The organism is Labrys sp. F242 (genome assembly GCF_057813875.1).
Genome location: NZ_JBVASG010000004.1, coordinates 57,672 through 173,014, shown reverse-complemented (window position 1 = coordinate 173,014; position 115,343 = coordinate 57,672). Strand labels below are relative to the sequence as shown.

General features: G+C 61.9%; 99 protein-coding genes (2 of these 99 cut by a window edge). 64 read left to right on the top strand and 35 right to left on the bottom strand.

All coding sequences use genetic code 11. The annotated features are described in order from the left end of the window. Together ACZYTC_RS24245 and ACZYTC_RS24240 are read right to left on the bottom strand one after the other, a co-directional pair. Positions 1-593: the start of a sugar transferase gene (locus tag ACZYTC_RS24245; protein WP_434961035.1), read on the bottom strand. 847 nt of this gene lie to the left of the window's left edge; 593 of the gene's 1,440 nt are visible here — the first part of the coding sequence; the start codon lies at positions 591-593; its stop codon lies beyond the left edge, outside the window. A gap of 246 nt (positions 594-839) precedes the next feature. Beyond that, positions 840-1,586 carry a metallophosphoesterase family protein gene (locus ACZYTC_RS24240; protein ID WP_434961036.1) on the bottom strand — a complete coding sequence of 249 codons (747 nt, stop codon included), beginning with the start codon at positions 1,584-1,586 and terminating at the stop codon, positions 840-842. A 102-nt stretch (positions 1,587-1,688) separates the two neighbouring features. Between ACZYTC_RS24240 and ACZYTC_RS24235 the strand changes: the two genes are divergently transcribed. From ACZYTC_RS24235 to ACZYTC_RS24105, 27 genes are all read left to right on the top strand, one after another. After that, on the top strand, positions 1,689-2,387 hold the full coding sequence (locus ACZYTC_RS24235; RefSeq protein WP_441773618.1) for a polysaccharide biosynthesis/export family protein: 699 nt from the start codon (positions 1,689-1,691) through the stop codon (positions 2,385-2,387). A 33-nt stretch (positions 2,388-2,420) separates the two neighbouring features. Beyond that, positions 2,421-3,779: an outer membrane beta-barrel protein gene (locus tag ACZYTC_RS24230; protein ID WP_488990746.1), complete on the top strand. Its 1,359-nt coding sequence runs from the start codon at positions 2,421-2,423 to the stop codon at positions 3,777-3,779. A 29-nt stretch (positions 3,780-3,808) separates the two neighbouring features. After that, a complete protein-coding gene (locus tag ACZYTC_RS24225; protein ID WP_488990745.1) occupies positions 3,809-4,570 on the top strand; it encodes a hypothetical protein in 762 nt (253 codons plus the stop codon). A gap of 127 nt (positions 4,571-4,697) precedes the next feature. Next, entirely contained in the window at positions 4,698-5,234 is a 537-nt protein-coding gene (nusG, locus tag ACZYTC_RS24220; RefSeq protein ID WP_434961040.1) for a transcription termination/antitermination protein NusG, read from the top strand. Positions 5,235-5,470: 236 nt separating this feature from the next. Continuing rightward, complete coding sequence (locus tag ACZYTC_RS24215) at positions 5,471-6,913, top strand: O-antigen ligase family protein (protein WP_488990744.1); 1,443 nt, start codon at positions 5,471-5,473, stop codon at positions 6,911-6,913. Positions 6,914-6,986: 73 nt separating this feature from the next. After that, positions 6,987-9,197: a GumC family protein gene (locus tag ACZYTC_RS24210; RefSeq protein WP_488990743.1), complete on the top strand. Its 2,211-nt coding sequence runs from the start codon at positions 6,987-6,989 to the stop codon at positions 9,195-9,197. After that, positions 9,194-9,847: a hypothetical protein gene (locus ACZYTC_RS24205; RefSeq protein WP_488990742.1), complete on the top strand. Its 654-nt coding sequence runs from the start codon at positions 9,194-9,196 to the stop codon at positions 9,845-9,847. The genes ACZYTC_RS24210 and ACZYTC_RS24205 overlap by 4 nt, the downstream gene beginning before the upstream one ends. Before the next feature lie 25 nt (positions 9,848-9,872). Then, the gene (gene asnB, locus ACZYTC_RS24200; protein WP_488990741.1) at positions 9,873-11,702 is read left to right on the top strand and encodes an asparagine synthase (glutamine-hydrolyzing); all 1,830 of its coding nucleotides are present in this window, start codon (positions 9,873-9,875) and stop codon (positions 11,700-11,702) included. Beyond that, a complete protein-coding gene (locus tag ACZYTC_RS24195) occupies positions 11,680-12,786 on the top strand; it encodes a glycosyltransferase family 4 protein (RefSeq protein ID WP_434961045.1) in 1,107 nt (368 codons plus the stop codon). The genes asnB and ACZYTC_RS24195 overlap by 23 nt, the downstream gene beginning before the upstream one ends. A 4-nt stretch (positions 12,787-12,790) precedes the next feature. Next, on the top strand, positions 12,791-13,639 hold the full coding sequence (locus ACZYTC_RS24190) for an ABC transporter permease (RefSeq protein ID WP_434961046.1): 849 nt from the start codon (positions 12,791-12,793) through the stop codon (positions 13,637-13,639). A gap of 25 nt (positions 13,640-13,664) precedes the next feature. Continuing rightward, a complete protein-coding gene (locus ACZYTC_RS24185) occupies positions 13,665-14,897 on the top strand; it encodes an ABC transporter ATP-binding protein (protein WP_488990740.1) in 1,233 nt (410 codons plus the stop codon). A gap of 62 nt (positions 14,898-14,959) precedes the next feature. Beyond that, the gene (locus tag ACZYTC_RS24180) at positions 14,960-15,739 is read left to right on the top strand and encodes an FkbM family methyltransferase (protein ID WP_488990739.1); all 780 of its coding nucleotides are present in this window, start codon (positions 14,960-14,962) and stop codon (positions 15,737-15,739) included. Next, positions 15,736-16,617 (top strand): glycosyltransferase family 2 protein, encoded by an 882-nt coding sequence (locus ACZYTC_RS24175; RefSeq protein WP_488990738.1) that lies wholly within the window; start codon positions 15,736-15,738, stop codon positions 16,615-16,617. Before ACZYTC_RS24180 ends, ACZYTC_RS24175 begins: the two co-directional genes overlap by 4 nt. A 1-nt stretch (position 16,618) precedes the next feature. Continuing rightward, positions 16,619-17,542, top strand: a complete 924-nt coding sequence (locus ACZYTC_RS24170) for a glycosyltransferase family 2 protein (RefSeq protein ID WP_488990737.1) — start codon at positions 16,619-16,621, stop codon at positions 17,540-17,542. Beyond that, complete coding sequence (locus ACZYTC_RS24165) at positions 17,539-18,915, top strand: glycosyltransferase (protein ID WP_488990736.1); 1,377 nt, start codon at positions 17,539-17,541, stop codon at positions 18,913-18,915. Before ACZYTC_RS24170 ends, ACZYTC_RS24165 begins: the two co-directional genes overlap by 4 nt. Further along, the gene (locus tag ACZYTC_RS24160) at positions 18,912-19,952 is read left to right on the top strand and encodes a glycosyltransferase family 4 protein (RefSeq protein WP_488990735.1); all 1,041 of its coding nucleotides are present in this window, start codon (positions 18,912-18,914) and stop codon (positions 19,950-19,952) included. Before ACZYTC_RS24165 ends, ACZYTC_RS24160 begins: the two co-directional genes overlap by 4 nt. After that, positions 19,949-21,238, top strand: coding sequence for a glycosyltransferase family 4 protein (locus ACZYTC_RS24155; protein WP_488990734.1), 1,290 nt, complete (start codon positions 19,949-19,951; stop codon positions 21,236-21,238). The genes ACZYTC_RS24160 and ACZYTC_RS24155 overlap by 4 nt, the downstream gene beginning before the upstream one ends. Further along, positions 21,235-22,497 (top strand): glycosyltransferase, encoded by a 1,263-nt coding sequence (locus ACZYTC_RS24150; RefSeq protein ID WP_488990733.1) that lies wholly within the window; start codon positions 21,235-21,237, stop codon positions 22,495-22,497. Before ACZYTC_RS24155 ends, ACZYTC_RS24150 begins: the two co-directional genes overlap by 4 nt. Continuing rightward, entirely contained in the window at positions 22,494-23,777 is a 1,284-nt protein-coding gene (locus ACZYTC_RS24145) for a glycosyltransferase (protein WP_488990732.1), read from the top strand. Before ACZYTC_RS24150 ends, ACZYTC_RS24145 begins: the two co-directional genes overlap by 4 nt. 2 nt (positions 23,778-23,779) lie before the next feature. Beyond that, complete coding sequence (locus tag ACZYTC_RS24140; RefSeq protein ID WP_488990731.1) at positions 23,780-24,970, top strand: glycosyltransferase family 4 protein; 1,191 nt, start codon at positions 23,780-23,782, stop codon at positions 24,968-24,970. Beyond that, a complete protein-coding gene (locus ACZYTC_RS24135) occupies positions 24,970-26,406 on the top strand; it encodes a hypothetical protein (RefSeq protein ID WP_488990730.1) in 1,437 nt (478 codons plus the stop codon). The genes ACZYTC_RS24140 and ACZYTC_RS24135 overlap by 1 nt, the downstream gene beginning before the upstream one ends. Before the next feature lie 13 nt (positions 26,407-26,419). Then, positions 26,420-27,370 (top strand): exostosin domain-containing protein, encoded by a 951-nt coding sequence (locus ACZYTC_RS24130; protein WP_488990729.1) that lies wholly within the window; start codon positions 26,420-26,422, stop codon positions 27,368-27,370. Then, entirely contained in the window at positions 27,367-28,557 is a 1,191-nt protein-coding gene (locus ACZYTC_RS24125) for a glycosyltransferase (RefSeq protein ID WP_488990728.1), read from the top strand. The genes ACZYTC_RS24130 and ACZYTC_RS24125 overlap by 4 nt, the downstream gene beginning before the upstream one ends. After that, positions 28,550-29,323: a glycosyltransferase family 2 protein gene (locus ACZYTC_RS24120; RefSeq protein WP_488990727.1), complete on the top strand. Its 774-nt coding sequence runs from the start codon at positions 28,550-28,552 to the stop codon at positions 29,321-29,323. Before ACZYTC_RS24125 ends, ACZYTC_RS24120 begins: the two co-directional genes overlap by 8 nt. A gap of 16 nt (positions 29,324-29,339) precedes the next feature. Next, positions 29,340-31,148: a carbamoyltransferase family protein gene (locus ACZYTC_RS24115; RefSeq protein ID WP_488990726.1), complete on the top strand. Its 1,809-nt coding sequence runs from the start codon at positions 29,340-29,342 to the stop codon at positions 31,146-31,148. After that, positions 31,132-31,980 (top strand): hypothetical protein, encoded by an 849-nt coding sequence (locus ACZYTC_RS24110; RefSeq protein ID WP_488990725.1) that lies wholly within the window; start codon positions 31,132-31,134, stop codon positions 31,978-31,980. The genes ACZYTC_RS24115 and ACZYTC_RS24110 overlap by 17 nt, the downstream gene beginning before the upstream one ends. After that, positions 31,977-32,462 (top strand): hypothetical protein, encoded by a 486-nt coding sequence (locus ACZYTC_RS24105; RefSeq protein WP_488990724.1) that lies wholly within the window; start codon positions 31,977-31,979, stop codon positions 32,460-32,462. The genes ACZYTC_RS24110 and ACZYTC_RS24105 overlap by 4 nt, the downstream gene beginning before the upstream one ends. Positions 32,463-32,502: 40 nt before the next feature. Here ACZYTC_RS24105 and ACZYTC_RS24100 read toward each other — a convergent pair whose 3' ends face one another. The 3 genes from ACZYTC_RS24100 to ACZYTC_RS24090 form a co-directional block, all read right to left on the bottom strand. Next, positions 32,503-33,348, bottom strand: a complete 846-nt coding sequence (locus tag ACZYTC_RS24100) for a hypothetical protein (protein WP_454818357.1) — start codon at positions 33,346-33,348, stop codon at positions 32,503-32,505. A 173-nt stretch (positions 33,349-33,521) separates the two neighbouring features. Then, positions 33,522-34,172: a carbohydrate binding domain-containing protein gene (locus ACZYTC_RS24095; RefSeq protein ID WP_488990723.1), complete on the bottom strand. Its 651-nt coding sequence runs from the start codon at positions 34,170-34,172 to the stop codon at positions 33,522-33,524. Between the two features lie 114 nt (positions 34,173-34,286). Further along, complete coding sequence (locus ACZYTC_RS24090; RefSeq protein ID WP_488990722.1) at positions 34,287-35,249, bottom strand: UDP-glucuronic acid decarboxylase family protein; 963 nt, start codon at positions 35,247-35,249, stop codon at positions 34,287-34,289. Between the two features lie 109 nt (positions 35,250-35,358). Between ACZYTC_RS24090 and ACZYTC_RS24085 the strand changes: the two genes are divergently transcribed. Further along, positions 35,359-36,291 carry an FkbM family methyltransferase gene (locus ACZYTC_RS24085; protein ID WP_488990721.1) on the top strand — a complete coding sequence of 311 codons (933 nt, stop codon included), beginning with the start codon at positions 35,359-35,361 and terminating at the stop codon, positions 36,289-36,291. A 258-nt stretch (positions 36,292-36,549) separates the two neighbouring features. Then, positions 36,550-38,937, top strand: a complete 2,388-nt coding sequence (locus ACZYTC_RS24080) for a glucose/quinate/shikimate family membrane-bound PQQ-dependent dehydrogenase (protein ID WP_488990720.1) — start codon at positions 36,550-36,552, stop codon at positions 38,935-38,937. A 54-nt stretch (positions 38,938-38,991) separates the two neighbouring features. Here the strand turns inward: ACZYTC_RS24080 and ACZYTC_RS24075 are convergent, their stop codons facing one another. From ACZYTC_RS24075 to ACZYTC_RS24065, 3 genes are all read right to left on the bottom strand, one after another. Beyond that, a complete protein-coding gene (locus tag ACZYTC_RS24075) occupies positions 38,992-40,548 on the bottom strand; it encodes an FGGY-family carbohydrate kinase (protein ID WP_488990719.1) in 1,557 nt (518 codons plus the stop codon). A gap of 90 nt (positions 40,549-40,638) precedes the next feature. After that, positions 40,639-42,315, bottom strand: a complete 1,677-nt coding sequence (locus ACZYTC_RS24070) for an alcohol dehydrogenase catalytic domain-containing protein (RefSeq protein ID WP_488990718.1) — start codon at positions 42,313-42,315, stop codon at positions 40,639-40,641. Between the two features lie 11 nt (positions 42,316-42,326). Continuing rightward, positions 42,327-43,220: a MurR/RpiR family transcriptional regulator gene (locus tag ACZYTC_RS24065; RefSeq protein WP_454818371.1), complete on the bottom strand. Its 894-nt coding sequence runs from the start codon at positions 43,218-43,220 to the stop codon at positions 42,327-42,329. Positions 43,221-43,417: 197 nt separating this feature from the next. Between ACZYTC_RS24065 and ACZYTC_RS24060 the strand changes: the two genes are divergently transcribed. From ACZYTC_RS24060 to ACZYTC_RS24045, 4 genes are all read left to right on the top strand, one after another. Continuing rightward, positions 43,418-44,422: a substrate-binding domain-containing protein gene (locus ACZYTC_RS24060; protein WP_488990717.1), complete on the top strand. Its 1,005-nt coding sequence runs from the start codon at positions 43,418-43,420 to the stop codon at positions 44,420-44,422. Positions 44,423-44,550: 128 nt separating this feature from the next. Next, complete coding sequence (locus tag ACZYTC_RS24055; RefSeq protein ID WP_488990716.1) at positions 44,551-46,047, top strand: sugar ABC transporter ATP-binding protein; 1,497 nt, start codon at positions 44,551-44,553, stop codon at positions 46,045-46,047. Positions 46,048-46,055: 8 nt separating this feature from the next. Continuing rightward, the gene (locus ACZYTC_RS24050) at positions 46,056-47,042 is read left to right on the top strand and encodes an ABC transporter permease (RefSeq protein ID WP_454818377.1); all 987 of its coding nucleotides are present in this window, start codon (positions 46,056-46,058) and stop codon (positions 47,040-47,042) included. Positions 47,043-47,053: 11 nt separating this feature from the next. Then, a complete protein-coding gene (locus ACZYTC_RS24045) occupies positions 47,054-48,088 on the top strand; it encodes an ABC transporter permease (protein WP_434961075.1) in 1,035 nt (344 codons plus the stop codon). Positions 48,089-48,226: 138 nt separating this feature from the next. Here ACZYTC_RS24045 and ACZYTC_RS24040 read toward each other — a convergent pair whose 3' ends face one another. After that, positions 48,227-48,388, bottom strand: coding sequence for a DUF1328 family protein (locus ACZYTC_RS24040; protein WP_149250000.1), 162 nt, complete (start codon positions 48,386-48,388; stop codon positions 48,227-48,229). Between the two features lie 269 nt (positions 48,389-48,657). Between ACZYTC_RS24040 and ACZYTC_RS24035 the strand changes: the two genes are divergently transcribed. Continuing rightward, on the top strand, positions 48,658-48,960 hold the full coding sequence (locus tag ACZYTC_RS24035; protein WP_434961076.1) for a YMGG-like glycine zipper-containing protein: 303 nt from the start codon (positions 48,658-48,660) through the stop codon (positions 48,958-48,960). A gap of 144 nt (positions 48,961-49,104) precedes the next feature. Further along, positions 49,105-50,232, top strand: coding sequence for an ABC transporter transmembrane domain-containing protein (locus ACZYTC_RS24030; protein WP_488990715.1), 1,128 nt, complete (start codon positions 49,105-49,107; stop codon positions 50,230-50,232). 74 nt (positions 50,233-50,306) lie between these two features. On the opposite strand, the gene ACZYTC_RS24025 is transcribed toward ACZYTC_RS24030, so the two are convergent. Beyond that, positions 50,307-50,537 carry a DUF4167 domain-containing protein gene (locus tag ACZYTC_RS24025; RefSeq protein ID WP_434961078.1) on the bottom strand — a complete coding sequence of 77 codons (231 nt, stop codon included), beginning with the start codon at positions 50,535-50,537 and terminating at the stop codon, positions 50,307-50,309. A 53-nt stretch (positions 50,538-50,590) separates the two neighbouring features. Further along, positions 50,591-50,755, bottom strand: coding sequence for a hypothetical protein (locus ACZYTC_RS24020; RefSeq protein WP_488990714.1), 165 nt, complete (start codon positions 50,753-50,755; stop codon positions 50,591-50,593). 572 nt (positions 50,756-51,327) lie between these two features. On the opposite strand from ACZYTC_RS24020, the gene ACZYTC_RS24015 reads away from it, so the two are divergent. From ACZYTC_RS24015 to ACZYTC_RS23990, 6 genes are all read left to right on the top strand, one after another. Further along, positions 51,328-51,555, top strand: coding sequence for a DUF982 domain-containing protein (locus ACZYTC_RS24015; protein WP_434961081.1), 228 nt, complete (start codon positions 51,328-51,330; stop codon positions 51,553-51,555). A gap of 60 nt (positions 51,556-51,615) precedes the next feature. Then, positions 51,616-51,861: a DUF982 domain-containing protein gene (locus ACZYTC_RS24010; RefSeq protein WP_434961082.1), complete on the top strand. Its 246-nt coding sequence runs from the start codon at positions 51,616-51,618 to the stop codon at positions 51,859-51,861. Between the two features lie 75 nt (positions 51,862-51,936). Next, on the top strand, positions 51,937-52,182 hold the full coding sequence (locus ACZYTC_RS24005) for a DUF982 domain-containing protein (RefSeq protein ID WP_434961083.1): 246 nt from the start codon (positions 51,937-51,939) through the stop codon (positions 52,180-52,182). Between the two features lie 275 nt (positions 52,183-52,457). Next, entirely contained in the window at positions 52,458-52,646 is a 189-nt protein-coding gene (locus tag ACZYTC_RS24000; protein WP_434961084.1) for a hypothetical protein, read from the top strand. 60 nt (positions 52,647-52,706) lie between these two features. Continuing rightward, the gene (locus tag ACZYTC_RS23995) at positions 52,707-52,952 is read left to right on the top strand and encodes a DUF982 domain-containing protein (protein WP_434961085.1); all 246 of its coding nucleotides are present in this window, start codon (positions 52,707-52,709) and stop codon (positions 52,950-52,952) included. Between the two features lie 216 nt (positions 52,953-53,168). Next, positions 53,169-53,318: a hypothetical protein gene (locus ACZYTC_RS23990; protein ID WP_481271143.1), complete on the top strand. Its 150-nt coding sequence runs from the start codon at positions 53,169-53,171 to the stop codon at positions 53,316-53,318. A gap of 501 nt (positions 53,319-53,819) precedes the next feature. On the opposite strand, the gene ACZYTC_RS23985 is transcribed toward ACZYTC_RS23990, so the two are convergent. Further along, positions 53,820-54,107, bottom strand: coding sequence for a hypothetical protein (locus ACZYTC_RS23985; RefSeq protein ID WP_434961087.1), 288 nt, complete (start codon positions 54,105-54,107; stop codon positions 53,820-53,822). 76 nt (positions 54,108-54,183) lie between these two features. Continuing rightward, positions 54,184-54,405: a hypothetical protein gene (locus tag ACZYTC_RS23980; protein ID WP_434961088.1), complete on the bottom strand. Its 222-nt coding sequence runs from the start codon at positions 54,403-54,405 to the stop codon at positions 54,184-54,186. A gap of 219 nt (positions 54,406-54,624) precedes the next feature. Here ACZYTC_RS23980 and treY point away from each other — a divergent pair, with 219 nt between their 5' ends. Beyond that, positions 54,625-57,336, top strand: a complete 2,712-nt coding sequence (gene treY / locus ACZYTC_RS23975; protein WP_488990713.1) for a malto-oligosyltrehalose synthase — start codon at positions 54,625-54,627, stop codon at positions 57,334-57,336. Continuing rightward, complete coding sequence (treZ, locus tag ACZYTC_RS23970; RefSeq protein WP_488990712.1) at positions 57,333-59,138, top strand: malto-oligosyltrehalose trehalohydrolase; 1,806 nt, start codon at positions 57,333-57,335, stop codon at positions 59,136-59,138. The genes treY and treZ overlap by 4 nt, the downstream gene beginning before the upstream one ends. A 147-nt stretch (positions 59,139-59,285) precedes the next feature. On the opposite strand, the gene ACZYTC_RS23965 is transcribed toward treZ, so the two are convergent. Then, positions 59,286-62,267 (bottom strand): NAD(P)-dependent oxidoreductase, encoded by a 2,982-nt coding sequence (locus ACZYTC_RS23965; protein ID WP_488990711.1) that lies wholly within the window; start codon positions 62,265-62,267, stop codon positions 59,286-59,288. A gap of 328 nt (positions 62,268-62,595) precedes the next feature. After that, positions 62,596-63,603: a GlxA family transcriptional regulator gene (locus ACZYTC_RS23960; protein ID WP_488990710.1), complete on the bottom strand. Its 1,008-nt coding sequence runs from the start codon at positions 63,601-63,603 to the stop codon at positions 62,596-62,598. 140 nt (positions 63,604-63,743) lie between these two features. On the opposite strand from ACZYTC_RS23960, the gene ACZYTC_RS23955 reads away from it, so the two are divergent. From ACZYTC_RS23955 to ACZYTC_RS23920, 8 genes are all read left to right on the top strand, one after another. Continuing rightward, positions 63,744-64,367, top strand: coding sequence for a LysE family translocator (locus tag ACZYTC_RS23955; protein WP_434961093.1), 624 nt, complete (start codon positions 63,744-63,746; stop codon positions 64,365-64,367). Positions 64,368-64,407: 40 nt separating this feature from the next. Further along, positions 64,408-64,761, top strand: coding sequence for a cupin domain-containing protein (locus ACZYTC_RS23950; protein WP_441774061.1), 354 nt, complete (start codon positions 64,408-64,410; stop codon positions 64,759-64,761). A gap of 4 nt (positions 64,762-64,765) precedes the next feature. Beyond that, positions 64,766-66,409 carry a class I tRNA ligase family protein gene (locus ACZYTC_RS23945; RefSeq protein WP_488990709.1) on the top strand — a complete coding sequence of 548 codons (1,644 nt, stop codon included), beginning with the start codon at positions 64,766-64,768 and terminating at the stop codon, positions 66,407-66,409. After that, entirely contained in the window at positions 66,406-67,728 is a 1,323-nt protein-coding gene (locus ACZYTC_RS23940; RefSeq protein ID WP_488990708.1) for a SidA/IucD/PvdA family monooxygenase, read from the top strand. The genes ACZYTC_RS23945 and ACZYTC_RS23940 overlap by 4 nt, the downstream gene beginning before the upstream one ends. Before the next feature lie 204 nt (positions 67,729-67,932). Continuing rightward, positions 67,933-69,303: a SidA/IucD/PvdA family monooxygenase gene (locus ACZYTC_RS23935; RefSeq protein ID WP_488990707.1), complete on the top strand. Its 1,371-nt coding sequence runs from the start codon at positions 67,933-67,935 to the stop codon at positions 69,301-69,303. Positions 69,304-69,458: 155 nt separating this feature from the next. Then, positions 69,459-70,739, top strand: a complete 1,281-nt coding sequence (gene ectB, locus ACZYTC_RS23930) for a diaminobutyrate--2-oxoglutarate transaminase (RefSeq protein WP_488990706.1) — start codon at positions 69,459-69,461, stop codon at positions 70,737-70,739. 98 nt (positions 70,740-70,837) lie between these two features. Further along, complete coding sequence (locus ACZYTC_RS23925; RefSeq protein WP_488990705.1) at positions 70,838-71,803, top strand: ABC transporter substrate-binding protein; 966 nt, start codon at positions 70,838-70,840, stop codon at positions 71,801-71,803. A 662-nt stretch (positions 71,804-72,465) separates the two neighbouring features. Beyond that, positions 72,466-72,906, top strand: a complete 441-nt coding sequence (locus ACZYTC_RS23920) for a hypothetical protein (RefSeq protein WP_488990704.1) — start codon at positions 72,466-72,468, stop codon at positions 72,904-72,906. A 179-nt stretch (positions 72,907-73,085) separates the two neighbouring features. On the opposite strand, the gene ACZYTC_RS23915 is transcribed toward ACZYTC_RS23920, so the two are convergent. From ACZYTC_RS23915 to ACZYTC_RS23900, 4 genes are all read right to left on the bottom strand, one after another. Next, a complete protein-coding gene (locus ACZYTC_RS23915) occupies positions 73,086-74,528 on the bottom strand; it encodes an ATP-binding protein (protein WP_488990703.1) in 1,443 nt (480 codons plus the stop codon). Continuing rightward, positions 74,525-75,244, bottom strand: coding sequence for a response regulator (locus tag ACZYTC_RS23910; protein ID WP_434961102.1), 720 nt, complete (start codon positions 75,242-75,244; stop codon positions 74,525-74,527). Before ACZYTC_RS23910 ends, ACZYTC_RS23915 begins: the two co-directional genes overlap by 4 nt. Before the next feature lie 285 nt (positions 75,245-75,529). After that, positions 75,530-78,700 carry an efflux RND transporter permease subunit gene (locus ACZYTC_RS23905; RefSeq protein WP_488990702.1) on the bottom strand — a complete coding sequence of 1,057 codons (3,171 nt, stop codon included), beginning with the start codon at positions 78,698-78,700 and terminating at the stop codon, positions 75,530-75,532. A 4-nt stretch (positions 78,701-78,704) separates the two neighbouring features. After that, positions 78,705-79,886, bottom strand: a complete 1,182-nt coding sequence (locus tag ACZYTC_RS23900) for an efflux RND transporter periplasmic adaptor subunit (RefSeq protein WP_488990701.1) — start codon at positions 79,884-79,886, stop codon at positions 78,705-78,707. 864 nt (positions 79,887-80,750) lie between these two features. Here ACZYTC_RS23900 and ACZYTC_RS23895 point away from each other — a divergent pair. The 5 genes from ACZYTC_RS23895 to ACZYTC_RS23875 all read left to right on the top strand — a co-directional run bounded on the left by ACZYTC_RS23895 (position 80,751) and on the right by ACZYTC_RS23875 (position 85,473). Further along, a complete protein-coding gene (locus ACZYTC_RS23895; protein WP_488990700.1) occupies positions 80,751-81,614 on the top strand; it encodes a substrate-binding periplasmic protein in 864 nt (287 codons plus the stop codon). 4 nt (positions 81,615-81,618) lie between these two features. Beyond that, on the top strand, positions 81,619-82,995 hold the full coding sequence (locus tag ACZYTC_RS23890; protein WP_488990699.1) for a dicarboxylate/amino acid:cation symporter: 1,377 nt from the start codon (positions 81,619-81,621) through the stop codon (positions 82,993-82,995). After that, positions 82,992-83,726 carry a cysteate racemase gene (cuyB, locus tag ACZYTC_RS23885; RefSeq protein ID WP_434961107.1) on the top strand — a complete coding sequence of 245 codons (735 nt, stop codon included), beginning with the start codon at positions 82,992-82,994 and terminating at the stop codon, positions 83,724-83,726. The genes ACZYTC_RS23890 and cuyB overlap by 4 nt, the downstream gene beginning before the upstream one ends. Positions 83,727-83,957: 231 nt before the next feature. Then, a complete protein-coding gene (locus tag ACZYTC_RS23880; protein WP_434961108.1) occupies positions 83,958-84,464 on the top strand; it encodes a DUF2165 family protein in 507 nt (168 codons plus the stop codon). 211 nt (positions 84,465-84,675) lie between these two features. After that, on the top strand, positions 84,676-85,473 hold the full coding sequence (locus tag ACZYTC_RS23875) for a phosphodiesterase (RefSeq protein WP_488990698.1): 798 nt from the start codon (positions 84,676-84,678) through the stop codon (positions 85,471-85,473). 143 nt (positions 85,474-85,616) lie between these two features. Here ACZYTC_RS23875 and ACZYTC_RS23870 read toward each other — a convergent pair whose 3' ends face one another. Beyond that, entirely contained in the window at positions 85,617-87,695 is a 2,079-nt protein-coding gene (locus ACZYTC_RS23870) for a caspase family protein (protein ID WP_488990697.1), read from the bottom strand. Positions 87,696-88,208: 513 nt separating this feature from the next. Beyond that, positions 88,209-88,685: an Lrp/AsnC ligand binding domain-containing protein gene (locus tag ACZYTC_RS23865; protein WP_434961112.1), complete on the bottom strand. Its 477-nt coding sequence runs from the start codon at positions 88,683-88,685 to the stop codon at positions 88,209-88,211. Positions 88,686-88,823: 138 nt separating this feature from the next. Between ACZYTC_RS23865 and ACZYTC_RS23860 the strand changes: the two genes are divergently transcribed. Further along, a complete protein-coding gene (locus tag ACZYTC_RS23860; protein WP_488990696.1) occupies positions 88,824-89,843 on the top strand; it encodes a 1-aminocyclopropane-1-carboxylate deaminase in 1,020 nt (339 codons plus the stop codon). A 213-nt stretch (positions 89,844-90,056) separates the two neighbouring features. Here the strand turns inward: ACZYTC_RS23860 and ACZYTC_RS23855 are convergent, their stop codons facing one another. After that, positions 90,057-90,971: a haloalkane dehalogenase gene (locus ACZYTC_RS23855; RefSeq protein WP_488990695.1), complete on the bottom strand. Its 915-nt coding sequence runs from the start codon at positions 90,969-90,971 to the stop codon at positions 90,057-90,059. Positions 90,972-91,047: 76 nt separating this feature from the next. On the opposite strand from ACZYTC_RS23855, the gene ACZYTC_RS23850 reads away from it, so the two are divergent. Next, a complete protein-coding gene (locus ACZYTC_RS23850) occupies positions 91,048-91,638 on the top strand; it encodes a TetR/AcrR family transcriptional regulator (protein ID WP_434961115.1) in 591 nt (196 codons plus the stop codon). Positions 91,639-91,885: 247 nt separating this feature from the next. Here the strand turns inward: ACZYTC_RS23850 and ACZYTC_RS23845 are convergent, their stop codons facing one another. Then, complete coding sequence (locus tag ACZYTC_RS23845; protein WP_434961116.1) at positions 91,886-92,389, bottom strand: hypothetical protein; 504 nt, start codon at positions 92,387-92,389, stop codon at positions 91,886-91,888. Between the two features lie 524 nt (positions 92,390-92,913). On the opposite strand from ACZYTC_RS23845, the gene wrbA reads away from it, so the two are divergent. Beyond that, positions 92,914-93,513 (top strand): NAD(P)H:quinone oxidoreductase, encoded by a 600-nt coding sequence (gene wrbA, locus ACZYTC_RS23840; RefSeq protein ID WP_441774080.1) that lies wholly within the window; start codon positions 92,914-92,916, stop codon positions 93,511-93,513. 517 nt (positions 93,514-94,030) lie between these two features. On the opposite strand, the gene ACZYTC_RS23835 is transcribed toward wrbA, so the two are convergent. The 7 genes from ACZYTC_RS23835 to ACZYTC_RS23805 form a co-directional block, all read right to left on the bottom strand. Next, positions 94,031-94,888, bottom strand: coding sequence for an alpha/beta hydrolase (locus ACZYTC_RS23835; RefSeq protein ID WP_488990694.1), 858 nt, complete (start codon positions 94,886-94,888; stop codon positions 94,031-94,033). Next, positions 94,885-96,831: a Fe(3+)-hydroxamate ABC transporter permease FhuB gene (gene fhuB, locus ACZYTC_RS23830; protein WP_488990693.1), complete on the bottom strand. Its 1,947-nt coding sequence runs from the start codon at positions 96,829-96,831 to the stop codon at positions 94,885-94,887. Before fhuB ends, ACZYTC_RS23835 begins: the two co-directional genes overlap by 4 nt. 34 nt (positions 96,832-96,865) lie before the next feature. Further along, the gene (locus tag ACZYTC_RS23825; protein WP_441774083.1) at positions 96,866-97,684 is read right to left on the bottom strand and encodes an ABC transporter substrate-binding protein; all 819 of its coding nucleotides are present in this window, start codon (positions 97,682-97,684) and stop codon (positions 96,866-96,868) included. A gap of 121 nt (positions 97,685-97,805) precedes the next feature. Further along, complete coding sequence (locus ACZYTC_RS23820) at positions 97,806-100,208, bottom strand: TonB-dependent siderophore receptor (RefSeq protein WP_488990692.1); 2,403 nt, start codon at positions 100,206-100,208, stop codon at positions 97,806-97,808. A gap of 117 nt (positions 100,209-100,325) precedes the next feature. After that, positions 100,326-101,288 carry a FecR family protein gene (locus ACZYTC_RS23815; RefSeq protein ID WP_488990691.1) on the bottom strand — a complete coding sequence of 321 codons (963 nt, stop codon included), beginning with the start codon at positions 101,286-101,288 and terminating at the stop codon, positions 100,326-100,328. Positions 101,289-101,527: 239 nt separating this feature from the next. After that, a complete protein-coding gene (locus ACZYTC_RS23810; protein ID WP_488990690.1) occupies positions 101,528-102,034 on the bottom strand; it encodes an RNA polymerase sigma factor in 507 nt (168 codons plus the stop codon). Positions 102,035-102,555: 521 nt separating this feature from the next. After that, on the bottom strand, positions 102,556-103,524 hold the full coding sequence (locus ACZYTC_RS23805; protein ID WP_441774087.1) for a GlxA family transcriptional regulator: 969 nt from the start codon (positions 103,522-103,524) through the stop codon (positions 102,556-102,558). Positions 103,525-103,641: 117 nt separating this feature from the next. On the opposite strand from ACZYTC_RS23805, the gene ACZYTC_RS23800 reads away from it, so the two are divergent. After that, positions 103,642-104,283, top strand: a complete 642-nt coding sequence (locus ACZYTC_RS23800) for an HD domain-containing protein (protein ID WP_488990689.1) — start codon at positions 103,642-103,644, stop codon at positions 104,281-104,283. Between the two features lie 358 nt (positions 104,284-104,641). On the opposite strand, the gene ACZYTC_RS23795 is transcribed toward ACZYTC_RS23800, so the two are convergent. The 4 genes from ACZYTC_RS23795 to ACZYTC_RS23780 all read right to left on the bottom strand — a co-directional run bounded on the left by ACZYTC_RS23795 (position 104,642) and on the right by ACZYTC_RS23780 (position 111,306). Then, on the bottom strand, positions 104,642-106,621 hold the full coding sequence (locus ACZYTC_RS23795) for a copper amine oxidase (protein ID WP_488990688.1): 1,980 nt from the start codon (positions 106,619-106,621) through the stop codon (positions 104,642-104,644). Positions 106,622-106,652: 31 nt separating this feature from the next. Then, positions 106,653-108,059 (bottom strand): aldehyde dehydrogenase family protein, encoded by a 1,407-nt coding sequence (locus ACZYTC_RS23790; protein WP_488990687.1) that lies wholly within the window; start codon positions 108,057-108,059, stop codon positions 106,653-106,655. Between the two features lie 110 nt (positions 108,060-108,169). Continuing rightward, on the bottom strand, positions 108,170-109,093 hold the full coding sequence (locus ACZYTC_RS23785; RefSeq protein ID WP_441774091.1) for a helix-turn-helix domain-containing protein: 924 nt from the start codon (positions 109,091-109,093) through the stop codon (positions 108,170-108,172). Between the two features lie 143 nt (positions 109,094-109,236). Beyond that, entirely contained in the window at positions 109,237-111,306 is a 2,070-nt protein-coding gene (locus tag ACZYTC_RS23780; protein WP_441774092.1) for a 3-hydroxyacyl-CoA dehydrogenase NAD-binding domain-containing protein, read from the bottom strand. A 381-nt stretch (positions 111,307-111,687) separates the two neighbouring features. On the opposite strand from ACZYTC_RS23780, the gene paaG reads away from it, so the two are divergent. The 4 genes from paaG (at position 111,688) to ACZYTC_RS23760 (ending at position 115,053) form a co-directional block, all read left to right on the top strand. Then, positions 111,688-112,482 (top strand): 2-(1,2-epoxy-1,2-dihydrophenyl)acetyl-CoA isomerase PaaG, encoded by a 795-nt coding sequence (paaG, locus tag ACZYTC_RS23775; RefSeq protein ID WP_488990686.1) that lies wholly within the window; start codon positions 111,688-111,690, stop codon positions 112,480-112,482. Continuing rightward, complete coding sequence (paaI, locus tag ACZYTC_RS23770) at positions 112,479-112,928, top strand: hydroxyphenylacetyl-CoA thioesterase PaaI (protein WP_454818463.1); 450 nt, start codon at positions 112,479-112,481, stop codon at positions 112,926-112,928. Before paaG ends, paaI begins: the two co-directional genes overlap by 4 nt. Before the next feature lie 33 nt (positions 112,929-112,961). Then, positions 112,962-114,272: a phenylacetate--CoA ligase PaaK gene (gene paaK, locus ACZYTC_RS23765; RefSeq protein WP_488990685.1), complete on the top strand. Its 1,311-nt coding sequence runs from the start codon at positions 112,962-112,964 to the stop codon at positions 114,270-114,272. A 181-nt stretch (positions 114,273-114,453) separates the two neighbouring features. Beyond that, the gene (locus tag ACZYTC_RS23760; RefSeq protein WP_434961134.1) at positions 114,454-115,053 is read left to right on the top strand and encodes a TetR/AcrR family transcriptional regulator; all 600 of its coding nucleotides are present in this window, start codon (positions 114,454-114,456) and stop codon (positions 115,051-115,053) included. Positions 115,054-115,131: 78 nt separating this feature from the next. Here the strand turns inward: ACZYTC_RS23760 and paaZ are convergent, their stop codons facing one another. After that, positions 115,132-115,343: the 3' end of a phenylacetic acid degradation bifunctional protein PaaZ gene (gene paaZ, locus ACZYTC_RS23755; RefSeq protein WP_488990684.1), read on the bottom strand. 1,843 nt of this gene lie beyond the right edge of the window; 212 of the gene's 2,055 nt are visible here — the last part of the coding sequence; its start codon lies off the right edge, out of view; it ends in the stop codon at positions 115,132-115,134.

Sequence of the window (115,343 nt, the reverse complement as noted above, 5' to 3'; positions counted from 1 at the left end):
ACGGCCTCGATGGTCACGCCATGCAGCGCATATTCGTCGACGATCCGCCCGAGATCACCGACCCGCCCGGCCACGTGCACGCCATTGAGCGACCTTCCCGTCGCCGACGGCCCCTCGTCGAGAACCGACATGATTTGCGTGGTGACAGGCGATTGGCTCTCGATGAGCTTGATCACGAGCCACGCGAACTGGTCCGTGCCGACAAGGATGACCTTGCGAAGATCGGTGATATTGCGCTTGGCGCTGACCCTGGCCCGCTCATGAGAGACAAGCCTCGAGAAGGCCCGCCCCCCTGCCAGGCCTGCGCCGAGAACGAGCGAGTAGATGATAGGGGTCGACCGTGGTATGCCATCGAGCCGCGTGAGCATGAAAAGAAGCAAGGCACTGGCGCTGATCGTCAACGCGATCACCGCGCAGATCGCATAGAGATCGGGGACCGAAAAGGTATTCTGGATTGCATCCCCGGCGCGAAAGATGAGCAGGGCCGGGATTGCGAATGCGATCGTAACGAAAACGAAAAGATAGGGCCCCGGTAGGTCGAACGGCATATTCGGCCAGGCGAGAAGGTCGACATCTCGCAATGCCAGAGTCAATAACGGCGCTGCAATCACCCACAATACGTCGAAAAGCGATAGACGTATTTTACGCGGACTATATGACGTCGGGATTCGGGACCGCATTCAACGCTCCTTACAGGTCCAGAATAGATATGGCCACAACAACGTCAAGCGGCCAACCCAGAAACACAGCCGACAGTTGCGGGGTGATCGCGAAGAAACGTCGCGGTTCCCAAGCTACGGTCCTGAGCCATGATCCTGGACAATCGGCTCCGCTGCTCCTCATGGCGTGGCACTCAGGAAGCGTCGCCCGGCTTCTTCCAACACGACTGCGGTGAGGCGGGAAGTAGCAAAGGCGCCGGTATCGACATTGATCCGATTGGCGTGCGTTTCCGGCTGGGAGACGGGTGAATGGCCGTGCACCACGATCTTGCCGAAGCTGCCCTCGAACTTCAAAAACTCGTCCCGGATCCATAGGAGGTCTCCGCCTGCCTGGCGATCAAGGGCAACATGTGGCTTCACGCCGGCATGGCAGAAGAAATAATCCCCGCATGCATGGCTTAGAACGGTGTCTTGCAGGAATCGCCGATGGGCGGGGGGCAGTTTTCGTTCAAATTGTTCGCGTGCCTGGCGGTAGCCGCGTCCGCGCAAGGCCTCACTGACGTCGACCCCATAGGAGTGCAGCGTTTCCAAGCCACCGAGGCCACGCCAGCTATCGAGAACCGAGGGATCATCGAGAAAGGACAACAGCAAATCCTCGTGATTGCCACGCAAGGCCTTGATGGGGACGCCGAACCGGCACGAGGACAAGTGCTCGATCACACCGGCAGATTCAGGGCCTCTGTCGACATAATCTCCCAGAAAAATCACGAGAGGTTCGGTGATACCGCCCTCGAGGTCAGCCAAAATCCGTTGGTCCATCCGCAACAGCAGATCCCGGCGGCCGTGAATGTCGCCAACGGCGTAAATTCTCGTTCCAGGCGGGATAGTCGACACACCTTCCCCCTCTGGCAACGCCATCATCAACATTACGAGTTATAACCAAACAGCGTTAAGATTACCCTTGATGCTTGAGCTATCAACACCCTTCTTCATCAGCCAGATGAATTTGTTCATTAACGAAACGAAATAATGCACGAGGAAAACCGGAGAAATTATTGGACAAAAAAACACACTTACGCCTATCGTTACGGCGTCTACGTATCCGATCTCAGGCGCGAGGGGTTGTGGGTGTCGCGTATGGGTATTCAATCGAGGCAGTGTTCGGCGCTCGTCCTGGTTTTCTGCCTACTGCTTGCATCATGCGCGAACGACACCGTTGGCGTCGCTTCGAAAGCCGACCAGGAAGCCCTTATCCAGAAAACGGCGGTCGCAGCTCCGAATATCCAGGCCGGCGACAAGATCAGGGTCACTGTCTTCGGCGAGGACCGTCTTACGGGGGAATACCAGGTCGATCCAGCTGGCTTCGTGTCCCTGCCACTCGCCGGTACCGTGAAGGCAGCGGGCCTGAGCAAGCAGCAGATGGAAAAGACGCTCGCCACCAAATTCAGCGGCGAGTATCTGCGCGACCCGAAGGTCACCGTGGACCTGGCCAGCTTCAGGCCCTTTTACATTCTGGGGGAAGTCAACAAACCCGGGGAGTACGATTACAAGAGCGGCCTGAATATCATGAGCGCCCTGGCTGTAGCCGGCGGAACCACCTACAGGGCAAGTACGTCCACCATCGACATTCAGCATGTGGGTGAAAGCGGATTCAAGAAATACCCGATTTCGTCGAACATTCCCGTTCTGCCGGGCGATCTCATCCGCGTTCCCATGCGCTACTTCTAGAGTAAAACGCTTTAGTAACAGCCAGGAGTACCCATGCTGCGTAAAACGTCACTGGTTTTCCTGGCATCGGTGACGACGCTCATTCCGGGCTTCGGCCTGCGACCTGCATTGGCGCTCGACGCCACGCCCAGCCAGACCACGATCGAGACACTGGGTATCACCGCCAGCCCCAGCTTTGTCGAGGGACTGCCCTTTGGCGGCTGGCTGGTTTATCCATCCCTGTTCCTCGGCACGGTATACAACGACAATATCGACGGTCAGGCACGGCACCGCCAGTCATCCCTGGGGTTGCAGATCCAGCCACGCCTGGACGCGGCCTGGGAAGACGGAATTCATCGCCTCGCCGTCTATGCCAATGGTGATTTCCAGCTCTACCCGTCGCATCAGGATAGCAGTCGCATCACTGCCAAGGTCGGAGGGGCGTGGACCTATTCGCCCTTGCCGGATCTGACCATCCGGCTGCACGGCGATTTCACCCGCGCCAACGGCATGTTCGTCCCAGGTTTCTGGTCATCGCCCTATCAGACCTGGCAACGGCCGGGCGCCGTGCTCACCGATTCCTCGATTTTCACCAACACCTATGAGGCCGGCGCCTCGATCGAAAAGAAGGTGACCGATCAGACCTCCTTGCGCCTGTCCGGCGGCGTCATCTACGCCAGCTTCGATCGCCCCGATGACAGGGTCGAGGCAAAGAGCGGATTCCCCAAGCCGTTCAATGGAACGGACTATTATGTGGCGCTTCGCGCCACCACCATGCTGACCCCGCAGATCTATGCCTTCATCGAAGGTGGCGCCGATTTCCATCGATATGACAAGAACGTCAAGGGCGACTCCGTCTACCACGTGACCACAGGCCTCGGCTCGGAGCTGATCCGGCTCGTGCGCGGCGAAGTCTATGTCGGTTATCAGACCCGCAGCGGATCGCGCCGCATCTCAGGCTCGTCGAACCAGCCTGCATTCGGCGGAAGGATCACATATTACCCCACGCAATACATCACTATTGCCGCCTCTGCCGATCAGTCGCTCTCCTTTTCGCAAACCCCCGTTCTGCTTCCCTCAGGCAATGGCAGCGTCTCTCAGGCCATGCAATCGGCGTCAGGCCGGACATTCCAGTCTCGCATTCAGGCCGACTACGCGCTGTCACAACTGTGGTCGGCCTATGTCCAGGCCGGCTATGGCCAAACACGATACAATGCAATATCCAATCTCACTCAAACTCAGGTCTGGTCGGCTGGCGCAGGATTTCGTTACGACCTATGGCGCAATATGGCCCTTACGCTCGAATACCAGTTCAATCATTCCAATTCGAAATACAGGCAAGCGGCCCTTTTCAATTCCACCAGCTCGTTCAACCAGAATGTCGTCTCGGTCGGATTGACGTACCATTACTAGAGATCAGCGCGTTCAAATGGGAACGCGCTATGCTGCAGCTCTTTGTTTGGACGCATCCTTGCGATTCTTGCCAATGCCGGCAGATCGCAAAACGCCTTAGGGAGCCATCAACCATGCTGGCGAGGCTCACGCTGCCAATTCTTGCCTGCTTGTGGCACGTCGCTGCTGCACAGGCCCAGGCCACCAATGCTCCGACCTGCGTCTCGGAAGCGGATCCACTCGGTTGCGAGCAGGCGCGGGAAGACCTTTCGCCGGAGATGCTCAGGCTGCTTTCGGTCCATCCCCATGGTGGGCAGGCCCTGGAAGAAACGTCCTACCGAATGGCCGTTGCACAGCCTGAGCAGGCCTTCGCACTAGTCACTCTGGCTAATCGCTCCAATCCCGAGCAAATGAATGCGATCGCTCGCGGCCTGCTGCGCGCCTTCGACGAACTGGCCGAATCCAGTCCGCAGTGCCGGACAGGATGTATGGACAGGCTCCAAAAGATCATGATGCTGCGTGGCCTCGATCCCAGGTCGCCAATTGCCGCGGTGCGGCGGGACTGCGTTCGGGAAAAGACCGGCATCAAACCCTATTCGCTGACCTGCGGCACGCCCATCAGGGCCGCAATGCAATGCGCCGACCGGACTCTCACCTCCCTGCTGACGGCGCTGGCGCGCCAGCGATTCGCGACACTCGCCACGGCCTCGGGCAGCCCGAGGGGCTGCTTTGCGCCTGTCTATCAAAGCCCCCACAACGCCGCTGGCTGGACCTCGTCGGTTCCCCCCAACCTGCCGATAAGTCGAAATTGATGGTTGCCAGCCCCGTTCTTTTCCGCGAGCCTGAGGCCATGTTGTTCAGCAACGACGCGTTTGCCAATCCTGGAGCCGGCATCGAAGGGGCGCAGGCCCCGAACGCTCTCTCGTGCCGAACGCAATCATGAGCGGGCCCCTATCCGGCCTGCTCCGGGCCAATGCAGGCGGGCAGCGCTGGTATGTCGCACAGACACGCGTCCGCTCGGAGGAAACCGCGCGCTTCAATCTGGAAGCGCAGGGCTTCGAGGTTTTCCTGCCGCGCACGCAGCGCACCGTCATGCATGCACGCAAGCGCCGGACCGTCCTCCACGCTCTCTTTCCCGGCTATCTGTTCGTACGCCTCGATCTGGAGCGCGAACGCTGGCGCTCGATCAACGGCACCATCGGGGTGGTGCAGGTGGTGATGGGTTCCAGCCTGCCGCTCGCCGTGCCCGATGGCGTGGTCGAAACGATCCTGACCTATGTCGATGCCGACGGCATCGCGCGGCTCGATCGTGATCTTTCGCAGGGGCAAACGGTTCGCGTGAAGCTGGGTCCCTTTACCGAAAGCATCGGCCCCTTGATGCGCCTCGATCCCAATGAACGCGCCCGCGTGCTGTTGGAAATCATGGGCCGGGCCGTGGAAATCAATCTGCCACGGCGAGCGCTGGAGGCGGTTTGAAGTTAAAGCGTTTTGCAATTTGGCGGTATCGCCAAGAATCGCAAAAACGCTCTAGCCAATCCGTTGGATTGGCTTGGAAACATGGAGTTGGCGTAAAGCCGCGTTTCAGCATGAGCGCGCTTTGCTCCAGCCGGCGCAAGCCGGCCTTCAGATGTCGGACAGAGGGTGAGACAGGTCGTTTCACCCTAACGGCGGTAGCATGGCAAAACGGGAAGTCGAGATCGGGGCTGGCGAAGGTGGCGAACGGCACGCTTGTGGATGAGCGCCCGGCATCCCTTGCCGGGGCAAGGACGGCGGCGGGCGTGATCGAGAGCCTTCTCCTCGTGGCGCTCATCCTCGGCCTTGCCTGGGCTCCGGCCTGGCTCGGCAGCAACAGGCCGATAGCTTGGGGCGTGAACGGCATCCTGTTCCCGGGGCTGGTCATCGCCTACGAACTCAGCCGGGTCGTCCTGGGCCGGCCCCATGCGGTGGCTGCACGCTATCTCTTGGTCCCGATAGGCCTTTTCATTGGTGTCGTCGCCTGGATTCTCCTGCAGATTTCACCGGGGATGCCGCCCTCCTTGGTTCACCCCATCTGGCCGTTGGCTGCCCAGGCGCTCGGCGAACCCCTCCCCGGCACGATCAGTGTCGATCCCGGTGCGAGCGCACTCGGGCTCCTCCGCCTGATCACCGACGCCAGCGTGTTCTGGCTGGCGCTCCAGCTCTGCCGCTCGGCCTCCCGGGCACGTCTGCTGCTCTATGCGATCATGACCATCATCGCCGTCTATGCAGCGTTGGGACTCTATCTCGCGGTTTTCGAGGCTTCGAAAATTCCCTATCTCGACGGTTCCGCCCCCGGCCTGGTGCGATCGACCTTCATCAACCGCAACAGCCTGGCGGCCTATGCCGGCATCGGCGTCATCATCGCTTTGACCCTATGGCTCAGGGCCTTGAGAGCCGGGGCGGCACCGGCGGTCGGCCTCGATCTCCGCCGCTCAGGCCGTTTCCTCCCGCCGATGGCTCAACTCCATTGGGTAGAGATCGGCGCGGGATTGGTCGCTCTGAGCGCCCTGATGGCAAGCGGTTCGCGTGGAGGCGTCATCGCCACCGCCACCGCTATCGCGTGCATATTGGTTTTGTCGTTCCCCCGATCGGGCAGATCCATCGTCGAGCGGATTTCGGTGCTCCTTCTGCCGCTGCTGGCTTTAGGTGGTGCGGTCGCCTTGCTGGGCGACACCGTTTTCGGGCGTATCGCCGCCTCCGGCCTCACAGATACGAAGCGGGCGGCCGTCAACGACATCATGGTCCGCTCCCTTCAGGATGCTCCGTTCTCGGGCTTCGGCTACGGCACTTTTACCGACATTTTCCCCGTCTATCGCGATCAGTCGATCTCGACGACCGGCGTGTGGGACAAAGCTCACAACACTTATCTTGAGGTTTTGCAGGGCCTTGGCCTTGCATTCGGAACCATGATGATAACTCTGGTCGCCTGGCTCGTTGGCGTTTGTGCCGTCGGCGTGTTTCGCCGACGGCGGCACCGGGCTCCGCTAATCTGCGCCGCCGGTGCCGGTGTGCTCCTGGGCGTGCATGCGCTCGTCGATTTCAGCCTGCAGATCCAGGCGATCTCGTTGACCTTCATGGCCTTGCTGGGAGCCGGCGTGTCGCAATGGGCCAGCTCCAACGCGAATCTGTCGGACTAGAGGCTGTCATGAACTGCAGATGGATCCCTGACGACGATCGGGGCTGCGGAGCGAAAGCAAGGAACGGCGCCAGATGTTGAACCGTCTCGACACGAGGTTGCGCGGATTGGACGACAGCGAAACCCAGGGCAGCGGATTCGATGTCCGCGATACCGTCAACTTCGTCTGGCGCCAATGGGCCTTCATCCTTGCCTGGACCATCCTGGCTGCACTGTTGGGGGCGATCTATGTCGCCAGGCAAACACCGCTCTACACCGCCACCACCCAATTGCTGCTGGACCCCCGCAAGGAAAAGGCCGCTGGTCCGGACTCCATCTACACCGACACCGCTCTCGATCTGTCCGTGGTCGAGAGCGAGATCGCCGTAATGCGCTCCACTGTCCTGCTCAAGCGCGTGGTGCTCAAGGAAGGCCTGCTCGGCGGCGGCACTCCCGCCCAGCCGTCCCAGGACAATGCCGGTTCCTCCCCATCGGCAGCATCGGCTCCTGCAGGCGGGTCAGACGACGACATGTCTCCGGACATGGTCGCCGCGGTGGAAGGCCTCAAGAATGCGGTATTGATCTCCAGGGCCGGTCAGGCCTATGTGATCAACGTCTCCTACACCTCCGACAGCCCGGCCAAGGCCATGAAACTGGCCAATGCGATTGCCGATGCCTATGTCGTCGATAAGCTCGACGCCCGCTTCGAGGCGGCCAAGCGCGCCTCGAACTGGCTGAACGATCGGCTGGTGGAGCTACGCCAGCAATTGCGCCTCTCAGAGGAAGCGGTGGCGAGGTTCCGGGCCGACAACAATCTCGCGCAAGCCGTCCCCGGTGCGACGCTCAATCAGGAGCAGCTCACCCAATTGAACGGCCGGCTGGTATCGGCGCGCGCCGACACGGCCGAAAAGAAGTCGCATCTTGATCTGCTGACCAAGATCCAGGCCGAACGCGGCAAGCTCGACGCCTTGCCCGAGGCGGCCAATTCAGGCGTGCTGGCCGATCTTCGGCGGCAGGAAAACGACCTGTCCCGCCAGGAGGCGGATCTCCTGGCGCGCTATACGGGCGCCCATCCCCAGGTCGTCAACGTCCGTGCCCAATTGTCCGATGTGCGCCGCAGCATCGCCAATACACTGCGCCAGATCGCCAGCGATGTCAGGAACAACTACAATCTCGCTCTGGCCCGGCAGGACGCGGCCGAGCAAGCCTTGAAGGAGGCGTCCGGGCAATCCGACCTCGACGCATCCAAGACGATCACCCTGCGCGAGCTCGAGCGGACCGCCGCCGTCAACAAGAGCCTGTTCGAGGATTTCCTGCAACGCGCGCGCCTGACCCAGGAACAGTCGACCTTCGAAGCCCGCGACGCGCGGATCATCACGCCCGCCGTGGCGCCCGGCATCCCCTCTTCCCCGAAGCGCACCCAGATCATCCTGACCTCGCTCATCCTCGGGCTCATCGTTGGCATTGGGGCGGCCTATCTGAAAGAGGCGCTGAACGCCGGCTTCACCACGCCGCGCGAGATCGAAACCCTTCTCGAAATGCCGCTGCTGGCTTCGATATCCCGCTTCACGCCCCGTACCAAGGACGAGAGCGGCCGCATCCTCAGCCTGCCCGAATATCCCTTGCGAATGCCGTTGGCGCGCAGTTCGGAGGCCATACGCTCCCTGCGCAGCGCCGTGCAGATGAGCGATGTCGACCATCCTCCCAAGGTGGTGCAGGTGACGTCGACCCTGCCGGGCGAAGGCAAGACGACGATCGCCCTGATGATGGCGACCTCGGCGGCCCAGTCGGGCCAGAACGTGCTCTTCATCGATTGCGACCTGCGCCACCCCTCGGCTTCCTCGCAATTGAGGACAGACAAGGGCCCCGGCCTGATCGAGTGCCTGCTGGGCGAGATCGAGCTCGAGCAGGCGCTCTTCTACAGCGAAAAGCTTCGGATCTGGGCGCTTTCAGCGGGTGGCGAGAGCAAGAACCAGCCTGATCTTCTGGCCTCCGAACGCATGAAGGCGCTGATGGCAAAGGTGCGCAGCCGGTTCGATGTGGTGATCGTGGATACGCCACCAATGGGACCGGTGATCGACCCGGTGATCGTGTCCAATCTCGTCGACAAGGTGATCTATATCGTGCGCTGGGCCTCGACGGCCCGCGAAATGGTGCAGCAATCACTGCGCCAGATCGCCGGCCAGAAGAAAGTCGCCGGCATCGTGTTCAATCACATCATGGACGACAAGGCCAAGAAGTATGGCCGCTTTGCCTATGGCTACTATTATGGCAGCCGCTACTACCGGAAATATTACGAGAAATGAGCAGTCGGATAGCGCGGATAGGCACGGCGGTCCTTTGCATCGCTGTGGCCGGCCTTGCGGTCTGGCGCTCGGTCCCGGTCCTCGGTTTTGCGCTCGCCGAGCGCCTGGCCGAGGAAAGCAGCGACACAGCCGCCCTCCAAAGCTTTGCGACAACGCTGGAAACTGAGGCCCTTGCCGAGGCCGCCATGCAATCCGCCATCCCTCAGAGCCCGCCCGTCGACAGCATCAAGGCTGCCACCCGTCTGCTGACCCGCCAGCCTCTGTCGAGCAGCGCCTGGCTCGATCTGGCCACGGCCCGGCTCGCCGGCGGCGAAGGCATGGCAGAGGTCGCGCAGGCCCTGCGCTTGTCGGCGCTGATGGGGCCGAATGAATCGGTCTTGATGGCGAGCCGCGCTCTCTTCGCCCTGCCGCTATGGACCGCTCTTCCCGACGACCTCCGCCGCCGCGTGGCGCAGGATATCGCCGGCGGCTGGGACCGCTTCGAGACTTCCGACAAGCTCGTCATGCGCCTGACCCTTTCGGCAAGCCTCGCCACGCGCACCCAGCTCACCGCACTGCTGCGCCAGGCAGACGGCATGAACCAGGCAAGGCTCGACGATCTCGGCCTCGGCCCGTCCGCACCTGCCCAGCCAGAAGGTTCGGTTCCGTGATGCATGCTGTCCGGAACACCAGCGAATGGCTCCCTGCCTGATGTGCGGCGTCGCGGGCATCTTCGCCTATCACTATGCGGCCAACGCCATCAGCTGCACGGAACTGAGTGCGATGAGCCGTCACATGGCCCGGCGTGGCCCGGATGCCAGCGGCGAATGGTTCGATCCGGCAGAACGCCTCGGCCTGGTCCATCGCCGCCTGGCCATCATCGATCTCGCAGACCGCGCCTCGCAACCGATGACGAGCGCCGATGGCCGCCATGTCATCGTTTTCAACGGCGAAATCTACAATCACCTCGCCTTGCGCGAAGCTCTGCAGAAGGAAGGTGCAGAATTCAAAACCCAATCCGACACCGAGGTGCTGCTGCATCTCTACGCCCGCTGCGGCGAGGCGATGGTTGCGCGGCTGCGCGGCATGTTCGCTTTCGCCATCTACGATACGAGCGCCCGCTCGCTGTTTCTGGCGCGCGATCCCTATGGCATCAAGCCGCTCTATTACAGCGATGACGGCTGGGTCTTCCGCTTCGCCAGCCAGGTCAAGACATTGATTGCCGGAGGCGGCGTCTCTCGCGACCGCGACCCCGCCGGGGATGTCGGCTTCTACCTGCTCGGTAGCGTGCCCGAACCCTATACCTGCTTTCGCGAGGTTCGGGCCCTGCCGGCAGGATCGACCATGCTGGTCGACCGCGCCGGCGCACAGGTGCCGCAAACCTACCACCGGGTGGCGTCCGTCTATGACGCCGCAGAGCACAATCCGGGGCAAAGGCACGATAATCCCGCAGCCTTTGCCGATATTGCCCTGGATTCGGTAAGGCACCATCTGGCCGGGGATGTCGAGGTTGGCGCCTTTCTTTCGGCCGGTGTCGATTCCGCCGCCCTTGTCGGCCTCATGCGCGATGCCGGTGCCCGGCAAATCAAAACCATTACAATCGGATTTGAGGAATTCGCCAACACGTCGGCAGACGAAACCTCCCATGCCGCCGAGATCGCGCGCTTCTACGGCACCCACCATGTCACGCGGATGGTCTCCAGAAGCGAGTTCGAAGCCGATCTGCAGCCTTTCTTCGACGCCATGGACCAGCCGAGCATCGATGGCCTCAACACCTGGTTTGCCGCCAAGACGGCCCGCGAGCTCGGCCTCAAGGCGGTGCTGTCGGGCCTGGGCGGCGACGAGCTCCTGGGCGGCTACCCCTCCTTCCGGGACATCCCGCGATGGGTAAGCGCCTTGCGGGTGCCTTCATGCATCCCGCTTCTCGGCAAGGGCCTGCGCCGCCTCGGCAAACCGCTTGTCGAGCGGCTGCGCCTTCATCCCAAACTCGCCGGCCTGCCCGAATATGGGGGGTCCTATGCTGGTGCCTATCTGCTCAAGCGCGGGCTTTACCTGCCATGGGAGCTCGGCGAGGTCCTCGATCGCGACACCATCGAGGAAGGCCTGCGCCGCCTCGGCCCCTTGAAGCTGATCAAGGCCCAGTTGCAGGGACGATCAAAGCGCCCCTTCGCCCGCATCGCGACGCTGGAGTCGAGCCTTTATCTGCGCAACCAATTGCTCCGCGATGCCGATTGGGCCGGCATGGCGCACTCGGTTGAGATCAGAACACCCCTGGTCGACAGCGAAGTGCTCAAGCGTTCGGCCCAGCTCGATTTGCGGGGCATTGCCGGCAAGACGGCGCTTGCCCGGGCTCCGGCGCAGCCCTTGCCGCAAGCCGTGCTTGACCGCCCCAAGACCGGGTTTGCCCTGCCGATCGCTGAGTGGATGCAGGCTTCCCCTTTTGGTTCACTGCCCGCCCGGCGCAAGCCACCCCGGCACGGCTGGGCACGAGACTGGAGCCGCATTGTCCACCGCCAGTTCCCATGACGTGGCGCCGCGGCGATTGAAGGTGCTGGCTCTGTTGACCGATGGCTGGGGCATGGCGGGCGGCATTGCCCGCTACAACCGGGATTTTCTTACCGCTTTGGCTGCAAGCGCCACAGTCGGGGATGTCGTCGTCCTGCCCCGGTCGGCCGGTACCTCGACGGATCTGCCCGCCCCTATCGTCCAGCTCGCATCACGGACGGGCCGGATGGACTATAGTCTGACGGCCTTCAAGCAGGCGCTTTCACAACGGTATGATCTGATCTTCTGCGGCCACCTCTTCATGGCGCCGCTGGCGGCGGCTCTCTCCAGGCTGGCACGCATACCGCTCTGGCTGCAGCTGCACGGCATCGAGAGCTGGGCCAGGCCGAACCTCGCCATCCGCCAGGCCACACGACAGGCCCGATTGATCACGGCAGTCAGCCGGGCGACGCGCAGACGCGCCTTGGCATGGTGCGACATCGAACCCGAACGCCTGCATGTTCTACCGAATACGGTCGAAGAGCGCTTTTCGCCTGGTACGCCGCCTGCCGATCTCATCGATCGGCTGGGCACGCGGGGGCGCAAGGTGATCCTCACCGTGGGCCGCCTGTCCTCGCAGGAACGCTACAAGGGCCACGACCGCGTCATCGAGGCCTTGCCTCGGATCAGCCGCCGCTATCCGGACATACTCTACCTCATCGCCGGCGATGGGGACGATCACGACCGCCTCGCCGGGATCGGGCGACGGCTGGGGGTATCAAACCTGATCCGCTTCACCGGGCCGGTCCCCCATGACCAACTGCCGGATATCTACCGCCTGGCAGACGTCTTTGCCATGCCGAGCACGGGAGAGGGGTTCGGCATCGTCTTCCTGGAGGCCGCCGCCACGGGACTGCCCATCATCGCGACCAACCAAGATGGTAGCTGCGATGCCCTGGCGGACGGAAAACTCGGCACCCTCATTGACCCTGACGCTCCCCAGGCTCTCGCCGAGGCGATCATTGCCTGTCTCGATAGAGACCGGCCCGACCCGGAGCGCCCCAGCCGCTTTGCCTTCTCCCAGTTCGCCGCACAGGTTGACCATCTTGTTTCAAGCCGATTCTGATCCGATGCGGGCCGACCCGCTTCCACCGGAACTGCCGCAGGTGGTCACGATCATCGGTCCGGATCGGTTGTGGAGCCTCACCGACCTGCGCGAGCTTTGGCGCTACCGCGAACTCGTCTGGGTGTTGACGCAACGCGACGTCAAGGTTCGCTACAAGCAGACCGTGCTGGGCTTTGCCTGGGCAATCATCCAGCCCGTTTTGCTGATGGTGGTTTTTTCCGTGCTGTTCGGGCGTCTCGCCCAGATCCCCGCCGACGGTTCGCCCTACCCGATCTTCGTCTATGCAGGCCTGCTGCCCTGGATCTTCTTCTCCAACACCGTGTCGGCGGCGGCCGGCTCGCTGATTGGCTCCATCAATCTGGTCGGCAAGGTCTATTTCCCGCGGCTGATCATTCCATTGGCCTCCGCGGGCGTCGGCCTAGTCGATTTCGTGATCGCGACCGTGATATTGCTGGCGATGATGCTGATCTATGGGGTGGGCTGGAGTGCGAACCTGCTGGCGGCTCCCCTCCTGATCGCCGGCACCATCCTTTGCGCCCTGGGTGTCGGCATCGGGCTCTCGGCTCTGACGGTTACCTATCGTGACTTTCGCTTCGTCGTACCCTTCCTGCTCCAGTTCTGGATGTTCGTCACCCCGGTGGTCTATCCGGCAAGCCTGGTGCCCGAGCCCTGGCGCTGGCTGTTGTTTCTCAACCCGATGGCGGGCCTGGTGGAGGGTTTCCGCTCGGTGTTTCTGGGACATCCCTTCGACTGGCCATCCATCGGCTTGTCCCTGATGCTGTCGCTGGGGCTGGTTGCCCTGGGTGTGTGGTATTTCGAACGCGTGGAGCGACGTTTTGCGGACATCCTCTGACAACGGCCGGGCTTTTCCCTAGACCATGACCGCACCCAGCATCCGCGCCATGGGCGTGAGCAAGGAATATGCCCGTGGCGGCTACAATCCCTCGCTGCGCACCTTTCGCGAAGCGCTGGTCGGCGCGGTAACCAGGCCCTTTGGCAGCCCGGGAAGGCCCGCCGTCGAGCAGGACCGTTTCCTCGCCTTGTCCGACGTCACCTTCGACGTGCAGCCCGGAGAGGTCGTGGGGATCATCGGGCGAAACGGCGCCGGAAAATCGACGCTCTTGAAGATCCTGTCGCGCATCACCGCGCCGACGCGAGGACGCGTCGAAATTCGCGGGCGCATCGCCAGCCTTCTGGAGGTGGGAACCGGCTTTCATCCCGAGCTGACCGGCCGGGAGAATATTCGCCTGAATGGCGCCATCATCGGCATGACAGGGGCCGAGATCGCCCGAAAATTCGACACGATCGTCGCCTTTTCCGGGGTCGAGAAATTCATCGACACGCCGATCAAGCACTATTCGAGCGGCATGTATATGCGTCTCGCCTTTGCCGTCGCCGCCCATCTGGAACCGGAAATCCTGGTCGTGGACGAGGTTCTCGCGGTTGGTGATGCCGAGTTCCAGAAAAAGAGCCTGGGCAAGATGAACGAAATCGCCGGCCGGGGCCAGACCGTCCTGCTGGTCAGCCATAATCTCAGTGCGGTCGGGGCTCTGTGCCAGAATGCCATCCTTCTCGATGGAGGACGCATCCTGCATCAGGGACCGGCTGCCGAAACCATCGCCCATTACGCCTCCTTGTTCCGCAGCGATGACGGCACGGTCACCGAGGACAGGCCCCCGCCGGGACCCCATATCGCCAGCGTCACGCTCGCCACCAGCCAGATCGCCTATGGAGACCGGCTCGTTCTCACCTGCGTCCTCCAATCTCCCGATCGGCGGCGGGCAGCGATCGAAATCGAGATTCACGACGAGTTGGGGCGCAAGCTCATCTATTCGTCGACGGCGCCGATGCATGGCCAGGAATTCGATCTCCAGCCTGGCGCCAATCGCATTTCCCTGGCGATCGGCCCGCTGCCGCTGGCACGGGGCAGCTATGAGATCCATCTGTGGCTGATCAAGCCGCGGGTCGAGGAATTCCATCGCCTGTCCCTGCCCGTGCGTTTCGACGTCGTGCAGTCCGACCCGGGAGGGGTGGGGTTCGATTTCCAGCAGTCCTATGACCGTGGCTGCCTGACCGTGCCGATCGCGATCGAAAGGCCGGAATGGTCGTGACATCATCCCTGCCCTGGCGGGCGAGGCTCTTGCGGTTTTACGCTCGTATGCCGGACCACCCGTTGAAGCTGCGGATCTACGACTGGCTGCGCTCCAGCCGTCCGTTCCGGTTTGTCACGGCACGCTTTACCTATGGCACCTTCAAGCTGGACCTGATCGACTACGTGCAGCACGCCATGTTCCAGGAGGGCAGCTACGAGCCGGCGAGTTTTGCGCTGTTCCAGTCCCTCATCGAAACCGATGCGACGATCGTCGATGTCGGTGCCAATGTCGGCCAGTACAGCCTGGCTGCCGCCCGTCTGACCGGTCCAGGCGGGCGTGTCGTCGCCATCGAACCTCATCCCGGCCTTTGCGCCCGGCTTCTCGACAATATCCGCCTGACCGGGGCCGAGGATCGTGTCCTGCCGGTGACGTCGCCGCTCTCGAGATCTTCCGACTTCATCGAATTCGGTCTTCCCGAAGCCGGCGCGCTCGGTACTACACGCCCGAGGAAGCCGGGTGAGGCGCGCGGCTTCCTGGCCATGGCCGTGACGATTGGTGACCTCGCCGGTCGGCTGGGGATCGAAAACATCGCCGTCATGAAAGTCGACATCGAAGGCCATGACCTTGCCGTCATCGACGACATGTTCCGTCACTCCACACTCAGGCCACGCCACATCCTGTTCGAACATCTGCCATCCCATTTCCGCTATGGGATCCCGGACGCAGACCTGCCCGCTTATTTCTCCGGCTTCGGCTATGAAGTGCTGACGGTCGACGGAAAGACCTATTCTCCGGGGCAGCCGCTGCCGGAAGACAATCTCTGGGCTCGGCGCATAGCCAAGGGAGACGGGCGCCCATGACTGCGGCCGTCTCGGTGATAGTGCCGACCTTCCGTCGCCTTGAAAGGCTGCCCGACCTGCTCACGAGGCTGGCGACCATCGACCACGCCGCCGATCTCGACATCGTGATCGTCGACCAGACCCCCGGCGCGGATCTTTCGGCCCTGGAGCGCTTTTCGGAGCATTTCGCCTCCTTGCGCTGCATGAGACTCGCTGAGGCCAATGTCGCCCTGGCCCGCAACACCGGTGCGGAAGCCGCGTCTTGCGACATCCTTCTCTTCATGGACGACGACATGGCCCTCGACAGGTTCTTCATTCCCCATCTGCTCTCGCTGGTGGGGCGGATGCCACGGACCGTGTTGGGCGCGGTCTGGCCGCATCAGGTAGCGATAGACCGGGCAGATGGCTTGCCCTCGACCGGGCAGGATGACGAAGCCCTGACTTTCCTGCCCACCGGTGCCCTCGCCATCAGCCGGTGGGATTTCCTGGCTGCAGGCGGCTTCGATGCCAGGCTCGAGCGCTATTTCGAGGATGCCGAGTTCTCGCACCGCCTCAAGCAGCTCGGATTGCGCCTGATCCGCCATCCCGACCTCAAAGCGGAACATCATGATCACCAGGAGAACGGGACCTGGTATTCCCGCTCCATGATGGAGGCGGCCCCGCGCCTGATGCAGCAAACCGCCTATTTCCGCCGCAAGACCGGACGAAGCTGGGCAAAAGTGCTCCTCGCCCTCCTGCGTGTGGTCGCCAGCGAGACGCGCCGGCCCGGCTATCTGCGTGGCGGCACGCAGCTGACGAGGGCCGCGGCTCTGGGCGTCTCGCTTCCGGCAGCGCTGATCTACGCGGCGCGCTCCCCCCTGCTTGCCCATGCGCCATCCTCCGGCGGAAAAGCGGGCTGACATGACAAGCGTCGCCATTATCATCCCCTGCTACAATGCCGGTCAAACCTTGGCGCAAACGCTCGAAAGCGCCATCGGCCAGCCCGGCCTCGCAGAACTCATCGTCGTCGACGATGGCTCGACCGACGGTTCGGCCGATATCGCGCGGCGCTATCTGCCCGCCGATCGCGTCATCGAAGGCCCAAATCGCGGCGTCTCGGCGGCGCGCAATCGCGGCATCGCCGAAACCCGCTCGGAATGGCTGCTGTTTCTCGACGCGGATGATCTGCTCACGCCCGGCACGATCGAACGGCGCCTTGCCGTTGCGGAGAACGCCGATGTGGTCGTCTGTGACTATCAGGAGTTCAGCACGGACGAGCAAGGCGCTCCCGTCCTCTCACAAATCCGCAGCATCGACTGGCCGGCGCTGCGGCAGGACGCGGAAAGAGCGATTGCCAGCCATGTCTGGATCACCACGGGTGCCCTGCTCTATCGGCGAGAGCTGGTCGAGACGATCGGCGGTTTTCGTCCCGATCTGCCGGTGATCCAGGACGCCCGCTTTATGTTCGACGCGGCGTTCCATGGTGGGCGCCTCGTGCCCAGCGCCCATATTGGCGCCCACTACCGGATCGCGGCACAGAGCCTGTCGCGGCGCGATCCCGTACAGTTCTGGCGCGACGTGCTCCGCAACGGCCGGCAGATCGAGGCGCTGTGGCGCGAACGCGGCACCCTGACTTCCGATCGCATCGCCACCTTGCGTGACCTTTACGACAATGCCGGACGTGGTCTGCTGCGCTGCGAGGACAAAAGCTTTTTCGAAGCGAGCGCCGCAGGGCGCACACTCGGCCTGCGCCAATCGCGGCATGCGCGTATCGCAACGCCGCTCGCCCGTCTGCTAGGGTTGCGCGCTACGCACGGCCTGCTGTCCATGATGGGGCGGCCATGAACGAGACGCCAGCCGATGTCGTCATGGCGACCGCCTGGTATCCGCCCTACGATCTCGGCGGCACCGAAATCTATCTGGAAGGGCTGGTGCAGGAACTCTCCCTCAAGGGCCTGAAATGCGCCGTGCTCGTGCCGCGAGTACCCGGCGCGCCGGATCGCTACGAGCACCGCGGTGCGACGGTGTGGACCTATCCGGTCGAACTGCCCAAGGCAAGACAGTCTGGTGGCGCAACGCGCCGGCATGGCCAGTTCGATCGTTTCGAAGCCCTGCTGCGGCTGAACCCACGCGCCATCTATCACCAGCATTCCTGGACGACAGGATGCGGTCTCGACCATCTGCGTGCCGCCCGCGCGCAGGGGCTGAGAACCGTCCTCACCTTTCACGTCGCCGGGACCGTATGCCTGCGCGGTACCTTGCTGCACTTCGGAGAGGTCCCTTGCGACGGTATGGTCGAGGAGATCCGCTGTGGCGCTTGCTGGGCGGAGAGCCGCGGTGCGCCCCGCGCGGCCGCATGGGCGATCGGCCGGCTGCCCCGTGCCTTTGCCGCCAGGGCCCTGCAGGGCCGCACACGCCTTGCCTCCGCGCTTTCGGCAAGGGCGCTCGCCATCGGGAAAGGGCAGGAGCTGAACGAGGCCTTCGAGCTGAGCGACCGCCTTGTCGCCGTCTGCCAATGGCTCGCCGACACGCTGACGCGCAATGGCGCGCCATCCGACAAACTCGTGCTCAGCCACCATGGCCTCGCGGCTTGCTACCTGGCGGAGGCCGTGCAGGCAGCGGCTCGGAAGAGATCCGAGGGTATCAATCTGCGGCTCGTCTATCTCGGACGATGGGACAGGGCCAAGGGCATTCATGTCGCGGTTGCCGCCCTCCGCAGGCTGCCGCTGGAGACACCCGTCGAACTTTCCATCCACGCCATCGGCGCAGCGGAGAACGACGGCTATGAGGCTGAAGTGCGGGCCCTGGCCGCGGGCGACCCGCGCGTCCGGTTCCTCCCGTCCCTGCCTCATCGAGACACCGCCGAGGCCCTGGCCGCGCATGATGTTCTTCTCGTGCCCTCGCTCTGGCTGGAAACCGGCCCGCTGGTGGTGCTGGAAGCCCAGGCGGCCGGTCTCTATGTGTTGGGATCGGATCTCGGCGGTATTGCCGAACTTGTTGCAGGCACAGAAGGCGGCGAATTGCTTTCACCCGGCTCCGTGCGGGATTGGGCCGAAGCCATCGGACGGCTCGCTGCGCGCAAATCCCAGTATCCCTTGCCGAAATTCCAGGGTCCTTTACGCAGCCAGGCCGATGTCGCCGACGACATGATCAACCTCTACCGTTCGCTGCCGCCCGCCCTCGCCCGGGAAAGCCGGCTTGTGAAGATCGCTCCATGAGGATTGCCCTCACCTGCGATCCCGAACTGCCGGTGCCGCCGCAATTTTATGGCGGCATCGAACGCGTGGTCGACATGCTGGCGCGCCGCCTCGCGGCGCGCGGCCATGACCTGACCCTGTTCGCACACCCTGCCTCGCAATGCCCGGTGCCGAAACGGGCCTGGCCCGGCGCGAGCAGCCTTTCGCGCTATGATACGTTCAGGAATGCCGGCGAACTGGCGAGAGCGATCGCCGGCCAGCGCTTCGATATCATCCACAGCTTCTCGCGATTGGCCTATCTGGCACCGCTTTTACCGCGTGCTATCCCCAAATTGATGACCTACCAGCGCGAGATCAGCCCGCGCACGACCGGGCTGGCGCAACGCCTGTCGCGCGGCACGCTGCAATTCTCAGCCATCAGCGAGCATATGGTACGCCATGTCAGGCACGTCGGGACCTGGCACATCGTTCCCAATGGCGTGCCGAGCGAGACCTATACCTTCCGGGAACAGGTGCCAGACGACGCGCCGCTGGTCTTTCTGGGACGTGTGGAAGAAATCAAGGGGCCGCACCTGGCCATCGCAGCGGCCCGGCTGGCCGGCCGGCGGCTGATCATTGCCGGCAATCTGGCCGGGGAACACCAGGCCTGGTTCGAGGCCCATGTCGCTCCGCATCTGCGTGATGGCGATGTCGAGTATGTCGGGCCCGTCGACGACCGGCAAAAGGACGAGTTGCTCGGCAGCGCCGCCGCACTGCTGATGCCCATCCTGTGGGAAGAACCGTTCGGCATCGTGATGGCAGAGGCGATGGCCTGCGGCACGCCCGTCATCGGCTTCGGTCGCGGTGCCGTTCCCGAAGTGGTCGAGGATGGGCACACCGGATATGTCGTCGACACCGTCGAGGAAATGGCGGCGGCAGTCGCCAGGCTCGAGAGGATCGAGCGAGCCGCGTGCCGGCAGCGGGTCGAAATGCTCTATAGCGAGGATGCCGTCACCGACCGCTATCTGCAGATCTATGAGGCCATGATCGCGGGACGGCGTTCGAGGGCTGCAGCATGAGGTCGGTGCTGAGCTACCCCGGTACCATGCCGCATGCCCAGCAGATCGCCCTGGCCTTGCATGAACAAGGCTGGCTGAAGACCTTCGTGACCAGTTTTCATTATTCCGGGCAAGGGTGGGGCGACCGCCTGCTGCGCGCCCTGCCGTCGGACCAGGCCGCGGCGTTGAGCCAGAAATTGCTGCACCGTTCGATCGAGACGATCCCGCACAGCCTCGTGCAGACCTATCCGGCATGGGAAATCCTGCGCAGCGTGGCGGCCAAGGGTGGCGCCGGACCAGTGACCGTCGACCGCCTCTGGGACTTGATGAGCCACCGCTTCGATGCGGCCGTCGCCAGCCGCCACGTGCCCAGCGCCGAGGCCATCCATGCCTTCGAATATACGGCGCTGGCGAGCTTCCAGCGCGCTGCGCATGAAGGAACTCGACGCATCCTGCATTTGCCCTCGCTCAGCAGCCGGCAATTCGAGAGCATCCGTCAGCGCGAACTGACCCGGTGGAAGCAGCTCGACGGCGCCAATGCCGCCTATTTCTCGGATCGCTTTGCGCGGAGGCAGGCGAGGCGCGACGCGGAGATCGGGCTCGCTGATCTCATCGTCACCAATTCCGCCCTTACCGCGCGCTCCCACATCGCCGGGGGTGCCGATCCCGCGAAGATCCTGGTCGTCCCCCTCGGCGCTCCTCCGGTGCTCGATCGGTCCCGGCCCCCGCGCGGGAGCGATACGGGACCTCTCCGAGCTGTTTATGCCGGCAACATCACCCTCGGCAAGGGCGTGCCCTATCTCCTCGAAGCCTGGCGCCGATTGCCGGTCGCCGCATATGCCAGGCTGGACATCTATGGCCAGATTGGGCTGCCTGCCGATCTTCTCGCCCCGGCTGATGACACGATCCGCTTTCATGGCTCGCGCCCGCGTGCCGAACTGTTCCAGGCTTTCGAGCAGGCCGATGTCCTGGTGTTTCCAAGCCTTGCCGACGGTTTCGGCATGGTCGTGGCCGAGGCCATGGCGCATGGCCTGCCTGTAATCGTCACAGACATGACGGGCGCGGCCGACCTCGTGACGCCCGAGAACGGGCTCGTCATTCCCTCAGCCGACGCAGAGGCCTTGACGCAGGCCCTTGCCTGGTGCCTCGACAATCGCCAGCGCCTGCAGGCTATGCGGACCGGCGCGCTCGAGACGGCCCGCCGTCATCAATGGCCGGCCTATCGCACTGCCCTGGCCGGCGGGCTCAGGCAACGCCTGGGAGGCGCCGACCACGGCTGTCCTGCCCACGAGATGGAGCGGACATGACGAGCCCCCACCCGGGATCGCATATCTGCATCCTCACCCCGGGCCAGCTCGGATCCAATCCGCGCGTGGTCAAGGAGGCGCATGCCCTCCACCAGGCCGGCTTCGCCGTCACCGTCGTCGCGACCCGCATGCTGGAGGGCGTAGAGCCGCGCGACCAATCCATCCTGCGCGAAGCACCATTCCGGATCGAGCGCATCGACCTGCGCTCGCGGGCGGGCTGGCGCCTGCGTCGGCTCGGCCAGGAACTTGCGGGCGTAGCACACGCCGCGAGCGGCAGGCGCCTTTTCAGCTCCCGGGCGTTCAGCGTGTTCACGCCAGCCCTGATCGCCGCCGCCAGCCGCGTCCCGGCGGATCTCTACATCGCCCATTATCCTCCGGCCCTGCCGGCTGCCAGGGCCGCTGCCAGCCGCTTCCACGCTGGCTATGCCTTCGATGCCGAGGATTTCCATCTGGGCGAGTGGCGCGACGGCCCGGCGGCCGAGGCGAACCGTTCGCGTCTGCGCGCCATCGAGGCAGCCGCCTTGCCGGGATGCCGCTATATCACCGCCGCCTCGCCCGAGATTGCGCGTGCCTATGCGCAGGCCTACGCAGTGCCCATCCCGCAAATCGTGCTGAACAGCTTTCCGCTGTCGCAGGCCCCGAATGTGCCAGCCGCCAAGGGTACGGCCGATCCGGGTCCGTCCCTCTACTGGTTCTCGCAGGTCATCGGCCCCGATCGCGGCCTCGAATGCGCGATCAAGGCCATTGCAAGGGCGACCTCGAGACCGCACCTCTACCTGCGCGGCCATGCGGGTGCGCCCTATGCAGGCCAATTGCGGCGCCTTGCGCAACAGGAGGGCGTGCCGGAGCGCCTGCATTTCCTACCCTCCGCGCTCCCTGGCGAGCTCGTCCGGTTGGCCGCCGGCCATGATCTCGGCCTGTGCGCCGAACCGGGACATACGGCCAACAATGCGTTCGCCCTCTCCAACAAACTGTTCACCTATCTCATGGCCGGGCTCCCAGCCATCCTGTCCGATACGCCGGCCCAGCGGGCGTTCGCCGGCTCGCATCCGCTTGCCACTGCGCTTTTCACAGCCGACGACGCCGTGAGCCTAGCTGCCAGCCTCGACAGCCTGCTGCAGGATCCGGCACGCCTGGCGCAGGCTCGGGCAAGCGCCTTCGATCTCGCGCAGAAAACCTATAATTGGGACCGGGAAAGCGTGATTGTGGTCGATCTGGCGCGTCAATCACTGAACGGCTCGTCGCGGAGGCGGGCATGAGTCTCCCGCGCACCGTCCTGATCGTCTCCCCCTATTTCCCGCCGTCCAACTTGGCCTGCGTGCATCGGGCCCGGCATCTGGCCAATCACCTGCCGGCAGCGGGCTGGACCCCTGTCATCCTCTGCGTGGATGACCGCTTCTACGAACAGGAACCCGATCCCCTGCTCGGCAGCCTGGTCTCGCCGGCTCTGGAGATCATCAAGGTTTCCGCCCTGCAAGCCCGCATGACACGCCGGTTCGGCATCGGAGATCTCGGCCTGCGGGCCTGGCCGGCCCTTTCCCGCCGCGCGGCCGACCTGCTCTCGACCAGACGGATCGACGCCGTGCTGATCACGGGATCGCCCTTCTATCCCATGCTGATGTCGCGCTGGATCGAGCCGAAATTCGGCGTGCCGGTGGTGCTCGATTTCCAGGACCCCTGGGTTTCGGCGTGGGGCGGAGACCAGAAACCGTTGAGCAAGGCTGGGTTATCCCATCAGCTCGCGCTTCGCCTCGAAGGACCGGCCCTGCGCAAGGCCCGCTTCGTCACATCGGTCTCCGAACGCCAGAACCAGGAACTGGCCGCGCGCCATTCCTGGCTCGATACATCGCGAATGGCGGCGCTGCCCATCGGCGGGGATCCCGGCGATCTGGACCTCCTCGGGACCATGCCTGGCACCCGCCAAAGCCGGCTCGATCCTGCGACGATCAATCTGAGCTATGTCGGCACGGCGCTGCCGCGCTCGCAGGGGCTTTTCCAGGCCCTGCTCAAAGGCCTTGCCGAAATGAGAGCACGCCAGCCACGTCTGGCGGCGCGCCTGCGTCTTCATTTCATCGGCACGAGCAATCAGGCCAATGGCGGCGATACTTTCTCCATCCTTCCGCTTGCCGAGGCGGAGAAAGTCGCCGATCTCGTCGTCGAGACCCCCCAACGCCTCGCCTATGCCGAGGCCTTGGGGCTGATGGCCGAGTCCCAAGGCCTCCTGCTGGTCGGCTCGGACGAAGCCCACTATACCGCGTCAAAGATCTATCCTGCCTTGCTGACGCGGCGCCCCTATCTTTCACTGTTTCACCGCCTGTCCAGCGCCCATGCCTTTCTCGCGGCGGCCGGCGGGGGCATCAATTTCTCCTTCGCCGACGCCAACGGCCTGGCGGGCCTGGCGCAGGACATCGCCGCCGGATTGGAACGCCTGGCCCTCGACCCCGCCAGCCTCGGTCAGGCCCGGCAGGATCTCCTGAAGCCTTTTTCGGCCAAGGCCATTGCCGGCCGCTATGGCGCCATTTTCGACGAGCTGCGCTGATCATGCGCCTGGCAATCCTCACCTCCCATCCCATCCAGTACCAGGCACCTATCTTCCGGGAACTCGCCAGGCGCATGGACCTGGAGGTCTTCTTCGCGCACCGCCCCACCCCCCGGCAGCAGGCCGATGCCGGCTTCGGGGTTGCGTTCGACTGGGATATCGACCTCGCCACCGGCTATCCCCATCAATTCCTCGCCAACAAGGCCAGGAAACCGGGCGTGGACCATTTCTTCGGCTGCGATACGCCGGCCATCGCCCAGGCCTTGCGGGAGGGTGGCTTCGATGCCCTGCTCGTTTGCGGCTGGGCGCTCAAATCCTATCTGCAGGGTATTGTCGCTGCCCGGCGCCTCAACATACCCGTTCTGGTAAGAGGAGACAGCCATCTGCTGACACCGCGCCGGCGCCTGAAGGCCTGGGCGAAGCAGGCCGCCTATCCCCGTTTGCTGCGCTTCTTCGATGCGGCGCTCTATGTCGGGCAGAACTCCCTGGCCTATTATCGCCACTATGGCTATCCGCCTACGCGGCTGCACTTTTCACCCCATTGCATCGATACGGACTGGTTTGCCACGCGGGCCACGCCGCAGGCCCGCGAAGCCCTGCGCGCCGGACTGTCCATTGCCGAGGGCAGCCGCGTCATAGCGTTTGCGGGCAAGCTGATCGAACGCAAGCGTCCGCTCGATCTGATCGAGGCGGCTGCGCTATGCCGCAGCGGAGGACACGCAATCGAAGTGATGATCGCGGGCGACGGTCCGATGCGCGAGGCGGTGCTGGCACGCGCCGCGCAGGCCCAGGTGCGGCTGCATTTCCTCGGCTTTCGCAACCAGAGTGAGATGCCGGCCTTCTATGCGGCCTGCGACGGCCTGGCGCTGACCTCTTCCGGCCAGGAAACCTGGGGCCTCGTGGCCAACGAGGCGCAGGCCTGCGGGCGGCCCGTCATCGTATCCGACCAATGCGGCTGCGCGCCCGACCTGGCTGTCGATTCCGACAGCGGGCGGACCGTCGAAACCGGTAACGTCAAGGCTCTTGCTGCAGCCCTCATCGATCTGCCCGGGGGTGCTGGCATGAAGGCAGCCCTGGCGTCGCTGGTTCAGCGCTATAGCGTAGGCGCGGCGGTCGATGGCATCGAGGCTGCCCTGTCGTCCTGCCTCGAGAAGGCTGCCTCCCCGCGCAGGATATCAGGAGCCTTGACCTGATGCCGATGTCGGCCACCTCCCCGCGCTCGGCAGCCCCTCTGCCTGGGCCCGTGATCGTCGGCGCAGTGCTGCTCGCCATCCTGAACCTGCCGGGCGAGAACGCCCTGCTCACCACCTTCAGTCTGGTCGTGCTCGTTGCGGGCATTGCCCTGCTGTGGCGGCCCGGCGAGCCGCCGATCGGGCTGTTCATCTTCGCCTATCAATGGCTGCAGGCATCGATATCGGCCTTCCATGCCAACTGGCTCGGCATCGATGTCAGCGCCTATACGATCTATGGCGGGGACAACAAGTCGGCGATCATCCTGACCCTGTTCGGCCTGCTGTTCCTGGCAGTGGGCATACGGCTCGGCAGCGGGCCCCCCGACAGGGCTGTAAGCCGGCAGGCGAGGGAACTGGTGCTGGCTCAGCCCCTCGCAACCTGGTTCTCACTCTATCTCGTGGCCTCGATCGTCGCGGTCGGCGCGCTCCAGGCTGCCGCCCTCATCCCCGGCCTTGCGCAGCCACTCCTGGCGCTGGCCGGATTGAAATGGGCGTTCTTCATGATGTTCGCCTATGCATCCTTCGTGCGAAACCAGTTGGGCAACCCCTTGTTCGTCTGTGCTTTTCTAGCCGAACTTGCCATGAGCACGGGTGGGTATTTCTCCGATTTCAAGACGGTGATGTTCTTCACCCTCTTTGCCACAGCCATGGCCGGAACCCGCCTGCGCGGTCTCCATCTGCTGGGTGGAGCGATCCTGGTTTGCCTGATCGTCGTCAGCGGGATCCTATGGACCGCCATCAAGGAAGACTATCGCAATGCCGCATCCGGCGGTTCGGCCTCGCAGGCCGTCACGCTCGACCTCGGCGACCGGCTGGCGACCATTGCCCAGCTGCTCGGCCGGCTCGACGGTGCATCGATGTCGGATGCAACCGGAAAGATGCTCCACCGCATCTCCTATGTCGAATTGTTCGCCGTCGTTCTCGCCCGCGTGCCGCAGACCATTCCCCACGAGAAGGGCGCGCTCCTGTTGGATGCAGCAAGCCGCCCCTTCATGCCGCGCATCGTGTTTGCCGACAAGAGCCAGGTCGATGACACCCGCCGCACCAATTACTATACGGGTGGCCTTTCCGGAACTTATCGCGGCACCTCGATCAGCCTGGGCTACATGGCCGAGCTTTACATCGATTTCGGCCCCTTGCTGATGATGGCCGTCATCTTCGTCTTCGGCTATCTCTATGGTCGCATCTACCGATGGCTCGTGCATGCCCCGCGCGCCGGGCCGCTGCTGGGCTTTACCTCGGCATGTGCCATCCTGGTCCAGGCCGCCCTGCTGGAAGTCAGCCTGGCGAAATTGGTCGGCGGCGTGATGGTTTCGGTTCTTCTCACTGCCCTGTTCATCCGGCTGGTGGCGCCACGCATGCGCTCCTGGCTGGAAACCAGGCTGGCAACGCGCTGACAAGACGCATTTGATGGCAGGCCCTTGTCTCCTCTTGACCGCCTTGCGGGAAAACCCAGCTCTCTCGAAAGCCCGCCGGCTGGCGGCGCTGCATCCGCCCTCGGCCCTCCGGATCGCCGCTGCCGATGACGTCCCCGATATCGTATTGTATCTCGACAGTGGCTATGTCGGCCTTGCGGACCTGCCGCTATTGCGGCGCCGGGTCAGGACCCACCCCACGGCCAGGCATTTCCTGTTCTCGGAATCGGACTGGCCCTACGCCGTGCTGCCCGGGGCCTATCCATCCCTCACCAGGACCCTGCCCTGGGCGCGGAGCTGGAGCTATCTCCCAGACCCCGATGCCCCCACCCCGGCGGCCTCCCCGCCGCAGAAGGAACCTGCCTATCTGTTTTCCTTTCTGGGCCGAACCAGCACCCATCCGATACGCGAACGCCTCCTGGCGCTCGACACTCCAGATACGCCGTGCCTCGATCTTGCAGCGGCGCCGGCCCGCTTCGCCGATTTCGACTATCATGCGACCTATCGCGAACTGCTGCTCCAATCGCAATTCGCCCTTTGCCCCCGCGGCTTCGGTACCGCCAGCATCCGTCTTTTCGAAGCGATGGCCCTTGGCCGTGCACCAGTGATCATCGCCGATGCCTGGCAGGCACCACCCGATATTCCCTGGCGGGATTTCAGCCTGTTCGTGGCCGAAAAGGACATCATGCATATACCGCATATCCTGAAGGAGGTTCGCGGACAGGCCGCGGTCATGGGCCAGCGCGCGCGTCAGGTATTTGCGACGCATTTCGCACCCGAGGTCTTCTTCGACCGCCTGCTCGCCATGCTGCTCACGCTTCCCTACGAAACAGGGACCGCCGCAATGGCTGGGCGCGCCTGGAAGGCACTGGGCTGGCGCGAAGGTTATTCATTGGCGCATCGGGTCAAGACCCGGTTCCGCGCCGAGCCGGGGCCGATATCTTGACCCTGCGCTGCCTCCATGTGGTGCCGACCTATCTGCCAGCCTTACGCTATGGGGGACCAATTCATGCCGTGCACGGATTGTGCCGTGCATTGGCGGGCCAGGGCTGCGATGTGCATGTCTACACCACCAATGTCGACGGCGCCGGCATCCTGCCGGTCCCGACCGACAGGCCCGTGCGGCTCGATGGGGTGGACGTCCACTATTTCCCCACCGGCCTCGGACGACGTCTCTACCGCTCTCCCGCCATGGGCCGTGCATTGGCACGGCACATCGCTTCCTTCGATATCGTGCATCTTCATTCCGTATTCCTGTGGCCCACCACCGTTGCCGCGAGGCTGGCACAGCGAAACGCCGTGCCCTATCTGCTGGCGCCACGTGGGATGCTCGTCGAGGGCCTGATCCAGCGCAAGAGCTGGATGTTGAAATCGGCCTGGATCCGGGCTTTTGACCGGGCCAACCTTGCCGGGGCGGCGGCCATTCATGTGACCAGTCGATCCGAACGCCTCGACATCGAGAAACTGGGATTGCCGGCCCGGGCTTTCGCCCTGGTGCCCAATGGCATCGACATGCCGCCTGCCGGTGCCAGCCTCTTTCCGCCGGATCGCTCCCGGCCCTATGTCCTTTTTTTGGGCCGGATCAGTTGGAAGAAGGGCATCGCGCGTCTGATCGATGCCATGCAGCTTGTCGCCGAGGCCGATCTCGTCATCGCCGGCAACGATGACGAGGGCGAAACCGCCCGGCTGAGGGCACGCGCGGCTGCGTTGGGGCTCGATGCCCGCGTCCGCTTCGTGGGCCCCGTGCATGGCGAGGAGAAATGGTCCTTGCTGCGCAACTGCGCCGCCTTCGCGCTGGCTTCCCATTCGGAGAATTTCGGCAATGCCGTCCTGGAGGCAATGGCCTGCGCCCGTCCCGTGGTCGTCAGCCCTGAAGTCGGCCTGGCCGACGTGGTCGCCAGCGCCGGCTGCGGCATGGTCGTCGACGCCTCCCCCAAGGCGCTGGGCGCAGCGCTTTCCTCCCTTCTGGCAGACCCGGATCTTGCCACCAGGCTGGGACAGGCCGGCGAGAAGACGGCACGCGAACAGTTCTCCTGGCCGGGCATTGCATCGGCCATGGTCGATGTCTACCAGGAGGCAGTCCTCGCCCAGGCGAGGGAAGTCGCCCTCGCCGGAAGAGCCGTTCATGTCTGACTTGATCGCACCGCGGACGACGGTCCTGATCCTGAGCTTCAACGAAGCCCCGAATCTGGCACGCTGCCTCGAGCGGCTCGACTGGGCGTCCCGTATTCTGTTGGTGGACAGCGGCAGTACGGACGAGACCCTCGAGATCGCCAGCCGATACGCCAATGTCGAGGTCGTGCATCGCCCCTTCGACAGTTTTGCCGGCCAGTGCAATTTCGGCCTTGGCCTCGTCGACACGCCGTGGGTGCTCTCGCTGGATGCCGATTATGAATTGAGCGAGGATCTCGTTCGCGAAATTCAGTCCCTCCGCGAAGAAACCGCGCAGGGCTATTCGACGACGTTCATCTATCGCATCCATGGCAGGGCCCTGCGTGGGACCCTCTATCCCGCTCGCACCGTGCTCTACCGCCGGCAGGCGGCGCGCTATCGCGACGAGGGCCATGGCCATCGCGTGACCGTGGCGGGCGAAGTCGGCACCCTGGCGGCGCCCATCTATCACGACGATCGCAAACCCCTTCTCAGATGGGTCGATTCGCAAAAGCGCTATGCGCATATCGAGGCCGACCATCTGCTGGCGGCCCCCAGGGACACACTAAACCGGGTCGACCGCCTCCGGCTGAGGGCATGGCCGGCGCCGCTTCTGGTGTTCGTCTACACCTTGTTCTGGAAAGGTGCCTTCCTCGATGGCTGGGCGGGTTGGTACTATACCCTGCAGCGTACGATCGCCGAATGCCTGATCGCCTTGACCCTGATCGATCGGCGCCTGGCAAAATGACAGGAAGGGTCCTGGTTTGATCATCCTCGGCCTCAACGCCTACCACGCCGATGCAGCCGCCTGCCTTCTCAAGGACGGGCAGATCATCGCGGCCGCCGAGGAAGAGCGCTTTCGCCGCATCAAACACTGGGCGGGGTTTCCCAGCCAGGCCGTCGCCTATTGCCTTCAGGAAGCAGGCATCGGGCTTGGAGACGTCGACCATGTCGCCGTCAACAGCGACCCGACGGTGCATCGCCTGGAGCGCCTGGCCCATCTGGCACGCCACAGGCCTGATCTTGCCCTTGTCGTCGACCGGTTCCGCAACAGGCGCAGGCGCCTCTCCATCGTCGATGAACTGGCCGCCGCCTTTCCGGGGCGGCGCTTCAAGGGCGTTGTGCATCGGATCGAGCACCATCTGGCCCATCTGGCATCGGCTTTCTTCGCCTCCCCCTTCGAGGAAGCAGCCGTCCTCTCCCTCGACGGCTTCGGCGATTTCTCCTCTGCCGCCTGGGGAAGCGGGCGTGGCAGCGAGATCGCTATCGAAAAACGGGTCCTGTTTCCCCATTCCATCGGCCTGTTCTATCAGACGCTCACCCAATATCTCGGCTTTCCGCATTATGGCGATGAGTACAAGGTCATGGGCCTGGCGTCCTATGGTAAGCCGGCCTTCCTCGAAAGGCTGCGCCGCGTCATCAGGCTCCAAGCGGCAGGAACCTTCGCTCTCGACCTCGGCTATTTCCGGCATCACCGCGAGAGGATAGCTTTCGATTGGCAGGGCGGAGCCCCGGTCTTCGCCCCGCTCTATTCGGATGCGCTGGAGGACCTGCTCGGCCCGGCGAGAGCGCCGAGCGAGGCATTGACCGAACGCCATCACGACATCGCGTCTTCGGTCCAGGCTTTCTATGAGGAAGTCCTCGATCACATCCTGCAAGCCGTCTGGGACAAATATCGCCTGCCGAACCTCGCCATGGCCGGTGGCTGCGCCCTCAATTCGGTGGCCAATGGCAAGATAAGGCGCACCACCGCCTTCCGTCACCTCTATGTGCAGCCTTCGGCCGGTGATGCCGGTGGGGCCCTGGGTTCCGCCCTCGCCCTCTGGCACAAGCTCGGCGGCCGGCGCATAGCCGCGATGGACCATGCCTATTGGGGACCGGGCTTTGCCTCCGGCGACATCGATCGGCTTGTGATGGCCGAGACGGCCCATCTTGCCGCCCTGGGCTGCGAGATCCGGCATTTTGGCGATGATGCCGAGCTTAACCGGGTAACGGCAGCCGCCATCGCCGCCGGCAATGTGATCGGCTGGTTCGATGGGCGGATGGAATGGGGACCGCGCGCGCTCGGCAGCCGCTCCATCCTGTGCGATCCTCGGCGGGCGGATATCAAGCAGCTTCTCAACCACAAGATCAAACGGCGCGAGTCGTTCCGCCCCTTCGCGCCTTCCATCCTCGCCGAACACGCCGCCGATTGGTTCGAAGGTATCGACGAGGTGCCGTTCATGACCGAGGTTCTTCCGGTCAGGCCCGACAAGTACGCCCTTGTGCCTGCGATCACCCATGTGGATGGCTCCGGGCGCCCCCAGACGGTACGGCAACAGGCCAACCCGGCCTATCACGCCCTGATTTCCGCCTTCTTCGAGCAGACCGGCATTCCGATGGTGCTCAATACCTCCTTCAACGAGAATGAACCCATCGTCTGCACGCCCGGCGAGGCGCTCGACTGCTTCCTGCGGACACGCATGGACATTCTCGTGCTCGGGCGTGTGATGATCCGGCGCCGGGAGGGCACGGCGCCTGCCGCCCTGCCAGATAGCCAGCCCGTCGCCGATGGCCATGTCGCCGGTTCCTGAAACAATCGCGCCCTCGCGCACCGTCTCCTGTCGGGCCGTCTATGGGTGGTGCCTTGTCCTTGTCTGCCTCGAATGGTTTTATTATCGGCTGGGCCAGCAGCCCTTGCGCCAGATCGGCGACCTGCCCAATGTGATCTCCGTCCTGGAATTGATCGAGATCGCGGTGATTGTGCGCCTGATCGGGCACGGGCGGCGCGATACTCCCTTCCAGGCCGGTGAGACTGCCTTCATCCTCGCGGCGATGGCCGTCTGCGTGCTCGTGCTGCGCCAGATACCTCTCGCGGCCGCGCTGGCGCTCGCCATCCTTGCGGCGTGGCGCTTGCGCAAGCGCCCGTCCTGCCGGGCCTCGGCCTTTGCGCTGCTGGCGTTCATCGCCCAATTCGTGCTCCTCGGCTGGCCCTTCCTCGCCCTTCACAATGTTGTTGGGCTGCTCGATGCCACCATCGTGCGAACAGTGCTCCAGATGGCGGGGCAGGATGTATCGGGCTACGGCACCTATATCCTTCGGCCCGCCGACAATATCGGCTTCGACGTCATGTGGGGCTGCGCCACCTCGACCACACTCGTCCAGAACCTTATGGCCTACGCCATCATTGCCGTCGGCTTCGGCGGGCCACTCCGTCGTTCCGACCGCGCAGCGTTCCTCATCGTCATTGGCGCGACCTTCGCCTTGAACTGGCTGCGCCTGATCCTGATCTGCGCGTCGAAGGAAGGTTATCTGGTCTGGCACGAAGGCACGGGCGCGAGTTTCCTGGCGGCATTCTACGCTGTCCTGATCCTTGTACTCGCTTATTGCCGGACCCGGCCCGGGCAAATGCAGCCCTCCGCATGACTCGCCTGTTCCATCTTCTGGCTGCTGCGCTGGTGGTCTGCTCGCTGACCCTGGCAATCCGTCAGGCCCGTGTTACCCCCCAGCCCGCCCCCGAAGCCCAGATCGCATCGGCTTTCGCAAAAGCCGGCTTTTCGCTCTCAGCCCAACGCAAGACCCTGCTCGGCCCCGAATTCTCTTTCATGCGGCCTGGTTGCACCACGCCGACACGAGCCGTGCTGACGGAGACCATCCACCGCGATGCTACCCAAATCCTCACCGACATGTCAGGCGCCAATGAAGAGCTGATCACCGTCTATGGCGGCGCGGCAGTGCCCAGCCTGCATCTTCGGGACCTCGCCTGGCCATGGCTGCGGCGTAAGCTCGACGTCATGCTGGGCCTTTCCCGATCGAGCGCCTGGGATTCCATCGGTCTTGCCATCTTTTCGCCCCGCCAGTGTCAGCGCAACAGCTTCGACTGGTCAGCTCTGCTCACCGGACCCTAAGTTCGACCCTGGCCTAAAGCGCGTTTTCGCGAAGCGGGCTTCAGGTCCAGTTGAAATTGTGAGCCGCGTTGCGCGTGTCCTCTTCGTAGCGGTCCTCCCAGACGCGCGTGAGGAATATCACCAGCGAGAATTCCGACATGAACAGAACGAGCGCCATGAAGGCCCAGACGATTGGTGCCGCGAACAGACGCAGCTCGCCGATCTGCGGGTAGTGGCTGAGAGCCAGATTTGCCCCCTCCATCACGAAGCCGATCTGCAGGCTGATGCCGATGATGATGACCAATAGGGAGACCGGTTCGCGCCATGCCGTCCTCAACGAGGTCCGGATCGGCCGGCGCTCGTCGAGGGATGCCGCTGGTCCCACCAATGCCAGGCCAGCCGTCGCCATGAAGCCGAGGGCATAGGACAGCAGGATGGCCCCGCGCAGGAGTTGCTCATGCGGAACAGGCGAAGTCGGCAAGGGCGGATGCTTGAGCAGGCCGATGATGGCCCAGCACAGCAGCACGTAAAAACCCATCCGCCGCGCCCGAGAGCCGGTGGGTATTACGGGGCGCCATTCTTCGTGGATGAGGCCCCGATGCAGGCGTAACGCGATGCGGGCGAGCAGATAGGTCGTCATGGCATGAAAAGCGACGAGCAGCCCGATCTGAACCAGCCCCGAAGGCCATGCCACCAGGAAAGATACCGGTGGCACCAACTCCTGAATGGCGAAAATCAACCAGGCGGCAAAGAACAGCCCCGGCTGGCGTATAATAGTCACGAATGCCTGTCGCCAGCTTTCGGCAAAGATATTGTAGGGCCGCGAGGAGGCAAAGAATCCGGCGATGCCGATACCCACCAGGATCACGAAAATGACCAGTGAAACCTCGATGGGCAGAGGAGGCATATGGGTTGCCCTAACGCAAGGCGCCGAAATGGAGCGCGGCTATGGGAATGAGATTACGCATCGGAACGACAATCCACAACCCGACTCTTGTTGGTTGAACGGGAACCGCGACGCGTATTGAAGGTCAATTGAATCTTCTTACGGCTAACCTCTCGACGCAGTCGTGACGAGGATTACGAGCTGCGCGTCGATAACAGGCCCTTGAGCCACCTCACCCCGTCCCTCATTTGCCTGCGTCCCAGCATCAGGGCCAGGAGGGCTACCACCAAATAGGAAATCGTGCTCGTACCCGGTACGGGACCAGGGATCTGCACCAGGGATACGTCGTCCAGACGCAAAGGCGATGTCAACAAGCCCGGCAAGTTCGTGAAGATCAGATTTGTTACACCAGCCGGCAAACTGACGGTAAGTGTATAAAGATTATAGCCGCCCAAACCAATGACCGTAATGCCATAGGTTAAATTGTAAGTCGTTCCCCCTATCTGGACACTGAAATTCAAAGTACCAAGAGAAAGAGACAATTGCGGCGCCAGATAGAAGCTCAATTGATAAGTACCGGCGGTAGGAATATTGATGGATTGCGAAATCGTTCCGCCGCCGGTGGCAATCGTGCCATAGAAACTCCCGTTATGCGCGGGTGGGTTGGTAGGAAGTATTCCACCCTCTTGCGTTCTCGTGGATCCTCCAGCGTATGTCCACCCCGTCGTCGTCTCGAAGCCGCCATTCGTAATGAGCTGGGCGCGGGCCTGTGCAAGCAGGATTGGCGAGACAATCAGGGCGAATGCCAGAAGCAACGGCCCCCATGCCTTGAGCAGAAATTTCATGCCACTCTCCCGGCGCCAGTCCCCACGTCAGGCCAGATGGTAGGTTAAACCAAGCCCGGCCAATCAACAATCGCATTGAAATCGCGGCCCATCCCAAGAGACGATCTCAAGACCTCATTGGGCGGGGCTGAGGCTACGTAGCACCCTGTGTTCGTCCGATCTCAGCAGATCCTCGAAATAGGCGATCGTCCTGGCCAGGCCCTCGCGAAGGCCGACAGAAGGAGCCCAGTCCAGAAGCGCGCGCGCCTTGGTAATATCGGGCTGGCGCTGGCGCGGATCGTCCGCCGGCAAAGGCCGAAAGTTGAGCCGGGACGCCGAACCCGTCAGCTCGATGATGAGTTCGGCGAGTTCCCGGACAGTCATCTCCACGGGATTGCCGATATTGACCGGTCCGTGAATATCAGCCGGCGTCGCCATCATGCGAATGAGCGCTTCGATCAGGTCGTCGACATAGCAGAACGATCGCGTCTGCCCGCCATCGCCATAGATGGTGATATCCTGGTTGCACAGGGCCTGGACGATGAAGTTCGACACCACCCGCCCGTCATCGGGCTGCATGCGCGGACCATAGGTGTTGAAGATCCTTACGACCTTGGCCGGGACGTCGTATTGTCGAATATAATCGAAGAACAAGGTCTCGGCGCAGCGCTTGCCCTCGTCATAGCAGGAACGCGCCCCGATCGGATTGACGTTCCCCCAATAATCTTCCGCTTGGGGATGGATGTGCGGATCGCCATAGACTTCGGAGGTGGAGGCCTGCAGAACCTTGATCTCCAGGCGCCGCGCCAGGTCCAGCACATTGATGGCGCCTAGCACATTCGTCTTGGTCGTCTGGACCGGATCGAACTGATAATGCTTCGGCGAAGCCGGGCAGGCCAGATTGTAGATCTCGTCGGTTTCGACATGGAGGGGTGTCGTAATGTCGTGTTGCAACAGCTTGAAAGAAGCCTTGCCGAGAAGTTGATCCACGTTGCGACGTGAGCCGGTGAAGAAGTTATCGACACAAATAACTTCTTTGTTTTCCTTCAACAGGCGCTCGCATAGATGCGAGCCGAGAAAGCCGGCGCCGCCTGTCACCAAGACGCTCCTCACAGGCGCATTCCTGTCCGTCTCGTGAGCGTGAAGCCGTGATTCAAGACCTTCATGACCAAGAAAACTATCGATTTTTGCGGAGTCGTCAAATCCCGTGGCGAACCTTGCCTGGTCGCTTGTCGGCGCCGCCCTCCCCTTTTGCTCGCCTGAACACCTCTTGCAATGGCTCAAACGGGGCTGTCATGCCGGGCGAAATGACTTAATAAGCCCCTCGTCGATCATCCGCGTTCAACAACGGCCAAAACAGACGAGCCTGGAGTACAATACGGCGATGGGCGTTCTTCGCGCACAGATCTCCAGGCTGGTGAAGCGGGTGCTGGCCCGGCACGGGCTGCTCCTGATCAGGGCCGGAGCCAAATTCGGTCACGACCCCTGGGCCGACATCCAGCATCTTGCCGAGGCCTGGCGCTATCCCATTGCCACCGTCTTCGATGTCGGGGCCAATGATGGCGAGACGGCGGTCCTCGCCCTCCGCAAATTCCCCGACGCGAAAATCGTCAGCTTCGAACCGCATCCGGACACGTTCGGCATCCTGATGCAGCGGCTCGGCAGGCAGGACCGGTTTACCGGCGTCAATACCGCGCTGGGAGTGCAGACCGGCACCGTCGACATGTTCGAATACCCCTCTTCGAAGATCAACAGTCTCAGCGACCGCGCGCAATATGCGCTGCGCTACCCGCAAGACGCCAAGCGGATCAGCGTGCGATCGACGACTCTCGACGCCTATTGCGGGCACAATGGCTTTGGGACGGTCGATATCCTCAAGCTCGACACCGAAGGTTTCGACCACACGGTTCTCCAGGGCGGCCGAGCCATGCTGGAACGGCGGGCCATCAAATTCATCTATGTGGAATTCAACGACCTGCAGCCCAAAGAGAATGCGGTGGGGGGCGATCTGATCTCCATCGATTCGCTCCTGCGGCCGCATGGCTACCGCTTCATTGCGTCCTACAACGATTATATCGTCACCGAAGGCGAGATGTTCTGCGTCTCCAACGCGCTTTTCGCTCTTCCTCCGGTCGCGTGACTTTCGCCGAAAATCGGCGCGTGACCGTCTTCAGAACCGGATGACTGTCGATAGCGGCCCGTCCGGTCTCCGACGTATTTTCGAGCTTCCAAGGCAGCCACTACGCCAGAACCGAATATGCGAGGCGGTCGCGCTACGCCATACAAGCGAGCGGCTCTGAGGCAACCGACCCCGCCGCGGGTGGTTGCCACTTCCGCTCGGGCCATGCTAGTCCTTCCCTGAGGGGATACGGCATCTTTCACCGTACTGGATAGCGCAATGCACCAGAGTCGTGGCCTTCTGCTTACAATTACTTGGATTGTTTTTGCGATAATCGGCCTGGCCCTCGGCGGCGGAGGGATCTGGCTGCTGATCCTGGGTGGGTCCCCTTATTATGTCGTCGCCGGGCTGCTGATGCTGGTGACGGCCTTCCTGCTCGCCAGGCGGCACTCTTCGGCCCTCGTCGTCTATGCCCTTCTCTTGCTGGGCACGCTCATCTGGGCGGTGTGGGAATCCGGCTTCGATTTCTGGCTGCTGGCGCCAAGGGGCGATATTTTCGCGCCGCTTGGCCTGTGGCTGCTCCTGCCCTTCGTCTCGCGCCCCTTGCGCTCACCCGCAACAGACAGGGTGAACCTGGCGGCCCGCGTGCCCCTCATCGTCGCGCTTCTGGCCTGTGCCGGCGTTCTCGGCTATTCGCTCACGCAGGACCCCCAGAGCTTTGCAGGCAACCTGCCGCCGGCCGCTTCGCCAGCCCCCGTCGCCGCCGATGCCGCAAGCCTGCCTGACGGCGACTGGCCGGCCTATGGCCGGACCCAGTTCGGCAACCGTTATTCGCCACTCACCCAGATCACGCCGCAGAACGTCTCGCAGTTGAAAGTCGCGTGGACCTTTCGCACCGGCGATCTCAAGGGCCCGAACGATCCAGGCGAACTGACCAACCAGGTCACGCCGATCAAGATCAAGGACACGCTCTATCTGTGTTCGCCCCATCAGATCCTGTTTGCGCTCGATGCAACCACGGGCAAGCAGAAATGGAAGTTCGATCCCAAGATCGCCTACGACAAGACCTATCAGCACATGACCTGCCGCGGCGTCTCCTATCTCGAGACCAAGGCCGACGCCCACACTTCCGACGGCACTCCGCCACCGGCGGAATGTCCGACACGCATCTTCCTGCCGACCAATGACGGAAGGCTGTTCGCGGTCGACGCCCAGACGGGCGCGCCCTGCGCACAATTCGGCAAGAACGGCGCGATCGACCTGATGGAAGGCATGGGCGTCACCCAGCGCGGCTTCTATTACGTGACCTCCCCGCCCGTGGTGACCGACAAGATCGTGATGGTCACCGGTTCGGTGATCGACAATTATTCGGCCACCGTGCCCTCAGGCGTGTTCCGGGGCTTCGACGTCCATACCGGCAAGCTGGTCTGGGCTTTCGACGCAGGCAATGACGATCCCAACCAGATGCCGTCGGCGACGCATAAATTCATCGACGCCTCTCCCAATTCCTGGATCGTGTCGTCCTACGACCCCAAGCTGAACCTGGTCTATATCCCGACCGGCGTGCAGACCCCCGATATCTGGGGCGGCAACCGCACGCCGGCGAGCGAGCGCTACGCTTCGTCCATCGTCGCCCTCAACGCCGATACGGGCAAGCTCGCCTGGTCCTACCAGACCGTCCATCACGATTTGTGGGACATGGACGTCCCCTCCCAGCCGAGCATCGTCGACCTCGCCAGGCCTGATGGCAGCGTGGTGCCGGCCCTCTATGTCCCAACCAAGACGGGCAATATCTTCGTACTCGACAGGCGTGACGGCAAGCCGATCGTGCCGGTTGAGGAGCGGCCCGTACCGCAGGGTGCGGCGCCGGGTGACCGGGTATCGCCGACGCAGCCCTTCTCCGCACTGACCTTCCGCCCCGAACAGAAGCTGACCGATGCGGACATGTGGGGTGCCACCATGTTCGACCAGCTTGCCTGCCGGATCATGTTCAAGCGCCTGCGCTATGAAGGAACCTTCACGCCGCCTTCGCTGCAGGGAACGCTGGTTTTCCCGGGCAATCTCGGTGTCTTCGAATGGGGCGGCATCGCCGTCGATCCGGTGCGCCAGGTCGCGATCGCCAACCCGATCTACCTGCCTTTCGTATCCAAGCTGATCCCGCGGGGGCCGAACAACCCGGCAACCCCCGATGCCAGCCTGCCTTCAGGTACCGAGCAGGGCGTGCAGCCCCAGTTTGGGGTTCCCTTCGGCGTGACCATCAATCCGCTGCTGTCACCGGTCGGCTTTCCCTGCAAGCAACCCTCCTGGGGCTTCATCGCCGGTATCGACCTGAAGACCAACAAGATCATCTGGATGCACCGCAATGGCACCATTCGGGACGTATCGCCGATCCCCCTGCCCTTGAAGATCGGCATGCCAGGCCTTGGCGGTCCCATCGTCACGGCCGGCGGCTTGGCCTTCATGACCTATACGATGGACAATTTCATCCGCGCCTATGACGTGACCACCGGCAACCAGCTGTGGGAGGATCATTTGCCCGCCGGCGGACAGTCCACGCCGATGAGCTATGAGATCGGCGGCAAGCAATATGTCGTCACCATGGCCGGCGGCCATGGTTCGTTCGGCACCACGATGGGGGATTATCTGATCGCCTACAGCCTGCCGTAATGCCGGTTGAAGGCTGATATTACCCAGCAGCCGATCCGACATCCCGACTTTGTTTCACGCCGGAGCAGGCTGGCCCAGGGCTGAGAGCTTTGCAAAAAAGCCTGCGGATTCCTCCAGCATGTCCGCATAATAGGCGGCATAATCGCGATAGAAGGCCGTGTTCGCGCTGTCGGCGCGGATGGGCTCGCCCACTGTCTTCACGAAGCCACGCGCCGTCGCCGCGATGTCGTCGAACAGGCCCACCGCCTTGCCGGCGACGATGGCGCTACCGAGCGTGCCGAACTCGTCACGGTCGAGCCTGCCATAGCTGAGCCCCAATATGTCGGCCTTGATCTGGCGGAAGGTCTGGCTGCGGGCCCCGCCACCGATGCCGGTGATGCGGGTCGGCACGAGATCGGGCGCGAGCGTCTTCACCGAGCGCAGATAGAGAAGATATTCATAGCCGATGGCCTCCATGACGGCTCGGACCATGTGGGATTTCTCGTGGCGCCAGGTCAGGCCGATGAAGGCACCGCGCATGTCGGTATTGTTGGGCGTGTTGCGCCCGCCCAGATGCGGCAGGAAGATCAGCTTGTCCGCGCCGGGCGGTGCGGCTTCGGCGAGGCGCCCAAGCTCGTCATAGGGATTGCGTCCATCGTTTTCCCAACCGGCCTTCTCGGCATGACAGATCGCATCGCGGAACCAGCGCAGGTTGAGACCGCCGCCGGCGACATAGGCCATGGCGTAGTAGAGGCCCGGCACCACATGCGGGCAGGTCATCAGGGCCTGATAGGTGGTATCGGTGGCGAAGGTGTCGAGCACGATCGAGAAGACCGAAGCCGTGCCGGCGGCGTCATAGATCATGCCGGGCTCGACAATACCGCCTCCCAGGACATTGGCTGCCTGGTCGCCGCAACCCGCGGCAATTGGCGTTCCCTGTCGGAGACCGGTCGCCTCTGCGGCCGCGTGTGTCAGCCTGCCGACAACGTCCCAGGGTTCGACGATGCGCGGGAGCTTGGTGGTATCGAGACCGAAATCGGCAAGCAGGCCTTCGTTCCAACGACAATTGGCCGTATCGGCAAAGGCCGAGAAGTTGAGATAGGTCCGGTCGATGAAGGCGTCATCGCCCTTGAGCCCTGCCAGGCGACCGGCAACATAGGCTGCCGGCTGGACGAAGGCGCGGACGCGCGACCAGATCTCGGGAAATTCATGTTTCCAGTAAAGGATCTTGGGCCCGTGATTATAGGATGGCGCGCAGCCGGAGGCCCGCAGGATCTCCATGCCGCGCTCCTTCAACCAAGGCAGATAGCCGGCACAGCGGTTATCGAGCCAGGAATCGTAGTGCGTGGGGGCATTCCAGTCGGCATCGATCGTGCAGACGCCTCCCATCTGGCCGTCGAGGGCGATCGCCACGACATCCGAAGGGTTCACGCCGCCCGTTTCCATCGCCGCGCGAATGGTGCGATGGACCGAACCTTCGATATCGTCGGGGCGTTGCTCGACCCAGCCGGGTCTGGGATAGATCAACACTGATTCCTCGAAAGCCGAGCCCAACAGCTTCCCTGTTTCGTCATAGATGCCGGTCTTGGTGCCGGTCGTGCCGATATCGATGCCGATCACGGCCTTTGCCATGGCGTCTCTCCCTGATTTTGAGCCGGCAGGTTCGGCCCGCCATGTTTCGTATCTCTAGCCCGTTACGGGCCGGCGTATGGTCGCGTCCGATCAACCGCGCAAAGCGTGGGCCGCAGCGCCGTTGAGAAGGCGTCGTTCGTCTTCCAGTGACCAGCGGACCGGCTGACCCTCCTGACGCAGGTCACCCACCGGCGTCACCGGCAGGTCGAGCAGGGCGGGATAGATGGCGATCTTGCCCGAGACCTTGCCCGCATTGACCGCTTCGAGTGCATCCGGCAGGGCGCCAAGCCCCGCCACTGCTTCCAGATTGCCCGAGAGTTCGAGCGAGCCTTCGACCACGCGATCGAGAACGGCAAGCTGGTCGGCGACCGTGCACCCGGTGGAACCGGTGATGCGCGCATTGACGCTGGAGACCAGACCGAGTGGCAAGGCGCAAGGCTGGCCGAAGGGCATGCCGGCGAACAGCACGAGCATGCCGTCGGGCCGCATCAGCCTTGCGCCCCGCTCGATCACCGCGACCTCCGGCGCAACCACCACCACATCGTCACAGCCTTCAGGCGCCAGCCGGGCGACGCAGGCCTCGACCTCGCCGTCCTCGATCACCACCAGCGTCTTGCCATGCTGGCGGGCAAGCGGTGCGAAGTCATCCTCCAACGCCTTGAGGCGAGCGCCCTTGCGCGAGGTGGCGATGATCGTCGCCGGCCCATCCTTCAGCTCCAAGGCACGATGGGTGTGGATGCGGCCCATGGCGCCGCCCGCCCCCAGCACCAGGGCAGTACCGCCTGCGCGCAGTTCGAAGCGCGTGCGAGCGGGCACAAAGGCTTCGGATAGCGAGGGGCCGGGCGCGCCGAGAAAGGAGAGTTCGTGATAATGAATGCGTGCGGCATCGAGGATGACGCTCTCGCGCTCCAACCCTGCTCCGATCAGGACCATCAGGCCGCCCTTGGCAAGGCAGCCCGCCAGCCGGGCCGTCGCCTCCGCATCGACCGGGCCTGCGAGGATGATATCGTCATAGCTCGCCTGCCCGGCCTCCAAGGCCGCGAAGGCCTCCAGGCTGGCATGGCACACCACCGTCGCCGCGCCGCCCACCCAGGCACGCGCGGCCCCGCCGGCTCCGACCAGGACAATCTCACCATCCGGCGCCGGCAGATCGAAGCGCGTCCCCGGCACGGTCTCCACCACCAATAGGCGGCCGCCCGGTTTCAGGCCTGTGCGGCAATTGGGGCGATAGGCCGCTTCCACACAGGCATAGGGCTCCAGCATGGCGATGGTCGCGGCGCTGATATCGGCGGGCACGGGAAAGACATAAGGCCCCTCGCCTGCCAGTACGCGCGCGTCGAGGCGGATAAATTCGGCGAAGGCACCCGGAAGATCCATGCCGACGGTGCGGCGCCTGCCCTCGACCATGATGGCCGGCTGCAGGCCGAGCCGGTCGCCGGGCCGGAACCGATCGCGCCAATTGGCCCCGGCGTCGACGATCGTCAGAGCCATCTCGTGCCCGAGCACGGCAGGGCTGTCGGCAAGGTCGCGATCGGCAAACAGGGGATGGGCCTTGCCCATGCGGATGATCTTGATGTCCGAAGAACAGATGCAGACGGCGTCGATGCGGGCGATCACCTCGTCCGGCCCGGCCGGCGCCTGCGGTTCATCGACATAGCGCCCGCCCATGCCGATATCGCGGATGCCGCCACCGGCAAAGGGCCAGCTCCGGTTGAGGGCTGGCAGGCCGGAGGGCGCGGCATTCTGGGAAAGGGCGGTACGGCGCATGGGATACTCGCTTATTTCAATCGGCTTCTGGCGATGACGCCATCGGTGTAATCGAGGCGCTCCAGGGCCTTGTCGTGATCCTGGAGGGCCACCAGCGCATAGAGCGCATCCATGGCGGTGAGCTGAGCCATCTTGGAGACCATCGATTCATACATGCCTTCGCCGCCCGTCGGTTCGGGTGCGGCGCCTGGCAGGGTCAGCACGGCGTCCGCATGCTTGGCGAGCGGCGAGCCGCCGGCGGATGTGATGGCGATGGTGGGCATGCCCAGGGCCTTCGCCTCGCGTAGCGCCTCGACCGTACTTTTGGTGCGGCCGCTGTCGCTGATGCCGATGGCGACGGCGCGCCCGGCCAGGCCCGCCACCGAGAACATCTGGATATTGGCATCGCGGTTGAAGATGCAGGCCTTGCCGATGCGCAGGAAACGCATGACGCCATTTTCGGCGGCAAGGAGCGAGGATCCGACCGCGAAGAACACGATGGTGTGGTGCTCTGAAACCAGGAGCGCCGCCTTCCACAATTCGGTGGGATCCAGCGTCATCGTGGCGCCCGTGATGATCTCGGCCTGGCGACGGGACACCTTGGCGATGATCGCCGCAGCATCGTCCCCTGGCGCGATGCCTTCATAAACCTCGTGCTCGGCCGCCCTGCCCCGGGCCGCTTTGCGCGTCAGCCCTTCGGCCAGCATGATGCGGAACTCTTGATAGGAGTCGGCGCCGACTAGGCGCACGAAACGGCTGACGGAGGACTGGGAGACGCCGGCTTCTTCAGCCAACTCCTTGATGCTCATGGCCTTGGCATCGGCCGTCCTGTCGAGCACGAAATCAGCGATGCGCCTCAGGGTTGGGTTGAGCCCGCCACGCAGAGCGTTGATGCGTCGCGTAATCTCCGTTTGCGGTCCCTGCACAGGTCACTCCCAAAACCGTTCGTCGGGCGCTCTGCTTAGCATCATTCGGAGCCCTCGCCTCTGAAAGTAACTTTCTTTCTTTGTATCTTGCAAGGAAATTTCCTTCTAGACACCCAGGTCCGCCGATGCTAGCGTTTCAGCCCATCGAACTTCCCCACGAAGTGGGAAGCGGCAAGAAATTATGAGGGAGAAAGCTCGTGAAAAGACTATATTCCTGCCTGGCTGCGGCAGCCTTTGCCTTGTCGGCCGCCACTTTCAGTAGCCAGAGCTCAGCTCAGGAACATAAGAGGACATATTATTATGCCTCCCAGTTGCAGGGGCATCCCTATCTTCTCGATTCTCTACTTGGCATGGACTATGCCGCCAAGAAATTCGGCGTGAACATCGTCACGCTCGGTCCGCAGAGCTGGGATCCTGTGGCCCATGCGGAAGCTGTGGAGCAGGCCATCGCCAAGAAACCGGACGGCATCGTAACCACGCTGTGGGAGCCCGGCGCCGTTCCGGCGATCAAGCGCGCCATGAGCCAGGGCATCCCGGTGGTGGTGATCGAGGCCGTAACGCCCGACAGCGGCGCGCTGACCTTCGTTGGCCTCGACAATTACGAAGCAGGCGTCGACACCGCCAAGGAGCTGATCAAGCGGGCCGGCAAGACAGGCAAGCTGGTGGTCTCCGGCAATTGGGGCGCCTCCAACACGGACGCCAAGTTCAAGGGCCTGATGGACTACCTCAAGGCCAATTCGCAGTGGGAGCTGCTCGGCCGGGTCGACGACAAGGCGACCACCGAGACGGCAATCGACGCCGCCAAGACCATGTTCAACACCTATAAGGACATGACAGCCGTCATCGGGCTCGATTCCTCGTCCGGAACCGGCATCTGCCTGGCAGCCGAAGAGCTCGACAAGGACATCAAGCCGCTCACCGTCATCGTGCATGACCGCGAGGCGCCCGTCCTTGAATGCGTTCAGAGCGGCGACATCGATGCCACGATCGTCAACAAGACGGCGTTGCAGGCCTACATGGCGATCCAATTGCTCGAAGCCTACAACGACGAGAAGGTCGGCCTCGCCACCGTGCCGATCTCCAGCGACAACAAGGCAGCCGGCGTCATCCCCTTCCCCCAATATATCTACATGGGAACGCAGGTGATCGATAAGGACAACATCCAGTACTTCCTGGCTGCCAACATGCCGAAGTTCAAATAGGGCAACGTCTCGCGGGTTCCCGTTCCATCATCCACGGAACCCGCTCCACCAGGCGAAAGCTCCCTGCCCTTCGCCCGCCCGCTTCTTCGCGAAGACCGCTTCGGATCATCAAGTCAGGAATACCAGCCATGGCGGACATCGTCCTCTCGCTGAAGGATGTCACCAAGTCGTTCGGTGCGGTGAAGGCGCTCGGCGGCATCAGCTTTTCCGTGCGACGCGGCGAGATCCACACCCTGCTTGGCGAAAACGGGGCCGGCAAGAGCACCACGCTCAAGATCATCAAGGGGGACGTCACCCCCAGCACCGGCACGGTGGTGATCGATGGCGAGACCGTCACCGAGTTCCTGCCCTCGAATGCCGCCAGATACGGCATTGCCATGGTGCACCAGGAACTCGCCGTCTTCGAGAACATGACGGTGGCCGAGAATGTCTTCGTCGACAGTCCGCCGCTGCGCGGCGGGCTCGTGGACGTCACGGAGATGAACCGGCGCACGGCTGAACTCCTGGCGATGTTCGAACTCGACATCGACCCGCGCACCCGCGTGCTGGAACTCACCCCCAGCCAGCGCCAGATCATCGAGATCCTGAGGGCCGTGAACGTCGAGCGCAAGATCGTCATCCTCGACGAGCCGACCTCCGGCCTCAATGCACATGATTCCGGCATCCTCCTGAACCTCCTCGCCAGGCTCCGGGCCAAGGGGCAGACGATCCTGTTCGTCTCCCACCGCCTCGGCGACGTCATGCGCATCTCGGACCGCATCACTGTCCTGCGTGACGGCATGGTGGTGGAGACGCTCGTCAACCAGGGGCTGCAGGAAAGCGACCTCGTCAGCCGCATGGTGGGGCGCAAGCTGGCGGAAGTCCATCACCGCGACCGCCCGGCCAAGGCGAGCCAGGAGCCGGTCGTCTTCAAGGTCGAGGGCGCAATACGGCAGGACGGTTTCGAGGACGTCTCGCTGTCGCTGCGCCGCGGCGAGATCGTCGGCGTCTACGGTCTTGAAGGCTCCGGTACGGCCGAGCTTTCACGCTCCCTCTTCGGCCTCGATCCGCTCGAAGGCGGGCAGATGGAAATCTCGGGCAAGGCGATTGCCTCGCCCGAACCGCGCCGCATGATGGCGGCAGGCGTGTCCTATCTCAACGCCAACCGCAAGGATGCGGGGCTCTTCATGCAGCGCAGCGTTGCCGACAATGTTTCGGCGCCGGTGCTCCACCGCTTCGCGCGCTTCGGCTTTCTCAGTGAGAAGAGCCTAGTGGCGCAAGCCGCCGAAGCAATCAAGCGCTTCGCCATCCGGGTCGCCGGCACCAATGTGCCGCCGCGGGAACTTTCCGGTGGCAATCAGCAGAAGGTGATGCTGAGCGCCTGCCTTTCCTGCGACCCCACGATCATGATCGTCAACGAGCCCACCCGCGGCGTCGATGTCGGCGCCAAAGTGGACGTGTATCGCGCGCTGACCGGCCTGGCCGACGAGGGGCGCAGCCTGCTGGTGTTCTCGTCCGAGCTACCGGAGATCCTGCTTCTCGCCGACCGCATCCTGGTAATGCGCGCCCGCAAGGTTGCGGGCTGGCTCACAGGCGCGGCGATGACGGAAGAGCAGGTCATGGCCCTGGCTGCCGGGAACAAGTGAGGATCGGGATGAGCCAGCAAGAGACAGCCCCGCTTGCCGCCGCCGCACCCGCGGCCCCTGCCCGGCGCCGCACCCGTCTGGGAACGATACCCCTCCTGGTGATCACCGTTGCGCTCTGCGCCTTTCTGGCCATCACGCGCGAGAACTTCCTGACGGCGAGCAATCTTTATTCGCTGGCCTTCGCCGTCTCGATCGAAGCGCTGGTCGTGCTCGCCTTCACCTATGTCATGGTGCTGCGCGAGATCGATCTTTCCGTCGGGGCTGTCTACGCCCTTTCCGGCGTCCTGTCGGGCTATCTCCTGCTGCAGGGCGCCCCGTTGCCGCTTGCCATTGCGCTGGCCCTCGGCGCCGCCGTCATTGTCGGCCTGGTCAACGGCTTCCTGGTCGTGCGCTTTCGCATCAATTCGCTGATGCTGACCATCGGCACCATGCTGATCGTGCGCGGCATCGTCGGCGTGATGACCACGACGCTGCGCGGCAACATCTTCCCGCGCGAATTTCGCAGCCTGGCCCGTCAGGCGTTTCTCGGCATCAACCTCACCATCATCGCCATGGCCGTCCTGGTCGTCGCCGCCCTGCTCTTCCAATGGCGCAGCGTGCTGTTCCGGCAGATGTGCTATATCGGCGAAAATCTGCAATCGGCGGCGATCTACGGCATACGCACGGGCCGTATCAAGATGCTTGCCTTCGCGGTGTCGAGCCTGATGGCCGGCATTGCGGGCATCTACACAGCCTCACGCATCACCCATGCCGATTCCAACATGGGCGTCGGGCTCGAATTCAGCATGATCACCGCCGCGGTGCTTGGTGGCGCCAGCCTCTATGGCGGACGCGGCAATGCCGCCGCATCGGTGCTCGGCCTCTTCCTGCTCGCCGTGATCATGAACGGCATGGCGATGTACGACATCGAACCCGTCTTCCAGCAATTCGTCGTGGGAGCCTTGCTGATCGCCACCGTCGCGGTCGACACGCTCCTCAATCGTCATCGCGTCTGAGGGAGACAGTCATGGCTGCCCGTTCCGCCACCCCCAAGACGATGCCCTTCCTGAAGCGCTGGCGACTGGAGCAGGAGGCGATCACGCTGGCCGTGGTCGCCGCGCTCGTGCTGCTGCTGGCGCTGGGCACACCGGCCTTCCTCAACGCCAACAATCTCGACTCCCTGCAGACCAGCATGGCACCGAACATGATCATCGCCATCGGCATGATGGTGCTGTTCATCACCGGCCTGTTCGACCTGTCGGTCGGGGCGGTCATGGGCCTGTCCGGCATCGTCACGGCCTATGCGCTGTCGGCAGGTTACGGCATGGCTGGGGCCATTGTCTGCGGCCTCGCGGTCGGCGCTCTGATCGGCCTTGCCAACGGCGTTCTGGTCGCGGTTTTCAAGATCAACCACCTCATCGCCACGCTCGGCATGATGTACATGGTTCGCGGGCTGGTCGAGGTCGTGCTGATCGGCACCGGCCTCGGCGGTTTCACCGAATTTCCAGCGGCCTTCACCTTGCTCGGCAACGGCCAGGTTTTCGGGATCTACGGCATGTTCATCTTCGCTTTGGCACTGGTGATCACGGGCGAGTTCATCCTGCGCCGTACCGTGCTCGGGCGCAGGCTCTATTTCCTCGGCGGCAATCCCGAAGCGGCCGGCATGATCGGCATCAACACCACGCGTCTGCGCATTGGCGCCTTTGTCTTCTCCGGCTTCATGGCGTCGCTGGCCGGCGTGCTGGTCACCGCCCGCATCGGCATGGCGAACCGCTATCTCGGCATCGGGCTGGAGATGAACATTATCATCGCGTGCCTCGTGGGCGGCGGCAGCATTGCGGGCGGCAAGGGCTCGTTGATCGGCGCCATGCTGGGCGTCGGCTTCATCAGCCTGATGACGAATGCCTTCAATCTCTTCGAGGTGCCCTCCGAATGGCAAAGCTCGGTGATCGGGCTCGTCCTCGTGATCGTCGTGGTGATCGATGCCATCATGCTGCTGCGCAAGCAGCGCCTGTCGTGGGCAACCCTATTTGGCTTGCGATCGCTCCACGCCGGGCGATAACTACCATGTCGCCAACATCGTCGATGGCGCGATGGATACATCCGGCGATCGCATATGGGGCCACAAGCCTCATCGACCGGCTCGGTTCCTGCCGGTTTGCGGCAAGGTTTTCCGCCCTGCATCGACACGCGGGCAAGCCTAGGCAACGGTGAGGACACCCAGGAGCACGAGCAGAAACAGGATCAACGCGATCCCGATCAAGACCCGGGCTCCCGTCGCGGCCGCTCCCGCAAGCGCAGGCATTCCCAGCAGGCTCGCCGCCGCCGCGACGATCAGTAAAATGAGGATCCAGTGGAGCATGATAGCACCTCCTTGACATGGCGCTATCGAACCTCATGAGCGGACTTTTGTTCCCCCGTGAAAGAAACCGCACTTGCTTCCATGGGATGGGACATCCGTGCATATCAGATAGATTGAGTTCTCCGGCCCCCGGGAGACGGCTCCGACTTGCCTGCATACCTCGGCAGCCACGTCGTTTACGTCCTGGACGCGTCGACCTCGCAAATTCGAAAGTGGAACGATCACCCCCGTGCGAGGTTCTTGCATTGTTGCAACCGGGGATATTGATCATGGCTGATTTGCTTAGAATTCTCGCAGCGGCCGGCATCGCTTTGTCCGTCACAGCCTGCGCGAGCGACAATCCGGGCGATCGCGCCGCTGGCGGAGCGGTCATCGGCGGTGTTGGTGGCGCTGCGGTGGGTGCTGCCGTCTCCAACCGTCATCCTGGACGCGGTGCGCTGATTGGTGGCGCCATCGGTGCCGTGGGAGGTGCCGCCGTGGGCGCCGCGACGACGCCACCCAGTGGCGAGCGCGGATGCGCCCGGGTCGGCTATGACGACTATGGCAACCGCGTGTGCACGGCCTATTACTGATGCAGCGATCCGGAGCTGCCCGCAGCTCCGGATCTCGATGCGCGCGGCCCTCTTCGACGGCGCGCTGTGCATTCCCGCCTGGCCAAAATCGAAAGGCCTCGATCGCGAAGCACCCTTGGCTTCGTGCCGGCAAGCCGCCAGCCCTTGCTGGCGATCATGGTCATGCTTCGACGCCGCCGCCTTGTCTCCGCCTTGTCTTGGAACAGCTCGCGTCCTGCTGACGTTGAAAGGCGCAACATTTTGGGTCGCAGTGCATTGCTTCGACGTTTCTTGGCATTGATTTACAGGCGAGCGACGGCGCAGGCGGGTCCGCATGAGAGCCCGCATACCTCCTCGCATGCCCAAATGCCCGCGATCTTGGTCGGGTTCATCATTTGGGTGTCGGGCCGACATCAGATCTGGATCGCCCTATGCGCCGTTTTGCTTTTTATCGCGGATACCGTGCCGCTCGAGATCCAGCGGCGCCTGGTCAATTCTGCCGTGAAGGGCGGCGATCTCTACGGCGTGCTGATGCTGGCGATCATCTTTGCTGCACTGACGTTTCTGCAGGGCCTGATCAAGATAGGCCTCAATCTCTATCGCAATTGGATCGGCGAGTCGGCGGTGCGGTGGCTCCGCAACGAGATCTCGCATGTTGCGCAACGCCCTGACTCGGTGCTGCCCTCAGGCAAGGCCGGAGGCGTCGAAATCGCCATGGTCGTGGCCGAAGTCGATCCGATCGGTGGCTTCGTCGGCGCGAGCCTATCCGACCCGATCCTCCAGATCGGCATCTTGTTGTCGGTGTTTGGCTACCTCATCTATCTCCAGCCGCTGATGGCGCTCGTCGGCATCCTCGTCTTTCTGCCGCAATGTTTCCTGGTGCCGCTGATGCAGGGCGCCATAAACCGGCGGGTGGGAGCGCGCATCTGGGTGTTACGCAAAATCAGCGTGATGCTGGTCGACACGGCCGAGCGCGACGAAACGACCAATCATTCCCAATCCAGGCGCGTGGACCAGGTATTCCGCCTGAACATGAGCATCTTCAGGCTCAAATTCGTGCTCAACTTCGCGATGAACTGGCTCAACTCCCTGGGAACGGCAATCATTCTGGGTATTGGCGGCTACCTCGTCGTCCAGGGCCGGACGGAGATCGGGACCGTCGTTGCCTTCGTCTCCGGGCTCGCCAAGATCAACGATCCCTGGAGCGATCTCGTGAACTGGTATCGCGACTATCGCGTCATCCAGGCCCGCTATCGCCTGGTGGCCAGTGCGATGCGCAATGCCGACACGTAGGCTGAAGCTCGCGAGCCCCCCGGCTCCCTTCCCCCAGGCTTCCTGTCACAACCGCAAGATTGACGAACTCTCTACTACTGCGCGGGCTCGTGCATCAGTCTGAGATAGTGCTCTGCATGCTGGTAGTAGTTTTCGGCGGCGATAGCATCGCCGGCCATGGCCTCGGCCTGAGCCAGTGTCAGATAACGCTCATAGCGGCCATGCGCTGTTTGGAGCTTGTTCGAGCTTTTGCCGGCCGTTTTCGGTTCTGAGCGTCGCGGCTCGGTTAAGGATTTATGATTTATTTGCTGTTTACTTGTTTTCATCTGTGTGCCGAGCCATCATCGATGGCTCTTTCATATTGTTCTGGAGAGTGGGATCAGCCGAGTTGGTCGGCAATGATCTTGCGCAGTTCCTCACGGCTGAGGCCGCATGGTTCGGGTTGCCAGGTCGAGCCGTGTGCCGAACGCGTTACCGGAACCGTGGTCGTGACGACGCGGGTTTGCTCCCCCACTTTGGAGGGCTGGTTGACAGTGTTTTTCATGAGTTCCTCTGACGCAGCAACACGTCGTCGTGCGTCACTTGTGTAAAAATTGCTGGGTGCAGGTCACACGAAACGGCATACGGCAAAAGCCGCAGTCAAACCCGTCGTGATGTTTGAAAACTTCGGCGTCTCAAATGACACCGGATCCAAGCTGACCTTAACCAGCGTTGTATCTATAGAGGGAAAATGTGGCTTTTTTTAAAGGCCCGCTCACCGTGACGTAAAAGTAATAAACCACATCACGATAGAGGTCTATTATTTAGTATCCAAAGTACTCAAACACAATGATCCCACGAGCCAGAATCTGGATTTTTATATCTCCTCCAACATCGTGGCTTATAAATACCTCACAGAAGCGAAGACCTACCTTAAAGAGAATGGCAGACATCATCTGGTTGCCGTCGCTGCCGAACGGGTGCCAAACCAGAGACGCTTGGGGTGAAATCGGGCGATTTGGCAACGCCCATCCATCGTTTACGGGGTGACGGCTTCCGAGACATCGGTGAGTTTGCTCATTCGCCCCTCGCCGGAACCATCATCCCCTCCTGGTGTTTCTCCCAAGGAGGTAACAGATGGCACCGACAATGTTCACCCGACCGATCGATATCGACGGCATTACCATCGGCGATGCCGATGCGGCCGCGGACTACCTGCTCAACAATTGGCCCGCTGACAGTGGCGAGCGCTATGACTTCGCCAAGCGCGTCTGCCTTGAAGCGATCGAGGGCAAGCGTGATCCCGAAGACGCCAGGGCGGCCTTCCTGCTCGCCGCGGAGGAAGCTGGGGTGATCCTCACATGACGAAGCCCGCCCGTCGGAACGAAATGCCCCCGCTGCAGTTCAGGTAGGCGGAGGATTGAAATGTACAACCGCGCTTGGCAGCGCCCGGTCGAACTCCAGACCTATATCGGAGACTACCGCATTGTCGGCTCGACAGACGAAGCCGTCATCTTCCTGCTGAAACACTGGCCCATCGACTCCGACGGGAAACCGGCGGCGGGACGTCAGGGCTTCCTGGATGCTCTTGAAGGAGCAGAATCCGTCGATGTTGCCCGAGCCGTCTTCATTGAGGCCTGTATTGAACTTGAAATGCATGTCGCCGGATGACGAGCGAACAGAAACCGAGTCCGCACCTGCAGGAACCAGATCGCCCCGCCGATGTTTGGTTCAAGGAGGTGCGCCATGAACATCGGTATCTGGAGTAGCCCTGTGAGGTTCGAGACCACTGTCGGACAGTTTCGGATCATTGCGTCGAGCGAAGAAGCTTCCGACTTCCTGCAGAACCATTGGCCGACCGAAGCCGGAGACAAGCATCTCCTTGCCAGGCGAGCCTGCCTCGATGCCCTGGCCGGATCAATCCCGGCCGATCTCGCCCGGAAGGCATTTATCGAAGCCTGTGACGAATCCGGCATGCAAGTCATGCACTGAAGGAGAGCACAATGCCTGATCCGAAGGAGCCGAAGCCAGCCACCCCATCCCCGACGGAGAGCCCGCCGCCCATGCCGGAGCCAAATCCGACGCCCCCGAACGAGATACCGATTGTGCCACCGCCACCAGGGAATACGCCGATCGCGCCGGACGTCCCGAACCCGCCCGAGATGCCCCCTCTGGTTGATCCAAAACAGGTGTGACCTGAAGGCGCTTTTGCCGGCGCCAGCCAAATAAGTTCGGACACGACCTACTTTCGTGCTAGGGTGCCGCCTATGGTACGACGCTATAATCTTCGTAAGGAAGACGACGGCAAGTGGACCGTGTTCGATATCTTCACGGGCTTGGCGGCAGTAATCGACGACTTCGAAGTGATAGGTTTCGAGGTAGACGAGGCTGGAGATCTTCTCGAAAAGCTCAACACAGCTGATGTGGAGCGTCGGCGGCAAGCCGGCATGCTGTAACTTCATGCAATATATCGTAACCATCAGCCTGTTTCCGGGCCGATGGGCGAGAGGAATATTATGGACACCCTGCCTTGGAGTCGACCGGTCCAATTTGAGATCGATGCCGGCCAATACCGCATTCTCGTCTCGACCGAAGAGGCATCGCATTTTCTGCTGAACGACTGGCCCACAATAAGGGGACCGCGGCTCATCGACGCTCGGCGCGTTTGCCTCGATGTCATGGCAGGCATGGACGAACCCGATAATGCCAGAACGGCTTTCGTCGCGGCCTGCAAGGAAGCCGACATGCGCGTGATGCCGTGAAGGAGATTGGGATGCCCGCTTCGAAGCGCCGAAAACCATTCGACGGCCCATTCCGCGGGACCCGGAAGAAGGGGCCCGGCGTCGAGAAGACGCCACCGGACGAAACACCGCTCGTGCCACCGAAGGTCGACTACCCTGCACAGGCCGATGATAGACCTTTCCTGGAGCCTCACCCACGGTCTGCCAAGAGGAGGAAGGGTGGAGTTGACCGGATGCATGTCCTTTGACGGCAGCTTGGTGCGCTGGAGACAATCTGTCGTGCTCGACGCCATTTTCAGAAGGCTGCAGGCGGCTTTTGCGGAACCGCCCGGCACATTGAGGATGACCGGCAATGCAAGGCCCGATACATTCCTCGCCAAAGAGTGACGTCGCCTGGATAAAAACCTAGGACGGTGTCCTGAGCGGCCCGGCCGCCGAGGTCGCTGTGATCAACATTGGCCGGGCCGCCTCGACCGATCTCACCATCAGCCGAACGAAACGCCGAATGCTTTCGGGTGGATCGTTTCGCGCCCACCAAACATGTTTCCAGGTCCTTTGTTCCGCAATTCGTGCGGCGGCCCGGCATAGCTTTCTCTGGCAGGGAACGCTGGCCGGGCCGCCTCGTCAGCAACATCCCATTGCTGAAGCGCGAAGCACGCCGTGGTACTGTCGCGGGGAGAGAACAGCAAAACCCGCAGATAGGTTCCGTCTCGACCCGATTTCACCCAAGCACCTGAAATCGTGTTCCGAATGCAGGCGAGAAAATTGCCAGGGACTGTTTCAACGAGCGATCCTCTCGCTCAATCGATCAAGTCCGTCTTTGGCTCCGAGCTCAAGGGCCGAACCGGCTTTCATCTTGCAGCATGATTGCTGCAGGAGCCGCAAGTCTCAGGCCAGGGGCACTATCGATCGAACGGCCCATGCCCCTTTGTAATCGAGACCTTCATTCTCATCCAAAGTCGCCGCAACGGGTGTCAGCACCAACTGAGTGTCGGCGATGGCAACCACCACCTCGTCGGAAGTATGAGCGAGAACACGGCCGATCAGCGGTTCTCCCACCCCCGGCACAAGGGTGATGGGAGCGCCTTCATAAAAATCCGGTTGGCTATGGCCGGGGGCGGCAGAGAACGTGACGAGACTTCCCACCGTAAGGGGGTCGGGAATTTCGGAGACCATGGGTGCGATCCTTCCGGGCGCCATGAACAATCTTCAAGCGATGTGACGAGCCTGCATGGCTACCGCTGCGTCGCGCTCAGTCTCCACTCTCAAATTCAGCACGCGCGGCTAGCGCGTCGAAGTGTTCGGCTTCGAAGATCTGAGGTATTTTGCCGGGATCCCGAATTGCCGAAAAATCCGTGAGCGGGTCTGGATGGGCCTTGGCCTGCCGATACCGCATCACGGCCTCCTTCAAGCTGATATCATGGCCTTCGAAACTGACGATCTCTTCGGGATCGTAATCGAACATTGAGGTCATCGCCCCTACTCCCTCCAATCCTCCAACCCACGAACGGCTCGAAAGATCCGGCAGTGACCATAGCCAGTTCGTCGCGGGACCATTGCTCGATGACGGCTTCTTGATTTCGCGTGGGGTGAGACGGGGCTTCACCTCACCGCCGGCATGGGCGATCCTAAGCCGCGCGAAACTTTCGGCGTCGTCGCTGGTTCGACAAAACGACTCGATCGGGAATGTTCCATGTCAAAAACTGATTGTCCGCCACCGCGGGCGACCTACCGTTTGCAGTTGAATTCCCGCTTCAATTTCGCGGCGGTCGAAGCAATAGCCCCCTATCTCGCCCAATTGGGAGTGAGCCACGTCTATGCCTCCCCTTTCTTGAAAGCGAGGCCGGGCAGCAGCCATGGCTATGATATCGTCGACCATTCCACCCTCAATCCCGAACTCGGTTCGAAAGAAGATTTCGACCACATGACGCAGGTGCTACGCGCCCAAGGGCTGGGACTCATCCTCGATTTCGTCCCGAACCATATGGGTGTGAACGGCGCCGACAATCCGTACTGGCTCGATGTGCTCGAATGGGGGCAGGGCTCGGCCTACGCCGGCTGGTTCGACATCGACTGGCAGCCGGAGCCTTCGCATCTCAAGGGCAAGGTGCTGATCCCCGTCCTCGGCGACCAGTATGGCGCGGTGCTTGCCGGTGGCGGGCTGGAGCTATGCTTGGATGCCGCCGCCGGGGAGATCGCCGTTTGGGCTCGTGGCGCCCACAAGCTTCCCATCCATCCGGGACATTATGGCCGCATCCTTGGGAGCGATCATGCCGAGCTCGATAAACTGAGCGATGCCTTCTCCCATCTCGAAGGGTTCCATCCGCATGAACCGCGCAGGGCCGCGCAACTCAAGGCCGATCTTGCCGGCCTGGTTGCGGGAGATTCCAAAGTGGCGGAGGCCGTGGCCGAGCGTCTGCGGCATTTCGCCGGCATCGCCGGAGAGCTGGAGAGCTGGCGGCCACTCGACCGACTGATTGCCGACCAGCATTGGCGCGTGGCCTATTTCCGGGTGGCGGCCGACGACATCAATTATCGCCGCTTCTTCAATATCAGCGATCTTGCCGGACTGCGCATCGAGCATGAGGAATTGTTCGACCACACCCATCGTCTGGTCTTCGAGTTGATCGCCAAGGGCGTGCTCGATGGGCTGCGCATCGACCACATCGACGGGTTGCTGGATCCCAAGACCTACTGCCGGCGCCTGCGCGAAAAAGCGCCGCGGCCAATCTATCTGGTGGTCGAGAAGATCCTCGGAGCGGGCGAGGAACTGCGCGAGGATTGGCATGCCGACGGCACCACCGGCTACGAATTCGCCAACCTTCTCACCAATCTATTGGTCGACCCGAACGGCCAGGCGCGGCTCGACGAACTCTATCACCGCTTCGGCGGTGAGAGGCGCAGCTTCAAAGCCATCAGCCGCGAGTGCAAGCTGGCCATCATGGAAGACGAGATGGCCGGCGAACTCGGCGGGCTTGCGCGCGAGGCAGCCCGCATCGCTCGCTCCAATCCACGCACCGCCGATTTCACCCGCAATGTCCTGCAGCGTGCGCTCAGAGAAATCGTCGCCGGGTTTCGGGTCTATCGGACCTATGTCGACATGGACGGCGCCAGCCCTGCCGACCTGCAGGAACTCGAAAGTGCCTTCACCCATGCACGGCGCTCCGGGGCTGGCATAGACCGCTCGGTATTCGACTTCCTGTTCTCGCTGCTCAGCACCCAGGCGGTTGCAAGGCCCGGAAGCGGTTTCAGCCGGCAGGACGTGATGCGCTTTGCCATGCGGTTCCAGCAATATACCGGGCCGATCATGGCCAAGGGTGTCGAGGACACCGCCTTCTATCGCTATAACCGGTTCATTGCCGCCAACGAAGTCGGGGGCCATCCCGACCATCTCGGTGCCAGCGTCAACGCCTTCCATGCCGCCAATCTCGCTCGCCGCCCGGGCGCCATGCTCGCGACTTCGACGCATGATACCAAGCGCGGCGAGGACTGCCGGGCTCGCCTTGCCGTTCTCAGTGAAATTGCCCCGGATTTCGCCGAAGCCAGTACCCGTTGGCGTGCCATGCTCGGCGGCGGCGAGGCCGAGCCGGATGGCAACGACATCTTCCTGTTCTTCCAATTGCTCGTCGGCGCCTGGCCTACAGGCCTGGTCCCTGAAGACATGAGCCAGCTCGAACGTTTCCAGGAGCGCATCCAAGCTGCCATGCTGAAATCGGTGCGCGAGGCCAAGGTTCACACGAATTGGGCCGCACCTGACGAAGCCTATGAAAAGTCCCTGCACCACTACATTGCCGCCGCTTTCGCAAACCAGGATTTTCTTGCCGACTTCATCGCCTTCGAAAAGCGCGTCATCGAGCTCGGTGCCTCCAATAGTTTCGTGCAAACCGTATTGAAGTTCACCGTGCCCGGCGTGCCCGATATCTACCAGGGTGCCGAAGCCTTCGATCTCAGCATGGTCGATCCTGATAATCGCCGTCCCGTCGACTGGGACTGGCTCACCAGGCGCCTGAAGGACATCGGGCCGATCGCACGGGACGATCTTCTCGACGGCAGTGCCAAATTGGCGACCACCGCCAACCTGCTTGACCTGCGCCGCCGACATGAAGCCTTGTTCACACAAGGTGACTATCGGCCCATCGCGATGGCAAACGATCGCTTCATTGCCTTCTCGCGGCAGCATGGCGATTGTGCCTTCGTCGTCGTGGCAGCCCGGTTCCCATGCCGCGGTCCCATCGATGGCTTTCTACCCCTCGCCCATCATTACCCCGTCTATGGCGAAATACTCTCCGGACGCCAGATCACACCTGGAAAGGAAGGCATCGACCTTGCGATGCTCCTGGCAGAGTTGCCCGCCGCCGTACTGGTAGCGCAAACGCCACCGGCAGTTCGGCAATCGCAGCCATGACCATGGCGTCGAACCGCTACGAACCACGCTTCGGCCCTGTCCTGCGCAACGGCAAGGTGTTGTTTCGCCTCTGGGCACCAAAGCAACGCCGGGTCGGCCTGCAATTGGAGCAAAGAGCCTATTCGATGCGAAGCCACGGCGGCTGGCATAGCCTGTCGGTGGCCGCCGACTTTGGTGCCCGATATCGCTTTGTGCTGGAGGACGGCGTGATGGTGCCGGATCCGGCGAGCCGCTTCCAACCCGAGGACATTCATGGCCCGAGCGAACTGATCGACCCCGCGGCCTATCGCTGGCGCAATTCGGGTTGGCGGGGACGTGCCTGGCATGAAACGGTGCTTTATGAACTTCATATCGGCACCTTCACGCCGGAGGGCACTTTTTCCAGCGCCGCCAAACGGTTGGGCTATCTCAAGGAACTGGGGGTGACCGCCATCCAGCTCATGCCGGTGGCCGATTTCCCGGGGCGACGCAACTGGGGCTATGACGGCGTCCTTCCCTTCGCGCCGGATGCGGCCTATGGCCGGCCGGAGCAACTGAAGGCCTTCATCGATGAGGCGCATGGCCTCGGCCTCGCTGTGCTGCTCGACGTCGTCTACAATCACTACGGCGCCGAGGGTAACTATCTGCCGCTCTATGCTCCCATCTTTACCGAGCGCCACCGGACGCCGTGGGGACCGGCCATCAATTATGATGACGAGGGATCTGCAGAGATCCGGGCCTTCACCATCGAGAACGTGCTCTATTGGCTGGAAGAGTTCCACCTGGACGGATTGCGTTTCGATGCCGTGCACGAAATACGCGATGCTGGGGCATTCCACCTCCTTGCCGAAATTCGTGCCACGGTCGGCTCCGCCATAGGCAATCGGCCTGTTCATCTCGTGTTGGAAAACGAAGAGAACAGCGCCGAATGGCTCGATCGGCCAAGAGGCGGAACACCCGCTTTCACCGCGCAGTGGAACGATGATGTCCATCACGGCTTGCATGTGGCCGTGACCGGGGAGGATGCAGGCTATTATGCGGACTATGCCCGCCGGCCCGAACTGCTGGGCCGCGCATTGGCGCAGGGCTTTGCCTTCCAGGGCGAGACGATGGCCTATCGCGGCAGCAGCCGTGGGCAGCCATCGGCCCATTTGCCGCCGGACGCTTTCGTCTCTTTCCTGCAGAATCACGATCAGATCGGCAATCGCGCCTTTGGCGATCGCATCCATCACCATCATCCGCTCGGGGCCGTCAAGGCTGCTGCGGCAGCCTATCTCCTGGCACCGCAGATCCCCATGCTGTTCCAGGGCGAGGAGTGGGCCGCGTCCACGCCGTTTACCTTCTTCTGCGATGTCGAGGGCGAACTGGCCGACGCCGTGCGCAAGGGACGGCGCGACGAATTCTCGCGATTTCCCGAATACGCCGACCCGCAGGTGCGCGAAACGATCCCCGATCCCGTCAGCGAGCAGACCTTTCATTCGGCCAAATTGCTTTGGCCGGAACGCAAGGTTAGCCCGCATGCCGACATGCTTGGCTGGTACCGGCGGATCTTGTCGGTTCGCGCCGCGAGGATCGTGCCACTCATACCGACCCTCCCGCAGGCCGGACGCTACCGCGTCGGGGAGAATGGGATCGTCGATGTTCTTTGGCAGAGCACGAACGAAACGATGCTCCGCGTCGTTCTTAATCTCGGCGACATGCCCAAACGGATGCAGGAGGCCATCAAAGGGCAACCCATCTGGATCGAGGGTCACTGGGAAGGCGCAACTCTCGGCGCCTGGACCACGATTTGGACGATTGAAACGCCGAATGAACCTGCCTGAACGTGATTGTACTGGGGGAAGGCTAGGCGCCTCCAAGACAACCGACTGCGCTCGACACCAGCGATTAGTGGGTGAAGGAGCAGAAATTCCTGCTCCTTTTCTCTTTGTACTGCGTAAGGCTGAGCTGAGGCTGGGCTCACCCTTCCATCATGTGCCCGCATAAGGGCCTTTGAGCCCCAGCCTATCCACAAGTGCGGCATAGCGGTTGGTGTGCTGCACGAGCGAGGCGCCGTAGCGTTCGATCAGCGCCGCCCGCCGTTGCGGGTCAGTCGTCGCACAAAGAGCTCCCCAGATAGCGGCAAGCGCCTCGGAGGCTGCCCTGGTCTGGGCAAGCACCTCCTCATCGCCGACAGCTCGCGCAATGTCGCCCGCACTCACCGCGCCAATGCCAGGCACTGTCCGAGCACCGGCATTGCTGTAGCCCGGTGGCAGATCACCTTTCAGATTGGTGACGACGCCATAATGAATGACGTCGAAGATCTGATCGATCGCCTGCCTGGCGCCCTCGACCCGCGAAGGATGGTCGGTGTCGGCGGCAGCATGCGGCAGGAGCTCAAGCTTGCCGGGGTGGCGCCTTTCCAGCTTGCGATAGGGCACCATCGGGCCGGACAGCGTACCATCAGCCGCGTCGCGGAAAAGATCGGCGTCGATACAGGCATAGGAAACCTTGCCCTTTTCCAGCGCCGCGTCGAGGGCCTCGGCATCAATGACCTCGCCGCGGTCGTAGTTGATGAGCACAGCGCCGTCGGCAAGGCGATCGAGAATATCGAAGCCGACCAGCGACTGGTTGGCGAAGCGCCCGCTCTCGGCATCGAGCGGGCCGAGGCCCGTATGCACGGTGAGAACATGGGCCCCCTCGGCCGCCGCCTCGGCGGTCGGAGCGTATTCGAAGCCTTCCGACTCGATCCACTCCTTGTGGCGCACACGGGCGTGGATGGCGACCCGCATGCCGAAGGCGCTGGCGAGTTTGGCGAGCTCGCGGCCGATATTGCCATAGCCGATGACCGCAACACGGCGGCCTTCGAGTTTTTCGGTCGGGAAGTCGCGCAAATGCTTGCCGGTATCGAATTCGCCGGCAACGACGCGCCGGTGCATTTCGTCGACCTTGAGATCGGGCGCTACCTTGAGCAGCGCCTTGAAAGCCATCTGGGCCGTCGCACGGCTGTTGAAGCTCGGCGTGTTCATCAGGGGCGCTTCGCCGCCGATGCCGCTGCCGCCACCCCAAGAGGCCGATCCCATATTGCCGGTGCCGGCGCCGATGCGCACGCCGCCAAGCGGGAAGACCGAACCCTTGGGCAGGAACGTCGCCGCGGCAATCACGGCGTCATACTGGCCCTTGTCGGTCTGCGGCAGGATCTCCGCCTCGGTGCTGAGGTCGGGCTGGTAGAAGAAGTGGATGCGTCCTTTCTCCAGCGCCCCCTCGTCTAGGATCGGTCCGAGATGAAAGACACCGCCCTTGGCTTCGATGTGGCGGCGGACTTCCTGGTGATCGGGTTCCCCCTTACCGTTGAAGCGCATGCCGACGAGATCGGCCACCAATACCTTGTAGGCGCGATTTGAATCGTCGCGACGCACGCGCTCGCCGCCGGCGCCGGCGCTCACCGGGAAGGTCTCGCCGAGCTTGGCGAGTTCCTCCTCCAGCACCAAGATCTTGGCGCGCAGATAGGCGTATTCGAGATTGTCGAGCAGGGCGTCGATGTCCTCCGGCGGCCTGATGCCGCCGATCCAGGCACGGTAATCGCCAGGCGTGCCCGGGAAGGCGTTGACATAGCGGGCGACGTCGAGGCCGCGCTCATACTCCCCATTGGGATGGGTGATGCCTTCATAGGCCAGAACCTGCTTGGAGCGCGCGATGATGCGGGCGTGGATGGCGGGGTCGGTGATGTCGGCATCCTTGATGCGCAGCAGCGTCACCGCCGCGCCGCGCCGCTCGGGATCGGCGACGCCGAGTTCGAACAGGGGGTGTTTGGCCACCCAATCATTCACGGCGGCGCGGTTGCGCACCGAGCGCTTATAGAGATCCTGCACCGACCCGAGGCGCTTTTCTGAACGCAGCAGGCCGAAGGTGGTCTCGGCGAAGGCAAGGGTGGAATAGGTGTTGATTACGCCGCCCAGCATCTTGTCCTGCGCCGGATCGTAGATCGGCCCGACATTGACGGTCCGCTCGCCGGTGAGCGGGCGCTTGGGATCGACAGGCGCCACGATCTTGAGTTGGCGCGGGATCGCCCAGGATGGCGACTTCTGGTTCTTCTCGACGAGGTCCAGCGCCTGCGGCGTGAACGAGACGACAAAATAGCCGGAAATACCGCCGATCGCCTTCTGGAACGGCATGAACATGCAGCATTTATCGATGACGTTCTTCACCGCTTCCTCGCCCCAGGGCATGGCCCCGAGCATGGAGGTGGCGTCGAGCACGGCATGGTGTTCGGCCGGATTGCGGTTGAGCCATTCGATCAGGTTGGCGATGTCCTGGGCGGTATAGGTCGTGGCGCCCGTGGTCTCATGACCGACGCCGATGAAGAGCTTGGCGCCCATCTTCTCCAGGGCATCGGCACTGGGAATGGCGCCTTCCTGCTCGGCGAAATGAATGCGGCTTTCATCGCCATTGCGGGCATGGCGGTGCATCTCGATGAGCTGCGCCCCCCAGGACTGCCGGAAAAAGCCGCCTCCTTTGGCGGCTTCCGATTCCGGTCGGAGCGTGTCGACATAGACATGCTGGCTGGGATCGTTGGCGGTTACCAGATGAAGGGCACAGACCGTGAAACCACTATGGCCGCCGCCGAGCCCTACAGCCATCTTGTTGGCCTTGGGAAACTCGAAATAACGATGAATCTCCCGCATCATGTCAGTGAGGAATTTGTCGGCGGGATAGCCCCGATGCATGCTCCGTCCGACTTCGGCGGTGGTGAAGGGACCCAGATCCGCGCCGTGGTCATCGAGCTTGCGATAGTTCCTCTCGAGCCAGTTGTCGAATTCGAAGCGCAGGAGGCGCGCATCGACCTCGTCCAGCGTGCCGTCAGTGATCGGCCCGACGCCGAAGAAGGGATTGGAAGTACGCGCCGGCGGCCCGGAACGCGTCAGTTCGAGAGTCTTGTCGCGCTGTGCCTTCAACGTCTGGGCATTCGCCATCGGTCGGCGTCTCCTATTTGGGTGAAAGAGGCTCTTGTTGCCCGATAATAGCCGGCGCTTGCTGCCGCAAATATCACGAGGCCGACTCAACATTCGCCTTGTTGCGCATTTCCGCGTGCATCTGGCGGCCTGGCCAATCCTACCGGATCGCCATGATGACAGTGAGGCAGACCGGGAGGCATTCAAGCCCTCCAGCCCGAAGCCCGATGCGAACCTTCTCCCCTCCCCCATAGGGCTTGCGCACGGCCCGGCGGATATCCTTGATCACCGCCTCGGCAGGTAGCTTTCCATTCCGGTTTTTTGTCTCATTGGTGTTGACGCCACACAGTCAGTCCGCCCGCGTTGGGACTACGAGCTGCTCCCTGTATTCGGCCGGCCCGACCTGAACGTCCTTCAGGAAAGCCCGCCGCATGTTCTCCACGTCCGAGAACCCACATTGAACGGCAATGGAGGAGATGCTGTTGCTCGTCTTTTCCAACAGGCTCCTTGCCACCTCGATGCGCATGCGGCGGATCGTCTTGGCGGGGGTGTCTCCAACGGCCTCCTTATATTGACGGGCAAATGTCCTCGGACTCATGCCCATCCAGTCGGCGAGCACCTCGATATCAAGCCGGCGCGATAGATTTGTCATGACCCATTCATGAAGGGCGCCGAAGCGGCTGCCGATGTCTCGGCTCTGTGCGGCCAGCGGAATGCTGATTTGCGCCTGGCCTCCCGGCCGGTGCATGAAGACCAGCAGGGTTCGGGCCACGTCCAGGGCAAGAGCCCTGCCATGATCCTCCTCGATCATTGCCAGAGCCATGTCGATCCCCGACGTCATGCCGGCGGAGGTCCAGACATTGCCGCGCCGCGCATATAGACAGTTCGATAATACCGTCATGGAAGAGAAATGCTTTGTCATCGACGCATGCCATCGCCAATGCATCACGACGTCGGCACCATCTAAAAGGCCGGCCTCAGCCAATAGAAATGTACCCATAGACAAGGATCCGATACGTCTAATCCTCGTCTTTGTTTCTTTCAACCATCCTATCAGTGCGGATTCACCCGTGTAATTCAAAAATTTATATGAACTAATAACCAAAAGTGTATCTATTTTTTCCGCACTTAAATCAAATATACAATTTGAATCCAGTTTTATACCGCTATCGAGCGGAATTACTCCACCATATGGTGAAGCGACAGTAATTTGATATGCCCTATCCTTGTACCTCAAACCAACTTCGTGAAAAGCCTGTATCGGGCCAGCGGCATCAAGTGTAATCGCGTTTTCTGTGATCAGGATTACGACTTCTCTCGGAGAATTTGATGCGGTCGTGGCAGAAAATGAGGTCAATTTGTCCTCCACAAATCTGCGAGAGCACACCTAATCTCTATCTTGTCCCGATGATGTAAATGGACGCTCCCCCAGAAATAGTGGATATCACCCCTTAGGTATCTAAATCGTCTATGACCGTCATCCGGAGGGTATTTGCCATGAACGGAGAGGCACTGGTCGCGTTCGTCATTTTTCTGTTTCCACTCGCCTACAGCCCAGGACCGGGCAACACCTTCTTCGCAACGCTCGGAGCCACCGGCGGCTTTCGGGCAGCAGTGCCGGCCCTTGTGGGCTATCACGTCGCCACATTCATCGTGACGTTGCTGATCGGACTCGGGGTGGGGCTGACCCTCCTGTCGGAGCCCCATGTGGCAAAGATCCTGAATATAGCCGGAGCACTCTATGTGTTGTGGCTGGGCATCAAGTTTGCTCAGGCAGCTTTCGCCACCCCCCAAAGCGAACTGGACGCGACGACGGAGGGGCGCGCAAGCTTTCTGGATGGAGCCGTAATACTTCTTCTAAACCCAAAGGCTTACTTAATAATAGGTCTCATATTTACTCAATTCATGGGAAATTATGACGACAAAGTAGGTCACGTTTTTAGCATAGCCACAATATTTACTGTCAACAATCTGATTGCCTTTGCCGTGTGGACTCTGGCTGGAGCCGCCATCGCACGCCTGTTTAGCGGAGGAACGTCGGGTCGAGGTGTCAACATCTTCTTCTCGGTCTGCTTGATCGGCGTAGCGATATGGATGTTCCTGCCCGTGCTCCACACCTAACTGGTGGCGCCAGCCACCGTCCCAAACAGAGGTGGGCACCATGCATATCAGGACGGAACGAGCTGACGGTTGGACTGACGAATATGGCGGCGCCTTTCGCCGGCTCTATCCCTGGAAGGGCGTGACGGTGCCGCCCTGGGGTGGAGCCGTCATGAAGGTCATGCCGGGTCAGCAATCGATTCCACATGATCACGATGAAGAAGAAACATTCATCTTCATTTCGGGAAGCGGCACGATAACGGTGGACGGCGAAACCAGCCCTGTAGCCAGCGGTGACGTCGTCTATCTGCCCCGCTTCTCACGGCACTTCGTCGACAATACCTCCCGGGACGAGGAGCTTGCATTTCTCTGCGTCTGGTGGGGCGCTCCGGAAGCAGATGCGAAGGGAGCCTGACCCGATGTCCCGCACCTTTATCGTAACGGCCACGCCCCCCACACCGAACGGTGACTTTCACGTCGGACATCTTTCGGGGCCCTATCTCGGCGCCGACATCTTCTCGCGCTATCAGCGTATGCGCGGCAATCAAGTCCGCTATGTCTGCTCGGCCGATCGCAACCAGAGCTATGTCGTGACCACGGCCGAACGCCTGGGCAAGAATCCCGATCGCATGGCCACCGCCTGCCATGGCGAAATGCGCCAGACGCTGGAAGCCGCCGACATCCACATGGATGCGTTCAACATGGTGGACGATGACCACGTTGCCTTCGTCCAATCCTTCCTCGCAAAGGTGGAGGCCAATGGCCACGCCGTGCGCAAACCATGGCGTTTCCCCTATTCGGTGTCAGAGGATCGCTATCTGTTCGAATCCTTTGTTTCCGGCCATTGTCCGGTCTGCTGGTCGCCGACAGCGGGTGCTATCTGCGAGGCTTGCGGCCATCCCAACGATACGCGCACTCTCGAACTGGTTTCCTCCAGCCGCTCGGCCGGCGACATCGACTATCGCGAGGTCGAGATCGCCGTCCTGGAGCTCGAACGTTTCCGCAGCCAGTTCACGGCCTTCTACGAAAGCAAGCGCGGCATCTGGCGACCCCATGTCGTCGAATTTGCCTTCGAGATGCTGTCCAAGCCGCTACCGGACTACCCTCTCACCTATCCGTCCGACTGGGGCATCCCCGCCCCCTTCGCCGGCCTCGAAGGCCAGGTCCTGAATGTCTGGGCGGAAATGCTGCCAGGCCTGATCAATTCCACGCGGATCGCGGACGGCGAAAAGTCAACCGGCGACGGTGGAAGGACCGGCCTTTGGAGCCTTGGCCGGCAGGCCGAGCTCGTCGAGTTCCTCGGCTATGACAACAGCTTCTTCTTCACCTTCGTGCATCCGGCCCTGGCCTGGGCCCATGGCGATTGCAGGATCGTCGACACCATTCTCACCAATGAATTCTTCGAACTCGAGAACTTCAAGTTCTCGACATCGAAGGGACACCTGATCTGGGGACGCGATCTTCTGCGCGAACGGGACGTCAACGCCGTGCGGTTCTATCTTGCCCTGGCAAATCCCGAATATCAGAAGATGAACTTCACGCAAGGCGCCATGGACGAACTGGTCGAGGTTCGCCTGTCCCGGCCTTATAAGGAAGCGGCCAGCGGCATCCTCGAGGCGGCCGCGGCACTCGGGTTATCGGGCCAGCGCTGGCGTATCGACGAGCGGACCGCGGGGAGTCTTGGCGGCGTGCTTGCTCGCTTCGCCCGTTTCCACGAAATCGAAACCTTCAGCCCCCAGCGTATTGCCGAGCATCTGAGCCAGCTGCTGGTGCGCATTGCTGCCGGCAGCCGGCATGCCCTTTCGCCCCGCCTCGCCAGGGCCGAGGCAATCGAGGAAGTTCGCTACCTGGCGGCGCTTTTCCAACTGGTCCTGCCGCTCATAACCCGCCCCTTGATGCCCGCCTTCAGCGATCGCCTCAGCCAGGCTTTCGCGAAAGGCGCCACCGACGCCTGGCCAGCCAGCCTGGCTGGCCAGGAGTGTCAGATCGAGGCTGCGACCTATGGCCAGGCGCTCGCTGCCGCCTGGTTCGACCGGGAACCCGCCCTGAGGAGAGCATCGTGAAGCCTCCCGTCATCGACATCATCGGCATTGGCTTCGGCCCGGCCAACCTCGCCCTCGCCGTTGCCCTCGACGACGCCGGCTTTTCCGGGTCCCTCCACTTCATCGAGGCCCGGCCCGCATTTGCCTGGCAGCCCACCATGCTGCTTCGCGGCAGCGACATCCAGCATAACCCGCTGCGAGACCTGATCACCCCCGTCAATCCCAGGAGCCGCTACGGCTTCGTGAATTACCTGCATCAGTCGGGGCGTTTCTTCGACTATCTCAATCTCGGCAGCGCCTATCCGCTACGCCGTGAATTTGCGCATTATGTCGAATGGGTGTCCGGGCACTTCTCGCATCTGGTTTCCTATGATCGGACCGCGAGCAGTCTACAGGTGGTTCACGGCTCCGGTGCGGACCGACTGCTCCAGGTCGATTGCGTTGACGGCAGCCGCTATCTGGCTCGCGCTGTCGTCGTAGGACCGGGGCGCAGTGCCAACATCCCGGAGGCTTTCGCCGGCCTCCTGGGCGAGAAGATCTTCCACCTGTCGGACTATCTGCCCAGGATCACGCAGTTGTCCCAGCCGGAGAAGATCGTCGTCGTCGGCGCCAGCCAGAGTGCCGTCGAGATCATGCTCGATCTCGATGGCCGCTTTCCGCAAGCCGAGATCTACGGCCTGATGCGTGGTTATGGCTACAGGCTCAAGGATACCAGCCCCTTCACCGGCGAGATCTACTTTCCGCAGTTTACGGATTACTTCCATGCCGCCTCCTGGGACGGGCGGATGGCGCTGTCCCGGGAACTGAGATCGACCAACTACTCGGCTGCCGATGCCGATGTGATCAATCAGCTCTATCTCCGGCGCTATGAATCGCATCTGGAGGGAAGGCCGAACCATCTCAACATCATCAACAACGCCGATATCCGGTGTTGCATCTCGGATGGCAGCAAAACCAGGCTCACAATCCAGGATCGCTATGCGCAGGCAGTGCGTGAACTGGCGGCGGACGCAGTGGTCCTCGCCACCGGGTTCCTCGACTTGGGAAGCGGCGGCCAGCGGGAGCTGATCCATCCTCTCCTGAGCGACCTTTGCGGCGACTATGAGTTCCACCCTGTCCAGGGACTCGCAGTTGCGAGGGATTACAGCTTGGTGGGGTCGGATGCGCCGCCGGTCTATCTCAACGGCCTGTGCGAGAGTTCCCACGGCTTCGGCGATGCGGGCTCCTTCTCGCTTCTTTCGATCCGGGCACGGGACATTGCAATATCCGCCGCCCAGCGTCTCGACAGACGGGCACCGATACGCCCTCCTCCGAAGCTGGCGACCGCCATGCGTGCTTAGAGCGTTTTTCAGGAAAGTCGATAGACGTTCCAATTAAGAAAACGCGTTAAAACAAAGAGTTAGAGAAAAATGATGTTTCGAAGACAAGTCATTTTTCTCTAGCGCGGCTTCCCAACGAAACAAGCCTGCCCCTGTTCGAGATGGTTCGGACCACGATCCGCCAACCATGCCGCACAACCTGTATCCAGTATGGAGAATGCCAAGATGACAGGTTCCATCGACAATACTCACGAACTGGTCTGCATCGGCTTCGGCCCAGCGGCGATTGCCGTGGCCGCCGCCATCGAGGACAATGTCCGCGCCGGCTCGTTGCCCCCCGACATGCGCCACAGGGTCGTCTTTCTGGAAAAGCAATCGAGCACGGCATGGCAGGGCGGCCTCCTCCTGCCGGGGACCAACATCAACCACAACCACTATCGGGATCTGGCAACGCCGAGGGACCCTGGCAGCGCTTTCACCTTCGCGCGCTATCTCAAGGCCCAGGGCAGGCTGTTCGAGCACGGCGCCTGGAGCGGAGCCGTAAGCCGGATCGAATGGTCCGACTATGTCGGCTGGGCCGCCGGCCAGCTCGGCCAGTATGTGCGCTATGGCGAAGCCGTGGAATCGATCGGCCCCGCTTCGGACGGCGAGCGACGCACCCTGACAGTCACCTCCGGCAAGGGGCGCTATCGCGCCCGCCAGGTGATGCTGGCTTGCGGCATGGAACCCTTCCTGCCCGAACAGTTCGAGGCGGTCCCCCACCATCTCGCCCGTCACGCCGGCAACTATCTCTATTATCGCAAGGAACTCGACGAGCGCATTCATGCCTCGGCCGGCAGACCCCTTCACGTCGCCATAATCGGCTCCGGCCTCAGCGCCGCGGAAATCATGCATGATCTGTTGACGCGACATGAGCCGGACCGCATCCATGTCACGTCGCTTCATCGGGGACTACCGTTCCGGCAATATGACATGTCCCAGTTCTCGAACCAGATCTACATGCCGCCCGAGGCCGTTCGCTTTTCGGCGGCAACGCCGGCCGCCCGGCGCCGGATCTTCGAAAAATCCTGGGCTACCAATTTCTCGGGCGTCGACGCCGAATGCTCGGCGCAGGAATGGAACTTCCTCTACGAACGGCGCCTGATGGGCCTGTCGAACGCCACGATCATAGACCGGCACGAGATCGATACCGTCCAGGAGATCGGCGGGCGCATCAGCCTTCGGCTACGCGACATCATGACGGAAGATCATGCTGCCCCGATCGAGGCGGATTTCGTCATCCTCGCCACCGGATATCGCGATACCGCGCCCGATCGCCTGCTTTCGGGCATCGAGAGCGAGGTCGAGCGCGAATATGACGGCCTGCTCGCCATCACGCCCGACTACAGGCTCAAGACCTCCGACCGGGTGAGTGTGCCCATCTGGATGAACGGCCATTGCGAGCATACGCATGGCATTGCCGATACGCAGTCCTTCAGCCTGATCGCCTACAAGGCGGACAGGATCTTCGAGGGCATTCGATCGCACCTGCAGGCCAGCCTGCCGCACCCGATCGATCAGCACGGTGAGGAGAAAAAGCAGATGACTGCCGCCTAAGGCATCTTGCGGCTTGAGGCAGCCGCCAGTCGCAAGGGGCGCTCCAGCTACTCCATCGGATTGGCTTGGAACCCAGGCGTTGGAGCAAACAGGCATCCAGCCATGAACGCGCTTGTTCCAGCGCGCTCGACAAACTGTTCTTCAGGGAGATTGAAATGTCCATTGAAGTCATCGAGCGACACGAGTCGCAGGTTCGCACCTATTGCCGCCATTTCCCGGCGCTCTTCAAGCAGGCGGAAGGGAGCCATGTCTTCGACTCCCAGGGCCGACGATATCTTGATTTCCTGGCGGGGGCCGGCTCGCTCAATTATGGACACAACAATCCATATCTGCGCGAGGCCCTGATCAACCATCTCAATGAGAATGGTATCTGCCAATCGCTTGACCTCTACACCACCGCCAAGGCCGAGTTCATGGAGGCCTTTTTCGATCATGTCCTGACGCCGCGAAACCTGGCGGACTATCGCGTTCAATTCGTCGGTCCCACCGGCACCAACGCCGTCGAGGCCGCCTTCAAGCTCGCGCGCAAAGTCACCGGCCGAGCTCAGATCGTCGCCTTCACCCGTGGCTTCCACGGCGTGTCGCTGGGTGCCCTCGCGGCCAGCGCCGAAAACGGCAAGCGGCGGGCCGCGGGCCAGCCTCTCAACAACGTCCTCAGGGCGCCGTTCGAAGGCTATTTCGGCCAGAAGGTCGATACGATCGCCATCCTCGAGAAATTTCTCGATGATCCCAATTCGGGATGGGAGGCTCCGGCAGCCTTCGTCGTCGAGGTGGTCCAGGGCGAGGGAGGTCTCGAATCCGCCTCGCCGAGCTGGCTGCAGCGATTGGCCGCCCTCGCCAGCCGGCTGGGATCGCTGCTGATCGTCGACGAAATCCAGACCGGCTGCGGGCGTACCGGCGACTTCTTCGCCTTCGAGGCCAGCGGCATCAAGCCGGACCTCATCTGCGTCTCCAAGTCGATCAGCGGTTTTGGATTGCCGATGTCATTGCTGCTGATACGCAGCGAGCACGATCAATGGGCACCCGGCGAACACAATGGCACTTTCCGCGGTTCGAACCTGTCCTTCGTGACCGCGGCAGCCGCCATCCGTCATTACTGGCTCACCGACGATTTCATCGACGAGGTCCGCGCCAATGCCGTCATCGTGCGTTCGGGGCTCAATGAAATCGCCTCGCGCCATCGCGGCGTGACCGTGATGGGCCGGGGCATGATGCTCGGCCTGCGCTTTTCCGCAGAAGGCCGCGCCGACGCCGTGTCCAGGGCCTGTTTCGAGCAAGGCCTCATCGTCGAGACCTGCGGGCCGCATGGCAACACGCTCAAATTGCTGCCGCCCCTGACGACGCCCGAAGCCCTCCTGGAAGAAGGGATCGAGATCATTGCGCGCTGCACGGCCTTGAGCGAGCCCAGAACCGAGCTGCTTGCGGGTGCTGCGTGAGCGGATGACGACGGTGGCGGCACCGTGGATGCCCATCTCGGCCGCCGCCTCTTCGATGGCGCATGACGCCCGATCTCCTGCCACGGAGGACTTTGTTCTTGAACAAGCATCTGCGCATCGGACTGTCCGCCAATGACGGCGGTGCTCACACGCAAGAACTGCTCGATGCCTTCGTGGTGGCCAAGGCCTGGCTCGGCGTCGAGGCGTCCTATATCTGGGAGAACGACGAACGCGAGCCAAAGGCGGCGGCGCGGGCCGCCCAACGCATGGCCGACAGCGGCGTTCCCATCGTCGTCGGCCATCTCAGTGCGGCCGCAGCCGTCGCCGCCGTTCCCGTCTACGCAGCACGGAACATGGCTTTCATTGCCCCGGCCACCAGCCACCCGCGCCTCAATCCCCAGGGTTGGCCCGGGGTATTGCGGGCTTTCGGCACGGACGGCCAGACAGCGCAGTCGATGGTGGCGATCGCTCCCCCCGGGGAGAGCTCCGCAATCTGCTTTCAGCGCCAGACCTATAGCCAGGCGCTAGCATCGGAACTGCGGCAACGGCTCGAAGCGAAAGGTCACGCGCCCGCTTTGATCGAAATCACCGGCGACGCCGGCCTTGCAGCGTTACCTTCAGGGGTTTCTACGCTCTATATTGCAGGAATTCACGAATTCTGCGCCGACGTGGCGAGAGAAACAAGAAAACGGAAACTCGGTTGCACGATATCCGTTGGCGATGATTGCTATACGCCCAGTTTCGTCCAACGAGCATCCGGAGCGGCCGAGGGATGCCGCATCTCGACCCAGATCCTCTCCGCCCTGCTGGGCGAGAGTGACGATGCGCCGGCCCAGGGATATCTCCCAACTTCGGTCATAGCCTTGACGGTCGCCCTGCAGGCAACAGCTCTTTTTCCCGAGCTGAACGGAGCCGAGCTTGGGGAGGCCATTCGAGCCTGCAGCTGGAACACGCCCTATGGCGCGATAACGTTCGACGAACACGGCAATTTGCGCGACCTGAGCGCCATATCCTTCGTGGTCGACAACGGAACTATCCGCCATTTCCGAGGGACCGCGTCCTAGGAACGCGCTCGGCCCGTATCATCGATACGGGCCGAGAAACGTCTTCTGCTCAAATCTACCAGAAGATGGAAATAATGCCTGAATCAATCCGTATAATAGCGATAGGTGATTAAAATCTGGATCGAGAGGAAAGAGATTACAGAAACAGGATAGATATATTTTGCAGCCGGGAGAATGACGGTGAGTATCTGATCGCTCATTTTTGCCTCGCAAATTTGGTATCGCTCTTGCCATAAATATTTTGTGCGACTGTGAAGAGCAGATTTGAAGATAACTCTAGAATACCGATAGTAGTCATCCTTATCGACAGATCGTAGAAAATCGTCGGCCCGATCCTTTAATCAACCATCACCGAACGAACGGCACATTCCTTATCGCCATTGTTTTGATAATAGCTGGCAACTGCCTCACAAGTTTGTCGGGAAGCCGGTTGTTTTGTAAGAAAGTGTCGCAGGGCCCTGTTAAAACCAGAGCGAGCGCAAGTGTCCTGGCTTTTGCGGCATTCGGAGAATGAGCCTCGTCGGAGACAAGCTCCGAGCCAGGCAATGCCGGGCCGTTAGCAGCGACGGGATCGTGACGGCGATACACTGGAAGCGTTGATGACATCGCGAATGGCACCTGCCCGATCGAGTATCCGTAGGGGCGGTCCCAACGGTATCCAAATGTCACAGGGCGCGCCGGCACAAGCTTTTCGACAAATCTCCGGCCAGCCGGCGAAGTCACGCGACAAACGGTGCTTACGGTCATGCCATGCAACTGGAGGCTGGACCGTGACATCCTTTGCAGATTTTTCCACGCGATCGAAGATCGTCGACGATGGGGTGCCTTTTGTCGGCGACCCGGCCTATGAGCAACTGGATGGCCCTGCTGCCATCGCCTATCGCCGCGCCGGCGGCACGCTTTTCGATATCCTGGTCATCGCCTCGATTCCCATGATCATCGTCTTGAACCTGCTCGTCTCGCCGGATCCGCATGCAAAAGACCCGACCGGTCCTATTTCAGTCGCTACAATCACCGGCTCATCGCCGACGGCGACAACACCGCGCCAAATATACCTGTCGTCCATCAAATCGGCCAAGCTGCCCTGCGCCCTTGCGATTTGAAGCGCGCCCCTCAAATCACCAGACGCCACAGCAGCTACGGCGCACGCTTATCGTGCCGATTGAAGAGGTTGGCATACCGTCCCATGCTCTGAAAGCCACGACATGGGTCCATGCTAGGGTAATGGTAGTATCGACCGGAAGACGCACCGTAGCGCGACGGCATTGACGCCTGCGCGCAGTCACGCTCGGGCCCGGCGGGCAGTGACGAGCGGCAGACCGATCACTGCCCGCAATCCCTTGGTCTGGTTGAAGAGCCGGATATCACCGCCATGGTGGCGGGCGATAGCCCGGGCAATCGATAAGCCGAGGCCGACCCCGCCCGTTTCACGATTGCGCGAATGCTCGAGGCGGAAGAAGGGAGCGAACACCTGTTCGCCCGCATTCTCCGGGATGCCTGGCCCATCATCTTCGACGACGATGTCGATACTCTCCGCCGAGCGCGCCAGTGTTACCCGAGCACGCTCGCCATAGCGTACGGCGTTCTCGACCAGATTGCGGATGGCACGCCGCAAGGCGTCGGGGCGACAACGATAGCTGATCTTCGGGCCGTCGAGAAAGGCAACGTTCTGGCCGATCTCGACCAGATCGTCACACAGGCTTTCCACCAAGGCGGAGAGATCGACGGTGCGGGTGGTCTCGGCGGTTGCCTGCTCGCGCGCAAAAGCCAGTGCCGATTCCGTCATGGTCTGGATCTCGGCAATGGTCTTGAGCATCTTTTCCTGGATCTCCGGGTCCGAAACAAATTCGGCTCGAAGGCGCAACGAGGTCAGCGGCGTGCGCAGATCGTGCCCGATGGCCGCGAGCATGCGGGTGCGGTCTTCGACGAAGCGCTGCAGCCGGGCCTGCATGCGGTTGAAGGCCTCGGCAGTCTGCCGGATGTCGTCGGGGCCCGACTCCGGCAAAGGCGGCACGGCCTCGCCTCGCCCCAGCAGTTCCGCTGCGCTCGCCAGGCGTCGCATCGGCCGGGCAATGCCCCGCGCCACCAATATGGCGATGACTGACAGCACCAGGGCGGTGATGCCGAGGGAGAGAGCCGATTGCGAGGTCCAGAAGGTGTTGTGATAGTTCTTGGCATAGGCGGCGTTGAGCCACATCCCCCGATCGAGCTCGACGGCCAGCCCCATGCCGATCGCGGTGTCGAGATATTGAAACTTCGCCGGGCGGGCCAGCAGCCAGGACTGGGGTGCGATCTCCATCCAGCGGGCCGGTTCGCTGGCAAAAGCAGCACCGGTTGGCGCGTCCGGCACGGCCGCGATCACCGGGCCGCGGTTCGATTTGGGATGGACGGGCATTTTGGCAGGCGGGAGTGGCTGGTGAAGGCGCCCCCAGGCGTCCTTGGCCCAGGCCGTCGCATCGACAGGCTCCTGGTCGGACAACCAGAAGCGCGAATAAATCGTGCCACTAACGGCAAGAATGTCGCCATGGACCGCGTCCGGCGTCGCATTCAGCGACAAAGCGAGTGAAGCCGCCCGGCTGAAGAACTCCCCCTTGGCCGCCGCCCGCATGGCCTGGCCGCGCTCATCCCAAGAGACGAGAAAGCCGATGCCCTGCGAAACCGCCAGGGCCAGCAGCATGAATGTGATGATCTGGGCAGCCAGGCTGCGCCGCCACAAGGTCATCATGCCTGTTCGACCTCCGCGGTAAAACTGTAGCCGCCGCCCCAATGAGTCTTGATGAGCATGGGATTTTTCGGATCGAACTCGATCTTCTTGCGCAGCCGGCTGACCTGGTTGTCGATGCTGCGGTCGAAGGTGTCGGCCGCCCGGCCGACCGTGAGATCGAGCAATTGATCACGGCTCAGCACCAGGCCGGCATGGTCGAGGAAGGCCGTCAGCAGCCGGAACTCGGCCGTGCTCAGGGGGATGGCGACACCGTCCGATCCAGCAAGCTCGCGGCGGCCGACATTGAGCTGCCAGCGATCGAAACGCAGGGTCTTGGCCTTCAACGCACCGCGCTGGGGCGGCAGGCTGTTGACCCGGCGCAGCACCGCCTTGATCCGCGCCAGCAATTCGCGCGGATTGAACGGCTTGGTGAGATAGTCATCAGCCCCCATTTCGAGGCCGATGATCCTGTCGGTGTCATCGACCATGGCCGTGAGGAAAATGATCGGCACCACCGTGGTGCTGCGCAGATGACGGCAGACGCTCAATCCGTCCTCGCCCGGCATCATCACGTCGAGGATGATGAGATCGGGCGCATTGCGTTCCAGCAGACGCCGCAACGCCGCCGCGTTCTCGGCCACGCTGACGCGATAGCCATGCTGTGTGAGATATTTGCCGACGAGGTCACGGATGTCACGATGATCGTCGACCACCGCAATATGGGGCACCGATTCCATGCATGACACTCCGACCTAAGGCGACCGGGACAAGGTAGGTTCTTCGTACCGCATCCATCGCTTCCTGTTCCACTCTCCATTGTAATGGCGTCGTAGCGGGCTGGGTAGACCGGCCGCGATGGCAAATCGACTTGAACTGTATCGAATTGTATCCGGCCGATATCGCGCCATAGCTTGTGACACTTTTCCTGCGCCTGCCAGAATTCTGCAGATCTCGCCGCTCGCGCGGCCCCCGGACTCGATGGCGAGAATTTCCTCGCCCTCGAGGAGACATCGACTTCTCGGCTAGGAAACCTTGATCGCGGTCGTGACAGGTTTTCGGCGGCTTCCTCCTTCGAGCATCCGGCACAGCACATAGAAGACCGGCGTGCAGACAAGGCCGAAGGCGGTCACGCCGATCATGCCGAAGAAGACGGCCGTGCCCAGCGACTGCCGCATCTCGGCACCGGCACCCGTCGCCAGGAACAGCGGCAGCACGCCGAGAATGAAGGCGAGCGAGGTCATCAGGATCGGCCGCAGACGTATGCGGGCACCCTGGACCACCGCCTCGACACGGTCGAGCCCCTCCGCTTCGGCCTTGCGGGCGAACTCGACGATGAGGATGGCATTCTTGGCCGCCAGGCCGATCAGGATGACAAAGCCGATCTGGGCCAGGATGTTCACGTCCATCGCGAAGATCAGCAAGCCGCTCACGGCCGACAGCAGGCACACGGGCACGATCAGCAAGACGGCGAGCGGTAGCGTCCAGCTTTCATATTGGGCCGCCAGCAGCAGAAAAACGAAGACGACGGAAGCACCGAAGATCAGAAGGCCGGTATTGCCGGCAAGCCGCTCCTGGAGAGCCACCTCGGTCCATTCAAAGCCAAAGCCTTCGGGCAGGTTGTCGCGCGCGATCTGTTCCATTCGGTCGAGCGCCGTGCCGGTCGACGTCCCCGCCGCCGCGGCGCCCTGTATCTCCGCCGCCGGGTACTGGTTGAAGCGCGGAATGCGATAGGGCCCGGACTTCTCCTGGAAGGTCGCAACGGCGCTCAACGGGACCATGGCACCGCCATCGCCGCGCATCTTGAAATTGCCGATCGAGGTAAGATCCGTGCGGTAGCGCCCATCGGCCTGGGCCCGCACCTGGAAGGTTCGGCCGAGCATGTTGAAATCGTTGACATAGGCCGAACCCAGATAGACCTCGAGCGCTTCGAAGATGCTTCCGGCGGACACCCCCAGCATCTGCGCCTTGATGCGATCGACATCGGCATAGACCCGTGGGGTAGCCGTGTTGAACGGCGAGAAGGCGTTGGCAATCCCGGGCGCCTGCGATGCGGCGGCCAGCACCTGCTGCGCTGCTGCCTCCAGCGCCTGGGGCGACTGGCCATTGCGATCCTGCACCATCAGCTTGAAGCCGCCGGCATTGCCCATCCCACGCACGGAAGGAGGCTTGATCGGGATGATGCGTGCTTCATAGAGATCGGCGAAGCGCGCTTGCAGCGAGCCGATGATCCGATCGGTGGTCAGTCCCTGGCGCTCGCGCTCCGCATAGGGCTTCAGGATGGTGAAGGCGATGCCGCTGCTGGATGCATTGGTGAAGGTGGCACCGTCCAGCCCGGCGATGGCCACGACATTTGCGACGCCCTCCGTGGCAAGGAGCCGGCGCGAGACCTCCTTCATCACCGCATCTGTCCGGCTCAGGGCCGCACCCGGCGGCAGGTGCACCGCATTGATGATGTAGCCCTGGTCCATCACCGGGATGAAGCCGGTTGGCGCGCGCGCAAATTGCCAGCCGGAGAAACCGACGAGGCCGGCATAGGCGACGAGGACGAGAACACTGACACGCAGGAGCCACCGGGTCATGCTGCCATAGGCAATGGAGAGGCGGTCGAAGCCGCGGTTGAACAGGCCGAAGAAGCCGTGGAGCAGGCGCATCGGCAGGAAGCGGCGGTGCGTCTGGTCTTCGGCCGTATGCGGCTTCAGCAAGAGCGCGCACAGGGCCGGGCTCAGCGTCAGCGAAACGAAGGCGGAAATGGCGGTGGCCGCCGCCACGACGACGGCGAACTGCCGGAAGAATTGACCCGAAATACCCGACATCATGGCGGCGGGCACGAAGACGGCGCACAAGACCAGCGTGATGGCGATTAGCGCGCCACCGATCTCGTCCATGGAGCGGTGGGCGGCCTCTCGCGCCGAATGCCCGGCGGCAAGATGGCGCTCGACATTCTCGACCACGACGATGGCGTCATCGACCACGATGCCGATCGCGAGCACCAGGCCCAGCAGGGAGATATTGTTGAGGGAATAGCCCAGCGCCGCCATGACAGCAAAGGTGCCGACCAGGGATATCGGGATCGCGAGGATGGGAATGATGGCGGCACGCCAGGTTTGCAGGAAGAGGAGCACCACCAGGACGACCAGGCCGATGGCCTCGAAAATCGTCTTGTAGACTTCGCGAACCGACTCCGCGACGAATTCGGTGGGATTGAAGGGAATGGCGTAGCTCAGGCCGCCGGGCATCTCCGCGCCAAGACGCTTCATGGTCGCCGTCACGCGCTCGGCCGTCTCGATGGCGTTGGATCCGGGTTGCTGGAATATCTGGATCGGCTGGGCTGGTTGGCCGTTGAGATAGGCCGTGCCGCGGAAACTCTGTGCCGTCAGCTCGACGCGGGCGACATCCCGGATGCGGATGACGCGTCCCTCAGCATCGGTGCGCACGACGACGTTTTCGAATTGCGCCTTGTCGGTCAATCGCCCGAGCGTTTCCACATTCAGTTCGAAGGCCCCCTGGCGCGGCACCGGCGACAGGTTCATCACCCCTGCCGACACCTGGACATTCTGAGCCCGAAGGGCCGCCACCACCTCGCCTGCCGAAAGATTATGGGCCGAGACCTTGTCCGGATCGAGCCACACGACCATGGCGTAATCGCGGGACGCGGCGAGGCGGACATCGCCGACGCCGTCAAGGCGCAACAATGCATCGCGGATACGCAGCGTGGCATAGTTGGCCATATACAAGGGATCGCGCGAGCCGTCCGGGGAGAAGAGCTGCACCACCATCAGCAGATCCGGCGAGGTCTTGCGCACGGTCACGCCGAGGCGGCGGACCTCCTCCGGCAGGCGAGGCTCCGCCACGGCCACGCGGTTCTGCACCAGCACCTGGGCTTCGTTGAGATCGGTACCAAGCTGGAAGGTCACGGTGAGAGTGAGTTGGCCGTCACCGGTCGCCTGCGAGGACATGTAGAGCATGTTCTCGACACCGTTGATCTCCTGTTCGAGCGGCACGGCGACCGTATCGCCCACCGTTTCGGCCGAAGCGCCGGGATATTGGGCCTGGACTACGACCGTCGGCGGGGCGATCTCCGGATATTGGGCCAAGGGCAGGGTAAAATAGGCGGCCACGCCAATGATCACGACGAGGACGGACATGACCGTCGCCAGGATCGGGCGATCGATCGAGAGATGGGCGATGCGCATCCGTCTACTCCGCGAGGCCGGCCGTCTGTATGGCGATGTTGCCCGGTTGGGGCGCGACCTTCTGGCCAGGCCGGGCCCGCAGCAGGCCGTTGACGACGATACGATCGTCGGGGCCGAGCCCGCTGGTCACCACCCGCAACCCATCCGGGCGGCTGGGACCCAGCCCGACGGTGGTGGCCTGCAGCGTGTTGTCGGCTCCCAGCTTGAGCACGATGCGGGTTGCCTGGTCGGTGAGGATGGCGGTCTCCGGGATCAGCAACGCCGCATAGTCCCCGGAAGCAGCCATGCGAACCCGGCCGAATTGGCCGGGTGTGATGGAAAGGCTCGGATTGGGAAGCGTGGCGCGGGCGCGGATGGTTCCGGCGCCCGGCTCCAATCGGTTGTCGACGAAACTGATGACGCCACCATGGGACCAGGCCGCCTCGCCATCCGGCCGGGCCTGGACAGCAACGCCCTTGTCGCGCATGGACGGCATGGCTCCTGCCTTCATGACACGCTCATGGTGCAGGAAGTCCCGTTCGCTCATGTCGAAGATGAAGTCGATCGGATCGAGCGCCACTATAGTGGTGAGAACCGTGCCGCTATCGGAGACGAGACTGCCGACATCCAGCCGTCGGTTGGAGACCCGTCCGGCAATGGGGGCTCGAATGGTTGCGAATTCGAGATCCAGTTCAGCCCGGCGCAGGGTGGCCCATGCCGTCTCGATCGCCGCGTCGGCCGCTGCCTTTTGTTGCAGGCGCTGGTCGAGCGTTGAGCGCGAGACGGCAGCCGTGCCGACCAGTTGACGGGCCCGGTCCAGTTCCTGGCCGGCCAGCTCCGCCTGCGCCCTGGCGCTCTTCAGCTGGGCGTTGGCCATGTCGAGCGAGGCCTGATAGGTGCGCTGGTCGATGACGAAGAGTACCCGGCCTTTTTCGACCAATTGTCCGTCTTCGAAATTGATGGCATCCAGATAGCCTGGCACCCGTGCCCTGATCTCGACCATCGCACTGGCCTGGAAGCGGCCGGCGAATTCCTGTGTGTCGGCGACACGCATTTGCAGGGGTTGGGAGACGACGACCGCGGGTGCGGGACGGATGGATGCCGGCGTCACGGCCGCCCGTGCCTGATAGAGGCTCCATCCGGCGGCGCTCATGCCCACCAGGATCGTCAGGCCGGCCAGCCCTGTGATTGCCTTTATATTCTTCAAGTCCGTGCTCCGCGCCATGCGTGCTGCCGACGTTCCGCCTGCTGCCGGAGCGCCTTTATCGGGGGCCAGATTGATTGAGGCCTGTCTTGAAAGTGTGCCGATCAAGGGGGCAGATTGTCGAAGGATGTACCCGGTTTGCTGCGTTGCACAATTTGCGACAAAGCCGGTATCTTTTGCCTGGGGGTATCGATGACGTCCGTCGAGCCAAGACAGCCACCATTTAGAGGGTGACTCATGTCCGCTGGATCGAAGATTTGGTTTTTTCTTCGTTTCCGCGGCAAATAATCTTGTTTTAAGAAGTAAAAATTAAACCATAACTATCAGCATCATCTAAAATTGAACTTGTTCGTTTAGTAGATAATATATAAACAATTTAACATATATGTTGATTCAAATTTTATGAAATCAAATCTATTTTTATTTCGTATGGTATGAACAGAATATAACCTTAGGGCATGAAGCGCCGGCAGAAAGCATAAGAAGATGCGGCTAGCTCTTTCCTGAGGAAACTTTTGTCGTTGCGGTACCTTGTAAAAATCAGAACACCATCTAAGGTCATCCGCAGCTAGTCTGGGTATAATTCTGCATGAATTATTCAGTTACAGTGTTATGCGGGGCTTGAGAATTTCGTATTGAAAGGATGACGTCAACGTCCGGAAGATTGGGCAGACAATTCTCTCTCAACATGTATTCGACTGAGCCGAAAGCAATTTTTTGCTCAAGCCATATGGCGCGCGCCGTTTGTGGACTCAATATCGGGGTGGGAATGTAGTGTAGCTTGATAAGGCGACGCACTGTTATGCGACGAATTCCTCGATTTAGTTGCTTATTAAGATTGGATGCGAGTCTTTTTTCTTTTAGGGATTGCACAGCATCATGATCAGCAGGCGTGTTCTATTTCTGGCAGCACCCATTCTCGCCGTATCGCCGGTTGCCGCAGCAACGCAACCCGAGCAACCCGACATGCCTCCCGTAACAACGCCGTTGGCCGGAGACATCGACGAAATTCTGGCACGCAAGTCCCTCGTCGTTGCCATGCCGGGTTTCCAATCCTTGCCATTCTTCGGAGGAAGCAACGACAGGTCGCAGGGCATCGATGCCGACACCAGCCAGCAACTTGCTGACGCCCTCGGCGTGCAGCTGGTCCTCGACCGGAGTCCTTCCACTTTCGATGGCGCGGTTGCGCTCATCCAGCAGGGCCGCGCCGACATCGTCGTCGCCAAGCTGAGCCGCACCCTCAATCGGGCACGAAACATCAGTTATTCCCACCCTTATGCCCGACTGAGCCATGCCCTGATCATCAATCGGGTCCGCTTCGCGGTCCTCTCGAATGGGCGGCAGCCGGAGGAAGTCGTGCGCTCCTTCGATGGCGAGCTGGGCGTAATCGCCGGATCATCGTTCGAATATTATGCGCGAGCCAATTTCACCAAGGCGAAGGTGCGCACTTTCCTGGCCTGGCAGGAACTGGTCGCGGCAGTGCGAGACGGCCGCGTCGACGCGGCCTACCGCGACGATCTGGAAATCAAGCGGCTGCTGCACGAGGACCCGTCGCTCAGCATTGTGGCGCGATCCGTTACCTTGACCGATCTCACTGACACGATCGCGATCGGCGTGCGCCGAGGTTCCCCCCATCTCCTGGAATTCATCAATCTGTTCCTCGAGCTGTCCGGCCGCGACAAGCCCATGACGGCCGACGAACTGGTGGACCGCTACCTGCACAAGGCCTGACGTCATGAGTTCCGTGTCCGTTTCGAGCGAACATAAACTGTCGACCTGGAATGTCGGCCTGCGGCGCATCTCGCAATCGCCCTGGACGGTCATCGCATCGGTGATCCTCGGTGCCCTCTGCGGCGCGTATCTTCCGGATTTCGCCAAGTCCCTCGCCCCGATCAGCGACGCCTATCTCAATCTGTTGAAGATGGTCGTCTTGCCCTTGATCGTGTCGGCGACGGTCTTCGCGATCAAGTCGATGACCCGGGATCCGCAAACTGCCGCCTATCTTTCCAGGGTTGTATTGGCGATCGTCGTAATATCCGTGGCAACGGTCGCGATCACGGGCATGGTGACATTGCTGCTGAAGCCGGGCGTGATTACCGACGTGCAGGAACGCATCGAGCTCGGCACCGTGCTCAACAGCAGAGGGACCATCGGCACGGACCTGCAGATGACGCTGGCGCCGCCCAGCAAAACGCCCTCGAACGAAGGCGTTTTCTCTGGCCTGCTGGAGTTGATACCCAGCAACATCTTCAATTCGCTGTCGGTGGGCAATACCATGCAGGTGCTTGTCTTCTGCATATTGTTCGGCATCGGCATCGGCCGCGTCCCCGCAGCCACCTCCGTCAGCTTCGCCAATGCACTCGAGACGATCTACCGGGCCTGCCTGATCATGACGGGCTGGTTCAACGTCCTGCTGCCCCTCGCCTCCTTCGCGATCATCGCCAGCCAGACCGCGTTGACCGGTGTCGAGCCGCTGATGCTGATGGTCGGCTTCATCGCCACCTTCGCCATTGCAACGGGCATCATCATGATGCTGTCGCTGCTCGTGGTCTGGTTTCGCAGCGGCGAGAGCCTGTGGGCGACCTTCAAGGCCCATCAGCCCCTGTTCATGATCGCCATCGCGACCCGTTCCAGCACGGCGAGCATCCCCTGGATCATCAGCCTTGTCGGCGAGCGCCTGCGCTTCAACCGCATCGTGGTGGAAATGCTGGTGCCGCTTCATGTCACCATGTTGCGCGCCGGGCCCATCATGCTGTTCGTCTGCGGTTCGTTGTTCATCGCCCAGCTCTATGGGCGTTCGCTCAGCACGAGCGATTACGTCTACATCGCCGGTGCTTCGATCCTGGTCGGCCTGACCACTGCCGGAATGAGCGGTGCGGTAACGCTATCGCAGATGGCCATCCTGTGCGCCCATCTGAACCTGCCCTTCGAAGCCCCCTTCGTGCTGTTTCTCACCATCGACGCGCTGACCGACACCATGCGGACGCTGACGATCGTATCGACGATCGCCGCGGCGACGGCCGCGATCGCGCCCAAGGACCTGGCCCAGCATCCGGTCGATGACAGCGAGGAGTACGCGCTCAACCTGCCCAAAGCAGAAGCTGCAGCATGACCGGCCGGCTCCTGCGACCCCGTCTCGGTGTCGTTGGCGGTCTCGGCCCTCTTGCCACCGCGGACTTCTATCGCAAGACGATCGACGCGGTTCCTGCCGAGAACGATGCCGACCATATCTCCATGGCAATCTTGAGCGTGCCACAGATACCGGACCGTTCAGGGGCGGTCCGCGAGGGCAATGACAAGCCACTGCCCTGGCTGATCGAAGCGGTCGAGATGCTCAACAGCCTCGATGTCGAAATCATCGCCATCGCCTGCAATACCGCCCATCACTGGTACGACGCCCTGTCCGAAGGCTCCAGGGCCGAGATCATTCACATCGCCGACGCGGCAATCGACGCGTTGCTTCGCCAGTACAGGGGGAACAAGGCGGCCGTCATGGCAACCCGAGGTACCCTGCATTCGGGGTTCTACCAGCAACGCCTGCAAGAGGCGGGCATCGCTTGCCGCAACCCCATCGGGCCGGCTTTCCAGGACGCCGTCGATGATGCGATCCGGCAGGTGAAATTGGGCAACCTCAAACAGGCAAAACTCGCCTGCGCGGCGGCCTTCGAGCACTGCCGGGAAGACGGACTGGAGGCAGCCATTCTCGCCTGCACGGAACTTCCCATCGCGGCAGAGGACATGGTGCCGGAGGGCATGTTGGTGATCGACGCCTCGCGAGCCTTGGCCCTGACCTGTGTTCAACGACTTCGCAATCCAGATCGCAGGCGCAATGCCGCCATGTGAGGGGCCCGGATGTCTGAGGTTTTCGACGGAGACCCGAGGCCACTAAGCCATTTTGCCGGGCGACAAAGGCTTATGCGTATGCGCTGCCGCCGGTCTCATCGGGTCCATGGCTCGCGGCGCATCGAAGGCCTTCGCACTGGCCGTGAGAACGACGCTGCCACCCCGAGGCCTGTTGGCTGGAGAATCATTCAAATCGAGGGCCCATCCGTCTCAACCGAGGAAGTACAGCATATGTCCACGCGCTACGCCAAGATCGTCATGTGCCTCTGCCTTGCCGCTTTCGCCTTTCTCGTTACGTTTGGCAATATTACCGACTATGGCTCGAACTACGAATTCGTAAAGCACGTCCTGTCGATGGACAGCACGTTCCCAGGCAACAGCTTGATGTACAGGTCGATCAGCACTCCGGTTTTATGGAATTCTTCCTATATTCTGATCATAGCCGGTGAAGGAATTACCTGTATTTTATACTTAGCTGCGACCGCTTCGCTCTGGAAAGCCCGTCACGCGCCGGCAAGAAGCTTCCATGCTGCCAAGAACTATGCCGTCATGGCGTCCACGATCGGTTTTCTCGTCTGGTTCTTTGGCTTCATGGTAATCGGCGGGGAGTGGTTTGCCATGTGGCAATCGTCAACCTGGAATGGCCAGAATCCCGCCTTCAGATTCTATGTCACCATTCTCCTCGTACTGATCTTCATCATGCAATCCGACGAGGACGTCGAACGCCCGACGGCGTGAGAGGGACCTGACCTTTTGCGAGCCAACGGGCTGCCGTCCGGGACGTCACGACAGTGGAATGGTCATGCGCCGATAGATTGTCGGCCGCGGCGCCCCTAGCGCCCTGCCCATTATTTGCCTGGCGAGGGTGAAGACTGGGCATAGTTCGGGCTTGTTCCGGGGGCCGAAGTCTCTTTTGATGACTGGCTAAGAAACATGATGAGGCAGCAGAGTGCTGATCGCCCATTTATCCGATCCCCACTTGCGAGAAAAAGGCCATCTCTATCAGGGGCTTGTGGACTCCAATGCGATGTTCGATCTGGCGATTGAAACACTCAAAGCGTTCAGGCCGGAGCCAGACATTGTCATCATCGGTGGCGATCTGGTCGATGAAGGGGCTGAAGCGGAATACGAGACCGTCCGGCACGCGCTATCCAGATTACGCCAGCCCGTCTATGCGATTCCAGGCAACCACGATGAGCGGGAGGCGTTCAGGGCCTGTTTCAGCGAAACAGGCCACCTGGTGGCGGCTGGCCCTCTCCATTTCGATACAGGTGGGCGATGGCCGGTCCGTGTGATCGGCTTCGACGTCACCGTTCCCGGCCAGCATTACGGAGAAATCGATGATGCAGCCCTCCTCTGGCTCGAGAAAGCGCTGACGGAACACCTGGATCGGCCGACCGCCATCCTGATGCATCAGCCACCGATCGACAGCGGCATCGATGTCATCGATGCCTATAAATGCCTTCGTGGAGAGCGCCTTGCCGAGCTATTGCTCCGCCATGGCAATGTCGAGCGCGTCCTCTGCGGACATATTCATCGTTTCATGCAAGCACGGTTCGCAGGAACCACGCTCCTGACCGCACCGAGTACCGCAACTTCCATCGCGCTCCGCCTGACAGAGGGCGCCCCACCTGCCTCCTATGTCGAGCCACCGGCCTTCTTGTTGCACCATTGGCGGCCCCGACAAGGCCTGGTGACCCATTGGGTTCCGATCGGACGCTTTCCTGGGCCGATGCCCTTTTTCTGAACGACGACCTCGTTCTACATCCGGTATCCGCTTTTCGGCACGATGCAGCAAAACGTGTTTAGACGGAAACGCTATTTTGCTCTAACTCTTTGATTCGACGCATCTTTGCGATTCTTGGCAATTCCGCCAAATCGCAAAACACTCTAGTCATTTCCGATGTATGAGACCCGATCCTGGGCCACGCTCGCCTGCTGTTCCGGGGGCAGCATCGAAAAGGCCAGATCGACGAGCGCCCGCCCGTTGGGCAGATCCCAGGAGAACCAGGGCCCCGATGGCATCGCCACGGGCGACAGTCCCGTCGATGAGGCAATATAGCCGGGCATGGCCCGAAATCCGGATGGTATCGCCGCCAGACGGGTCTCCTTGCCGCTGTAAAGATCATACACCGTCGACGACGTTCCAGCACTCGCGAGCACGAAACGCCCCGTTGGATCGAAGGAGACGTCCATGACCAGGCCCTTGGCTGACAAGACCCTCTTCTTGGAACGAAGATCCCAGACCATGAAATCAGCCTGTCCGCTGAAGCCATTGTCGGGCATGACCGTGAGAGCGACGTAACGCCCTGCCGGGTCATAACCGAAATGTGTCACGGACCTTGCGGGAACATGATCGATCAGCGTCAGCCGATGCTCCTTCAGATCATAGGTCGCAATCACGGGCCGTTCGGGTTGCTGGCCCGACGACAGCAGCAGGAGCAGCCTGTCTTCGTCTATATATCTTACCGTGGGGGCCTGGGTCGCATCCGGGACGGGGGCAAAACTGGTGCTGTCGAAGGCTTCGACGACACTCCCCGTGCGGGCGTCGAGGATCTGGAGAATTTTCTTGTCCGTTGCGGTTGCATAAAAGAAGCGCCCATCCGGACTGAAGCCGATGTCGAAGATCCATGTGCGCGGGCCGAACAGGCCACCGACAGCCTCATGAGCGATCACGGTCTCGAAGCGCTTGACGCCAGTGGCCACGTCCCATCCCGCGACGGTGCCGTTGCCATAGCTCAACAAGAGGGTGCCATCGGGGCTGAATCTGGCGCCATGGGCCTCGTTTGCGGGATATTCCGTCACCGGGCGCAACAGAACCTGGCGTGATCGAGACCAAAGCTCAAGGCTGGAAGCACCGTTCTCGAGCAAGCGAAACACCGCGACCTGATCACCGTGGATATCGCCAAGGGGCAAGCCGTTCACGGGCAATTTCGACATGCTGGCATGCATGGCGGAGAAGACGGCGAGATAGGCATCCGGAAACGCTTTGAGCGTCGCCTCGCTCGGATCGGCCGGCAACCCTTTCAAGGCGGCAGCCAGCGCGGCTTGCCGGCCCTCGTGGGTCCACAACAGCTTCAGCGACAGGTTCGCCCAATTTTGCGAGACCGCCTGGGCCTCTTGCAAGGTCTGTTCACCATCGAGCTTGAGCTCGCTGGTGAGCGAGGATTTCATCCAGGGTGTTTGAGCCCATGTCGTCTGCTCACCGACGGCGTTCGTCACCTCGCTCATCACCCGCTGGATCGAGTAGCCGGGTGAGAGGACCTTGTGGATGAAAGCATCTGTGAAGGGGCTGAGGTCGCCATCGCCATCCACGGCGACCGAGTTGGGCGAGGTCGAATAGGCCACCATCAGGCCATGGGTCTGCGGCGAAGCGGATTTGGCGACAGGGACTCTGCTGGCCACGACCTGGATGCCGCGGCCGGTCGACACCGACAGGCCTTCACGGCCCTGGCGCGCCAGCGGATTGTTCCGGCAGGCGTCGAGGAATACGAGTGTCGCGGCGGCCCGGCGTTGGAGCTCATCGACGATCGGCTGCACGGGCACAAAGCCCGTCTTGAGATTTCCTGCGTGCGCATTGAGAGCAACGAGGTAGTTCTCATCATCGACCTGGATGCCATGGCCCGAATAATAGAACAGGCCGATGGCGGCGTGCGACATTCGCGCGCTGGCGAGCGCCAGGCAGGCCTGCAATTGCCGGCCCGAGGCATCCGTGATGAGGAAGACCTCGAATCCAAGCCTGCTCAATGCCCCGGCGACGGCGGCGGCATCGTTGGCAGGGTTTGCAAGCGCCGGTAATCCATGCAGATAGGCCGCATTGCCCACGACCAGCGCCACGCGCCTGTCACTGCTATCGCGGCCCGCCGGGATCTGGCGGCAAAAGCCAGCCTCGGGCGAGGCCGCCCTGACTCTCTCGACGATACCGAATTGGAGCAGGATCAATGCAAGCAGGGACAGGCGGGTGAGCAAGTTCGGCATTTCCTGCAGTTGATCGATTGCTTGAGCCCCGCCTCCTTCTATAGCCGCAATTGACTTGCCTCTTCCAGCAGCCAGTTGATTGAGCGGGACGAACGGATTGCGGACGGCGGAAAAGACTGTGCCGAACCGTTGCAGGCCTGCCGCGGATCGGAAGGCCCGCATTCCCGTTCCCGCCTTCGCAGGCCATCAGCAAAACGCCATATGCGCGAACAAGCCCGCAACAGTCATAAGCGCGACTGCTGAACCGAGATCGATCAAGGTTCAGGATCCTGCAGCGGCACCACCAGGCTTTCATGGACATTCTGAAATGGCAAGTCGCCAGCAGGGCCGAATTCGAGCGCCTGGCCGCCCAAGATCCTGCCACCTTTACGGACCTCGAACACGCCGCGCAGTTCCTATATTTGCAACGCCTGTCTTCGAAAAAATGGGCATCCCCCTTTCGGTACGATGCTCGAGAGAACAACAGGACGGGTCAGGTCTTTCGCCAATAAGGGCACCCTTCCGTCAGAACGGCAGGCGCGCATTGTCCTTGACCTCCCTCATGACGAAGAAGGTGCGCGTCTGCCTCACGCCTGGCAATGCGATCAGTTTCTGCCCATGCAACTTGTTGAAATCCGCCATGTCGCAGACGCGGATTTTCAGCAGGTAGTCGAAATCGCCCGCCACGAGATTGCAGTCCAAGACCTCCTTGAGCTTGAGTACCGCTCCCTCGAAGGCAGCAAAGCTTTCGGGTGTCGAACGGTCGAGCACCACACCGACCATCACGAGGGCACCGAGACCGACGGAGACGGGGGCGATCTCGGCACGAACACCGGTGATGAAGCCCTCGTCGAACAGGCGTTGCGTGCGCCTGTGGCAGGTGGCCGGGCTGACATTCACGCGTGCGGCAAGCTCGGCATTGCTCAGCCGGCCATCGCCATGGAGGGCGCGCAATATGTTGATATCGATGCGATCGAGATCGGAGATGGAAGGTTCTTTCATTTATACCCTATTGTTAGGAACAAGTTGCACTCAAATAGTAGTTTGATCGAGATTTTTATAAAAGATGAAGGTGAAATTCGAAAGCACCCTCCAGGACTTTTCGACTAGGCTCGGTTCCTGTCTCATGGAGCCAGTCCGATGTCCCTTCTTGAAAAATTCGAGCGCTATCCGCTGACCTTCGGCCCGACGCCGATCGAGCACCTGCCGCGTCTCACCCAAGCCCTTGGCGGCAAGGTTCAGATCTATGCCAAGCGCGATGACTGCAACTCCGGCCTTGCCATGGGTGGCAACAAGCTCAGGAAGCTCGAATATATCGTGCCGGATGCCATCGCCTCGGGAGCGGACACACTGGTGTCGATCGGCGGCGTTCAGTCCAACCACACGCGCATGGTGGCGGCGACCGCCGCCAAGATCGGCATGAAATGCGTGGTCATCCAGGAAAAATGGGTGCCGCACTACGACGCCGTCTACGACCGGGTCGGCAACATCCTGATGACACGGCTGATGGGCGCTGACTGCCGGCTCGTCGAGGACGGCTTCGATATCGGCATCCGCAAGAGCTGGCAGGATGCGATCCAATCCGTCGAGGCGGCCGGAGGCAAGCCTTATCCGATCCCGGCCGGCGCCTCGGTTCACAAGTTCGGCGCCCTCGGCTATGTCGACTTTGCCGAGGAGGTCGCAAAACAGGAGGCGGAGCTTGGCTTCACGTTCGACTATGTCGTGGTTTGCGTCGTCACCGGCTCGACCCAGGGCGGCATGATCGTCGGTTTTGCCGCACAGGGGCGCGCCGATCGCGTGATCGGCATCGATGCTTCGGGTACTCTCGAGCAAACGCGGGCACAGGTACGCACCATCGTCGACAACACTGCGGCGTTGGTCGGGCTCGGCCGCAAGATCGGCGAGCACGAAATCATCATCAACCCGGACTATGCCTATCCGGCCTATGGCGTCCCGTCGGCTGAAACCAACGAGGCGATCCGGCTCGCCGCCCGCACCGAGGCGATGATGACGGACCCGGTTTACGAGGGCAAATCAATGCAGGGGCTGATCGATCTGACGCGCAAGGGCTTCTTCCCCGAAGGCTCACGCGTGCTTTACGCCCATCTCGGCGGCGCACCGGCCTTGAACGGCTACAGCTACTATTATCGCGAAGGCTGACATGGATTGCCCATTCCCGGGGCTTGCCGGGAACGACACCGGCGCGAGGGCACGGCCCCGGAAGAGACTGGCCTCCGGCTCTCGCGCAACAAGCTGTACGGGGCCGTCTCAGCCGCTCGCGGCAAGAAATGGCCCATCGAGATCGCGCCGGAGAATTGCGGCACATGCACTCCATCGTGGCCCCCGGGATCGGCGTTGCTTCCCGGGAAGCCTTCATAAGCATGTATCGATCGCAGGCGACACAGCAAACCCGTTCTCACGCAGTTCGATCAGGCGGCACACGCCTGAAGCGATCTCATCGGGATGATCCTCCTGAAGATAATGCGCACCGCTGCCCAGGTGCACGACCTCGCAATTGTGGAGCTGCCTCGCAAAGCCTTCGGCGAATTCTGGAGAGACGAGTGCTCCCGGCTCACCAACGAACAGGATCTTAGGATAGGAACTCCTGCGCAAAGCGACATGAGCTCGTTCGAGCAAGGTCCAGACGTCGCTCGGCTCGCCTGCAATCGGCAATTCGTTCGGCAGCCGCCAAATCGGACGACGCGATTGCGGGGTTGGAAATGGCGCCCGATAGGCGTCCATTTCGTCGACGCTGAGCGCGCGCTTGATGGAACCGGGCAGGACATGTTCGATGAATACATTGTCGTCCAGAATCAGTTTCTCGCCGATCCCCGCCGTTCGAAACTTCTGGAACAGCGCCCTCGCCGCCTCGACCTGATGAAAGTCGTCCCAACTCGCCATCGGACGAATGAATTCCATGAAAGCAAGGCCGCGGACGAAACCGGGCCGCCGCGCCGCAAGTTCGAAGGCAAACCCCGTCCCCCAGTCTTGCGCGACGAGATAGGCCGAGGATATGCCGAGCCCGTCGATGAACGCTTCGAGATAGCGCACGTGGTCGACGAAGCGATAATCGATTTCGGGTTTTCCTGACTCTCCGAACCCGATCAGATCCGGGGCCACGCAGTGGGAACGCGACGCCACTGTTCCGATAATGTGGCGCCAAATGTAGGAAGACGTTGGGTTTCCATGCAGGAACAGCGTGACGGGGGCACTCTTCGAGCCCGCATGGCGATAGGCCATGTGCGAGCCGAGTACCGCCAGACTGGATGTTTCGATATTTGCTGACATGACAATCGCCTCCCCTATATACGTACGAGCGTATTGTGGATTTGACTTATAATACGATCGTGCGTATTGTCAATGCATGCCGAAACCATCGAACAAGAACGAGTTCATCGCAGCAGGAATGCGGGTAATGTTCCGCAAGGGCTACCATGCGACTGGAATACGCGACGTCGTCGCGGAAGGAGGCGTGCCGCAAGGCTCCTTCACCAACCATTTCGGATCGAAAGAGGCGTTCGCCCAGGAAGTCCTCGACCATTACTTCATGCAGACCCAGGCAATCGTCGAAGAGGCCTTGGGCGACCACTCCCTTTCCCCGCGCGGCCGGTTGCTGCGCTATCTCGACATCATTACCGACCGGCTGGCCGCCGATGGCTATTTGCGTGGGTGCCTCATCGGCGACTTCAGCATCGAGGTCTCTCAGGTCAGCGAGCCGCTTCGCGAGCGGCTTGTCGCCATCTACCGCGAGTGGCTCCGCCCCTTCGAAGAATGCATCGCGGAAGGGCAAAAAGCGGGGGAGATCGAAGATCGCTTCTCTCCCCAGGATCTGGCGGATTTCCTGCTGACGTCCTGGGAGGGGGCCATTCTCCGCATGAAAGTGGAACAGAGCGAAGAGCCGCTGGAGCGTTTCAAGAAGATTGCGTTCACCAGGATATTTGCAAAGGGATCGTAGGACGTGTCGGACAGGCGGGTCACGGTCCTTTGGACCCGCCGGAATGCTCCCTGTTTGATCCCACGTCGCTTTGTCGTTCTGGCCTTGCTCCGACAGGAAATCCAGGGTGCCGGCCCAACCTGCCGCCCTCTTCGGCGAGCCCTGACGGCCTGACGACCGCCCAGTTGCATGCCGGATTTGCGATCGTTGCGAATGTCGACCCCGCACCAGGGATCAGGCTGCCGAACACTGCCCTGCGTCGGCGGGATCAAGCCGCCGCGTATCTTCCTGCAACCGCCGGACGGAACTTCACTGCCGCCGCAAGGCCCAGCACTACGAAGAACAGCAATGTCAGGCCCTGCGTGATCGTAAAGGGCGGCTCTGAAGCCGTCGGTGCGGCCTCGTGCAGCACACCAACCTTACCAAAGGCCTGGGCGATGGCGACGAAGACCAGAAGGTAGAGGCTGGCAACCATGCCGACGGCATAGATCCAGCGCCAGAAGGCGCCGGCGAGGAGGCGGGTCCTGGCAATGAGTACGACTGCCAGGATGACCAGCGCGATGATAGCGACGATCACGGCCGGCGTCAGGCCGGCCAGCGGCAGGATGAAGCCGGTGGCACTGGTGAGGATGGCGGTGATCAAAAAGAACCATGTCGACCCCGAGCTCGCACGCGAGCGGAAAAGGTCCATCACGGCGGGCACGCCGGCAAGAATCGCGGCGATGCTGATCAAGGTGTGAATGACGATCAGAGTGACGTTAAGTGTGCTCATGGTGCCGGCTCCTGGCTGGAGGAGCAACCCGCCCAAGCTATGCTGGTGCGAAGGAACAGTAGAGCGACGCAGCCATTGTCTTTCCAAAATTGACGCATCGAAACCCCCTCGCTGCGATGATCGCCCCGTATTATCACAATCCGTAAGTAGGCCGTCGGTTCTCACCATCCCCGCCCTACATTGGGAAAATTTCAGGAATGGAATGGTACTATAGAGCCTCTTTCTGGAACTATTCAAACTAAAACGCAACCGCTTGCAATGCAGTCTGAGGCCCTTTCCGTTGAGGGTCAAAATCGCGGCGAATCTCTGTAATTCGCAATTATATCAATAGCTTATCGTAGAAAACGACGTCTGGACTGCCGATCCAGTAGAATTTCGCTCCGTCATGGGGCGAGAGGATCGACTTCGCAGGGGACACCAGCTCAACCAGGGGATAGCATCGAGGACTGCGCAGAGCTACGAAAACGGCACAGATATCTCAACGAGCCAGCACAAAGCCCCCTCACCGGAAGGAAACCCCCATCATGGCCAAGGTCCTCGTGCTTTATTACTCGTCCTACGGGCATATCGAGAGCATGGCCAATGCCATGGCAGACGGTGCTCGCGCCGCCGGCGCTACCGTCGACATCAAGCGTGTGCCGGAAACCGTTCCTGAGGACATTGCAAGGAACGCTCATTTCAAGCTCGACCAGGCGGCGCCGGTCGCCAGCATCGCGGACCTCGAACATTATGACGCGATCGTGGTCGGCACAGGCACGCGCTTTGGCCGGATGTCCAGCCAGATGGCGGCTTTTCTCGACCAGGCCGGCGGGCTGTGGGCACGCGGTGCCCTGACCGGCAAGGTGGGCGCGGCCTTCACATCGTCGGCAACCCAGCATGGCGGAAACGAAACCACCCTGTTCTCGATCATCACCAACCTGCTACATTTTGGCATGATCATCGTTGGCCTGCCTTACAGCCATGCGGGCCAGATGACTCTCAAGGAGATCGTCGGCGGCGCTCCTTATGGCGCAACCACGGTTGCTGGCAGTGATGGCTCGCGCCAGCCCTCCGAAATCGAACTCCAGGGCGCCCGCCATCAGGGCGAAATCGTTGCGCGAACAGCGGCCAAGCTTTTCGACTGATCCGAAAGGCCGGGCCGCATACCCCGCAATTCCAACCGATATTGCCGAGCCAATTCATGCGAAGGCTAAACCTTTGCAAAGGAGAAGCCATGCCCGAGGACTTCGAAGGCAAAGCCGTGCTTGAACCGATGCAGCCTCCCGTGAACCGCACCGGGTTTGCCGGAGGCTTCGACACATGAGAGATTGGAGCCAATATGGGCAAGACGACGAACAAGTTTTGACCTGAAGTCCGCAAGTGGGCCATTCGAACGGTTTTGGATCACAAGGCTGATCTCTCGTCGCGATCGGCAGCTGTTTCATCGATCGCAGCCAAGATAGGTTGCTTGCCGAAGACGCTGCACGGATGGGCAAAGAAGACCGAGGTCGTGCGGCAAGCGAACTGGTCAGCCGAGTGACGTCGTAGAGAAGATAAAGCTTCTTGAACGGGAGAATCGTGAGCTTCGTCAGGCCAACGAGATTTTACGCAAAGCGTCGGCCACAAAGCCAACTTACCCAAGAAACCTATTTGATACAGATATCACGATGAACCGAACGCGAAGCGGACCGCCTGATTGATGGCGCCCGGCAGCACCGACATGTGGTTTTCGCCGTCCTGCAATTGAAAGGATGCCACAAGGCCCGGCACGCCGGCCAGGCGGTGCACCATGGCCCGGGCATTGTCGACGATCCGGCTGTCTTCATAGCCTCGGACGCGGTCGGCCGCGTCAATCGCCCCGACCTGAAAGGGAGCCAGCCGCTGTTCATACTCGCCGGCCATCACCAGCAGCCGTCCCGAGGGTTTTGCCTGCGTTCGCGCCACGAAGCGTTCGGCCTCGTCCACGATACCAGCCCCTTCCCACCAGATCGCGGGGCTCGCAGCGATCCGGGCCGAGAAGGCTTCGGGCTTGCGAAATAAAGCATGCAGCACGAACAGACCACCGAAGGAATGGCCGAATATGGCCTGCTTCTTTCCGTCGATGGGGACTAGGGATGCGATCACGGGCTTGAGTTCGTCCTCGATGAACGCCAGGAACTGGTCGGCTCCCCCGGTGCGCACCTCGGGGCCATCCTGTGTGTGAGGCGGATAGGTCATGCCGGGTGGAGGACCCATGTCCCAGGATCGGCGGACGCTGTCATAGGCTTCCGGCGTGGGATAGCCGATACCGACCAGAACACCCGGCATGATACCGGTGCCAAGTGGATAGGCCGCCTGGACACGTACGATGTCGACCATCGTTCCAACGATGGCGTTGGCATCGAGGAAATAGAGGACGGGCCACCCCTGTGGCGGCAGTGCTTCCTTGGGAATGCGCAGGAAAATGCGATAGGGCGGCATCTTCGATGCTGGGGTCAGATCGAAATAGATCGTGTCGGCGATAGGGGCTGGTGTGCTCATGATGGTGACCTGCGTGATAAGAGCCAAATCAAGGATGGGCCTCCGATCAAGGATGCCGCCAATCCAGCCGGAATCTGCCGCGGGAAGGCAATGGTGCGGCCGAACCAGTCGGCTGCGACCATGACCAGCCCTCCTATGATGGCTGCCCCTGCCAGTTCCGCCAGGGCCTGACGCATGCCGAGGCGACGCGCCAGATGCGGTGCCATCAAGCCCACGAAACTCAGCGGCCCTACGATCAAAGTCGCCATGGCGGCAAGGAGGGCGCTCAAGCCCAGGGTGAGGACATGGCTGTGCGTAGGATTGAGGCCGAGAGCCAGCGACATGCCCCTGCCGAGCGGCAGGATGGTCAGCATGCGCACGGTCAGCAACAATCCGCCAAAGAGCACTGATGCCGCACCGATGCTCACAAGAGCTGCCGTGGCATCCACCGAATAGGTCGAGCCCATCATCCAGTTTAACAGCAGCATCGCACGCGGATCCCCGCCGGCCATCAATACGTTGATCATGGCGTCAAACATGGCGCCAAACGCTATTCCGACAATCAACGCTCTATCAGGGCTTGCCTTGCGGTCGAGAGCCAGGATGGCTGCCAGTGCAATGAAAGCGCCGATCGATGCTGCAAGCATTTGTGCGCCTTGCCCGACCGTGGACAGGGAAAACAACGCAACGGCAAGGCCGAAGGCTGCTCCTGCGCTGACACCCAAAACTTCCGGACCGGCCATGGGATTTCCCGTCAGCCGCTGAAGGAGACATCCGGCCAGGCCCAGCATCGTGCCTGCTGCCAGAGCCGCAATCGCGCGGGGCAGCCGCAAGGGCACCAACCTATCGAACTCATGGCCGAGGCTCAGATGCCACCCTCCGCCATCCCTTCCGACCGTGGTGGACAGCACGAGGACGATGACCAAGAGGATCATCAACCCGATGAGACGGTTACTGATTGCGGGAGCAAGGGGCGCTTTCTCCACGAAGGGAGGTGGAGGCACCAGCGGGACACTCCTTTGCCGCACGAGCAAGACGATGAGGAGAGGCGCGCCGAGCAGGGCCGTTACAGCGCCTGTCGGGAGGCTGAGACCTGATAGCGCGTCTGCCGTCTGAACGCCTTGGTCCACGAGCCACAGAAGGCCGGCGCCCATTGTCGTCGACCAGACCAGTTGGTGGCCCGCACGCCGCGCTCCCAGGGAGCGGGCCAGCACGGGAGCTGCGAGGCTGACGAAGCCGATGACGCCGACCGCACTGACGACATTGACGCTGAGCCCGACGGCGAGCGCCAGCGCACACAGCCTTGCGGTAGCAACGGAAAGACCGAGACTTCGTGCTTTGGCGTCGTCAACCGTCAACAGCGTCAAGGGCCGTACCAGCAAAACAGCGGTCAGTGCGGCCGCCACGAGGACAGGCGCGAGTTTAGCCGCCACCGTCCAGCCCTGTTGGCTGAGCGAACCACTGCCCCAGATGAAGAGCCCGGCTAGATACTCGGTCTTGAAGAGGGCCAGCATGGCCGTAAGAGCCGCGCAGAAGAGGCCTGTGACAAGTCCCGCGAGAACGACTGAGATCGGGGCGAGGCCCTGTCGCCAAGACAAGGCCAGGACGGCCGTGGCTGCCAGCGATCCGCCTGCCAGAGCCGGCCAAACCCGCCCGAAGGCAAACAGCCATGGTGCCCATAGCATCGCCACGCTCAGGGCAAGGCTCGCTCCCGCCTCAATGCCCAGCGTGGTCGGAGAGGCTATAGGGTTGCGCAATGAAAGCTGGCACAGCGCGCCGGCCAGCCCCAGCGAGGCTCCGCACAGGAGACTAACGACGAGGCGCGGCAGGAAGCTGTAGGCGAACAGCATCTGGGCCGTGTCGGCGGTGTCCCCCCTCCACAGGGCCTCAAGCCAAATTCCGAAGGGCAGGCGCCCGGCGGCATGCGACCAGCTCAAGGCTCCCGCTGCTACAAGCAGGATCATGGTGAGAGCTGCGGGGCCCCCTCGGCGCGCGTCCTCAACCATTGGCATTTTCGGCAGCTGCAAGATGAGCGCCCAGCAAGGCACCAAAGCGCATCGCGGAAGGCAGCATACCGAAGGCCGACACGGCAGGCAGACGATGGATGCGCCCCGCGCGAACGAACGGCAGGCTATTCCACACCGGGTTGCTTTCGAGGCTTTGTAGAATATCGGGGGCGACCGGTTCCAGATAGAGCAGCCGGCTTTCCGGATTTATGACCAGATCTTCCAGGCCAATCGTCGAAAAGCCCCAGTAATTGGTCGAGCCAGTCCAGCCATTGGCAAGACCGCATCGCTCGATCACATCCTGGAACAGGCTGCGTTTGCCGTAAATGCGCAGATGCCCCTCATCGAGGAAATTGACAACCAGCAAGGGCCTGTCAGCGGCCCGACGAAGTAGGTCGCGCAGCTGCGCCATCGTCGCCGCACTCTTTGCGACCAAAGCCTGTGCCGGGCCATCGCGCCCGAGCAACGCGCCAAGCCGAAGCGTTTCCCTGACGCTCAGTTCATAGGGACGTCCCCCTGGGGGGGCGTAGATGGAGAAGGTCTGCGTCGGTGCAAGGCGTGCCATCACAGGCTCGATTGCGGCCAGATAGGGCGTGGTGATGATCAGATCCGGCGCAAGCTGCGTCAGGAGTTCGAGATTGGGCTCTCGGTCGGTTCCCAGATCGACGATGCCCGGCGGCAGGCGCGGTTCGACCACCCAGTCGTTCCAGGCTTCGACCTGCGGCATGGCGACCGGTGTCACGCCCAGACCGAGCAGGGTTTCGGTCAAGCCATCGTCGAGCGAGGCAATACGCGCGGGATACGCAGCCATTTGCAAGGCCGACGGCGCTGCCGATGCAACACCAAGCCCATACGCAAGCGCGGCCAGCCCTCCGGTCATGAAGCCCCGGCGGCTGCGCGAGAGACATGAAGGTTTGCCGAACTGCAAGACGTCACCAGCGATAGCGCAGGCTGGCGGTCATGACCCGACGCGCGCCCTGGTAGCAGAACCCGGCCTCGCAGGTGGTGTATTTCTTGTCGAACAGGTTACGGGCATTGGCTTGCACATCCCAGCCTTTCAACCCCTGCTTGATCTGCCCGAGATCATAGCTGAGTTTGGCATCCACCAGCGCAACCGCTTCGTTCTTGAAGGAGTTCGTGGCGTCGCCATAGCTTTCTCCGAGGTAACGCAAGCCGAGGCCGGCACCGAAACCTGCCAGGGCAATGTCGCCAGGCGCCTGATAATCGACCCAGGTCGAGAAACTGTTGCGCGGCGTCGCGGTCGGCACCTTGCCGATGGTTCCAATCTCCCCGGTGATCGTCTTCAGATCCAGGAAGGTATAGGCACCGCGCAGGCTGAAGCCGGCACCGAGATTGGCCACGGCCTCAAGCTCGAAGCCGCGTCCGCGGATCTTGCCTCGCTGCGACGAAACATTGTTGATGGAGACGATGCCGCCATCCTGCGTGATGTCGAAGATGGAGGCAGTGACCATGCCGTCGAACCAGGTGGGAGCATATTTGATACCACCCTCGATCTGCCTGCCGGTCGTGGGCTTGAATCCGATTCCGTTGGCTGAACCAAGGTTGGGATTGAAGGAGGTGGAATAGCTGACGTAGGGAGCAAGGCCATTGTCGAACAGATAGGTCAGGCCCACGCGCCCGGTGAAGGCACTGTCGGACTCGCTCTGCCGGGTGTTGCTCACCGGCTCGCGGGTTTGGATATGGGTCCGGGTTTCAACCCAGTCCTGCCGCCCGGTCAGTGTCAGGATCCATTTGTCGTATTTGGCCTGTTCCTGCACATAGAGACCGAGCTGGTTCTGCTTCTGCCTCGTGATGGTGTCGAAGGCTGGATCAATGAACGGCCCAAGCGAAGCGCCGGTCGCAAGATTCTGGTCCGGCCCATCGCCAAAGCCGATGCGGCTGTTGAGTGTCAGGTAGGAATAATCCAGGCCAGCCAGCAGCTTATGCTCGACGGGCCCAGTGGAAAAATCAGCCTGAAGCTGGTTATCGACGGCGAATGAGTCCATAACGTCATGGACATAGCCCAGCGAGCGTTTGGCGATCATCGTCTCTGTATCGACACTGCCGACGCCGGTATAGCGAACCTCGGTGTCGACGCTGCCGTAGCGAAGCTTCTGCCTGAAAGTGAAGGTATCGTCGAACTTGTGTTCGAACTGGTACCCAATGCGATATTGGGTCTGCTCGAGGCTGTTGTAGTCAGGATCGCTTTGCGAATACTGGTTCGAGGGTGAACCGGCCCACCCGTAATAGGGGAAGGCGGCCGGCGTCTTGGCCTCGAGATATTCGCCGAGCAAGGTCAGCGTCGTCTGGTCGTTCGGGCGCCAGGTGAAGGCCGGCGCCAGGCTGGCCAGCTTGTCATCGCCGCCGCCGAGGACGTTGGCTGCCTTCCCGTCCCTGAGGGTTCCGGTCAGGCGATAGAGCAGCGTTCCATCGGCGTCGAGCGGACCGCCAAGGTCGACATTGCCCTGAATGTGGTCCCTGTTGCCACCCTCCAGCGTCACTTCACCAAAGCGCGTATCGACAGGAAGCTTGGAAGTGATGTCGACCAGCCCGCCGGGCGATCCCAGTCCGTACAAGGCCGAACTCGGACCGCGCAGCACCGCAATGTTCTCGACATTGTAGGGATCGACCTTGAAGACCGCCATGTTGGCACCGGGAAGGCGCAGCCCATCGCGATAGATACCGTTATAGGTGACGTCGAAACCGCGGATGGAGAAGGAGTCGAAACGGGAGTCGAAACCCGCGGACTCCGTACGCACGCCGGGCGTGTAGGCGACGGCCTGCGTCAAGGATTGCACATTGCGATCGTTCAGCTCCTTGCGGGTGAGCACCGTCACCGATTGCGGGGTCTCGATCAGGGGCGTGTTGGTCTTCGTGCCAGTCGCGCTACGCGTGGCAACGTAACCGGTGCTGCCGTCGCCATTGCCCTGGACCACGACCGGATCGAGCTCGATGGCGCCGGAGATGCTGGCCGTTCCGTCCCGGACAATGGGCGCCGTGATCGCGACCGTGCTCGAATTCGTAAAAGTGTAGGACAGGCCCGTTCCACGCAGCAAACGCGAAAGCGCCTGCTGCGGCGTGACCGAGCTGGCGATACCGGGCGATGACTTGTCTCGCGCGATCGCGGGCAGATAGGTGATCTGCAGGCCGCTTTGACGTCCGAACGCCGCCAGGGCCTGGCTGAGCGGTCCCTTTGGGATGATGAATTGAACCCGCGCGACCTGTGCGCTTGCCGGGCTTGGGAGCAGTGTGTGGGCAATGGCGCTCGAAGCTGTCAGGGCAACCCACAACACCCGGCCGGATAGGCTCCCACGCAAGCACCGAGCCAATACCATCGATAACCCTCCTCGTCGACACCGGGGCCCAGCTCCACTCGACGATCGGATCGCGAGCGGGCCCCTTGAGTGAAGACGAATGGAGGGTGCGAAATTTCTCCCCTCTGCGAAGCTTTTTTAAGCGCGCGATATCACGGTGAGGTAAGGGCCGATCGAACGCACCCGGCCTCCCAGCGGGTGCACTACCGCTTCCAGGGCGCGCAGGGGATTGCTGGGATCGAAGACCCCGCTGATGCGGTTGGCGCCAAAACCGGCATCGGCAATCAAGACACGTCCCGGTTGCCAGCGCGCGATCCTTGCCACGACCGCCCGGATCGGCTCGTTCTCGACCAGGATCTGGCCGCTGCGCCAGGTGCCAATCTGCCGGATATCCCGGCTGCCCCGCGTGGCAAGGCGCGTGCGCTCGTCGAAAGTGGCCCATTGGCCGGGTGCCAGCCGGTTACCATCGACCAGACTTGGGCCGGGAACGTCTATCTCGACCAATCCGTGTTCCACCGAAACCGAAATGAGCCCGGCGTCATTGCCGAGGTCGAAAGCCGTGCCGCGCGCGGTGGCGACCATCTCGGAGGCCGCGGCTCGGAAGGGGCGTGAGGGATCCTTGGCAACTTCAAAAAATGCCATGCCTGCCAACAAGGTGACGGTTCTTTGGCTACTGTCGTAATGCAGAGCGATGGCGCTATCGGGACCGAGCGTTGCCGCGCCACCGTCGGGAAGCGTGATGCGACGGATTTCCGCCGTGCCGGTCAGATGGTCCGCCTGGGCACGAAGGATCAGGCCCGGTAAAGCGAGATATCCGCCAGCCAGGGCCCCTGCCCCGATCATTCCTCCAGCCAAAAGACTACGACGCGTCAAACCCCTCGGGAAGCGCGGTTCAGCTTGATAACCGGGGGCAAGGACCCGACCGGCGATGCCGTATATTTCCGAAACCTCGAGCCATGCCTTCTCATAGGCCGGGCCTCTGGCGCGCCAGCGCCTCACCATCTCCCGGGACACCGGATTGGCCGGATCATTCTGGAGGCGGATCATGAGATCGGCTGCTTCCTCGAACAGCCGATCTTCCTGGGGGGAAGTTTCGTTCATTGATGGTCCTTGGGCTGACGATCGGGCGCCAGCCAGCCACTCCTGACTACATCAATAGAACGGATGAGCGGAAACGATTTTCCCAACACGGACAAGGCTTCACATAATGCCGGATTGGCTGACGCCTTTCACCGCACCTACGGCGTCGGCCCCGATTTCGGGTTGAGGCCCGACGCTGTAGGTTATTGTCGTCGCATCGTTTTTGCCGAAAATCGGCGCCCGCTCGTTGACGCGATGCTCTAGGCCTTCTCGCGCAGCCGAGCTCGAACATGAAGATAGGCTTCACGGATCAGCGTCCAGGTCCTGGTTGTCGACAGGTCGAGTTCTCCTGCGATTTGGCTGATCGTCTTCTCGCCCAGGCGGTGCATTTGGAAAGCCCGGCGCGTGCGATCCGGCAATTCCGCCAGCGCGGCTGCCACGATCGCAAGGTTCTGGCGGTCGATGACGATCGTCTCCGGCGACGGCTTGCCATCCGGGATCGCTGCGAAGTCCTGGTCTGCGAGGTCGTCCTTTAGCATCAGCCGGTCGCGGCGCTGCTGATCAATGCGCAGATTGCGTGCAATGCTATGAAGCAAGGCCCGGGGATTGGCATGATCCACATCGGTGTGCGATCCAACCGAAAGTAGCCTGAGAAACGCTTCCTGCGTCAAATCGGCGGCATTTTCAGCCGTGGCCCCCTTACGCCGCAGCGTGTTGGAAATCTCCTTGGCGTAGCGCTGAAACAATGTGCGGATGTCCAGACCCACTTATTGGTTTCCCCCGAGACCAGGGTGCCGACTTGCCATCAGGTCATGCGGCGAGGCTTGCGGAGACATTTCCTCATCAAGATCCACGCAGATACGGACGAGGGATGACGAAGGGAAGAGGCACGGAGCTTGAGTCACGACATCGGCCAGCTTGAGGGAGCATGCCTCCCTTTGCCATTCTCGGAATTCTCTTGCAATAACAATGTTTTATATAAGTTCTAGACTGGGCGTTGATGGCGAGAACCGCCATCGTCTCGGCAACGAAGGCATCGAGGGGCATAGCCACTTCTGCCTCGCGGCTGTTCATCAGGTCGGTACGCACCCAACGGGGCACGAACTCGAGCACGCCATGGGCACAAAGCCCGCGAATTTCATGAATCCAGTTCCTCGATTGAAGCTAAAGAATTCAATGCGGTCATGCGGGAAAGGCGTTGCCTAACATCGGCAGCCCGCTGACGGATTGACCTTGGTCGCTTCCTCCTGAAGCATGTCCCAACGCTCGGCGAGCCGGCCGACACCGTTCAGGCTGCGATGAGGGCGAAGCGCTTGCGATATTCCGCCGGCGTTACGCCGACATGGCGCGTGAAGGCGCGTCGCAACGTGTTGGCATCGGCGAACCCGCAATGTACTGCGACCTGTTTGGGGGCTTCGTGCCCCTGTTCGAGCAGCCGCCGCGCCGCATGCACCCGTACCTCCTCGACCCATGTTGCCGGTGTGATGCCGACTTCGCTGCGAAACAGGCGAGCAAAGTGGCGCGGGCTGAGATCCATGCGCTTTGCAAGGCTCGCAACACTATGGCCGTGTCCGGGATTGGCTGCGACCCAACGCTGCAGCTCCTGAAGCGCAGCCCGCCCTGCCGGCACGGCTTCGCCCTTGCGGCTGAACTGCATCTGCCCGCCCGGGCGCTTGAAGAACATCACCAGCTGGCTTGCCACGCGCATGGCAATCTCGTGGCCGAGATCCTCCTCGACCAGGGAAAGGGCGAGGTCGAGGCCGGCCGTCACGCCCGCGGCGGTGCGTAGCGCTCCATCACTGACCTGTATGGCGTCCTCGTCCACCGTGACGCCCGGAAACTGCCTTGCCAGTTGCTCGGCCACAGCCCAATGCGTGGTCACGCGCCGGCCGTCGAGCAAACCCGCCGCCGCCAGGAAAAAGGCACCACTGCATACCGATCCGAATCGTCGGGCCATTGGTGCCCTCCGGCGTAGCCAGTCGACGACGACGCGATCCGCCGGCATCTCGGCTGCATTCGGGCACCCGGCCACGAGAAGCGTGTCGATCGCTTCCTCAGTATCGCCGTCGATGATGCGATCCGGCATCAGCCGCGCCCCGGAGGAGGCGCGGATCGGCCCCGGTTCGCTCGCCGCAATGAGCAGGCGATAGATCTCACGGCCGGCCTGGGCATTCGCCTCGGCGAAGACGTCCAGGGGACCGGAGACGTCGAGAAGCTGCACGCCCGGCAGTGCCACCATCACGATCGTTTTCGCCATGACCTGCATTCACGTCCGCTTCGATCTGAATTTGTCTGCTTTTGATACATTACATCGATTGCAGACAAACTATCCCAGTTCTAGCCTGCCTGCGAGTAGAAAATACAGGAGCAGGCAATGCCACTCATACCGAAAGAAGCGAAGATCCCCGACAGCACGTTGGCGCGGGCAATCACCGAGTTTATTCGCGATAGTGAGACAGAACTTCTCTTCAATCATTCCAGTCGCGTCTATCATTTCGGTGCGCTGGCGGGCATCCAGAAGGGGCTCAAATTTGATGGTGAGCTTCTCTATGCTGGCGCAATGTTTCATGATCTCGGCCTCATGCCCGGCCATAGCAGCAAGAACGAGCGTTTCGAGGTCGATGGCGCCCATGCCGCGCGTGGCTTCCTGAGAAGCCACGGTCTTTCCGAAGAGGAGGCCTACACCGTCTGGACCGCGATCGCGCTCCACACCACGCCGGGCGTGCCGCAGCATATGCACCCCGTCGTCGCCCTCGTGACAGCCGGCGTCGAGATGGACGTGCTTGGGCTCACCTACAGTCACTATTCCGATGCCGAGCGTGAGGCCGTCGTCAGCGCCTTTCCGCGTACGCCGACATTCAAGGAAGACATCATCCAGGCCTTCTACGACGGCATCAAGCACAAGCCGCAGACTACTTTCGGCAACGTCAAGGCCGACGTCATCGCCGACAAGGAGCCCCATTTCCACCGCGGCAATTTCTGCAGCGTCATTCGCTGCTCGCACTGGCACGGTTGAAACGGCCGCCGCCATCAACACGCTGTGCGGCTAGAGCGTTTTACGATGAGACGGAAGCACCAAGAGTCGCAAATACGCTTCGAAACAAGGGGTTAGGGCAAACAAGCATTCAAACCTGAACGCGCTTTGGCCTTTGACTGGGAGACCAGCATACCCACAATTCATCGCCATCAGGCGACTGCCTTGACGCCGAGCAGTACATCTCGGGTCTACCCGATTTGGGACCTGCAGGCCGGAATTCATTTCGGGGGCTTGGCGTCGTGACCTCACTGTGCGAACTGCCGCGAAGTGGCTGATGAAGCTTTAAAGTCCCGATGGCCCACCCTTTTCCAGGCGAGCCATCGGCGTGCCGTCCATCTTACTTCGGCGCGCGGATCGTCAGCGCCGGATTGTGGGCGAAGAAATTATGCGGCTCGATATGGATGGTCTTCCATTCGGTCGACATCACGGGCCAGTCCTCCATGCGCGGGATGTGGTGGAAACCGGCGGTGAACCAGGTCACGATATCCTTGCCCATCAGAGGTTTGTTGGCCTTGACCCATTGAGGCAGCGTATCGGCGCCGTCGCTCTGCATGGCAAACTTGCCGCCGGCATATTGCTGTTCGGGGTCATAGACCGTGTTCCAGACCGAATACTCGATATAGGCGTTGCGCTTCATCGGCGGATCGTTGGCGAAATCGAACGGGCCGTAGGCGACATCACCATGGTGGATCATCCATCCCGGCTCCTGGCCGAGATAGCCTTTGCGAGAGGGATCGGAGATCATGAAGTAGCGTGGTTTCAGTGCCGAAAGCTGGTAGCGCGCCTCCAACTCCGTTTTCGGCATGGTGTGCTGGACTGTCCACATCGATCGGCGCGGGCTCTTCGGGTCGAGCTTTGCGGGAACGATGTCCATCGTGCCGAAATGATTGATCGACTGGTCGATGTCGAAGTCGATCCGGAAGTTGAAATAATGGTCATGGTTTGCGGCCACCAGGTTCGGCGCGATCAGCGTGCCATGGGCGGTGTCGCTGGCCGCCGTCGGATCTTTCATCGAGGTCGATGCCACGCCCTTCACGGCGTCGAGGCCGGTCGCTCCGATCATGATCCTGATCTGGCCGTCCTGTTGCAGACGATAGTCGATCAGATAGTCGTAATTTCCAACCTCCGAGGCTGTGCGCATTACCAGTTCGGTGGCCGGCCGGCCTTCCGCGGGAAGCGGTTTTTCCGGGCTCTGGGCGAAGACTTCGAAATGGCGCCATGCCGGGTCGCCGATGCTGCGTTCGAATATGCAGATGGCGTTGGGTATGGTCAGCGGATTGCCCTTGTCGTCGGCAATGGTTGCCGGCAGGAAGGTCGCATGGCTCGGGCAATCGACGCCCGCCCGCAATGGGCTGAGGAACAAGCCAAACCCATACTCGCCGCTGTCCATATAGGTGCGCCAGTACCAGCCTTCCGTCGGATCCATGTAAGGCACGAACACTTCCGACAGGTGCGACTGATAGATGACGGAACGCCATTGGTCCCCGTCCCTCACATCGAGGTTGGACACCACCAGGCCCGGCCGCTTGTCGACCCGGAAGTTGAAGCGCCACATGTCCCATTCGAGATGGCTGCCGGTGATCTTGTAGTTGGGCCCGCCCGGCTGCGAGAGGGTTGCCGGGCTCATTTCCGGACGGAGCGGCTCGCGCGCGGCCACCTCCTTCTCGGTATAGCCCCAATTGTCCTTGGGGCCCTCGATCACGCCCGTATCGATGACACGAAGCACCTTCTTCTTGCCGACATCATAGACGGCGAAAAGACCTTCGATCGGCTTGGCGTAGTAGTTGGAGCCTTCCGGAACCCGATAGCACGGCACCTTCATCAGACGGGAGTCTCGATACTCCTCGGTGAAGAAATTGCCTGCCGTCAACGGCAGGCAGAACGCCTGTTCCGGCGCCAAGCCGCGCTTTTTCAGGCCGGCGATCATATCCGGATCGGCCAGGGCGCCCTGGAGAGCGCCCATGAACTCGGTGAACAGCACCATCGGCTGCCCCTTGATCGGCGTCGCGCTTTCGACCGTTCCCCTGGTGATGTTGACCACGGCTTCCTTGAAGCCTTGCGGACTGGTCAACTGCACATTGGCCTCGCGATCGAGCAGATCGCCCTCCTTCCACGAGAGCACCTTTTCCTTTGCAGGCTCCTTGAGCTCGATCAGGGGAAAGAGAGTGTTGTCGTCGACAACCTTGCCTTCGCGCAGGATCTTGTTGATCTTCTGATATTCTTCCGCGGTCAGTCCATCCAGCGGATGGGCCACTGCGGCAGAGGCGCTGAGCGCCATGATCACGCTGGCGGAGGCCAGATATTGTTTTAGGTTCATTGCATCCTCCCTGTCTCGATGTTCTTGCTGCCTACGCGAATACCACCTGGATATCGGTGTATTCCTGCAGTCCCTCCTCGGCGAATTCGACGCCCAAGCCTGAAGCCTTGACGCCACCGAACGGCGCGTTCGGTTGAATGGCGCCGTGCTTGTTGATCCAGACGGAGCCGCATTGCATGCGGCTCGCCACCGCCTTGGCCGCCGCGATGTCGGATGACCAAACCGAGCCGCCGAGGCCGTTGGCACTGTCATTGGCAAGGTCCACGGCTTCGTCCACGGTCCTGTATTTGATGACAGGAAGCGCGGGCCCGAATTGCTCCTCATCGACCAGCGGGTCACCGTTGCGCAGGCCCGCCACGATCGTCGGCGGAAAGAAGAGCCCCTCGCCGGGCTCGCCGCCCAGCAGCACCCGGCCACGCTCCCTGGCGTCCTTGACCAGGCGCGAGAGCTTCTCGAACTGCATGCGGTTCTGCACGGGACCGAGCACGCTGCCCTCGTCCATGCCGTTGCCAACCGGAATGTTACGCGCATAGGCGACAAGCGCCTCGCAGACAGCGTCGTGGATGGATTCATGCACATAGAGGCGCTTCATCGCAGCGCAGGTCTGGCCGTTATTGATGAACGCGCCCCAGAACAATCCTTCGGCGATCGCCTGCGGATCGGCGTCCGACAGCACGATGCCGGCATCGTTGCCGCCCAGTTCAAGCGTCAAACGCTTCATCGTCTCGGCAGCCGCGCGCATGACCTTCTGGCCGGTCGCGCAGGAGCCGGTAAAGACGATCTTGCGGATATCGGGATGCGCGGACATGGCCGCGCCGATGTTGAACGCGCGGTCGTCACCCGTGACGACATTGAGCACGCCAGGTGGCAGTACTTCGTTCATGATCTCGACTAGGCGAAGCGTGGCGAGCGGCGTCAGGGGCGAGGGCTTGATGACGACGGTGTTGCCGGTGCGTAGCGCCGGCATGACATGCCAGATCGCAATCATCACCGGGAAATTCCAGGGCGTGATCGAACCGACGACACCGAGCGGCTTGCGGTGTAGTTCGACGCGCCCGTCACTATTATCCTGCAGGATTTTCGGCGATAGCGAAAGCCCCGTCGTGTATCCGGCCCAGGCGACGGTGCCGCCCAGTTCCCAGCGTGAGCCGAGGCCGTTCAGGGGTTTACCCTGCTCGAGCGTGAGGATATGCGCGAGTTCCTCGGCATGGGCCTCGATCTGCGCGGTCACGGCGGCACAGGCAGCCTGCAGTTCCTGATCGCTCCTGGCCGACCAGGCCGGAAAGGCCGCCTTGGCTGCCGCTATGGCAGCGCCGAGCTCGGCCGGCCCCATGTTCGGCGCCCGGCCGGCCTCCGTTCCCGTCGCGGGATTGAGCACGCTGAAGCTGTGCTCGTCGCCGATCGGCTTGCCATGGATCGTCGCAGTCTGGACGGTCATTTCATTCCTCCCCGCGGAGCCCCGGAGCCGGGACTTGTTTGACGGAGAAGGTAAGGGAAAGCGGGTGCTTCAAGCTTGGGCGGTGCCGTCGCGGCGATTGGACAAACCCGTCAATGGCAACGTGCGACTGCTCCCGGCGTCACACCATATTTCTTCCGGAACTCCCGGTAGAAGTAGGATAGGTCGTTGAAGCCGACATCATAGGCAATGGCGGCGATGCCGCTCAGCTGCGCGTCCCGGGGCGTTGCCAGCCGCGTCTTGGCGAGATCCAGCCGCCGATTGAGAAGCCGGTGGCGCGGCGTTTCGCCGAGCGGTTGGAAATGGCGTTGCAGCATGCGTTCCGATACGTTCAACCGTCGCGCCAGTTCACTGGCACCGAAGTCGGGATCGGCGCAATGCCGGTCGATCATCGTCAACGCCCGCGACAGAAGGGTTTCCGCCGATCGGACATCGCCGTTCCTTTTGCTCCCCCTGAGGTAGGCGCCCAGCAGGCACAGGAAGGCCTCGCTGAGTTGCTGCGCGACGGATGGCTCTTCCAACAGCTTGGCGATCACCGCCCGCATGGCTAGCCACAGGGGATCATTCCGGCTGATGGCGACGCCACCCGTGCAGGCCTGGCCAAACCGATGCAGCATCTCCTCGCGCGGCATGTGAATGGAAATCTGGTTCGACCGTGCACCGTCATAGACGAAGGACGATGGCTTGACGGAATCGACAAGGAACATGTCACCGATTGCGAGATCTGTCGATCGTTCGCCCTGTTCGACGCGGCAATGGCCCTCGTCCTGGATCAGCAGGAACAGATGCTCGCCCGGGTCCTGCCGAATCGCGCGTGCCCCGCGTTGGACATGGCGTGCATCGAGCGCGACGATCGCCGTATCGAAGAAACCGACGCGGCGCGTGGCGACATCCCCGGCCACCAAGCCGGCACGCGTCATCGGTTCCAGATCGAAGGCGCCGCAGGTTTTCCGGATTTCGGCCTGCAAGAGTTCCACCGCCATTGGCCTGTGGGTCGGGGTCATCAACGGCTGCATCGTTCCCTCCCTAGAGCAAAGTGCGATTTCTTCTAATCGCACTTTCTCTCTATCTCTTTGTTTTGGCGCGTTTTCTTCATCTAAAAGTCCAGAAACTTTCTGGAAAACGCTTTAGTATTTGTGGAATGCTCTGTTCTTTTTTTTCAGCTTCGCTCTTCCATCGCCCCAGCCCAATTGCCGACAACGACCGCACGCCTGAGAAGGCCGCATGGTGGCTCTGCAAGACCTGCCGCCGCCAGGCGGTCGAGAGCCGCATCAACATCGGACAGGCCACGACGTTCGGCATAGTGCATCGGGCCGCCCCGCCACCGTGGAAAGCCGTAGCCATGGATCTCGACCAGATCGATGTCCGAAGCTCTGAGCGCGATCCCTTCCTCCAGGATCTTTGCCGCCTCATTCACCATCGGCAAGACGATGCAGTCGGCCACTTCGCCATCACTCCATCGTTGCTGGCGCCAACCCTTGGCCTCCTCTGCGACGACATCGTCAACCGTTCTCGACGGCTGAGGCGTGCGCGTACCCTCGGCATAATCATACCAGCCGCCGCCCGTCTTCTGGCCAAACCGCTCCATGGCACAAAGCCTGTCTGCGATGGGTGCGAAGGGGGCCTCCCCCCTGGCGCGAGCCGCGCGGCGCTGAAAGGCAGCGATGTCCAGGCCGCCAAGATCCTGCGCCTCGAAGGGGCCCATGGGCAGCCCGAAGACACGCATGGCGGCATCCACCATCTGGGGCGTCGCGCCGGACAGGAGAAGCCGCTCGGCTTGGGCGCGCATGACTTTCAAGATCCTGTTGCCGATGAAACCGTCGCAGATGCCGGCCCGCACGGGGATCTTGCCCAGCACGCGTGCCAGCGCAAAGCCGGTGGCCAACACAGCAGGCGCCGTCGCATTCGTCGGCACGATCTCCAGCAGCTTCATGACATGGGCCGGGCTGAAGAAGTGCAGCCCGAGGAACCGCTCCGGCCCGGCAATGCCGTCTGCTATTCTTTCGGGATCGAGATAGGAGGTGTTGGTTGCAAGCACGGCATCCGCGCGGCAGACGCGCGCGAGTTCGATGAAGACCCTGCGCTTGACGTCGAGATCTTCGAACACGGCCTCCACGACGAGGTCGACATCGGCAAGAGCGGCATAGCCCGTCGTGCCCGTCACCCCAGCAAGCCTTTCAGCCGCAGTTTCCGGGGTGATCCGGCCACGTTTGGCCGAGCTGTCGAAGATCGCGCGAAGATTGGCAAGGCCGCGTTCGACCGCCTGATTGTCACGTTCGACCAGCGTGACGGGATGACCGGCATCGCGAAACGCGGCTGCAATACCTGCCCCCATCGTCCCGCCCCCGATAACGGCCACGGAGCGGATCGTACGGGGCGAAATGCCGTTCAGTTGTGGAGGACGCGGGGCCGCTCGCTCGGCGAAGAAGACATGTCTGAGCGCAGCGGCCTGTGTCGAACCGCGAAGTTCGAGAAAGGTCTCCCGTTCGAACGCCATTGCCCGGTCGAAATCCACCTCCGTGGCCCTCCTCACGCAGGCGAGTGCGCGAAGCGGTGCATCTTCCCGTTTAGCGCGAGCACCGACGGCTCCTGCCGCCGTTTCCCAGAAGTCCTCGTCGACGGCCCGCACAGCTCGCTCGCGAAGTGGGAGCGGCAAGGATTGCTGTACTGCTGTTCGGGCAAAGTCGACGGCGCCGCTTTCGAGATCTCCGTCGATGATCGCATCGACCAGGCCCTGCTGGCATGCCTTCGGCGCAGCGACCGGGGTTCCGGTCGTGACCATATCGACAGCGAACGCCGGATCAATCACACGCGGAAGGCGGACTGTGCCGCCGGCGCCCGGCACGATGCCGAGCCGCACCTCGGGCAATCCCAGGCTCGCGGGTGCGGAAGCTACCCGAAAGCGGCAGCCGAGCGCGACCTCCAGCCCTCCTCCGAGTGCACTGCCGTGAATCGCCGCGACCCAGGGCTTGGATGCGGCTTCGATCCGCGCAACGAGGTCCGGGAGATGTGGCGGAAGCGGAGGCTTGCCGAATTCGCCGACGTCCGCACCGGCAATGAAGGTGCGCCCCGCACAGATCAGAACAACCGCCCGCACCGCACCGTCGGCGTCCAGCGCTTCGGCGGCTTGCCATAGATCCTGGCGTAGCCTCTGAGAGAGAGCATTCACGGGAGGATTGTCGACTGTGACGATGGCAATCTCGCCATCGCGCGTGATGGATACGGTCATCGGCTGAACCCAAGGTGAGTATAACGAATTCGCACATCGACGATCTGCCTACCGACTGATCCATCGGGCAACCAAGCATGGTACGGTCGTTGTCTGCGGTCGTGCACTTTTGCAAGAGCGCGGACAACGGTGTTCGATCCGCTGTTACGGACTGGCGGACCACCGCCTCTATCCGGACCGCGAAGGCCCCTGCCCTTCCAAATTTCGGGACCGCCGCGATCCTGCTCCGCGTCCAAGGCCCTGCCGCGCATAGGTCGGCAGCGGTCAAACCAGGCGTTCATCACATTGTCCTCCCGAGACGCAGCTTTATAATTGACCGGCCGGTCGGTATATGCAAGAGTTTTGTGAACCGCCGCTCGTTACGGTGGAACTGGAGGAAACATGGTTGCATCGGACACCGTCCTGGTGGCGTTTGGCGATGGCGTCCTGCGTCTGACGCTCAACCGGCCGGACAAGCTCAACGCCTTCAATGAGGAGATGCATCGGGCGCTGCGCGCCGGCTTCGAGCGGGCCCATGAGGATGCCTCGGTTCGCGCCGTGCTGCTCACCGGTGCCGGCCGTGGCTTCTGCGCCGGGCAGGATCTCGGCGACCGCGATCCACGCAAAGGCGGCGCGCCTCCTGATCTCGGACAAACCATCGAGGTCTACTACAACCCATTGGTCCGTCTCATTCGCAGCCTTGAGAAGCCGGTGATCTGCGCCGTCAATGGCGTGGCAGCCGGTGCGGGCGCAAATATCGCCTTCGCTTGCGACATTACGCTAGCCGCGCGTTCGGCGCGGTTCATCCAGGCCTTTGCGAAGATCGGTCTCATCCCGGACTCGGGCGGAACGTGGAGCCTGCCACGCCTGCTCGGAGAGGCTCGCGCCAAGGCACTGGCGCTGACAGCCGAACCGCTGGACGCGCAAACGGCAGCGAGTTGGGGCCTGATCTGGAGGGTATGCGATGACGACGCATTGTTCGACGAGGCGGTCGCCCTCGCAAGCAGGCTGGCAGCAGGGCCGACGAAAGGCCTGGGCATGACCAAGCGCGCAATTCAGGCGGCGGCAACCAATTCGCTGCACCAACAATTGGAACTGGAACGCGACCTCCAGCGTGAGGCCGGGCATAGCGCCGACTATGCCGAAGGCGTTGCCGCATTCTTGGAAAAACGCAAGCCGGAGTTCCAAGGACAATGACAACAGCGGATGTTTCGACGGCACAGGAACTCGCCAAAGCCTGTGCCGATGCCATGTGGGAAGAAGACGCCGCGACCCGTCACCTCGGCATTGCGATGGAACGCGTGGCACCGGGTATGGCGGTGCTGTCGATGACGGTTCGTCCTGAAATGACGAATGGCCACCGGACCTGCCACGGCGGCTATATTTTTGCGCTGGCCGACTCCACCTTTGCCTTTGCCTGCAACAGCTACGATCAGCGCACCGTCGCTCAACACTGTTCGATTACCTACATTGCGCCCGCCTTTGCCGGAGATTGCTTGACGGCAACGGCGCGCGAGGTTTCGCGCCGGGGACGCAGTGGCATCTATGACATCAACATCACCAACCAAAACGGCGACCATATCGCTGAATTTCGCGGCCATTCGCGCACCATCAAGGGCACCCTGTTGCCAGGGCGGGAATAGGCCTGCGGTCGAAAATCTCGGAGGAAACGACAAATGGAAGACCTGGCCCCTCGTCCCGGCGATCTTGACGCCATCGAGACTGCCTCGCGTGACGAGATCACCGCCCTTCAGCTCAGACGCCTGAAGTCGACGCTCGACCATGCCTACCGGAATTCGCCTCACTACAAAGCCACCTTCGCCGCGGCTGGCGTTCATCCCGACGATCTGAAAACGCTGGCGGATCTGTCGAAGTTTCCCTTCACGGTCAAGAAGGATCTGCGCGACACCTATCCTTTCGGCATGTTCGCGGTTCCACGCGAGAGACTGGCACGCATTCATGGCTCCTCCGGTACGACCGGAAAACCAACGATTGTCGGCTACACCGCAAATGACATCGAGATGTGGGCCACCTGCGTGGCGCGATCGATCCGCGCGGGCGGCGGACGGGCCGGCGATATCTGCCATGTCGCCTATGGCTACGGCCTGTTCACCGGCGGCCTCGGCGCGCATTATGGCGCCGAGAGACTGGGCTGCACCGTCGTGCCGATTTCCGGCGGCATGACCGAACGCCAGGTCACCTTGATCCAGGACTTCAAGCCACGGATCATCATGGTGACGCCATCCTATATGTTGTCGATTCTCGAGGAGTTTCGGCGCCAGGGCCTCGACCCGCGCTCGTCCTCGCTCGCTGTCGGCATTTTCGGCGCGGAACCATGGACGAATGCCATGCGTAAGGAGATCGAACAGGACTTCGACATGCATGCCGTCGACATCTACGGTCTTTCAGAGGTGGTCGGCCCCGGTGTCGCCAGCGAATGTGTGGAAACCAAGGATGGCCTGCACGTCTGGGAAGATCATTTCTACCCGGAAATCATCGACCCGGAAACCGGCGAGGTATTGCCGGATGGCGAAATCGGAGAACTGGTCTTTACATCGCTCACCAAGGAAGCGCTGCCGATCATCCGCTATCGGACGCGTGACCTGACCCGGCTTCTGCCCGGCACGGCTCGATCGATGCGCCGCATCGAGAAGATCACCGGCCGCTGCGACGACATGATGATCCTGCGCGGCGTCAATGTCTTTCCGACCCAGATCGAGGAGCAATTGCTGAAATGTACGGGGTTGGCCCCGCAATTCCTGATCGAGCTGACACGCAAGGGCCGCATGGACGAAATGGTCATTCATGTCGAAGCGATGCCGCAGGCAGCCAATTCCGACGCCCGGCTGGCCGCGGCGAAGGATCTGGCACACCGTATCAAGAGCGTGGTCGGCGTCAGCACGAAAGTCCTGGTTGGCGATCCAAACTCCCTCCAGCGTTCGGAAGGCAAGGCTAAACGCGTGATCGACAACAGGCCGAGGGAATAAGGCCGCTGGATTGGCTCATTCTTTGAAACGACTGAACGGCACGGGTGGGCTGGCCCGATAGCCAGACTTGCATCGCCCGACAAAAGCATGGTCGATGTTCACGAAGGAGGAGGAGCACATCGACGACATTGATTCGGCGGAATAGAACGTCGGCAGCGATTGCAGGTGAAGGATACGAGACATGGCGCGAACAAGGGCGGCCGATTTCGACGACAAGCGCCGCAGCATTCTTGAAAGCGCAGCTGCCGTCTTTGCCAAGCTCGGCATGGAGCGAGCGTCGATGGCGCAGATCGCCCAGGAAAACAATGTCTCCAAGGCGTTGCTCTACCATTACTATCCGAGCAAGGAGTTGCTGATCTTCGACATCGGTCGCACCCATCTCGTCGAACTCGAGGCCGCGATCAGCAAGACCGACGATCCGGCCTTGGAGCCGCGCCAGCGTCTTCGCAATCTGATCGGCAGCGTCCTGGAGAACTACCGGTCGGCTGCGGATTTTCATCAAGTGCTTCTCAATGCGACGGGATCGCTGCCCGATAGGCAGCGTGCGGAACTCCAGCAGATGGAGCGCCGTATCGTGAAAGCCTTTTCGGACGTGCTGATCGAAATCAATCCGGCGTTGGCGAAGAGCAAAGCGGGCGTCACGCCTGTTACCATGTCCCTCTTCGGTATTTTGAATTGGGTCTATACCTGGTTCAAACCGAGTGGAGCGCTGAACCGCGACGGCTATGCCGACATGGTCACCACGCTCTTTCTGAACGGCGCAGAGTCGCTTGGCCGCTAAGGCATCGACGAGGCGAGAAGCGATTTCGAAGCCGCCTCTTCGCCCCTGCGCATTACACCTGCCTGCTCGAACTCGATCTCACAGGGTCTTGGCTACCATGGTCAGCACATCATATTGGGCGACCACCTCTGCATCCTGGTTCGATACCATGCAATCCCAGCGCACTTCGCCATAATCTTCGGTCTGGCGAGGATTGATCTGCTTGCAGGTCAAGGTCACCCGCAGCGTGTCCCCCGGATTGACCGGCTTGAGGAAACGCAGACTGTCGACGCCATAATTGGCGAGTACCG

Coding starts and splice junctions, on each gene's coding strand:
- ACZYTC_RS23905 (WP_488990702.1), bottom strand. CDS start 78,700: ATGCGCATCGCCCATCTCTCGATCGATCGCCCGATCCTGGCGACGGTC.
- paaK (WP_488990685.1), top strand. CDS start 112,962: ATGGAAGACCTGGCCCCTCGTCCCGGCGATCTTGACGCCATCGAGACT.
- ACZYTC_RS24095 (WP_488990723.1), bottom strand. CDS start 34,172: ATGAAATTTCTGCTCAAGGCATGGGGGCCGTTGCTTCTGGCATTCGCC.
- ACZYTC_RS23825 (WP_441774083.1), bottom strand. CDS start 97,684: ATGGCTGCGTATCCCGCGCGTATTGCCTCGCTCGACGATGGCTTGACC.
- ACZYTC_RS24170 (WP_488990737.1), top strand. CDS start 16,619: ATGACAAGCGTCGCCATTATCATCCCCTGCTACAATGCCGGTCAAACC.
- ACZYTC_RS23760 (WP_434961134.1), top strand. CDS start 114,454: ATGGCGCGAACAAGGGCGGCCGATTTCGACGACAAGCGCCGCAGCATT.
- ACZYTC_RS23815 (WP_488990691.1), bottom strand. CDS start 101,288: ATGAACGAAACTTCCCCCCAGGAAGATCGGCTGTTCGAGGAAGCAGCC.
- ACZYTC_RS23865 (WP_434961112.1), bottom strand. CDS start 88,685: ATGAAAGAACCTTCCATCTCCGATCTCGATCGCATCGATATCAACATA.
- ACZYTC_RS24050 (WP_454818377.1), top strand. CDS start 46,056: ATGAGCCAGCAAGAGACAGCCCCGCTTGCCGCCGCCGCACCCGCGGCC.
- ACZYTC_RS24075 (WP_488990719.1), bottom strand. CDS start 40,548: ATGGCAAAGGCCGTGATCGGCATCGATATCGGCACGACCGGCACCAAG.
- ACZYTC_RS24140 (WP_488990731.1), top strand. CDS start 23,780: ATGCGCCTGGCAATCCTCACCTCCCATCCCATCCAGTACCAGGCACCT.
- ACZYTC_RS23785 (WP_441774091.1), bottom strand. CDS start 109,093: ATGCAGCCGTTGATGACCCCGACCCACAGGCCAATGGCGGTGGAACTC.
- ACZYTC_RS24165 (WP_488990736.1), top strand. CDS start 17,539: ATGAACGAGACGCCAGCCGATGTCGTCATGGCGACCGCCTGGTATCCG.
- ACZYTC_RS23990 (WP_481271143.1), top strand. CDS start 53,169: ATGTCCTTTGACGGCAGCTTGGTGCGCTGGAGACAATCTGTCGTGCTC.
- nusG (WP_434961040.1), top strand. CDS start 4,698: ATGAGCGGGCCCCTATCCGGCCTGCTCCGGGCCAATGCAGGCGGGCAG.
- ACZYTC_RS23860 (WP_488990696.1), top strand. CDS start 88,824: ATGTCCCTTCTTGAAAAATTCGAGCGCTATCCGCTGACCTTCGGCCCG.
- ACZYTC_RS23995 (WP_434961085.1), top strand. CDS start 52,707: ATGGACACCCTGCCTTGGAGTCGACCGGTCCAATTTGAGATCGATGCC.
- ACZYTC_RS23835 (WP_488990694.1), bottom strand. CDS start 94,888: ATGAGCACACCAGCCCCTATCGCCGACACGATCTATTTCGATCTGACC.
- ACZYTC_RS24185 (WP_488990740.1), top strand. CDS start 13,665: ATGACCGCACCCAGCATCCGCGCCATGGGCGTGAGCAAGGAATATGCC.
- ACZYTC_RS24145 (WP_488990732.1), top strand. CDS start 22,494: ATGAGTCTCCCGCGCACCGTCCTGATCGTCTCCCCCTATTTCCCGCCG.
- ACZYTC_RS24100 (WP_454818357.1), bottom strand. CDS start 33,348: ATGCCTCCTCTGCCCATCGAGGTTTCACTGGTCATTTTCGTGATCCTG.
- ACZYTC_RS24005 (WP_434961083.1), top strand. CDS start 51,937: ATGAACATCGGTATCTGGAGTAGCCCTGTGAGGTTCGAGACCACTGTC.
- ACZYTC_RS24160 (WP_488990735.1), top strand. CDS start 18,912: ATGAGGATTGCCCTCACCTGCGATCCCGAACTGCCGGTGCCGCCGCAA.
- ACZYTC_RS24020 (WP_488990714.1), bottom strand. CDS start 50,755: ATGAAAAACACTGTCAACCAGCCCTCCAAAGTGGGGGAGCAAACCCGC.
- ACZYTC_RS24230 (WP_488990746.1), top strand. CDS start 2,421: ATGCTGCGTAAAACGTCACTGGTTTTCCTGGCATCGGTGACGACGCTC.
- ACZYTC_RS24015 (WP_434961081.1), top strand. CDS start 51,328: ATGGCACCGACAATGTTCACCCGACCGATCGATATCGACGGCATTACC.
- ACZYTC_RS24000 (WP_434961084.1), top strand. CDS start 52,458: ATGGTACGACGCTATAATCTTCGTAAGGAAGACGACGGCAAGTGGACC.
- ACZYTC_RS23980 (WP_434961088.1), bottom strand. CDS start 54,405: ATGACCTCAATGTTCGATTACGATCCCGAAGAGATCGTCAGTTTCGAA.
- ACZYTC_RS23805 (WP_441774087.1), bottom strand. CDS start 103,524: ATGGCGAAAACGATCGTGATGGTGGCACTGCCGGGCGTGCAGCTTCTC.
- ACZYTC_RS23795 (WP_488990688.1), bottom strand. CDS start 106,621: ATGAACCTAAAACAATATCTGGCCTCCGCCAGCGTGATCATGGCGCTC.
- ACZYTC_RS24080 (WP_488990720.1), top strand. CDS start 36,550: ATGCACCAGAGTCGTGGCCTTCTGCTTACAATTACTTGGATTGTTTTT.
- ACZYTC_RS23985 (WP_434961087.1), bottom strand. CDS start 54,107: ATGGTCTCCGAAATTCCCGACCCCCTTACGGTGGGAAGTCTCGTCACG.
- ACZYTC_RS24235 (WP_441773618.1), top strand. CDS start 1,689: ATGCACGAGGAAAACCGGAGAAATTATTGGACAAAAAAACACACTTAC.
- ACZYTC_RS23790 (WP_488990687.1), bottom strand. CDS start 108,059: ATGACCGTCCAGACTGCGACGATCCATGGCAAGCCGATCGGCGACGAG.
- ACZYTC_RS24070 (WP_488990718.1), bottom strand. CDS start 42,315: ATGCGCCGTACCGCCCTTTCCCAGAATGCCGCGCCCTCCGGCCTGCCA.
- ACZYTC_RS23800 (WP_488990689.1), top strand. CDS start 103,642: ATGCCACTCATACCGAAAGAAGCGAAGATCCCCGACAGCACGTTGGCG.
- ACZYTC_RS23880 (WP_434961108.1), top strand. CDS start 83,958: ATGTCCACGCGCTACGCCAAGATCGTCATGTGCCTCTGCCTTGCCGCT.
- ACZYTC_RS24035 (WP_434961076.1), top strand. CDS start 48,658: ATGGCTGATTTGCTTAGAATTCTCGCAGCGGCCGGCATCGCTTTGTCC.
- ACZYTC_RS23855 (WP_488990695.1), bottom strand. CDS start 90,971: ATGTCAGCAAATATCGAAACATCCAGTCTGGCGGTACTCGGCTCGCAC.
- ACZYTC_RS23910 (WP_434961102.1), bottom strand. CDS start 75,244: ATGGAATCGGTGCCCCATATTGCGGTGGTCGACGATCATCGTGACATC.
- ACZYTC_RS24045 (WP_434961075.1), top strand. CDS start 47,054: ATGGCTGCCCGTTCCGCCACCCCCAAGACGATGCCCTTCCTGAAGCGC.
- ACZYTC_RS23820 (WP_488990692.1), bottom strand. CDS start 100,208: ATGGTATTGGCTCGGTGCTTGCGTGGGAGCCTATCCGGCCGGGTGTTG.
- ACZYTC_RS24110 (WP_488990725.1), top strand. CDS start 31,132: ATGTCGCCGGTTCCTGAAACAATCGCGCCCTCGCGCACCGTCTCCTGT.
- ACZYTC_RS24040 (WP_149250000.1), bottom strand. CDS start 48,388: ATGCTCCACTGGATCCTCATTTTACTGATCGTCGCGGCGGCGGCGAGC.
- treZ (WP_488990712.1), top strand. CDS start 57,333: ATGACCATGGCGTCGAACCGCTACGAACCACGCTTCGGCCCTGTCCTG.
- ACZYTC_RS23945 (WP_488990709.1), top strand. CDS start 64,766: ATGTCCCGCACCTTTATCGTAACGGCCACGCCCCCCACACCGAACGGT.
- ACZYTC_RS23920 (WP_488990704.1), top strand. CDS start 72,466: ATGTCACAGGGCGCGCCGGCACAAGCTTTTCGACAAATCTCCGGCCAG.
- ACZYTC_RS24055 (WP_488990716.1), top strand. CDS start 44,551: ATGGCGGACATCGTCCTCTCGCTGAAGGATGTCACCAAGTCGTTCGGT.
- ACZYTC_RS24210 (WP_488990743.1), top strand. CDS start 6,987: ATGTTGAACCGTCTCGACACGAGGTTGCGCGGATTGGACGACAGCGAA.
- fhuB (WP_488990693.1), bottom strand. CDS start 96,831: ATGATCCTGCTTGTAGCAGCGGGAGCCTTGAGCTGGTCGCATGCCGCC.
- asnB (WP_488990741.1), top strand. CDS start 9,873: ATGGCTCCCTGCCTGATGTGCGGCGTCGCGGGCATCTTCGCCTATCAC.
- ACZYTC_RS23950 (WP_441774061.1), top strand. CDS start 64,408: ATGCATATCAGGACGGAACGAGCTGACGGTTGGACTGACGAATATGGC.
- ACZYTC_RS24155 (WP_488990734.1), top strand. CDS start 19,949: ATGAGGTCGGTGCTGAGCTACCCCGGTACCATGCCGCATGCCCAGCAG.
- ACZYTC_RS24175 (WP_488990738.1), top strand. CDS start 15,736: ATGACTGCGGCCGTCTCGGTGATAGTGCCGACCTTCCGTCGCCTTGAA.
- ACZYTC_RS24120 (WP_488990727.1), top strand. CDS start 28,550: ATGTCTGACTTGATCGCACCGCGGACGACGGTCCTGATCCTGAGCTTC.
- ACZYTC_RS24150 (WP_488990733.1), top strand. CDS start 21,235: ATGACGAGCCCCCACCCGGGATCGCATATCTGCATCCTCACCCCGGGC.
- ACZYTC_RS24240 (WP_434961036.1), bottom strand. CDS start 1,586: ATGTTGATGATGGCGTTGCCAGAGGGGGAAGGTGTGTCGACTATCCCG.
- ACZYTC_RS23850 (WP_434961115.1), top strand. CDS start 91,048: ATGCCGAAACCATCGAACAAGAACGAGTTCATCGCAGCAGGAATGCGG.
- ACZYTC_RS23915 (WP_488990703.1), bottom strand. CDS start 74,528: ATGATGACCTTGTGGCGGCGCAGCCTGGCTGCCCAGATCATCACATTC.
- wrbA (WP_441774080.1), top strand. CDS start 92,914: ATGGCCAAGGTCCTCGTGCTTTATTACTCGTCCTACGGGCATATCGAG.
- paaI (WP_454818463.1), top strand. CDS start 112,479: ATGACAACAGCGGATGTTTCGACGGCACAGGAACTCGCCAAAGCCTGT.
- ACZYTC_RS23890 (WP_488990699.1), top strand. CDS start 81,619: ATGAGTTCCGTGTCCGTTTCGAGCGAACATAAACTGTCGACCTGGAAT.
- ACZYTC_RS24135 (WP_488990730.1), top strand. CDS start 24,970: ATGCCGATGTCGGCCACCTCCCCGCGCTCGGCAGCCCCTCTGCCTGGG.
- ACZYTC_RS24130 (WP_488990729.1), top strand. CDS start 26,420: ATGGCAGGCCCTTGTCTCCTCTTGACCGCCTTGCGGGAAAACCCAGCT.
- ACZYTC_RS23780 (WP_441774092.1), bottom strand. CDS start 111,306: ATGACCGTATCCATCACGCGCGATGGCGAGATTGCCATCGTCACAGTC.
- ACZYTC_RS24225 (WP_488990745.1), top strand. CDS start 3,809: ATGCTGCAGCTCTTTGTTTGGACGCATCCTTGCGATTCTTGCCAATGC.
- ACZYTC_RS23845 (WP_434961116.1), bottom strand. CDS start 92,389: ATGAGCACACTTAACGTCACTCTGATCGTCATTCACACCTTGATCAGC.
- paaG (WP_488990686.1), top strand. CDS start 111,688: ATGGTTGCATCGGACACCGTCCTGGTGGCGTTTGGCGATGGCGTCCTG.
- ACZYTC_RS23955 (WP_434961093.1), top strand. CDS start 63,744: ATGAACGGAGAGGCACTGGTCGCGTTCGTCATTTTTCTGTTTCCACTC.
- cuyB (WP_434961107.1), top strand. CDS start 82,992: ATGACCGGCCGGCTCCTGCGACCCCGTCTCGGTGTCGTTGGCGGTCTC.
- treY (WP_488990713.1), top strand. CDS start 54,625: ATGTCAAAAACTGATTGTCCGCCACCGCGGGCGACCTACCGTTTGCAG.
- ACZYTC_RS24025 (WP_434961078.1), bottom strand. CDS start 50,537: ATGAAAACAAGTAAACAGCAAATAAATCATAAATCCTTAACCGAGCCG.
- ACZYTC_RS24010 (WP_434961082.1), top strand. CDS start 51,616: ATGTACAACCGCGCTTGGCAGCGCCCGGTCGAACTCCAGACCTATATC.
- ACZYTC_RS23935 (WP_488990707.1), top strand. CDS start 67,933: ATGACAGGTTCCATCGACAATACTCACGAACTGGTCTGCATCGGCTTC.
- ACZYTC_RS24205 (WP_488990742.1), top strand. CDS start 9,194: ATGAGCAGTCGGATAGCGCGGATAGGCACGGCGGTCCTTTGCATCGCT.
- ACZYTC_RS24105 (WP_488990724.1), top strand. CDS start 31,977: ATGACTCGCCTGTTCCATCTTCTGGCTGCTGCGCTGGTGGTCTGCTCG.
- ACZYTC_RS23965 (WP_488990711.1), bottom strand. CDS start 62,267: ATGGCGAATGCCCAGACGTTGAAGGCACAGCGCGACAAGACTCTCGAA.
- ACZYTC_RS24190 (WP_434961046.1), top strand. CDS start 12,791: ATGCGGGCCGACCCGCTTCCACCGGAACTGCCGCAGGTGGTCACGATC.
- ectB (WP_488990706.1), top strand. CDS start 69,459: ATGTCCATTGAAGTCATCGAGCGACACGAGTCGCAGGTTCGCACCTAT.